This window comes from Bradyrhizobium sp. BTAi1 (genome assembly GCF_000015165.1).
In the GTDB taxonomy this organism is placed as follows: domain Bacteria; phylum Pseudomonadota; class Alphaproteobacteria; order Rhizobiales; family Xanthobacteraceae; genus Bradyrhizobium; species Bradyrhizobium denitrificans.
This window is the reverse complement of the sequence record NC_009485.1, coordinates 4,680,202-4,794,358: the sequence shown is the minus strand read 5'-3', so window position 1 is coordinate 4,794,358 and position 114,157 is coordinate 4,680,202. Positions and strand designations below refer to the sequence as shown.

Here is a 114,157-nt window from a genome sequence, read left to right as displayed (position 1 = left end):
GGTGAGCCCCTGCCTGCGGCGGCCGGTCGTCTTCAACTGCTGGTCCAACCCTTGGGTGATTCATGCGCGATCCCGTCGAAACCTATATGAACCTTGTGCCCATGGTGGTCGAACAGACCAACCGCGGTGAGCGCGCTTACGATATCTTCTCGCGCCTCCTGAAGGAGCGCATCATCTTCGTGACCGGCCCGGTCGAGGACGGCATGGCGACCCTGATCGTCGCGCAGCTGCTGTTCCTCGAGGCCGAGAACCCGAAGAAGGAAATCGCGATGTACATCAACTCGCCGGGCGGGGTGGTGACGTCGGGTCTGGCGATCTACGACACGATGCAGTTCATTCGTCCCGCGGTGTCGACGCTGTGCACGGGTCAGGCGGCTTCGATGGGCTCGCTGCTGCTGTGCGCCGGTCACAAGGACATGCGCTTCTCATTGCCGAATTCGCGCATCATGGTTCACCAGCCCTCGGGCGGCTTCCAGGGCCAGGCCACCGACATCATGCTGCACGCGCAGGAAATCCTGAGCTTGAAGAAGCGGCTCAACGAGATCTATGTGAAGCATACCGGCCAGTCCTACAAGGCGATCGAGGATGCGCTGGAACGCGACAAATTCCTCACCGCGGAAGCCGCTGCGGAGTTTGGCCTGATCGACAAGGTGATCGACAAGCGGCCGGAAGATCCGGCGCCGATGGCCAAGTGAGGCCTGCGGGTTTGAGGTTTCAAGCCCAGGCGCTGTTTTCTGCGCATCATGGCCGGCGCGAGCCGGCCCAATGCAGCTAAAGGTATTCGGGTGCGGCCATATTTGGCCGCAACCTCGTCGTGCGCTCGCCGAACAGGCGTGGCATACGCGCAACGTTCCGTCGATTTCGCTGGCCATGACCCTGTCAAGCCCTAAAATCACGGTAATGTCACGGTCTAGGGTCTGTGGTCCGATTAGCGAATTCTTGATAGTCGGATGACAGCATGATTGGCTAGAGTGTCCAGTTATGGATCGTGGGGGATTCGCGTAGGTCGTGGGTGCACGACGGGTGAAGAACAAGGTCTTAATTTTGGTACGAAATTTGCTCTTTCACCAAGCTGGTCCGGCCCGTGCCGGATTGGAGCGAACGAGCGGACAAGAGCGAACCGCGGACGGAGACAGGAATGAGTAAGGTCGGCACGAGCGACTCGAAGAACACGCTTTATTGCTCGTTCTGCGGCAAGAGCCAGCACGAAGTCCGCAAACTGATCGCAGGTCCAACCGTCTTCATCTGCGACGAGTGCGTCGAACTCTGCATGGACATCATCCGCGAGGAGAACAAGTCCTCGCTGGTCAAGTCGCGTGACGGCATTCCGACGCCGAAGGAAATCTGCAAGGTTCTCGACGATTACGTGATCGGTCAGAACCATGCGAAGAAGGTGCTGTCGGTCGCTGTCCACAATCACTACAAGCGGCTGAACCACCAGACCAAGCACTCGGACGTCGAGCTCGCGAAGTCGAATATCCTGCTGATCGGTCCGACCGGCTCGGGCAAGACGCTGCTCGCGCAGACGCTCGCCCGCATCCTGGACGTGCCGTTCACGATGGCCGATGCGACGACCCTCACCGAGGCCGGCTATGTCGGCGAGGACGTCGAGAACATCATCCTGAAGCTGCTGCAGGCAGCCGACTACAATGTCGAGCGCGCGCAGCGTGGCATTGTCTACATCGACGAGATCGACAAGATCAGTCGCAAGTCGGACAATCCGTCGATCACCCGCGACGTGTCGGGCGAGGGCGTCCAGCAGGCGCTGCTGAAGATCATGGAAGGCACGGTTGCGTCGGTTCCGCCGCAGGGCGGCCGCAAGCATCCGCAGCAGGAGTTCCTGCAGGTCGACACCACCAACATCCTGTTCATCTGCGGTGGTGCGTTCTCCGGCCTTGAGAAGATCATTTCGGCGCGCGGCCGGTCGACCTCGATCGGTTTTGCGGCCCAGGTTCTGGCGCCGGAAGACCGCCGTACGGGCGAGATCTTCCGTCACGTCGAGCCCGAGGATCTGCTGAAATACGGCCTGATCCCCGAGTTCGTCGGCCGTCTGCCGGTCGTGGCGACGCTTGAGGATCTCGACGAGAACTCGCTGAAGAAGATCCTGACCGAGCCCAAGAACGCGCTGGTGAAGCAGTATCAGCGGCTGTTCGAGATGGAGAACATCGAGCTCACTTTCGCCGACGAGGCGCTGGGTGCCGTGGCCCGCAAGGCCATCGAGCGCAAGACCGGCGCGCGTGGTCTGCGGTCGATCCTGGAGAGCATCCTGCTCGAGACCATGTTCGACCTGCCGGGCCTGGAAGGCGTCGAGGAAGTGGTGATCTCACGCGAGGTGGTCGAGGGCACCGCCCGCCCGCTCTACATCTACGCCGATCGCTCCGATCGCGCGGTCGAAAGCAGCGCCAGCGCGTAATCGCGCTGGTACGGCAGACATAACAGCTCGGTTTCCTGGTTTTGCGGTGGCCGCGGACGTTACCGTCCGCGGCTTCGCAGCGTTTCAGTATCCCGCCGCGTAAAGCCTTAATTGGCGGGCGTTTTCCGATACTTGACACCCCCCGGGTCGATAGCCACCTAATGTCCAGTGGCGACACAAATCTCAATCCCGGGATTCGCCTCAGAACGATCCGAATAGGCTGGTGACATCGCGCGTCAGTGAAATCCGGATCAGATCGCACCTTGTGGCGGTTGCGCACGATGGCGGGCTGCGTGCAAGGGGGCAAAACAAAAGGAACAGGCCATGACGACCCCTAAACCCCGGCCGACCATCGTTTACGGCGAGAGCCACGCTTATCCGGTTCTGCCGCTCCGTGACATCGTCGTCTTTCCGCACAACATCGTGCCGCTGTTCGTTGGCCGCGAGAAATCGATCCGCGCCCTCGAAGAGGTGATGAAGAACGACGCGCTGGTGATGCTGGCGACGCAGAAGAATGCGTCCGACGATGATCCGGCTGCGGACGCCATCTATGAGACCGGGACGCTCGCCAGCGTGCTGCAACTCCTGAAGTTGCCCGACGGCACCGTAAAGGTGCTGGTCGAAGGCCTGGAGCGCGCGCGCGTCGAGAAGTACACCGATCGTGCCGACTACTACGAAGCCACGGCGGTCGCGCTCGAGGACACTGATGCGAAGTCTGTCGAGGCGGAAGCCCTCGGGCGCTCCGTCGTGTCGGATTTCGAGAGCTATGTGAAGCTGAACAAGAAGATCTCCGCCGAGGTCGTCGGCGTCGTTCAGTCGATCACCGATTTCGGCAAGCTGGCCGATACGGTCGCCTCGCATCTCGCCGTCAAGATCGCCGATCGCCAGGGCATCCTGGAGACGCTGTCCGTCACCACGCGCCTGGAGAAGGTGCTGGGCCTGATGGAGAGCGAGATCTCGGTGCTGCAGGTCGAGAAGCGCATCCGCTCGCGCGTCAAGCGCCAGATGGAGAAGACCCAGCGCGAGTACTACCTGAATGAGCAGATGAAGGCCATTCAGAAGGAGCTGGGCGACGAGGACGGCCGCGACGAGCTCGCCGATCTGGAAGAGCGCATCAACAAGACCAAGCTCTCCAAGGAAGCGCGCGAGAAGGCTCAGCACGAGTTGAAGAAGCTGCGCCAGATGTCGCCGATGTCCGCGGAAGCGACCGTCGTGCGCAACTATCTGGATTGGCTGCTGTCGATTCCGTGGAACAAGAAGTCCAAGGTGAAGAAGGATCTGGAGGCCGCGCAGGCGGTCCTGGATGCGGATCACTATGGTCTGGAGAAGGTCAAGGACCGCATCGTCGAGTATCTGGCGGTGCAGTCGCGCGCCAACAAGCTGACCGGCCCGATCCTGTGCCTGGTCGGACCTCCCGGCGTCGGCAAGACCTCGCTCGGCAAGTCGATCGCGAAGGCCACGGGCCGCGAATTCGTTCGTGTGTCGCTCGGCGGCGTGCGTGACGAGGCCGAGATCCGCGGTCATCGCCGGACCTATATCGGCTCGATGCCCGGCAAGATCATCCAGTCGATGCGCAAGGCCAAGACCTCGAACCCGCTGTTCCTCTTGGACGAGATCGACAAGATGGGCTCGGACTTCCGGGGTGACCCGTCGTCGGCGCTGCTGGAGGTCCTGGACCCCGAGCAGAACACGACGTTCAACGATCACTATCTGGAGGTCGACTACGACCTGTCGAACGTGATGTTCATCACGACCGCGAATACGCTCAATATTCCCGGACCGCTGATGGACCGCATGGAGATCATCCGCATCGCGGGCTACACCGAGACCGAGAAGGTCGAGATTGCCCGCAAGCATCTGATCCCGTCCGCGCTGTCGAAGCACGGCCTGGATTCGAAGGAATGGTCGATCGACGACGATGCGCTGCTGCTCGTGATCCGGCGCTACACCCGCGAGGCGGGCGTGCGTAACCTGGAGCGTGAGATTTCGACACTGGCCCGCAAGGCCGTGAAGGAGCTCATGATCTCCAAGAAGAAGTCGGTGAAGGTCACCGAGAAGGCCGTCGAGGAATTCTTGGGTGTGCCGAAGTATCGCTTCGGTGAGATCGAGCAGGACGATCAGGTCGGTATCGTCACGGGTCTGGCGTGGACCGATGTCGGCGGCGAGCTGCTGACCATCGAAGGCGTCATGATGCCGGGCAAGGGCAAGATGACGGTGACGGGCAATCTGCGCGACGTCATGAAGGAGTCGATCTCGGCCGCGGCGTCCTACGTCCGGTCGCGGGCGATCAACTACGGCATCGAGCCGCCGATGTTCGACCGCCGCGACATCCACGTCCACGTGCCGGAGGGGGCAACCCCGAAGGACGGTCCGTCGGCGGGCGTTGCGATGGCGACCGCGATCATCTCGGTCATGACGGGCATTCCGATCCGTCACGACGTCGCGATGACCGGCGAGATCACCTTGCGTGGTCGCGTGCTGCCGATCGGCGGTCTGAAGGAGAAGCTGCTGGCGGCGGCCCGCGGCGGCATCAAGACGGTGCTGATCCCCGAGGACAACGCCAAGGATCTCACGGAGATTTCCGATGCGATCAAGGGCGGCATGGAGATCATCCCGGTCTCTCGTCTTGACGACGTCGTCGCCCGGGCCCTGGTCCGCAAGCCGGTGCCGATCGTCTGGGAAGAGGACACCAAGGTGCCCGTGAAGGCCGATGGCGATGAAGCCGCCGGCGGCCTGACCGCCCACTGAGATCCGAACCTATCCAAGGAAACGGCGCCCGCGAGGGCGCCGTTTTCGTTTGAGGGGGCGGACGACGTCAGCGGCTCTGTGGCGAGCCCATTCAGGGCTCCGTCGCAGCGTTTTCTCACGGCCGCCGTGCGGTTCCGGCGTTGATTGCGGGTCGGGCAGGGGGTAAAGAGGCGCAGCGCGCGGGCGGTCCGGACACCGGAAGCAAAGCCCGATCTGCTGCGCGACGGGCGGTTAGCTCAGCTGGTTAGAGCATCTCGTTTACACCGAGAGGGTCGGGAGTTCGAATCTCTCACCGCCTACCATGCGCATGCGCTGGATCGTCTTTCCCAGACAGCCGTGCTGTCATTGCGGCATACCCAGTTTCTCCAGGCCGATGGCAATCCGCTCCAGAAGCACGTGTGTGCGCCTCGCCGATCGCGCCGCTGCTCGATGAGCGGCCTGTCGCGCAACGTTGCATGGAAGCGTGGGTGGCCAGACATCCGCTTTCGAGACGGTTCATAACCCATTTCCGCAGCCGCTACGAAGTGCCACAATGATTTTGCGTGGCGACCGGCTGCTTGTCGGTTAGCTTCGCGCTTGGCGAAAACATCGTGGACGAGCCGATGACCGACTTCCTGCGCCACTGCACCGGCGGACAAGAGCGCGGCATTGCCGCAGGCACCGAGTTGCTCGAGGAAGGCCACAGCACCGGGCATCTCTACATCCTGCTCGATGGGCGGCTGGAGGTGATCAAGGCCGGTGCGACCGTGGCCGTCGTCTCCGAGCCGGGCGCGCTGTTCGGCGAGATGTCGCTCTTGCTGGCGCAGCCGCACACGGCGACCGTGCGGGCCGTGACGGAGTGCCGGATCTACGAGATTCTCGATGCCCAGCGTTTCCTGGCTGAAAATCCCGAGGCGACGCTGTGGATCGCGCGCATGCTGGCGCAGCGTCTCAATGTCGCCAACACCTATCTCGCCGATCTCAAGCGGCAATATGCCGGCCACGGCACGCATCTGTCGATGGTCGGCGAGGTGCTGCAGAGCATGATCAACCTGCCGCCGCAGCAGGTCTCGCCAGGAACGGATCTGGAATCCGATCCACGGCTCTGAGCCACTCCGGCGCCACGGTCACCGGCTGCGCCGGCCGCTGCAGCGGGCTGGCGAGATCGATCCACTCGGCTTGCCCCGCCGCCAGCCAGAACGCCTGCTCGGCGTCGGTGTCGATCACGATGTAGGTCGGGGGCCGTCCAGGCTGCCGCCCGGTGTTGAAGACCCAGGTCTCACCCACGCGATCGAACCACGACCCGTCCTTGATGAAGGGCGACTGGTGAACATGGCCGGAGATCACCATCGCCGGCCGGTGGTGTGCGATGAAGCCTTCGAGCTCGGTGTCACCGAAGAAGCGCTTGCCGCCCCAACTGACCGGGGAGTTGGCCGGCGGGGCGTGATGCACCCAGATCCAGCGCGCGGCCGGAAGTCCGGCGGCGGCGTCAAGCTGGCGCTGGATCGCCGCCTTCACCAGCGGTCCGTCCCACCATGGGCAGATGGAGAACAGCGTCTCGCCGATCAGGAGGTCGTCGCCATCGGCCGCGATTCCGAGCTCGCGAACCGTCCCGATCCAGGCCGCGATCTTCTCGCCCTCGGCGCTGCGCTCCTCCAGGTCATGATTGCCGGAGCAGATCATCACGCGGGTCTTGGCCGCGAGCAGCGCGAGATAGGTCTTCACGACCACGATCTGCGCGCGGATGTCGACGATCGAGGCGAGGTCGAGCGCGTCGCCGGCGAACACGACCGCATCGAAATGATCGGCCGCAGCCACCAGCCAGTCGAACTGCGGCAGCGCGTAGTGGAGATCGGCAACGACGAGACAGCGCATGGGGCTCCTGACGCTTGGGCTCGAAGCAAGAGCGGGACCAGATTCGGCATCCTGCTATTCCATCTCGACGCTGCAGACGCCAGCGCGGCGGCGTCGAATCGACGGCGTGCCGCGTCCGGTGGTATGATGAGCCTGCTTCGTCTGCCTGCGTCGCCCCGGCCAAACCGAGGAGGTCGATCATGCCCCGTCAACGCGCGCTTATGACCGTCTGCTTCGTCCGTACTGGCGAGCGCCGCTATGCGGTGCGCGCGATGCTGCCCGCCGGCCCCGTGCTCGAAATGAACCCGGCACCCGGCTTCGATCCCTGGGTGCCGCATGACCTGCAGCATTTCATCGTCGAGAAGCATTTCGATATCGCTGGTGCCGTGTTCGGACGGTTGGCCGCGGGCGGCACGGCAGGCACGTTTCACTCCGTCGAGCAGGGCGGCGCGTCACGCGAGGCGTCGCGGCAGCGACGCAAGCTCGCGGCCAGGGATCAGCGCCTGATGCCGGAGCAAAGCGAGGACTATGCCCGCTCGGAGCGGGCGACCTATGTGTGCTGGCAGGATTGGCTGGAACATTCCGACGATCCGGCGCTGCGAGCCCGTGGGGCCGAGATGGCACCGTCGGCGCGCAGCCTGGTCGCGTCTATGGCTCCGGCCGAGCGTGCGCTGTACACGCCGGCTCGCCGTGCCGCGGTCCGGCAGGAGTTTGCGCGGTTGAGCCGGCAGTGGGCCGCGCTCGGCGTCGGCGAGAGCCTTACCGAATCCTGGTGAGCGTGCCGCGCCCGCGTGGCTTGACAGTGATGCCGGCGGCATGCGCGATGACTCGAAGGATGACATCGAGCGAGGGACGCAGCATGCCATTGCCAGCCGGGGACGACCGCAATGCCGACCAGATCGCCTATTGGAACGGGCCCGGCGGCCAGCGCTGGTCCGATCGCCAGGAGGCGCAGGACATCCTGCTGTCTCCGGTGTCGGAGATCCTGATCGCGCGCATCGCGGCCAAGGCGGGCGATCGCGTTCTCGACATCGGCTGCGGCTGTGGCGGCCTGGCGATCGCATTGGCGGGGCAGGTTGCCCCGGGCGGCTCCGTGCTCGGGATCGACATCTCCGCACCGATGCTCGCGCAAGCGCGCCAGGTGGCTCCGGTGGGATGTCCGGTGGAGTTCGTGCTGGCTGACGCTACGGTGCATCCGTTCACGCCGGCGAGCTTCGATCTCCTGGTCTCGCGCTTCGGCGTGATGTTCTTCGCCGATCCCGTGGCGTCGTTCGCCAATATGCGCAAGGCGCTGAAGCCGGGCGGCCGGGTCGTGTTCGCCTGTTGGCGGGAGCCGAAGGCCAATCCGTGGATGATCGCGCCGTTGCAGGCGGTGTATCGCCACGTGCCGAAGCTGCCCGAAATGGCGCCCGAGGATCCGGGTCCCTTCGCCTTCGCATCCGAGGCGCGGGTCAGCCGCATTCTGGCCGAGGCTGGGTTCCGCGATGTCGCGCTGGAGCCGCAGGCGTTGTCGCTCGATATTGCGATCGGCAAGGGGCTCGATGCCGCCGTGCAATCGGCCTTCGAGATCGGACCCGCCAGCCGCGCGTTGGAAGGACATTCGCCGGAGACGCGGGAGGCCGCGCGGCAGTCGGTCCGCGACCTGCTCGCGCAGCATCAGACCGGTGACAGCGTCACTTTGCCGGGCTCGATCTGGCTGGTGACGGCGCACGCCTGACGCGGCGCCGCCCAGCGCTCAGGAGCGCTCTTCCCAGATCATCGCCAGATGCACGATGGTCTGCACCGCCTTCTCCATGTCACGGACGCTGACCCATTCGAGGCGCGAGTGGAAGGCGTGCTCGCCGGCGAAGATGTTGGGGCAGGGCAGCCCCATGAAAGACAGCCGCGACCCGTCGGTGCCGCCGCGAATCGAGGTCCGCATCGGAGTCAGGCCGGCGCGCCGGATCGCATCCTCGGCATAGGTCACGATCTGCGGATGGAGATCGATGACCTCCTTCATGTTGCGGTATTGCTGCCGGACGTCCATCCGGTAGCTGGAATGCGGATAGTTCGTCATGACGTCGCGCACGATGTCCTCGAGCAGCGCCTCCTTCTGCCGCAAGCCCTGCTCGCTGAAATCGCGGACGATGAAATCGAGGCGGGCTTGCTCAAGCGTGCCGGAGATCGCCACCGGATGCAGGAAGCCTTCCTTGCCTTCCGTGGTCTCGGGCGAGCAGGTGTCCTTGGGCAGGCGCTCCACGATCGCCGAAGCGATCTTGATCGCATGCTCGATCTTGCCTTTGGCAAAGCCGGGATGGGCGCTGACACCGTTGATGATCACGGTCGCGCCGTCGGCGGAGAAGGTCTCGTCCTCAATATTGCCCGCGGTCTCGCCGTCCATCGTGTAGCCGAAATCGGCGCCGAGCTTCTTCAGGTCGACCCGATCGACGCCGCGGCCGATCTCCTCATCGGGAGTGAACAGGATCTTGATCGTGCCGTGCTTGATCTGGGGATTGCTGAGCAGAAATTGCGCCGCATCCATGATCTCGGCGATGCCGGCCTTGTTGTCGGCACCCAGCAGCGTGGTGCCGTCCGATGTGACGATGTCATTGCCGATCTGGTCCTGCAGCGCGGGATGTTCGCCGGGACGGATGACCTGGCTTGGATCGCCGGGCAGCACGATGTCACCACCCTGATAGTTGCGGATGATCTGGGGCTTCACGTCGGCGCCGGAGCAGTCGGGCGACGTGTCCATGTGCGAGCAGAAGCAGATCACCGGCACGTGCTTGTCGGTATTTGCCGGGATCGTCGCATAGACGTAGCCGTGATCGTCGAGGTGAGCATCGGCGAGCCCCATCGCCTGCAGCTCGGCGGCGAGCAGGCGCCCGAGATTCTTCTGCTTCAGGGTCGAGGGACAGGTCGGGGAGGTCGGGTCCGACTGGGTGTCGATCACGACGTAGCGGAGGAACCGTTCCAGGACGGAGTGGGTGAAGCTGAGCGACGTGTCGGACATGAGCACCAGGAGGGCCGGAGGATTATGATACCGTCATAGCAAAGATATTAGTATATTAGTGTGCGTATACCACATGCCAGGTCTGCGCGGCAGCCGCCAATGTGTCACAGCACGTGTGCAGGTCCCTGCGCCCAACCGCGATACTGATGTTTTCTGCATCAGAACGGGATCGCCAGCGCCGAGTTCCTCCGCTTCCAACGGCCTTAAGGCGAGATTGAGGAAGCCTGCCTGACCTGGTCATCGTACCGAAGATGATCCCGATTCGGAGACCCCATCCGGGGACTTCCACCTCTGCGTCTCGATCGAGGCAGGGGCGCCTCCGCCGTTGCGGCAACCGGATGTTTGGAGCGATGGTCATCTTGCCGTCTCCCGGCCTTGCGTCCTGAGGTTTTGATGCGGACGCAGCGCAGGCAGCGGCGTGGCGGGTCTGGGCCTGTTGGGGACTGATCGACGACTTCTCACAAATCCGGTTTCATTGTCCTTGACTTCGAAACATCGCCCCTTTAAGTCGCACTCCTCCGCGGATTTCGCGATCACGCGGGAGTAGCTCAGTTGGTTAGAGCGCCGGCCTGTCACGCCGGAGGTCGCGGGTTCGAGCCCCGTCTCTCGCGCCATTTTGAATGGCTTAGTATCCTCACACATATCGTTGGTTGTTCGTCTCGCTGCTTCTGGGTGGCTTTCGACCCGTGCCGCTTTGCGCCTGCGGTGTGACCGCGGCGGACCGGTGCTCTGAGGACGTATGACGCGCAAGAAAAAGGCCGCCGAAGCGGCGGCCGGGACACCTTCCACGAGGGAACGGCGACGGGTCAGCGCACCATCGATGCGGTGGAACTCGTCACGGTGATCGGCTTGCCCGCCTTCACGACGTGAGCGGCCGTCTGGCTGTCGTCGACGGTGCGGGCGGCGATCCCAAAGGCAGTCAAGGCGATCCCAGCGATGAGGGCCACGACGACGACCTTCAGATGGGTCGAACGATCCGCGGAATGGAGCGAGTGGTTCATGTCAGCCTCCCGGCGTCTCACAGCGCCACTTTGTTGCCGGACATGTACCGCTGGTTTGTTTCGATCCGGTTTCGTCGTTTCCTCAAAATGGTTTCATTGTTTGCAGGGCGTGTTGCGGCCGGCGGGAGGATGCGGACCGTCCTTCGCCAGCGTCGCCCGACCGGCGTCTTTGGCTGACGTTGCCCTGGTTGGTGTCTCCGCTGCCTCGAGCCCCTGCAAGCTGCGCGCGAGCTTGATTCGGCGACCTCGGGTGACCATCTACTCGATAGAGGAAGCGTATCGGCCCATTGCTCATCGCGACTGATCTGCCACCCGATCGCCGCTTTGCCATCCGCCCCGAACCATGTCCGGCTCTGCGCACACCGCCGTGCGTGCTCGCGATCGCTGAGCCGATCAGCCTCTGCCGATCGCGCACCGGACACCGTAATGCTGCGGGTCTGTGATGTGACAGACGCGTGCGCGCTGCGGCGCCCGCCAGCCCCGTGTGTCCGGGTTTCCGCAATGTGGGGAGGGATGACGGCGTTGAGACGGCTTGTCTTGCGCGGCTTGGTGCGCTGCGCTAAGGCTCAGAACAATTCCAATGCAACGAGTCTGTGGTTTGCACCGAAGCCGCAGAGGAAAGTGGCGCCGATGACCGGCATCCTCCAGAATTATCTCCCCCTCGTCGTGTTCATAGGTGTCGCAGCCATCATCGGGGTGGTGCTGCTGATCGCGCCGTTCCTGGTCGCCTATCAGCAGCCCGATCCGGAGAAGCTTTCCGCGTATGAATGCGGCTTCAATGCGTTCGATGACGCGCGCATGAAGTTCGACGTTCGCTTCTACCTGGTTGCCATCCTTTTCATCATCTTCGACCTCGAAGTCGCCTTCCTGTTCCCCTGGGCAGTGGCATTCGGCAAGCTCGGCGCGGCCGGCTTCTGGTCGATGCTGGTGTTCCTGGCCGTGCTGACGGTCGGGTTTGCCTACGAATGGAAGAAAGGCGCGCTTGAATGGGATTGAGCCCCAACCCGTCCTCGACCGGCCCGGTGATCGCACCGGCCCCGAAGGGCATTCTCGATCCCGCGACCGGCAGGCCGATCGGTGCCAACGACCCGTATTTCCTCGAGGTCAGGCACGAGCTGTCGGACAAGGGATTCTTCGTTGCGACCGCCGACGATCTCATCACCTGGGCCCGTACCGGCTCGCTGATGTGGATGACGTTCGGTCTGGCCTGCTGCGCCGTCGAGATGATGCAGGTTTCGATGCCGCGCTACGACGTCGAGCGGTTCGGCTTCGCGCCGCGCGCCTCGCCGCGCCAGTCCGACGTGATGATCGTCGCGGGCACCCTGACCAACAAGATGGCCCCGGCGCTGCGCAAGGTCTACGACCAGATGCCGGAGCCGCGCTACGTCATCTCGATGGGGTCGTGCGCCAATGGCGGCGGCTACTACCACTATTCCTACTCGGTGGTCCGCGGCTGCGATCGCATCGTTCCCATTGACATCTATGTGCCCGGCTGTCCGCCGACTGCGGAAGCGCTGCTGTACGGTGTTCTGCTGCTGCAGAAGAAGATCCGTCGCACCGGCACCATCGAACGCTGAAGGTTTTCGTTATGGACGATGGCAGGCTCGACGCCCTTGGGCAGACGATCGTGAGCGCGCTTCCGGGCGCTGCGCTCGGTCATTCGGTCGCTTTCAACCAGCTGACGGTCGACATCGAGCCGACCCGAATCGTCGAGGTGGCGAAATATCTGCGCGACGATCCGGCCTGCCGCTTCGTCAATATCACCGACATCACGGCGGTCGATTATCCGGAGCGCGCCAAGCGCTTCGATGTCGTCTACCATTTTCTGTCACCGACCTTGAACGCGCGGGTCCGGCTCAAGGGCCAGGCCGACGAGGCAACTCAGGTGCCGTCGCTGATCGACGTGTTTCCGGGGGCGGACTGGTTCGAGCGTGAGGCGTACGATCTCTACGGCGTGATCTTCGTCGGTCATCCCGATATGCGTCGGCTCCTCACCGACTACGGTTTCGACGGCCATCCGCTGCGCAAGGACTTCCCGACCACCGGTTTCGTCGAGGTGCGCTACGACGACCAGGAGAAGCGGGTGATCTACGAGCCTGTCAGGCTCAATCAGGAATTCCGCAAGTTCGATTTCCTTTCGCCGTGGGAGGGAGCTGACTATCCGCTGCCCGGCGACGAGAAAGCGACCAAGTGAGTGGGAGCGCGAGCATGAACGAGCAGAGCCCGGCACTCCGCAACTTCACGATCAATTTCGGTCCGCAGCATCCGGCGGCGCACGGCGTGCTGCGTCTCGTGCTGGAGCTGGACGGCGAGGTGGTCGAACGGGTCGATCCGCATATCGGCTTGCTGCATCGCGGCACCGAGAAGCTGATCGAGACCAAGACCTATCTGCAGGCGATGCCCTATTTCGACCGGCTCGACTATGTCGCGCCGATGAACCAGGAGCATGCGTTCTGCCTTGCGGCCGAGCGGCTGCTCGGCATCGAGGTGCCGCGCCGCGGCCAGCTGATCCGCGTGCTGTATTCGGAGATCGGGCGGCTGCTCTCGCATCTGCTCAACGTCACCACGCAGGCGATGGACGTCGGCGCGCTGACCCCGCCGCTGTGGGGCTTCGAGGAGCGCGAGAAGCTGATGGTGTTCTATGAGCGCGCCTCCGGTTCGCGCATGCACGCCAACTACTTCCGCATCGGCGGCGTCCACCAGGACCTGCCGCCGAAGCTGATCGACGACATCGACGCGTTCTGCGATCCGTTCCTGAAGGTGGTCGACGATCTCGACCAGTTGCTCACCGGCAACCGCATCTTCAAGCAGCGCAATGTCGACATCGGCGTCGTCACCCTGAAGCAGGCCTGGGAGTGGGGCTTCTCCGGCGTGATGGTGCGCGGCTCGGGCGCGGCCTGGGACCTGCGCAAGTCGCAGCCTTATGATGTCTACGCCGAGATGGAGTTCGACGTTCCCATTGGCAAGAATGGCGACTGCTACGACCGCTATCTGATCCGCATGGAAGAGATGCGCCAGTCGGTGCGCATCATGAAGCAGTGCATCCAGAAGCTGCGGGCGCCGGACGGGCAGGGGCCGGTCGTGGTCACCGACAACAAGATCGCGCCGCCGCGCCGTGGCGAGATGAAGCGCTCGATGGAAGCGCTGATCCACCACTTCAAGCTCTATACCGAGGGCGTGCACGTCCCGGCAGGCGAGATCTATGCCGCCGTGGAGGCCCCGAAGGGCGAGTTCGGCGTCTACCTGGTCTCCGACGGCTCCAACAAGCCGTACAAGTGCAAGATCCGGGCGCCGGGCTTCGCCCATCTGCAGGCGATGGACTTCCTGTGCCGCGGGCATCTGCTCGCCGACGTCTCGGCCATTCTCGGCTCGCTCGACATCGTGTTCGGAGAGGTGGACCGCTGATGGGCCATGCGCCGATCCAGTTCGATCGTGCTTCCGGAGCGCTCGAAGGGGCGAATCTCTGGGAGCGCACGGCTGCCCTGGCGCTGGTCACCGGTTCGAAGATCTCGTCGCATTTCTCGCATCGCGGCTATAATCGCTGCGCCAATCTGCTGCGCCTGGCGCTGGCGGAGCGCAACATCGCGGTCAAGCTCAACCCGGACGCCGTGTTCGAGTTTCCGTATGGCGACGGCTATTGGAGCAAGCTGCTCAACCGCTCCTATCACTACGAAGACGAGCTCGAGCTGCTTTTTCTTGGCACCGCCGATGTCGACTATACGTTCATCGATGGGGGCGCCAATTACGGCTATTGGTCGGTGTTGGTCTCCAGCGCGCCCTATGGCGCCCACAAGGCGATCGCGATCGAGCCGTCCTCAGCCAATTTCGCCAAGCTCGCCAACAATGCCAGGGTCAATGCCGGCCGCTTCGAGGTGATGAAGTGCGCCATCGGCGAACGCCGTGGCACAGCCTATCTGACCGGCACCAAGCACGAGGCCTTCAGCATCGCCGGCGGCAACACCGGCGGTGAGCAGGTGCCGGTGATGGCGCTGGACGACCTCATCGATGACGGCAAGGTCGCGGCCTCCGGCAAGTACCTGATCAAGCTTGATGTCGAGGGCGTCGAGATCGAGGCGATCAAGGGCGGCGCCCGGCTGCTGTCGACGGACAGCATGATCCTCTGCGAGGAGCACGGCCAGGACCGCAATCATACGGTCTCCCGCTATATCCTCGAGCAGACGCCGATGCAGCTGATGGTCTATGACCCGCAGAGCCGGCGTTTCGAGACGGTGACCGAACTGTCGATCCTCGACCGCATCAAGGTGTCCGCGCACGTCGGCTATAACGTGTTCGGAACTGCAAGTGCCTTCTGGCAGAATCGCGTCGCAGCGCTCAATGCAAGTGCCGCGCGCCGCATGCAATGAAAGACTGAAGAGCCATGTCCGTCCGCCGTCTTGCCCCGAAGGACCTCCAGCCCGCGAGCTTTGCGTTCACGGAGGAAAACCTCGCCTTCGCCAAGGCCCAGATCGCGAAATATCCGGAAGGCCGCCAAGCCTCGGCGGTCATCGCGATCCTGTGGCGTGCCCAGGAGCAGAACGAGGGCTGGGTCTCGGAAGCCGCGATCCGCGTCGTCGCCGACATGCTCGGCATGCCCTATATCCGCGTGCTCGAAGTCGCGACCTTCTACACGATGTTCCAGTTGCAACCGGTCGGCAAGAAGGCGCATGTGCAGGTCTGCGGCACCACGCCGTGCCGGCTGCGCGGCGCCGAGGAGCTGATCGAGGTCTGCAAGCATCGCATCCATCACGACCCCTTCCATCTGTCGAAGGATGGCGATTTCAGCTGGGAAGAGGTCGAGTGCCTGGGCGCCTGCGTGAATGCGCCGATGGTGCAGGTGTGGAAGGACACTTATGAGGACCTGACGCCGGAGAGCTTCGGCAAGGTGCTCGACGGCTTCGCGACCGGCAACCTGCCGACGCCGGGTCCGCAGAACGGCCGCCAGTTCTCGGCGCCCGCCGGCGGTCCGACCACGCTGAAGGAAAAGACATGAGCCGCCATCGCATCCGCGTTGCGGCCCTGACCCGAGAGGGCGCCGCGATGAAAAACTGGCGCTACGTGGCGCTGCATACGCTTGCTGCCGCCGCTTTCATTTTCGTGCTGCAGCGTTTCGCGCTCAACGCGACGCTGGAGTCCAGTCTGCTGTGGGCGTTGGTGTTCGGCGGCTGTGCCGCCTTCATCGCCACCATGCAGTCGAACCGCTGAATTCGAGGAAGCCGTCTGATCATGCTCGAGGACAAGGACCGCATCTTCACCAACCTTTACGGCCTCCACGATTGGGGGCTCGAAGGCGCGCGCCGGCGCGGCAGCTGGGATGGCACCAAGGGTCTCATCGACAAGGGCCGCGACTGGATCATCAACGAGATGAAGGCGTCGGGCCTGCGCGGCCGCGGCGGCGCCGGCTTCCCGACCGGCCTGAAATGGTCGTTCATGCCGAAGGAATCGACCGACGGCCGGCCGAGCTACCTCGTCGTCAATGCCGACGAGTCCGAGCCCGGCACCTGCAAGGACCGCGAGATCATGCGGCACGATCCGCATCATCTCGTCGAGGGCTGCCTGCTCGCCAGCTTCGCGATGAACGCGCATGCCTGCTACATCTATGTGCGCGGCGAGTTCATCCGTGAGCGCGAGCGGCTGCAGGCCGCGATCGACCAGGCCTATGAGGCCAATCTGATCGGCAAGAACAACATCCATGGCTGGCCGTTCGATCTCTACGTCGCCCATGGCGCCGGCGCCTATATCTGCGGCGAGGAGACGGCGCTGCTCGAAAGCCTCGAGGGCAAGAAGGGCCAGCCGCGGCTGAAGCCGCCGTTCCCGGCCAATGTCGGCCTCTATGGCTGCCCGACCACCGTGAACAACGTCGAATCGATCGCGGTCGCGCCGACCATCCTGCGCCGCGGCGCGTCATGGTTCGCCGGCATCGGCCGTCCGAACAATGTCGGCACGAAACTGTTCTGCATCTCCGGTCACGTCGAGCGGCCCTGCAACGTCGAAGAGGCGATGGGCATCCCGTTCCGCGAGCTGATCGAGAAGCATTGCGGCGGCATCCGCGGCGGCTGGGACAATCTGAAGGCGGTCATCCCCGGCGGCTCGTCGGTGCGGATGGTGCCGGCCGAGCAGATCATCGACACGCCGATGGATTTCGACAGCCTGTCCAAGCTGCGCTCCGGCCTCGGCACCGCGGCCGTGATCGTGATGGACAAGTCCACCGACTTGATCCGCGCGATCGCGCGCATCTCGTATTTCTACAAGCATGAGAGCTGCGGCCAGTGCACGCCGTGCCGCGAGGGCACCGGCTGGATGTGGCGCGTGCTGACCCGCATGGCCGAAGGCCGCGCGCATAAGCGCGAGATCGACATGCTGCTGGAAGTCACCAAGCAGATCGAGGGACACACGATCTGCGCGCTCGGCGACGCCGCGGCCTGGCCGATCCAGGGCCTGATCACGCATTTCCGTCACGAGATCGAAGCGCGCATCGACCAGTATTCGCACAAGGCCGATGTCGACGACGTCGGCGTGCGCGATCCCGCGCATATGGTCGCGGCGGAGTAGGGGATGGCGGTTCTGTCCGCCAGCAAGATTTTCCTCCGCGTTCGCGCCCTGAAGGAGCGCAGCGGCGCGGTGGTCCGTGGTTTGAGAGAGATGTGAGGCAATGACCAAGATCATCATCGATGGCAAAGAGATCGATGTGCCGCCGGAGTACACGCTGCTGCAGGCGTGCGAGGCGGCGGGCGCCGAGATTCCGCGCTTCTGCTATCATGAGCGGCTTTCGATCGCCGGCAACTGCCGGATGTGCCTCGTCGAGGTGAAGGGCGGACCGAAGCCGGTCGCGAGCTGCGCCTGGGGCGTGCGCGACTGCCGTCCGGGTCCGAAGGGCGAGCCGCCGGAGATCTCGACACGGTCGCCGATGGTCAAGAAGGCACGCGAAGGCGTGATGGAATTCCTTCTGATCAACCATCCGCTGGACTGCCCGATCTGCGACCAGGGCGGCGAATGCGACCTGCAGGACCAGGCGATGGGCTATGGTGTCGACACCAGCCGCTACGCCGAGAACAAGCGCGCCGTCGAGGACAAATATCTCGGCGCGCTGGTCAAGACCTCGATGACCCGCTGCATCCAGTGCACGCGTTGCGTCCGCTTCTCGGCGGAAGTCTGCGGCGTGCCGGAAATGGGCGCGATCGGCCGTGGCGAGGACATGGAGATCACGACCTATCTCGAGCAGGCCTTGAGCTCGGAGCTGCAGGGCAATCTGGTCGACATCTGCCCCGTGGGCGCGCTGACCTCGAAGCCCTATGCCTTTGCCGCGCGCCCCTGGGAGCTCGGCAAGACGCAGTCGATCGACGTCATGGACGGCTTGGGCTCGGCGATCCGGGTCGACACCCGCGGCCGCGAGGTGATGCGCATCCTGCCGCGCATCAACGACGCCGTGAACGAGGAGTGGATCTCGGACAAGACCCGTCACGTCGTCGACGGCCTGCGCACACAACGGCTCGACCGTCCTTATGTGCGCGAGGACGGCAAGCTGCGCCCGGCCACCTGGCCGGAGGCGTTCAAGGCCATCGCCGCCAAGCTGTCGCGCATCGACGGCAAGCGCATCGGCGCGATCGCCGGCGATCTCGCCGCGGTCGAGGAGATGTTCGCGCTCAAGGATCTGCTCGCCAAGCTCGGCTCGTCCAACGTCGCGGTGCAGGGCGGTGACAGCTTCGACGCCAAGCTCGGCCGCGCGTCCTATCTGTTCAATCCGACCATCGCCGGCATCGAGCAGGCCGACGCGATCCTGATCGTCGGCGCCAATCCACGCAAGGAAGCGGCGGTGCTCAACGCCCGCATCCGCAAGCGCTGGCGCTCGGGTCAGCTCAAGGTCGGTCTGGTCGGCCCCAAGGCCGATCTGACCTATCCTTATGAGCATATCGGCGCAGGCACGGACTCGCTCAGCGATGTCGCCGCCGGCAAGCACTCCTTCGCGACCACGTTCCGCAACGCCAAGAACCCGATCGTGCTGGTCGGCTCCGGCGCCGCCGCCCGCCATGATGGCGGGGCGATCCTGTCGCTCGCCGCCAAGATCGCGATGGACGTCAACGCGGTCCGCGACGACTGGAATGGCTTTGCCGTGCTGCATGACACGGCCTCGCGGGTCGGTGCGCTCGACATCGGCTTCAACGGCACCGGCCTGACCGGCGCCCAGATGACGACCTTCGGCACCATGGACGTGATGTTCCTGCTCGGCGCTGACGAGGTCGAGGTGCCCGAGGGCGTGTTCACCGTCTATATCGGCACCCATGGCGACCGCGGCGCGCATCGCGCCGATGTCATCCTGCCGGGTGCGGCCTACACTGAGAAGTCCGGTCTCTACGTCAACACCGAGGGCCGGGTGCAGGTCACAGGGCGAGCCTCGTTCCCGCCGGGCGAGGCGCGCGAGGATTGGGCGATCATCCGCGCGTTGTCCGATGTGCTCGGCCGCAAGCTCGGCTATGACTCGCTTGCGGCGCTGCGCGCCGAGATCGTCAAGGTCGCGCCGCATCTCGGCCGGATCGACCAGATCGAGGTCGGCAAGATCGCCGACATCAAGACCCTGGCGGGCAAGGGCGGCAGCCTGGAGAAGGCGCCGTTCAAGCCCCTGATCGAAGACTTCTATCTCACCAACCCGATCGCACGCGCATCGGCGGTCATGGCGGAATGCTCCCGCTTGGCCTCCGGGCAGATGCTGACGGCAGCGGAGTGAGCGTGACCTGATGGCTGATTTCTTTGCGAGCTCATTCTGGACCGGCTTCCTCTGGCCGCTGATCGTCATGATCGCGCAGAGCGTGCTGCTCCTCGTCGTCCTCCTGGTCGCGATCGCCTATATCCTGCTGGCGGACCGCAAGATCTGGGCCGCGGTGCAGATCCGCCGGGGACCCAACGTGGTCGGGCCCTGGGGCCTGTTCCAGTCGTTCGCCGACCTCCTGAAGTTCGTGCTCAAGGAGCCGATCATCCCGGCGGGCGCCAACAAGGGCGTCTTCCTGCTGGCGCCGCTGGTGTCCTGCGTGCTGGCGCTGGCGGCCTGGGCGGTGATTCCGACCAATCTCGGCTGGGCGATCGCCGACATCAATGTCGGCATCCTCTTCATCTTCGCGATCTCGTCGCTGTCGATCTACGGCATCATCATGGCCGGCTGGTCGTCGAACTCGAAATATCCGTTCCTGGCGGCGCTGCGCTCGGCGGCGCAGATGGTGTCCTACGAAGTCTCGATCGGCTTCGTCATCATCACCGTGCTGCTCTGTGCCGGCACCTTGAACCTCTCGGCGGTCGTCGAGGCGCAGCATGCCCGCGGTCTCGCCAGCCTGATCGGCCTGCCGCAACTGACGATCCTGAACTGGTACGTCTGGCCGCTGTTCCCGATGTTCGTGGTGTTCTACGTCTCGGCGCTGGCCGAGACCAACCGTCCGCCGTTCGATCTCGTGGAGGCGGAATCCGAGCTCGTGGCCGGCTTCATGGTGGAATACGGCTCGACGCCCTATCTGCTGTTCATGCTCGGCGAATATGTCGCCATCACCACGATGTGCGCGCTGGCGACGATCCTGTTCCTCGGCGGCTGGCTGCCGCCGATCGACCTGCCGCCGTTCAACTGGGTGCCCGGCGTCATCTGGTTCGCACTCAAGCTGTTCTTCATGTTCTTCCTGATCGCGATGGCGAAAGCGATCGTGCCGCGCTACCGCTACGACCAGTTGATGCGACTCGGTTGGAAAGTGTTCCTGCCGCTGTCGCTGGTCATGGTGGTGATCGTCGCGGGCGTGCTGCACTTCGCCGGCATCGCGCCGAAATGAGGCTGTCATGAACATTTCCGCCACTGCACGGTCGCTGCTGCTGTCCGAGTTCGTCTCCGCGTTCTTCCTCGCGATGCGCTACTTCTTCCAGCCGAAGCCGACCCTGAACTATCCGTTCGAGAAGGGCCCGATCTCGCCGCGTTTCCGCGGCGAGCATGCGCTGCGCCGCTATCCCAATGGCGAGGAACGCTGCATCGCCTGCAAGCTGTGCGAGGCGGTCTGCCCGGCGCAGGCGATCACCATCGAGGCTGGTCCGCGTCGCAATGACGGCACCCGCCGCACCGTGCGCTACGACATCGACATGGTGAAGTGCATCTATTGCGGCCTTTGCCAGGAAGCCTGCCCGGTCGACGCCATCGTCGAGGGACCGAACTTCGAGTTCGCGACCGAGACCCGCGAGGAGCTGTATTATGACAAGGCCAAGCTGCTGGCGAACGGCGACCGCTGGGAGCGCGAGATCTCCAAAGCCATCGCGCTCGACGCGCCGTACCGCTGAGGCCGTCCGATGATCCTTCCTGCGCTCTTCTTCTATCTGTTCGCGGCGGTCTGCGTGGCCTCGGCCGTGATGGTGATCGTCTCCAAGAACCCCGTTCACTCGGTGCTCTATCTGATCCTCGCTTTCGTCAACGCCTCCGGCCTGTTCGTGCTGATGGGCGCCGAGTTCCTGGCGATGATCCTGGTCGTCGTCTATGTCGGAGCGGTCGCGGTGCTGTTCCTGTTCGTGATCATGATGCTCGACGTCGACTTCACCGAGCTGCGCGAGGGCTTCCTGCAATACATGCCGATCGGCCTGGTGATCGGCGGCATCTTCCTGTTCGAGCTGCTGCTGACGGTGTCCTACTGGGTCATCAACCCGACGACGCCGAAGGCGATCACGGCGGCGATCCCGACCAACGTCACCAACACCGAGGCGCTCGGCCTCGTGCTCTATACGAAGTACATCCATTACTTCCAGCTGTCGGGCATGATCCTGCTGGTCGCGATGATCGGCGCCATCGTGCTGACGCTCCGCCACAAGGTCAGCGTCAAGCGCCAGGACATCAACGTCCAGAACGCCCGTACGCCGGAGATGGCAATGGCGGTGCGCAAGGTCGCGGTCGGACAGGGGCTGCAGGATACGGACGCCGCGGAGTGGGTGAAATGACCATCGGACTGGGACACTATCTGGCTGTGGCGGCCATGCTGTTCACGCTCGGCATCCTCGGCATCTTCCTGAACCGCAAGAACATCATCGTCATCCTGATGTCGGTCGAGCTGATCCTGCTCGCGGTCAACATCAACCTGGTGGCGTTCTCGACCTTCCTCGGCGACATCGTCGGCCAGGTGTTCGCGCTGTTGGTGCTGACGGTGGCCGCGGCGGAAGCCGCGATCGGTCTTGCCGTGCTGGTGGTCTACTTCCGCAACCGCGGCTCGATCGCGGTCGAAGACGTCAATCTGATGAAGGGCTAAGGGCGCATGATCCTGATGAGTGGGGGCCGGTTCGCCGGCAAGGTCATGCGTAAAGGAACGGGCGAATGATCCAGGCCATTGTCTTTCTGCCGCTGCTGGGCGCGATCCTGGCCGGCCTGATCGCGCTGTTCGGGGCGCATGCGCGCCATCCGAGCGGCGATACGGTCGAGCATCATCACGACGACGGTCATCATCACGCCGCCGACGCCCATGCCCATGACGATCACGGCCATGATGATCACAGTCATGTCGGTCACGACGACCATCACGTCGCCGAGCCGCCGGCCGCCGGCACTTGGGCCGCGCAGGCGATCACGACCGCACTGTTGTTCGTCTCGGCCGGGCTGTCCTGGGCGATGCTTGTGAGCGTCGGCTTCTTGCACCACGAGGCCGGGGTGAAGGAGCTGCTGCCTTGGATCAATTCGGGCGAGCTGCAGGTGTCGTGGGCGCTGCGCGTCGACACGCTCACGGCGGTGATGCTGGTGGTTGTGACCAGCGTGTCCTCGCTCGTGCACCTCTATTCGATCGGCTACATGGACGAGGATCCGAACCGTCCGCGCTTCTTCGCCTATCTCTCGCTGTTCACCTTCGCGATGCTGATGCTGGTGACCGCGAACAATTTGGTGCAGCTGTTCTTCGGCTGGGAGGGCGTCGGTCTGGCGAGCTACCTGCTGATCGGCTTCTGGTTCCAGAAGCCCTCGGCCAATGCGGCCGCGATCAAGGCGTTCGTCGTCAACCGCGTCGGTGACTTCGGTTTCGCGCTCGGCATCTTCGCGGTGTTCCTACTGGCGAAATCGACCGATTTCGAGACCATCTTCGCGGCCGCGCCGAGCTTCGCGGGCAAGACAATCAACTTCCTCGGCTGGCATGCCGACGCGCTGACCCTGACCTGCCTCTTGCTGTTCATGGGCGCGATGGGCAAGTCGGCGCAGTTCCTGCTGCACACCTGGCTGCCGGACGCGATGGAGGGTCCGACCCCGGTCTCGGCGCTGATCCATGCTGCGACCATGGTGACCGCCGGCGTGTTCATGGTGGCGCGCCTGTCGCCGCTGTTCGAGCTGGCGCCGAACGCGCAGGCCGTGGTGATGTTCTTCGGTGCGACCACGGCATTCTTCGCGGCGACCGTCGGCCTGGTGCAGAACGACATCAAGCGCATCGTCGCCTACTCGACCTGCTCGCAGCTCGGCTACATGTTCGTGGCGATGGGAGCAGGGGCCTATTCGGTCGGCATGTTCCATCTGTTCACGCACGCCTTCTTCAAGGCGTTGCTGTTCTTGGGCGCGGGCTCGGTCATCTATGCGATGCATCACGAGCAGGACATCCGCAACATGGGCGGCCTGTGGAAGAAGATCCCGTATACGTTTGCGGTGATGACGATCGGCACCCTGGCGCTGACGGGCTTCCCGGGCTTCGCCGGCTTCTTCTCGAAGGACGCGATCATCGAGGCCGCCTACGCCTCGCATAATCCGTTCGCGACCTACGCCTACTTCCTCACCATCGTCGCCGCCGGCCTGACCTCGTTCTACTCCTGGCGTCTGGTGTTCAAGACCTTCTTCGGCACGCCGCACGACCAGCATCATTACGAGGCCGCGCATGAGAGCCCGATCTGGATGCTGATCCCGATCGGCGTGCTCGCGGCGGGCTCCATCCTCGCGGGCTTCCCGTTCAAGGGCCTGTTCGCCGATCCGCATGGCGTCGAGCACTTCTTCGGCGAGTCGCTGAAGATGAACCCGCACATCCTGGAGGACATGGAGCACATGCCGTTCTGGCTGGGCCAGCTGCCCTTCATCATGATGGTGCTCGGCTTCGCGGTGTCCTACTTCTTCTATGTCAGCCGTCCGGACATCCCGGAGGAGCTGGCCGCGCAGCAGCCGCTGCTCTACAAGTTCCTGCTCAACAAATGGTACTTCGACGAGCTGTATGACTTTATCTTCGTTCGTCCGGCGAAGTGGCTCGGCCGCTTCCTCTGGAAGAAGGGCGATGGTTTCGTCATCGACGGGTTCGGTCCCGATGGCGTCTCGGCGCGGGTGCTCGACGTCACGCGCAACGTCGTCAAGATCCAGACCGGTTATCTCTATCACTATGCCTTTGCCATGCTGATCGGCGTCGCCGGCCTGATCACCTGGTTCATGTTCATGGGGGGCCAGCAATGACCACCTGGCCAATTCTCTCCGTCGTCACCTTCCTGCCGATCGTCGGCGCGCTGCTGATCTATCTGGTGCGCGGCGACGACGAGGCCGCAAGGCGCAATGCGCGCTGGATCGCGCTGTGGACCACGCTGATCACCTTCGCGGTGTCGGTGCTCCTGGTGCTGCGCTTCGATCCCAACCAGACCGACTTCCAGTTCGTCGAGAAATCGAACTGGCTGGCGGCCGGCATCAGCTATCACATGGGCGTCGACGGCATCTCGCTGCCGTTCGTGATCCTGACCACCGCCTTGATGCCGTTCTGCATCGTGGCGAGCTGGAAGTCGGTCACCAACCGCCTGCGCGAATACATGATGGCGTTCCTGATCCTGGAAACGCTCATGGTCGGCACCTTCTCGGCGCTCGACCTCGTGCTGTTCTATCTGTTCTTCGAGGGCGGTCTGATCCCGATGTTCCTGATCATCGGCGTCTGGGGCGGTCCGCGCCGGGTCTACGCGTCCTTCAAGTTCTTCCTCTACACGCTGCTCGGCTCGGTGCTGATGCTGCTGGCCATCATGGCGCTGTATTGGAACGCCGGCACGACCGACATTCCGACCCTGATGCATACGGCGGTGCCGCGGTCGTTGCAGACCTGGGCCTGGCTGGCCTTCTTCGCCTCCTTCGCGGTGAAGATGCCGATGTGGCCGGTTCACACCTGGCTGCCGGACGCCCACGTCGAGGCGCCGACGGCCGGCTCGGTGATCCTGGCCGCGATCCTCTTGAAGATGGGCGGCTACGGCTTCCTGCGCTTCTCGCTGCCGATGTTCCCGCTGGCGTCGCACGATTTCGCGCCGCTGGTGTGGACGCTCTCGGCGATCGCGATCATCTACACCTCGCTGGTCGCGCTGATGCAGGAGGATATCAAGAAGCTGATCGCCTACTCGTCGGTGGCGCATATGGGCTTCGTGACCATGGGCATCTTCGCCGGCACCATGCAGGGCGTCGCCGGCGGCGTGTTCCAGATGATCTCGCACGGCATCGTCTCGGGGGCGCTGTTCCTCTGCGTCGGCGTGGTCTACGACCGCATGCACACCCGCGAGATCGCGGCCTATGGCGGCCTCGTCAACCGGATGCCGATCTACGCGCTGGTGTTCATGGTGTTCACCATGGCCAATGTCGGTCTGCCCGGCACCTCCGGCTTCGTCGGCGAGTTCATGACCCTGCTCGGCACCTTCAAGGTGTCGATCCCGACCGCCTTCTTCGCGACCTTCGGCGTGATCCTGTCGGCGGGCTACGCGCTGTGGCTGTATCGCAAGGTGGTGTTCGGTGCGCTGACCAAGCCGTCGCTCGCCAGCATCAAGGACCTCACCTTGCGCGAGGGCGTGATCCTGTTTCCGCTGGTGGCGCTGACCATCCTGTTCGGCGTGTATCCGAAGCCGATCCTCGACATGTCGGCGGCCTCGGTGCAGCAGCTCGTCAACAACTACAATACCGCCGTGACGGCCGTGAAGGCCGCCGCGCTGCTCCAATGATGAGACCTTGAGGGGTCGGGACAAAGACGATGATCGAGAATCTTGGGCCTCAGCTTTGGGTGGTGCTGCCGGAGCTGCTGCTGGCTTTGGGGGCCATGGCGCTGTTGATGTTGGGCGCGTTTCGCGGGCAGAGGACGACGGGGATCGTCACCGGCCTTGCGGTCGTGCTCCTGATCGTGGTCGGCATCCTGGTGCTCAGGCAGCCCGGCGGCCAGGCCTTCGGCGGCAGCTTCATCGCTGACAGCTACGCGCGCTTCCTGAAGATCCTGGCGATCATCGGCTCGGTCGCCACCTTGGTGATGTCGGCCGAATTCCTGTCGTCGCCCGACCGCCGCATCTTCGAATACGCGATCCTGGTGCTGCTCTCGACGCTCGGCATGCTCGTGCTGATCTCGGCCGGCGACCTGATCACGCTCTATCTCGGCCTCGAGCTGATGTCGCTTGCGCTCTATGTCGTCGCCGCCAGCCATCGCGACAACGTCAAGTCGACCGAAGCCGGCCTGAAATATTTCGTGCTCGGCGCGCTGTCCTCCGGCATGCTGCTGTACGGCGCCTCGCTGATCTACGGCTTCACCGGAACGGTCAGCTTTGCCGGCATTGCGGCGGCGGCCAAGACCGGCAGCGTCGGAATCATCTTCGGCCTCGTCTTCCTGTTCGCCGGCCTGTGCTTCAAGGTGTCGGCGGTGCCGTTCCACATGTGGACGCCGGACGTCTATGAAGGCGCGCCGACCCCGGTCACGGCGTTCTTTGCCTCGGCGCCGAAGGTTGCGGCGCTCGCGGTGTTTGCCCGCGTCGCGCTGACCGCGTTCCCCGGCATCACCTTCCAGTGGCAGCAGATCATCGTGTTCGTCTCGATCGCCTCGATGGCGCTCGGTTCGTTTGCGGCGATCGGGCAGACCAACATCAAGCGCCTGATGGCCTATTCCTCGATCGGCCATATGGGCTTTGCGCTGGTCGGCCTTGCCGCCGGCACGGTCGAAGGCGCACAGGGCGTACTGACCTATATCGCGATCTATGTCGCGATGACGCTCGGCTCGTTCGCCGTGATCATGGCGATCAAGCGCAATGGCCAGTCGTTCGAGAAGATCAGCGACTTTGCCGGCCTGTCCCGAACCAATCCGCTGCTCGCCTTCTTCTTCGCGATGCTGTTGTTCTCGCTGGCCGGCATCCCGCCGCTCGCGGGCTTCTTCGCCAAATGGTACGTCTTCGTCGCCGCGATCAAGGCCGGGCTGTTCGCGCTGTCCGTGATCGGCGTGCTCACCAGCGTGGTCGGCGCCTACTACTATTTGCTGATCGTCAAGACGATGTATTTCGACGAGCCGCTCGCCACGCTCGATCCGGTCCGTGTCGAGCTGCGCACCGTGCTCGCGATCTCCGGCATCTTCAACATCCTGTTCTTCGCCTATCCCGGCCCGCTGGTCAGCGCCGCCGCGGCCGCGGCGAAGTCGCTGTTCTAGATGCCCTTTGCTCTGGGGGCCCGTGCCGCTGCCCGCGGCTACGGGCTCGTCGTCTTCGATCAGGCCGGCTCGACCAATATCGAGGCCTTGGCCGCTGCACGGCAAGGCGCCAGGGCGCCGTGCTGGTTCGTCACCACGGAGCAGACGGCCGGACGCGGCCGCCGCCAGCGGCCTTGGGTTGCGCCGCGCGGCAATCTGGCGTCGTCCGTCCTTGAAGTGCTGAATGTCGCGCCGGTCGTCGCCGCGACCCTTGGGTTCGCCGCCTGCCTGGCGATCGAGAACGCGCTGCGGCAGGTGAGCCGCGAGGCTGTGCTGCGATCCGGCGGCAGCTCGGCGCTCGATTTTGCGGTGAAATGGCCGAATGACGTGCTCGCCGGTGGGCGCAAGATCGTCGGCATGCTGCTCGAGGCGGAGCAGGTCGCCGGCGGGCTCGCGGTCGTCGCGGGCATCGGAACCAACGTCGTGGCGGCGCCGACCGATACCCCGACACCGGCGGTCTCGCTGCGCGATCTAGGCGTCGAGGTCAGCGCTGAGGATCTGTTCTCGGCGCTGTCCGAGTCCTGGGTGGAATATTTCGGCATCTGGAACGAGGGGCGGGGCTTTGCTGATATCCGCCGGCTCTGGCTGGAACGCGCGGCCGGGCTCGGCCAGCCCGTCGCCATCAGGTCCGGACATGCTATCATCGAGGGAATTTTCGACACGATCGATGAACAGGGTTGTATGCTGGTGCGGACCGCGGAGGGACGATTGGAGCCGATCACGGCCGGTGATGTTCATTTCGGCTCGGTCGCATCCAAAGGAGCGGTCTAGATGGCGCGTCCCGACGAACTGACATTTGCTCCGCTTGGCGGGGTCGGCGAGATCGGCATGAATCTGTCGATCTACGGCCTCGGCAACCGCCACCAGCGCTCCTGGCTCGCGATCGATCTCGGCGTCTCCTTCGGCGACGAGGAGCATCTGCCGGGCATCGACCTGATCATGCCCGACGTGGCGTTTCTCGAGAAGGAACGCAACAATCTGGTCGGGCTGGTTCTGACGCACGCCCATGAGGACCATTTCGGCGCCATCATCGATCTGTGGCCGCGGCTGAAATGCCCGATCTACGCGACCAAGTTCAGCGCCGCGTTGTTCGAGGCGAAGTGCGAAGCCGAGCGGCTGCCGGCCAAGATCCCGGTGACGGTGATCCCCTCGGGCGGCCGGGTCGATATCGGTCCGTTCAACGTCGAGTTCATTCCGGTCGCGCATTCGATTCCGGAATCGCATGCGCTCGCCATCCACACCGAGGTCGGCACCGTCCTGCACACCGGCGATTGGAAGATCGATCCGACGCCGGTGCTGGGCGCGCCGACTGACGAGAAGCGGCTGCGCGAGCTCGGCGATGCCGGGCTGCTGGCGTTGATCGGTGACTCCACCAACGCCGTCCGCGAGGGACGCTCGCCGTCCGAGGCCGAAGTCGCCAAGACCATCGCGATGCTGGTGAAGGAAGCCAAGGGCCGCGTCGCGGTCACCACCTTCGCCTCCAATGTCGCGCGCATCCGTGCCGTCGCTGACGCCGCACGCGAGGCCGAGCGCGAGGTCGTCATCGTCGGCCGCGCCATGGAACGCGTCGTCCAAGTCGCGCGCGAGACCGGCTATCTCGACGGCGTGCAGAATTTTCGCGGCATGGACCTGTACGGTCATTTCCCGGCCGACAAGGTGCTCGCGCTGTGCACCGGCAGCCAGGGCGAGGCGCGCGCGGCGCTGGCGCGCATCGCCAATGACGACCATCCGCTGGTGACCTTGAACAAGGGCGACACCGTCATCTTCTCCTCGCGCACCATTCCCGGCAATGAGAAGGCGGTCGGCGCCGTCATCAACGGGCTGGTGCAGCAGGGCATCGAGATCATCACCGACCGCAACCATCTCGTCCACGTCTCCGGCCATCCGCGCCGCGACGAGCTGCGCGACATGATCGCCTGGACGCGGCCGCAGCTCCTGATTCCCGTTCATGGCGAGGCGCTGCATCTGCACGAGCACGCGCGGCTGGCGCGCGCCTGCGGCGTGCCGAAGGTGATCACCTGCCGCAATGGCGACCTCGTCAAGCTTGGTCCGGGCGAGCCCGGGATCATCGACGAGCTGCCGGCGGGCCGTCTCTACAAGGACGGCAGCATCGTCGAGGACGCGAAATCGCGTGCCGTGGTCGAGCGTCGCAAGATGGCGTTTGCCGGTTGCATCTTCGTGGCGCTGGCGATCACCGAGAAGGGCGAACTGGCGGACGATCCCGAAGTCGACATGGTCGGCATCCCCGAGAAGAACGCGGCCGGCGAGGAGATGGACGACATCGTGTTCGACGCCGTGGTCTCGACCTTCGAAGGCCTGCCGCGGGCGCGGCGGCGCGATCCGGATGCGGCGGCGGAATCGGTGCGGCGGGCGGTGCGCGCCGCGGTCAACGAGCAATGGGGCAAGAAGCCGATCTGCCTCGTTCACGTCCTGGAAGTCTGACGCGAGCCGGTCAACGGCCGCGCGAAATGAAATGGGGAGGGATGCAATGCTGGGCCGTCTCAATCACGTCGCCATCGCGGTCAAGGACGCGGAGAAGGCCGCCAAGATCTATGGCGCGGCGTTCGGTGCCGAGATCTCGTCAGCCGTGCCGCTGCCGGAGCACGGCGTGATCACCGTGTTCGTGACCTTGCCGAACACCAAGATCGAGTTCATCCAGCCGCTCGGCGAGGCCTCGCCGATCGCCAAATTCCTCGAGCGCAATGCGGACGGCGGCATCCACCATGTCTGCTACGAGGTGGCCGACATCATCGCCTCGCGCGACACGCTGATCAAGGAAGGCGCGCGCGTGCTCGGCGACGGCCAGCCCAAGATCGGCGCCCATGGCAAGCCGGTGCTGTTCCTGCATCCCAAGGATTTTTCCGGCGCGCTCGTTGAAATCGAACAGGCCTGAGGCAGCCCGGTCATGGCCTATACGATCTCGACCTGGCTTGCGATCTACTTCGTGCTGTGGTGGGTGACGCTGTTCGTCATCCTGCCGTTCGGCGTGCGCAGCCAGCACGAGACCGGGGGCGCCTCGCCGGGAACCGATCCGGGCGCGCCGACCATCAGCCTGATGGGCAAGCGCCTGATCTGGACGACGCTGCTGTCGGCCGTGATCTTTGCGTTCGCGCTCGCGGCCTATCAGGCCGGCTATTTCAGCATCGAGCGGCTGTCGAAGCTGATGGGGCTGCCGTTCTAGGCCGCTTGCGGCGCACAACATTCTTCCGAAGCCGATGCGCGGACGCGCGTCGGCTTTTTTGCTATAGGAGGTCAAAACAAGCGCGACAGGGAGGTTGTGCGTGACGACACCGGCCGGGGCCCGCCAGGGGACGCCATCGGGCTATCGTATTCTGAACGAAACGGATCTGCGCGACTACCTCGCGGGCATTGCGGCGGTCGCGGCGCAACTTGGCGGACCGGCCGATCGCTGGTCGATCACCGAGGTCGGCGACGGCAATCTCAACCTCGTCTTCATCGTCAAGGGGACGTCCGGCGGTCTCGCGGTCAAGCAGGCGCTGCCTTACGTGCGCCTGGTCGGTGAGAGCTGGCCGCTGCCGCTGTCGCGCGCGCATTTTGAGCATCTGGCGCTGACCCATCAGGGCCGGCTGGCGCCCGGACTGGTGCCGGCCATCATTCATCATGATCCGGCGCTGGCGCTCACCGCGATGGAGCTGCTCGAGCCCCATATCATCATGCGAAAGGGGCTGGTGGCCGGCGCGATCTATCCGGCCTTCGTCGATCACATCACGACGTTCATGGCGCGGACGCTGTTCTTTTCGTCCGACCTTGCGCTGTCGGCGGCAGCAAAGAAGGAGGCGATCGCGAGCTTTGCCGGCAATCATGCGCTCTGCAAGATCACCGAGGACCTGATCTTCACCGATCCCTATCGCAGCGCCGAGCAGAACCGCTGGACCTCGCCTTGGCTCGATGCGACCGCGGCTGACATCCGCGCCGATCTCGATCTTCATGTCGCCGTCTCCAGGCTGAAACTGCAGTTCCTGTCGCGCGCCGAGGCGCTGATCCATGGCGATCTGCACACGGGCTCGATCATGGTCACGGAGACCGAGACAAAGGTGATCGATCCCGAATTCGCGTTCTACGGCCCGATGGGGTTTGACGTCGGCGCGGTGCTCGCGAACCTGCTGATGGCGTATTTTGCCTCCGTAGGACACGAAAGGTCGCCGGGCGAGCGGGAGGCGTTCGAGAGCTGGGTGCTGAGCACGGTCGATCAGGTGTGGAGCGGATTCGCAGGCAAATTCCTGGAGCTCTGGCGCAGCGAGTCGACTGGCGATGCCTATCCGCTGTCGCTGTTTCCCGGCGAGGCCGGCGCGGCACGGCTGGAAGCCGAGCGTCAGGCCTATATGGCGAGGCTGTTCCAGGATGCGGTCGGCTTCACGGCCGCCAAGATCATCCGCCGCATCCTGGGGCTTGCGCACAACATCGATTTCGAGCTGATCGCCGACGAGAGGCGACGCGCAAGCTGCGAGGCGCGGGCGCTCCGGTTGGCACGAACGCTGATGGTCGAGACGGCGTCGTTCACGACGATCGAGGCGGTGACGCGTGCCGCGCGCGAACTGCGCCAGTGGCAGCCGGCGTTTTGATGGGCTCGGCAAATCCCGTCATTGCGAGGAGCAAAGCGACGAAGCAATCCAGAGTCTTCGTATGGCTCTGGATTGCTTCGCTTCGCTCGCAATGACGGAAACAGATGCGTAGGGTGGGCAAAGCAGCCGCCGCAGGCGGCAGCGTGCCCACCGTCGGTCGGCGCGCTTATCGGCAAGATGGTGGGCACGGCGCCATCGCGATCCCGCGTGTGGAGAGACTGCGGCTGCGCCTTTGCCCACCCTACGACTACCACATCCCGCTCAATCCGCTGCCTTGGCGCGCAGCCGCTGCGCGTAGACGTTGATCACCAGCGCGGCGAGCAGGATCAGGCCACGGATCAGGATCTTCAGGAAGCTGTCGATGTTGACGTGATCGAGGCCGTTGTTGAGCACGCCGAGCACGAACAGGCCGACGATGGTGTTGCCGATGCCACCGCGGCCGCCGAACAGGCTGGTGCCGCCGACGACGACGGCGGCGATCGAGTCGAGCAGATAGGTGTCGAACTCGTTCTGCTGCGCGCTGCCGAAATGCGCCACGCCCAGCATGCCGCCGATCCCCGAGCAGACCGCCGAGATCACCATCACGCTGCCGAGGATCAGCTTGACGTTCAGGCCGGAATATTCCGCCGCCTCGCGGTTGCCGCCGACCATGTAGACGTAGCGGCCGAAGCGCGTATAGGTCAGCACGAGGTGGCCGAGCAGCAGCATCAGCGCGGCGACGATCACGATCCAGGGCACGCCGGCGATCGAGCCGGAGCCGAGCGTCGTGATCAGGGGCGGCACCTTGTAGGCGATCTGGCCGCGCACCAGCATCGCCGAGATGCCGGCGGCGATCTGCATCATCGCGAGTGTCATGATGAAGGAGGGAATGCCGATCACCGTCAGGCCGAAGGCATTGACGGCGCCGAGCAGCGCGCACAAGGCCAGGGCGAGCATGATCGCGGCAAAGCCCGGCAGCGGCAGATTGGCGATGTTGACGTAGGAGTCCTGCAAGGTGAAGAAGGCCACCGCGATGCCGGTGACATTGGCGATGGCGGCGATCGAGAGATCGATCTCGGCGCACAGGATCACGAATGTCAGGCCGACCGCGATGATGCCGGTGACCGAGACCTGGGTCAGGATGTTGCCGACATTGTCGAGCGTCGCGAAGGACGGGCTGGCGATCGCGAAGAACGCGGTGAGGAAGATCAAGGTCAGGAACGGCGCGATGTTGCGCATCTGCGTGCGCAGCAGCGTGGCGAGCCCGCCTGCGCGCCGCGGCTGCGCCTCGGGCATCGGAACAGTGTCGCCATGCGCCATGATAGTCTCCCTACGCCGCCTCGAGCAGACGGTCTTTGCTGATAGTCTCGCCGGCGAATTCGCGCACGACCTGGCCGCGCTTGAGCACGATGACGCGGTCGGCCAGCGACAGCACGGTCTCCGGCTCGGTCGAGAGCACGACGACGGCAATGCCCTGGTCGCGCAGCTGCCGGACGATTCCGATCACGTCGCTTTTGGCGCCGACATCCATTCCGCGGGTCGGCTCGCACAGCACCAGCAGCCGCGGCGGATGGCTGAGCCATTTCGCCAGCGCGACCTTCTGCTGGTTGCCGCCGGAGAGCAGGCCGAGATCGATCTCGACATCGGCGGGACGAATCTGCAGTTGCTCGACCTGGCGCTTGGCGAGCGCGCGCTCGCGCGACGGCTTCAGCAACACGGCATTGATGCGATCGAGGATGCTGATTGAGACGTTCTTGTACACGGGCTCCTGCAGGAACAGCATGTCGCGCCGGCTCTCCGGCACGAAGGCGATGCCGGCGCGGCGCGCATCGGCCGTGCTCTTGAAGCGGTTGCGCTCGCCGGCCAGGCGCAGCTCGCCGGCATCGGGCGCCAGCTTGCCGAACAGGATCCGCGCTAGCTCGAGCTGGCCGCAGCCCATGAAGCCGTAGATGCCGAGCACCTCGCCGGCTTGGACGGAGAACGACACACGCTTGAGGCTGCGGGCCAGCGACAAGCCCGCGGCCTCGAGCACCACGGGCTTGCCGGCCGGCGGCGCGGGCAGGGTGATGTCGTGGGTGTAGCTGCCCTCCAGCGCATCGCGGCCCTTGCCGATCATGGCCTCGATCAGCGCTGCCTTGCTGGTGTCGGCTGCCCGCGTCTCCATGATCTTGCGGCCGTTGCGGAACACCGTGACCTCGTCGGAGATCAGCAGGATGTCTTCGATGAAATGCGAGATGAAGATGATCCCGGTGCCTTGCTCGCGCAGCTTGCGCAGGGCTGCGAACAGCCGCTCGACCTCGGGCGGCGACAGCGCCGAGGTCGGCTCGTCCAGGATGATGATGCGGGCGCCGGAGAACAGCACCCGCGCGATCTCGATCAGCTGCTGCACGCCGATCGGCAGGTCGCCGAGCCGGCTCATCGGATCGGCGTCGATGCCGAGCTTCTTCAATTGCTCGGCCGCCTCGCGCGCCATCCGGCGCCATTGGACGATGCCGAGCGCATTGGTCGGCTGGTTGCCGAGAAACACGTTCTCGGCCACGGTGAGATCAGGGGCAACACTCAGCTCCTGATGCACCATGGCGATGCCGGCGGCGCGGGCGTCGCGGGCGGAGTTGAAATGGACCTCGCGGCCGTCGAGCAGGAAACGGCCGGAGAATCCGGTGTGCACGCCAGCGATGATCTTCATCAGCGTGCTCTTGCCGGCGCCGTTCTCCCCGACGAGACCATGGATCTCGCCGGGGCGTAGCGTGAAATCGACGCCGCGCAAGGCGGTGACGCCGCCGAACGACTTGGTGATGTCCTGCAGTTCCAGGAGAGGCGGGCGGCTGTCCGACATGGGAGAAGACTTCAGATCAGGAAGTGATCCTCCATCCATTGCATGCCTGCGGCATTGGCCTTGGTCACGACGGGGCCGTCGGTGATGACATGCTTCGGAATGCCCTGGCCGCTCTTCTCGCCGGCCGTAACCGCCGCCACACCGGCCACGATCGCGCCGCCATGGATGCGGCAGGACGGGTTGCGCACGGTCGCGAACATCCGGCCGTCGCTGACGGCCTGGATGGCCGGCGGCATGGCGTCGACGCCGCCGATCAGAATGTTGGTGCGGTTGCGCGCCTTCATGATGTTGTAGGCCGCGAGCGCCATGTCGTCATTGTGGAAGAAGGCCGCGTCGATCTGCGGATATTTCGTCAGATAAGTCTCCCAGAGGCGCGCGGCCTTGGAGACGTCCCAATCCGCCGGCTGGGTGTCGAGCACCTCGATGTTCGGGAACTGCTTGATGACCGAGTTGAAGCCCTTGGCGCGGCCCTGCGCGCCGGTATGGCCGAGCGCGCCCTGCGTCATGATGATCTTGCCCTTGCCGCCCATCGCGTTCGCCAGCGCCTGGGTGACGGATGCGCCCATGAACTCGTTGTCGGGGGCGAGGAAGGAGTGGACGTTGATCTGATCCAGCGGCGCGATCAGCGTGTCCATGTCGATCACGGGGATGCCGGCGTCGATCATCTTCTGCACCGGCTGCGTCAGCGTTCCGATGCCGAACGCCTGGATCGCGACGAAGTCCCATTTCTGCGACGCCATGTTGTCGATCGCGGCGCGCTGCTTCACCGCATCGAGCTGGCCGTCGAACCAGGTCACCTCGACATTGAGCAGCTTGCCCCACCATTCCGCCGCCTGCTTGCCCTGGGCGCACCAGGTGGCCTGCAGGCCGGCATTGGAGAACGCCGCCTTGAGCGGCTTTTCGGAGCGGCCCATCTCGGCCGCGAGCGCCGGATTGATGCCGAAACCGGCGAGCAGGGCCGCCGCGGAGCCCGCGGCCGTGGCCGCCTGGAGAAGATCGCGCCTCGTCTTGACCGTTGTCTTGGACGTTTTGTCAGTGCCGGACATCCCGTGCTCCCTGTCCCATTGTTGTCTGGCGGCGTCATTGATCGCGCCGCCAAGACCTGCAGTGTTTCACAACCTTCCTGATCTCGCTACAGCCGGATGTTGTGCGGTGCGTCTGTCGTTTGTGGCGCTGCACGCGCGATGTCAGAAAACCGTGATGCGTCCATGCTACGCGGCGGCGGCACTTGATCGTTCAAGGCATCTTCGGAGCTGCGACGTGGCATCGACACGCATCGCCGTGATCGGCGACATTCATCACGGCCGGGACACGCCGACGAAGCGGGGCTCACGCGCGCTGCCGCTGCTGGAGCAGTTTGTCGCAGAGGTCAACGGCGCTGGCTTCGATGCGGTGATTGATCTCGGAGATCGGATCTCCGACGAGGATCCGGAACGCGATCGCCTGTTGCAGAGCGACGTGGCGATGTGTCTCGCCAAGCTCGACGCGCGCCGGCATCACGTCAGTGGCAATCATGACGTCGCGATGCTCACGCTCGCCGACAATGAAGCAATTCTCGATCGGCCGTGCGGCTCGCGCGCCCTTGTCATCGGGCAGGTCAGGTGTGTGTTCTGGCAGCCCGATGTGCGGCTGACACGCGAGCGAGGTCTGCATCTGTCTCCGGGCGATCTCGAAAGGCTGGTGCAACTGCTCGCGCAGGATGATCGTCCGACTTTGCTGGTCAGTCACGTACCGCTGTCGGGGCATGCCCAGACCGGCAACTACTATTTCGAAGCCAATCCGGATCACGCGACCTATGCCGAGGGGGCCGCGATTCGCGCAGCCATCGCCAACGCGCCGGGTCCGGTCGTGGCGCTCGCGGGGCATGTGCATTGGAATACGCTGACGACGGTCGATGGCACGCCGCACATCACCTTGCAGTCGCTGACCGAAACCTTCATTTCCGGTGATGCGGCGGGGGCCTTTGGCGTGCTCGAGATCGACGGCGAAGACCTGCGCTGGACCGTGCATGGGCGGGAGCCGCTGTCGCTCACGCTGCCCTGGCCGAAGGCAAAGTCAAAGTGGCGCGCGCCATTGCCATGCTTTGCGGCTGCAGGCGCGGCGTGAGCGAGTCGGCGCCGATCCGGCTATTCAGGCAGCGTTCATGCAGGGGAATCTAGGGTCATCCGGAAGCGGTTGACCGGCAAAAAAATAGAGCAGGGCAGCGGGCCCTGCTCGGAAATTGTGTCGACCCTTTGATATCCCGCAAGTTCAGATTTGATCTTGTTAAGCGGGGTGACGCTGCTTGTTGCGCGCCAGGGCTCCTCCCGAGACTTGGACCACCAGACTTCCGCAAGCGTTAGCCTGAGGCCCAAATTGGTAGACGATCTTTTTGCGTTTGTCATCCTTTTCGGCAACGATTGTTCAAATTTCGCGCAACCGATGAAATGATCGGTAAGTGCTTGCAATTGGCGCGCTTTGTTTTCGACTTTTCCGGTCGTTGGTGCTGAAATACCACAATGGCAAGGCGCGATTGAGCGCCGCGGGGTTGTTCTTAGTCAACGAACGCTGGCGAAATGTGCGCAGTGTGTTCTGGGCGGCCTCGACTCGGGGCGCTCGCTCGGTCACAACGGGTCCGTTCATTTGGCAGGCTTTGATGCGGCAGCGGCTGCAAGCGTTTCTTCCGATCGTGCTGATCGCGCTGATGGTGCAGATCCTGGCGCCCATCGGGGCTGCCTGGGCGGCCGCCCTCGTCAACGCCGACCCGCTGCGCGGCGTCGAGATCTGCCACAGCCAATCCGGTTCCCAGCCAGCGGATGACGAGTCGCGCGGCAAGCCTGGCGCCGCGTCCTGCGCGCTGTGTTGTACGGCGCAGCCGGCCACGCTGGATGGGCCGGACCTGTCGGCCCTCGATGTTCCCCGACGTGACGCGTTCGATGTCATCTGGCGGACGACCGCCTCGGACGTCGCGCCCACGCAAAGCTTTACCAACGCACAGGCCAGAGCACCGCCTGTCGTGTGAAGCGTGGCCGCGCGCTGCGGCCGCTGTCTCCCGAAATGTTCGTTTTTGTTTCTGCCGTCTGCCCAGCCCGTTGGGCGGACTGACACGCGCCAAGGCACGAAGCCGGCGCATCGCGACCACGACCGAAAGGATCCTCACATGACGTTGCTCGGACGCTCTCTGTTTGCACTCGCTCTCCTGCTGGCCGGTTCTCCCGCGGCATTCGCCGCGGACGTGAAGGCTGGTGACCTCGTGATCACGCAGCCCTGGAGCCGCGCAACCCCCGGCGGAGCCAAGACCGGCGCGGGCTATCTCACCATCGAAAACAAGGGCGGCGCGCCGGACCGCCTCGTCGCTGTCTCCGGTGATGTCGCCGGCCGGATCGAAGTTCACGAGATGGCGGTGAACAATGGCGTGATGACGATGCGGCCGCTGGAGAAGGGATTGGTGATCGAGCCCGGCAAGACCGTCGCGCTGGCGCCGGGCGGCTATCATCTGATGCTGATGGAGCTGAAGAGCCCGCTGAAGCAAGGCGACAAGCTGCCGGTCACGCTGGAATTCGAGAAGGCCGGCAAGGTGGCCGTCACGCTCGAGGTGCAGGCGGTCGGCGCCAAGGGGCCGGGCGGCGAGGGCGGCAGCATGATGAAGCAGCACGACCATTCGGGCATGAAGATGTAGCGTCCGGGACGACGGGGGCATTCGTGGACCGACGCGTCTTCAACACGTCGCTTCTGGCGGGGTCACTGGCCGGCCTGCTGCTGCCGGGCGCACGGGCTGCGGAGACACCGCGACCGGCGGCCAAGCCGGTCATCGGCCTGCTCGTCTATCCCGGGATGATTCTGCTCGATCTCACCGGGCCGCTGACCGTCTTCAACATCATGCAGGCCGACATCCACCTGATCGGAGCGTCGATGGCTCCGGTCATGACGGATGTCGGAATTCCCGTGACTCCAACCCACAGCTTCGAAACCGCCGCGACCGGGCTCGATGTGCTGTTCGTCCCGGGCGGGCTGAAGGGCACCGTCGACGGCATGAACGATCCGCGCACGATCGACTTCGTCGCCAGGCGCGGCGAAACCGCACGCTTCGTCACCAGCGTCTGCACCGGCGCGTTGCTGCTCGGTGCGGCGGGCCTGTTGAAGGGCTATAAGGCGACGTCGCATTGGTACGTGCGCGATCTGCTGCCGCTGATGGGCGCCACCATGATCGCGGATCGCGTGGTGTCGGACCGCAACCGCATCACGGCCGGTGGCGTCACCGCGGGTATCGATTTCGGCCTGGCGCTGGCCGCGCAGCTCACCGACGAAGACACCGCGCGGCGCATCCAGCTGCTGATCGAATATGACCCGCAGCCGCCCTTCGCGGCCGGATCGCCGGAGCGTGCCGGGCCGGAAGCCACCCAGGCGGTGCTGACCCAGCGCGGGCCGCTGATCCGCTTGGCCGAGCAGGCGGCGCGCGCCGCCGGCGCCAGGATCGGCGTGCCATGAGCTCAGCCCGCGCGGTCTCCATTGCGTTGCGCAAGCGCCGTCGCCGGGCTCACGGCGACGCGCGGCGCGGTTGGATCGCGCGGGCTCTGCCGCTTGCGATGCTGGCACTGATCATCCAGCTGCTGGCGCCGGTGGCGTCGTCGGCGATGGCGGCGGCCGCCATGGCCGCGGTCGATCCGCTTGCCGGCGCCGTGATCTGCCACGCCGAGCCGGATGCTCCGCCGTCGAGCCGCGATACCGACCGCACGGCCTGCGGCCTGGATTGCGTGATGTGCTGCGTGCTTCACGCCGCGGCCGTTCTCGACGCGCCGCCTGCGCCGACCTGCGCAGCTCCGCAGCGCGGATGCGTGCGGATCGCATGGCGCGGGCGCGAGCTCGGCCTGATTCATCTCCTCGCCCGGTCGCAAACCCAGCCGCGAGCGCCTCCTTTCCCCGTCTGACCGCGATTGTCGTCGCCGGCGCGGCAGTGGCTCGCGCGGCTTTGCATCTGATCAGGAAGACCGGCCGAAGCTGCCGGCATTGGGGAAAGTCAATCATGTTTCGTCGTCATGCCCTCGGTGGCGTGAGCGTCATCGCCATCGCGTGGCTGCAGCCGGCCACGATCGCGCACGCTCAGACCGAGAGAGAATTGCCGTCCGTCACCGTCGACGCGCCGCGTGCCGCGACGCCACGGGCCACGCGCAAGCCGGCCGCACAGCCCAACGCGGCCAGCGCCCGCGCGCCGAAGCCGACCGCCGCGTCCGCCACCAATATCTCCGCCCAGGGACAGGCGGCATCAGGCCGGGTCGGCGGAGCGACTGACGCCCGTGATCAGCTCGGCCAGGCACCCGCCGGCCAGACCGCGACCACGATCGACCGCAGCCGTTATGACGACCGGCCGGCCTTCACCGTCGGCGACATCCTGCGCGAGAGTCCGGGCGTGTCGCTGAAGCAGGGCAACGGGCCGCGCGATCTCGGCATCTCGATCCGCGGCTCCAATGCCCGCAACAGCTTCGCCATCCGCAACATCGTGCTGTTCGAGGACGGCTTTCCGGTCACTCAGCCGGACGGATTGTCGCGCAGCGACCTGATCGATCCCCATGCCTATGGCGCGGTCGACGTCATCAGAGGACCGTCCTCCGCGCTCTACGGCAATTACGCGACCGGCGGCGCGATCAATTTCCGCACCCGTCCGGGCGGCACGATCGACGGCGCCGAGATCGGCAGCGAGGGCGGCAGCTTCGGCTATCTCAGCAACTACATGGCTTTCGGCAAGAAGGTCGGCAATTTCGAGGGCTCGCTGTTCACGAGCGACGTGCGCGGCGACGGCTATCTCGGCAACAGCTGGTTCAACACCCAGACTGTGAACTTTCTGGGCACGCTGAAGGTGACGCCGGATGACCGCTTCACGGTCAAGATCATCAATAACGATCTGACGACGCGGTTGCCGCTGCGCTACACGCTGAGCCAGTACAATCAGAACCCGTATCAGCAGGGCTGCACCACCGGGAGCTTCCGGGCAGCCGGCTGCGCGACCGTCGCGCTCAACAACAACGGCTTCAATACGCTCGGTGGTGTCGACACGGAGACCGCGCTGCAGGCCGGGCTCGGCCGCAACGACCGCCGTACCATCGTCGGCGGCCGCTGGGAGCATGATTTCGACAATAACACGACCTGGCGCAACCAGTTTGTGTTCGACGACCGCAACATCAGCCAGCCTACGGGCTCGACCAGCGCGATCGGCGACTATCCGTCCTACAACTACATGAGCGACATCACCCGGCGCGGTGAAATCTTAGGCCTGGAATCGACCACCTTCTTCGGCGCCTTCTACAACACGCTGACCGCGTCGGGGGATACGCGCTTCGTCGTGCCCGGCGGCAACGGTGCGCTGGGCCGGCTGTCCGCCAACACCTGGAGCGAGACGACGAATTATGGCCTGCGGGCGCGCGAGGAGCTCAAGCTGACGGCGGCTCTGACCGCGGTGGCCGGGCTCGGATGGGAGCGCACGCATCTGCGTGGCGTGAACACGGCGTATAGCTACAAGGACGCGGTCGGCACTGCGACCACCGCGATCACCAGCGCAGACCGGCAGTTCGACAATCTCGCTCCCGAGCTGGCGCTGCTCTACAGGGTGAACAGCGACTGGCTGCTGCGGGCCCGTGTCGCCAGCGGCTATGGCACGCCGCAGGTCTCGAACCTGTTCGTTTTGCCGACCGGAGACAACGGTAACAACACCCAGCTGCAGTCGCAGACCAACCTGGGCTATGATGTGGGCTTCGACTGGACGCCGAACCGGGCGGTGACGTTGAGCGCGACGGGCTTCTACGAGTTCTTCCGCAACGAGCTCGTCACACAGGCCGTCACAGGTACGCAAAACACGTCCTACACCTTCAACGCCCCGCGTTCGGAGCATCGTGGCGTCGAACTGGCGGCTGACTGGAGGTTCCTGCCAGGTTGGCGGTTCACCGCTGCCTACACCTACCTCGATCAGGTCTACACCGAATATACCGAGAACCTTGTGGGTGCCTCGAAGCTGTTCAGCTTCAATCGTGCCGGCAACAAGATCCCCGGAATATCGCCCAACGAGCTGACGGCGCGGCTCGGCTACGATCACGATAGCGGGAGATTCGCCGGGCTGGGCGCTTTCATCGAGGTCCAATGGAAGGATTCCTTCTATATGGACAACGCGAATTTGCTCAAGGCGCCGGGCTATGAGCTGGTCAATCTGAATGTCCACTACAAGACCGAGCTCGCCTCAGACACGTTCAAGTCGATGAACGTCTTCTTCGAGGTCCGTAATCTGTTCGATCGCACCTACATCGCCTCGGCGAACAATCTGCAGAACACGGTGGCGGGGACCGGCGTGCAGGGGCTGGCGGGCACCGGAACAATCTATGCCGGCTCCCCGCGCGCGTTCCTGGCCGGCATGAAGGTGGCATTCCGATGAGGAGCGGCATGACAAGCAAAGCACGGCTCAGGAGCGGTCTGCTCGGACTGGCGATCGCCGTTTTCGCTCCGCTGACTGGTCACGCCCAGATGGCGCATCAGCACGGCTCGGATGCGGCATGCGAGGGCACCGAGCTCCGCTGCGCCACCAAGGTCACGCCGTTCTTTGCGCAGGACGGTAAGCTCTGGCTGGCTTGGATGGCCGGTGGACGGGTCTCGGTGGCGAGCTCGACCGACGCCGGCAAGACATATTCGGCATCCGTGCCGGTCAGTGAGCAGCCGCTCAACCTCGACTGGGGGCCAGACGCCCGGCCCAAGCTGGTGGTCGACGGCAAAGGCGGCATCGCGGTGGCGTTCTCGATCTTCCGCGACCAGGCCTTCAACGGGCAGGTGCTCACCACCCGATCAGACGATGGCGGCAAGAGCTTCGCGCCGCCGCGCCCGCTCACGGCGAACAATGAGAGCCAGCGCTTCGAGGCGCTGGCGCTCGACCAGGACGGTACGGTGTTTGTGGCGTGGCTCGACAAGCGCAACCGCGCTCCGGCGAAGGCGGCTGGGCGCTCCTATGACGGGGCTGGCTTGTTCTTCGCGTCGTCGCGCGATGGCGGCGCAACCTACGCCGAGGCGACGCTGGCCCAGGACAACACCTGCGAATGCTGCAGGCTCGGCGTGGCGTTCGCCGGGCCCGGACGCCCGGTGGTGATGTTCCGCAACATCTTCGATGGCGGTGTGCGCGACCATGCCGTGATCACGTTCAGCGATCTCGCAACGCCCGGCGAGCTGCATCGGGTGAGCACCGACGATTGGCAGATCAAGGCGTGCCCGCACCAGGGGCCCAGCCTGACCGTGGCGCCGGGCGGCACTTACCATGTCGCCTGGTTCACCAGCGGCAAGGTCCGCAAGGGGCTGTTCTATGCGCATTCGCGCGACGGCGGACGAACCTTCTCCGAGCCCCTGGCGATCGGGCAGGCCGACCGCAATCCGACGCGGCCTTATCTGCTGGCGACGCCCGAGGCCACGACGCTGGTGTGGAAGGAGTTCGATGGCGAGCGGACCACCGTCATGGTCATGCAATCCAGGGACGATGGCGAGACCTGGTCGAAGCCGCGGGCGGTCGCCAGCACGGACAATGCGTCCGACCATCCATTGCTGGTCGCTCATGGCGGCAAGGTGTTCTTGTCGTGGATGACCAAGGCGGACGGCTATCGGCTGCAGGCGATCGGAGACGAGTCATGAAGCGGGCAGTGTTGGGTCTTGTCATCGGCGGCATGGTCGCCTGCGCGGCGTCGAGCGCCGCGGCTCCGCCAGCGCTGAAGCCGTTCGAGCGCGGCAGCTGGCGCGAGGTGCTGCGCGCCCATGCGGGGCGGCCGACCCTGATCCATTTCTGGGGCGTGACGTGCGGTCCCTGCAAGATCGAACTGCCGCAACTCGGCAAGTTCATGGCCGAACATCCCGACATCGACGTCGTCACGGTCAGCGCCGACCTCGTGCCCAACCTGAACGCCGCGACCCAGAGCATGCTGGACAAAGCGGGCCTCGCCGCCGCCGAAAACTTCATCTTCAACGACGGCTATGTCGAGCGTCTCAGGTTCGAGGTCGATCCCAGCTGGCAAGGTGACATTCCCCGTACCATGCTGGTCACCCGCGACGGCGCGATCTCGACCATCGAGGGCAGCGCCGAGATCAGCGATCTCGACAAATGGTCGTCGGAACAGGGGCGGCCGCAATAGGCGGTCCGGGGCGCGCCGGCGGCCACCGTTGCGGCCGTCGCCACCGGCGCTTGCGGCGCGTTCATCTGCCGCTTCAGCCAAACCGGTAAAATGATTGGGAATCCGGCGGCTTAGCCGCTTTTTCTCAATCCCAGTCTTGTGTTTTGCCGCCTGATCCGGTTTGACTGCGCCAGCCCGAACCGAATCTCGAAGGCCTCGCCCATGCGTTTGTCGCGGTTTTTCCTGCCCATTCTGAAAGAAAATCCGAAGGAGGCGGAGATCGTCTCGCACCGGCTGATGCTGCGCGCGGGGATGCTGCGGCAGGAGGCCGCCGGCATCTATGCCTGGCTGCCGCTTGGCTTCAAGGTACTGAAGAAGATCGAGCAGATCGTGCGCGAGGAGCAGAACCGCGCCGGGGCGCTGGAGCTGTTGATGCCGACCCTGCAGCTCGCCGATCTCTGGCGCGAGAGCGGCCGCTACGATGCCTATGGTCCGGAGATGCTGCGCATCAGCGATCGCCACAAGCGCGAGTTGCTGTACGGGCCGACCAACGAGGAAATGATCACGGACATCTTCCGTGCCTATGTGAAGTCCTACCGTAACCTGCCGCTCAATCTCTATCATATCCAATGGAAATTCCGCGACGAGCAGCGTCCGCGCTTCGGCGTGATGCGTGGCCGCGAATTCCTGATGAAGGACGCCTATTCGTTCGACCTCGACGAGGCCGGCGCGCGGCGCGCCTATAACAAGATGTTCGTGGCCTATCTGCGCACTTTCGCGCGGATGGGCCTCAAGGGCATTCCGATGCGCGCCGAGACCGGCCCGATCGGCGGCGATCTCAGCCATGAATTCATCGTGCTCGCCGAGACTGGCGAGTCCGGCGTGTATTGCGACCGCGACGTCCTCGACCTGCCGATCCCGCCGGCGTCCGTCGATTATGACGGCGACCTGACGCCGATCATCAAGCAATGGACCTCGCTCTACGCCGCGACCGAGGACGTCCATGATGGGGCCCGCTTCGAGGCCGAAGTGCCAGAGGAGCGGCGCCTCCACACCCGCGGCATCGAAGTTGGCCAGATCTTCTATTTTGGCACCAAATATTCCGAGCCGATGAAGGCGCTGGTGGCGGGCCCCGACGGAGCGGAGGTCACCATCCATGGTGGCTCCTACGGCGTCGGCGTGTCGCGGCTCGCCGGTGCCATCATCGAGGCCTGTCATGATGATGCCGGCATCAAATGGCCGGAGGAGGTGGCACCGTTCCGGGCTGTGATCCTCAATCTGAAGCAGGGCGGCTCCGATACCGACGCCGCCTGTGAGCAGCTTTATCGTGATCTCCTCGCCAAGGGCGTCGACGTGCTCTATGACGACACCGAGCAGCGCGCCGGCGGCAAATTCGCCACGGCCGATCTGATCGGCATTCCCTGGCAGATCATGGTCGGACCCAAGAGCCTTGCCGAAGGCAAGGTCGAGGTGAAGACCCGCAGCGATGGCGCGCGGCAAATGATGTCGCCGGCCGATGTCGTGGCGAGGCTCGGCGGCGGAACCGTCGCCGGCTGAGCCATTCGTTCGGTCGTCGGATTATCCACCGGGCCGCTCGGCTCCTCCTGGCCAATCCGGCCACAATCGGCCCGAATCATGGGATGATCGCGCGATGGATGAAACCATGACCGAACCCCAGCAGACCGTGCCCTTCGCCCCCTTCGAGTGGATGCTGTCGGGGCGCTATCTGCGTGCGCGGCGTCGGGAAGGGTTCATCTCCGTCATTGCCGGCTTCTCCTTCCTCGGCATCATGCTCGGCGTCGCGACCTTGATCATCGTGATGGCGGTCATGAATGGCTTCCGAAAGGAGCTGCTCGACAAGATCCTCGGTCTCAACGGACACCTGCTCGTGCAGCCGCTGGAGTCGCCACTGACCGACTGGAAGGATGTCTCCGAGCGGATCTCGCAGGTGCAGGGCATCCGCCTTGCGGCGCCCGTGGTCGACGGCCAGGGTCTCGGCTCGTCGCCCTTCAACGCATCGGGCGTGTTCATCCGCGGCATCCGCTCGCAGGATCTCGTCAACCTGACGTCGATCGCCAAGAACATCAAGCAGGGCACGCTCGAAGGCTTCGACGAGGGCCAGGGCGTCGCGATCGGCCGCCGGCTGGCCGACCTGTTGTCGCTGCATGCGGGCGACAGCATCACCCTGGTGGCGCCGAAGGGCGCCGTGACGCCGATGGGCACGACGCCGCGCATCAAGCCCTATAAGGTCGCGGCGGTGTTCGAGATCGGCATGTCGGAATATGATTCGAGCTTCGTGTTCATGCCGTTGTCGGAAGCGCAGGCCTATTTCAACCGCAACAACGACGTCACCGCGATCGAGATCTTCACCAGCAATCCGGACAAGGTGGAGCAGTTTCGCAAGACGGTGACCGAGGCGGCGGGCCGTCCGGTGTTCCTGGTCGACTGGCGCCAGCGCAATTCGACCTTCTTCAACGCGCTCCAGGTCGAGCGCAACGTGATGTTCCTGATCCTGACGCTGATCGTGCTGGTCGCCGCGCTCAACATTGTCTCGGGCCTGATCATGCTGGTGAAGGACAAGGGCCAGGATATCGCGGTGCTCAGGACGATGGGGGCGTCGCAGGGCGCGATCATGCGGATTTTCCTGATCACCGGCGCCTCGATCGGCGTGGTCGGGACCCTCACCGGCTTCATCGTTGGTCTCCTGATCTGCATGAACATCGAGACCATCCGGTTGTTTCTGTCATGGTTGACCAACACGGATTTGTTCGATCCGACCCTGTACTTCCTGTCGAAGCTGCCGGCTGAGATCGATGCCGGCGAGACGAGCGCGGTGGTCATCATGGCTCTGACTTTGTCTTTTCTGGCCACGCTCTACCCATCCTGGCGCGCCGCCCGCTTAGACCCGGTCGAAGCGCTTCGCTACGAGTGAGGCGCTGATGGACGAGCAGGGGGCGGAGGATGTACCTGTTGTTTATCTCCATGAGATCAAGCGACAGTACATGCAGGGCGAGCGGCAGCTGACCATTCTGGACGGCGCCAAGCTCGCTTTATGGGCTGGGCAGTCGGTCGCGCTGGTGGCCCCGTCAGGGTCGGGTAAATCGACGCTGCTGCATATCGCGGGACTGCTCGAAAGCCCCGACGAGGGCGAGGTGTATGTCGCGGGAGTGCCGACCTCGCAGCTCACCGATATCGAGCGCACCCAGATGCGCCGCACCGACATCGGTTTCGTCTACCAGTCGCACCGGCTGTTGCCGGAGTTCACGGCGCTGGAGAATGTGATGCTGCCGCAGATGATCCGCGGTCTGAAGCGCTCCGAGACGGTGAAGCGGGCGACCGAGATCCTGGCCTATCTGGGCCTCGGCGAGCGCATCAAGCACCGTCCGGCCGAACTGTCCGGCGGCGAGCAGCAGCGCGTCGCGATCGCGCGCGCGGTCGCCAACGCCCCGCGCGCGCTGCTGGCCGACGAGCCGACGGGCAATCTCGACCCCGGCACGGCCGATCACGTCTTCCACGCCTTGATGCAGCTCGTGAAGGCGACCCGCGTCGCCATGCTGATCGCGACCCACAACATGGAGCTGGCCGGCCGCATGGACCGGCGCGTCTCCATCGTCGGCGGCAAGGTGGTCGAGCTCGACTGAACGGCTCGGCCGGGCTCAAGGCCTGATGACGGTCATCTTGAACGGTTCGCGATGGGCGGCGGCATGGGCGACCGCCTCGTTGGCGTGATCGAGATCGAAACAGGTCGGTTCGAACTGAGCGAGATCGAGCAGGCCGGCCCGGATCAATGCCACCATCCTGACCGTCGCGCTTGGCGGATACATCCAGGCGCCGTGGATGGTGACGCAATTGCGCATGATCCAGGGGTAGGGCAGTTCGAGCGCGGCACCGCCGAGCATCCCGACGCCGCCCATCAGGACGACGCGGCCGTAAGGACGCACGGTCATCACCGCGGAGCGCACCACCGTCGTCGTGACCGACGGCGGCATGATGTCGAGCACGCAGTCGATCGGGCCAGGTGCGGCGCGCATCATGCGCTCGGTGTCCTCGTTCTCGTCGCCTGACAGTCTGACGGGACGGACGCGTGGCCCGAACCTGCGCTGCAGTTCGGCCAGCATGGTCTCGTTGCGGCCGGGTGCCACGACCGCTGCGGCTCCCATGGCAAGCGCCACCGCGACCGCGGCACTGCCGAACCTGCCGGTCGCGCCGCTGATCAGCACGGTCTCTCCGGCTTGCAGATTGGCCGCAAGAAAGCCGCCATAGGGGACGAGCAGGGTGCCGAGCGCGCACCAATGCGCGGCCTCCTGCGCGTCGATGCGGCCGATCGGCTTGGCGTTCTCCGTCGGCAGCAGCATGCGCTCGGCGAAAGAGCCGTGACGAAAATGCTGTTGCAGCTTCAGCCCGCCCGGGCCGCGCGCGCTCAAGCCCTGCAGCGTGATGTCGGGCGCGAGATCGGCATCGCGCGAGCGGACCGTCGGGTCGCAGAACACCCAGTCGCCGATCGCAAGATGTGTCGCATCGGGGCCGAGTGCACGGACCCGGCCGATACCGCCGGTCCCTGGAACGACCGGCAGCTCCAGCAGGTACTGCCGTTCGCCGCTGAACACCTCATTCGCATAGGACAGAACGCCCGCCGCGACGATGTCGACGATGACCTCGCCGGTGCCGAGCACGGGGGCCTCGACCTGCTCGATATCGAGCGGCACTCCAAAGCGTTTCAGCACGGCTGCTTTCATGACCCTTCTCCATTCCCGATGGCGGTGGCCGAGCATGGCGGTCTATGCGTCGCGCAAGAAGACCTGGTATTATCCTAGGATTGTGGAAGCCCACTTTGGGAACGCGCTGGCGCGGGAACGCATATGAGTGATCCAAGGCATGCCGAACTCGGAAACTTCCTGCGCTCGCGGCGCGAGAGGCTGACGCCGCAAGCGGTCGGGCTTGCGACTGGGCGGCGACGGCGCACGGCCGGGCTGCGCCGGGAGGAGGTTGCCGATCTCGCTGGGATCGGCGTCGACTGGTACATCCGGCTCGAGCAGGGCCGCGCGGTGAAGCCGTCATCCGCGACCATCGATGCGCTGGCGCGTGCCCTTCGCCTCAACCGAACGGAACATGCGCATCTCAAGGCGCTGGCGAGCAATCCCCTGCGCAAGCCGTTCGTGCGCGAGCAGGTGCCGGCCGGATTGCGCGAGCTGGTGCAGAGTCTGAACCAGCCCGCCTACATCTCCGGACGGCGATGGGACGTGTTGGCGTGGAACGCCGCGGCGGACGAGATCTTCGGGTTCTCACAGCTGGCCGACGACGAGCGCAACACGCTGCTGCTGATGCTGTGCGTGCCGGGCGTGCGCCGGCTGTTTGGTGCGCAATGGAAGGAGCTGGCGAAACGGATGGTCGCGCAGTTTCGCGCAACCTATGATCTGTGGGCGGGTGATCCTGCCTTCCTTGATCTGATCGCGCGGCTGCGACGCGGCAGTCGCGAATTCGAGGAGCTGTGGGCAGCTCACGATATCAACGGTCCGGTCGCCGGCGAGAAGCTGCTCGAACATCCGAAGAAGGGGCGCGTCAGGCTTCGCTACGCGACGTTCCAGGCCAATGACGATCCTGCGCTGAAGCTTGCGATCTACTACACGATTTGAGGGCTTCTACCGAACGAGCGGGGACGCGCTTGGTCGCTGAGTTCCGAGCTGCCGTGTAGTGAGCCACCATACAATCGTCGGTTTTGCGTATGATGATGCCAAGCATTCGCAAGGTGATCGGTTGTCGTGAAGAATTCACGACTGGGACCTCAAGGCGACGGTGATGTGACGCGGCGCGCCGTGATTTCGGCAACGATGTGCGTCTCGTATTGTGGCGTGCGCGCGACGCCGGCCACGACTCTTCCTTATATCCTGTTAGTTGTTTGTTCAGAGTGTCGCCAAGTCCTTTGAAAACAGGCGTTTGCGCCCAATCCCATAAAAGCCGGAAAGAACGCTTCTAATCTGCTCATCAAGTGATCTCGGTGAAGCGCGTTGCGAATGCACCGTCGCCTTGCCGCGCTGCATGTATTTGAGTTGGAACAGAGGGTTTGGGGACCTTGGGACAGAAGCTACGGAGTTCGATGATGAAAACGCTTTTCGGCGCAACGGTGGGACTCGGCGCGATCGCCGCGGCGACATCCGCCTTGGCTGCTGACCTTCAGATGAAGAAGGGTCCCTACACCAAGGCTCCACCTGCCGTGGTGGCGACGGTCTATGACTGGAGCGGCTTCTATGTCGGTTTCAACGCCGGTGGCGGTTCCAGCCGAGACTGCTGGAATCTGGTTCAGAACGCCAACGTCGTGGTCAACCCGGCGCTCAATCGCGAGGGCTGCTCCGGCGGCGGCGGTGCGGCCGTCGGTGGTCAGGTCGGCTATCGCTATCAGATGGCGAACTGGGTGTTCGGCGTCGAAGCGCAGGGCGACTGGGCCAACTTCAAGGGCACCAATCGCAACCTGATCCTGCCCAATGTCAGCGACCGTTCGCGGACCAACGGCTTCGGCCTGTTCACCGGCCAGGTCGGCTACGCCTTCGACAACATTCTGGGCTACATCAAGGGCGGCGCGGCGGTCGTCGGCGATCGCTACGACACCTTCACGACGAACACGAATGTCATGCTCGATCGAGCGAATACCACCCGGTGGGGCGGCACGATCGGTGCGGGTCTGGAATATGGCTTCGCGCCGAACTGGTCGGTCGGCGTCGAGTACGATCACATCTTCCTGGGCAACAAGAACCTGAACTTCGTCAACGCCGCTGGCGCGCCTGCGATGACTCATCGCATCAAGCAGGATGTCGACATCGGGCTCGTCAGATTGAACTACAAGTTCGGCCCGGGCTTCGGCATGATGCGCTGAAGCGGCTCGTCGAGCGGAGGCGAGCGACACGCCTGCCTCCGTCTCGATCCTGTTCGTCAGAGCATGATCCGGAAAGCGGAAACCGATTTTCCGAAAAGACCATGCTCAAGGAAGAAAGATCATGATGCGTTTCCGTGGGAGCGCAGCATGATTGCGATCGTCTTCGAACTCAGTCCTCTTCGAACACGAAGGGATTGGGCAGCGGCGCGTAGGGATTCGGGCGCGGGGGACGTGGCTTGATGCGCTGCCGGTTCGGATAGGGATACGGCGTTGCGCGCGGATCATCGCTGACGCCGGCAAAATAAGGATTGGCGATGCAAGCGAGCAGGCGTCCCGATGCAGTCGCTTGGCACTGCGCGTAGCTGTCGAAGGTGCAATTGCTCAAGCCGGGAAACTGATCGCCCTGCAGACAGAACGGATGCCTGATGCCAACCGCCTGCGCGGGCGCGTGGGCTGCGACCACAAGGCCGGCTGCAGCCAAGGTTGCGAAGAACACACCACGCATCACCGATCTCTCCTTCATCCCCTGATGTCCTGACCCGGCATACAGCATGCGAAGCAGTGTGCGCGAGCCGCTTCGTGTGTAGTCGGTCAGCTCCCGATTGCATATCAAAAAGTTCCATCAACACACTGTGATTACAGGTTAATTTCCAGTCATGTCTGAGGCGCGTTCAGCAGCGCCCTGTGACATCATGGCTACAGCAATTGTGGCGCAGATCGTTAAGAGGTGCGGCTGGCCTGGGGGCCAAATGAGACGAGACTGGATTGATGAAGAAACTTCTGTTGACGACGACGGCGCTCGTGGTGCTGGCCTCGCCGGCGCTTGCCGCGGATCTCGCCGCGCGTCCCTACACGAAGGCGCCGCCGCCGGTGATGGCCGCGATCTATGACTGGAGCGGCTTCTACATCGGTGTGAACGGTGGCGGCGGCTGGACCCACAACACGTGGGATGTCGTTGGCGGCGGTCGCGAGGGCTCGCACGATTCGTCGGGCGGCACCATCGGCGGCCAAGTTGGCTATCGCTGGCAGATGGGTCAGTTCGTGTTCGGCGTCGAGGCGCAGGGCAACTGGGCGGACTTCGCCGGTGACAATCAGAGCGCGCTGTTCGGCACCCGCAACCGCACGAAGACCGATGCGTTCGGTCTGTTCACCGGCCAGGTCGGCTACGCCTTCAACAACGTGCTGGTCTACGCCAAGGGCGGTGCGGCCATCACCAGCAACACCTACACGATCACCAACGCCGCGACCGGCGCGTTCCTCGGTTCCAACGACAACACCCGTTGGGGCGGCGTCGTCGGTGCTGGCCTCGAATACGGCTTTGCGCCGAACTGGTCGCTGGGCGTCGAATACGACCATCTGTTCATGGATCGCCAGACCGTGAGCTTCGGCGCGCTCGGTTCCGACAGCATCAAGCAGGATGCTGACCTGTTCACGGCCCGCCTGAACTATCGATTCGGCGGCCCGGTCGCGACGCGGTACTGAGTCCTTTCCTCGGACCATCGGCCAAGTCATCGACCAAGTCACAAGCCCCGGCGATCGCGCCGGGGCTTTTTCTTGCGCGAGCGGGGCGGATTAACCACGTCTCGTTGCGGCCGGTCACCGTCGCCGGCGGCGCGCTTGACCTGAGAACAGAAAAGGAACATTGTTCTTCATATGTTCTAGCTCAGGGAGGGTCCCCATGCTGAAGGTTTTCGTCGAAGAAGCCGCCGCACTGGCGTCGATCACGCTGTTCGTCGGAATGATCGCGCTCTGGGCGCAAATCATTCCGCAGCTTTGATGTTTCTGATCGGGGCGGCTGGGGAAAAGCCGGACAGCGGCGGGAGCGGCCCGACTCGCACGGGCTGATCCGTTATCATCGGCAAGCGAGTCGACGAGGGAACCGTGAGGCCCGGCCGTCGGCCCTCGCACCGCACTGATCCCCGGAAGTCCTCAGAGAAGTTGCAAGGCGAGCATGTCCAGCGCCGGATTCGTCCATCTCCATGTCCATTCCGCCTATTCGCTGCTGAAGGGCTCGATCAAGATCGGCAAGCTGGGCGAACTCGCCAAGGCCGACCGCCAGCCGGCGCTGGCGCTGACCGATACCGACAACATGTTCGGTGCGCTTGAATTCTCCGACAAGATGGCGGGCTATGGCATCCAGCCGATTGCCGGCTGCGAGCTCGCGATCGATTTCGGCGACATGGATCCCAATGCCCGCAACGCTGCGGCGGTGGCGCAGCCGTCGCGAATCGTGCTGCTGGCGGCGCGCGAGGAGGGCTATCGGCACCTGATGCGGCTGAACTCGCGGGCCTTCCTGGATACGCCGACGCACCAGGCGCCGCACATCAAGTTCGAATGGCTGCAGGAGGGTGTCGACGGCCTGATCGCGCTGACCGGCGGGCCTGATGGCCCGATTTCGCTCGCCATCCAGCACGACATGGCGGCGCTGGCGGGGCAGCGCTGCGAGCGGCTGGCGAGCCTGTTCGGCGACCGCCTCTATATCGAGCTGCAGCGTCATGGCACCGACCGCGAGCGCCGCGTCGAGGGCGGTCTGATCGACATCGCATATGGTAAGGGCCTGCCGCTGGTCGCGACCAACGAGCCCTATTTCGCGACCGCCGATGACTATGAGGCGCATGACGCGCTGCTGTGTATCGCCGGCGGCCATCTCATCGCCGACACCGATCGGGTCCAGCTGACGCCCGACCATCGCTTCAAGACGCGGGCCGAGATGGCGGTCCTGTTCGCCGACATTCCGGAGGCGCTGGCCTCGACCGTCGAGATTGCCGAGCGCTGCTCGTATCGGCCGCGCACGCGCAAGCCGATCCTGCCGTTTTTCACCGTCGGCGCCGGCAGCGGGGCTGATGCCGTGGACGCGGCCAGCGCCGAGGCCGCCGAGCTCAAGCGGCAGGCGGAGGAGGGCCTGGCACGGCGTCTCAAGGTGCACGGCATGGCGCCGGGCATGACCGAGGAGGACTATCAGAAGCGGCTCGCTTTCGAGCTCGACGTCATCACCCGCATGAAATATGCGGGCTACTTCCTGATCGTGTCCGACTTCATCAAATGGGCCAAGGCGCACGGCATTCCGGTCGGACCGGGCCGCGGCTCTGGCGCCGGCTCCCTGGTCGCTTGGGTGCTGACCATCACCGACCTCGACCCGATGCGTTTCGCGCTGCTGTTCGAGCGCTTCCTCAATCCCGAGCGCGTGTCGATGCCGGACTTCGACATCGACTTCTGCCAGGACCGCCGCGGCGAGGTGATCTCCTACGTGCAGCAGCGCTACGGCCGCGATCAGGTGGCGCAGATCATCACCTTCGGTACGCTGCAGGCGCGCGGCGTGCTGCGTGACGTCGGCCGCGTGCTGCAGATGCCCTATGGCCAGGTCGACAAGCTCACCAAGCTGGTGCCGCAGAATCCGGCCGCGCCGGTGACGCTCGCCGCGGCGATCGAGGGCGAGCCGAAGCTGCAGGCGTTCCGCGACGAGGATCCCGTCGTGGCGCGCGCCTTCGACATCGCGATGCGCTTGGAAGGCCTGACGCGCCACGCCTCGACCCACGCCGCGGGCATCGTCATCGGCGACCGGCCGCTCAGCGAGCTGGTGCCGATGTATCGCGATCCGAAATCCGACATGCCGGTGACCCAGTTCAACATGAAATGGGTCGAGCCGGCCGGCCTCGTCAAATTCGACTTCCTCGGCCTGAAGACGTTGACCGTGCTCGACGTCGCGGTGAAGCTGTTGAAGCAGCGCGACGTCCATGTCGATCTCGCGACCTTGCCGATCGACGATGCGGCGAGCTACCAGATGCTGGCGCGCGGCGATGTGGTCGGCGTGTTCCAGGTTGAAAGTCAGGGCATGCGGCGGGCGCTGATCGACATGCGTCCGGACCGCTTCGAGGACATCATCGCGCTGGTTGCGCTGTATCGCCCCGGTCCGATGGCCAATATCCCGACCTATTGCGCCCGCAAGCACGGCGAGGAGGAAGCGGAGTATCTGCATCCGATCCTGGAGCCGATCCTCAAGGAAACGTTCGGCGTCATCATCTACCAGGAGCAGGTGATGCAGGTCGCGCAGCAGATGTCCGGCTATTCGCTCGGCGAAGCCGACCTGCTGCGTCGCGCCATGGGCAAGAAGATCCGCGCCGAAATGGACAAGCAGCGCGTCCGCTTCGTCGAGGGCGCCGTCAAGAACGGCGTGTCGAAGGACCAGGCCGACACCATCTTCGACCTGCTCGCCAAGTTCGCCGACTACGGCTTCAACAAGTCGCACGCCGCAGCCTACGCGTTGGTGTCCTACCACACCGCCTATATGAAGGCGCATTATCCGGTCGAGTTCATCGCGGCGTCGATGACGCTCGATCTGAACAACACCGACAAGCTGTCCGAATTCCGCGCCGAGGCGCAGCGCTTGGGCATCAAGGTCGAGCCGCCCTCGATCAACCGCTCGGGGCCGACCTTCGAGGTCAGCGGCAACACCATCTTCTACGCGCTCGCCGCGCTGAAGGGCGTCGGACCCCAGGCGATCGAGATGATCGTCGAGGCCCGCAACAAAGGCGGGCCGTTCACCTCGCTCGCGGACTTCGCCAGCCGCGTCAACCCGCGCGCGATCAACAAGCGCATCATCGAAACTCTGGCGGCAGCGGGCGCCTTCGACGTGCTCGACAAGAACCGCGCCCGCGTCTTCGCCGGCGCGGACGCCATCGTCGCGGCCTGCCAGCGCGCGCATGAAGCCGCGACCTCAGGCCAGAACGACATGTTCGGCAATGCCGCCGATGCGCCCGCGATCATCCTGCCGAACGTCGAGAACTGGCTGCCGGCGGAGCGTCTTCGGCGGGAATATGATGCGATCGGCTTCTTCCTCTCGGGCCATCCGCTCGACGACTATGCGGCGGCCTTGAAGCGGCTGCGGGTGCAGAGCTGGGCCGAGTTCTCCCGCGCGGTGAAGACCGGCGCGACCGCCGGTAAGGTCGCCGCAACAGTGGTGTCGCGCATGGAGCGCCGCACCAAGACCGGCAACAAGATGGGCATCATGGGCCTGTCGGATCCGACCGGTCATTTCGAGGCCGTGCTGTTCTCGGAAGGCCTGGCGCAATATCGCGACGTGCTCGAGCCGGGCGCCGCGGTGCTGCTGCAACTCGGCGCCGAGCTGCAGGGCGAGGATGTGCGCGCCCGCGTGCTGCATGCGGAGCCGCTCGACGATGCCGCCGCCAAGACGCAGCGCGGCCTGCGCATCTTCTTGCGCGACACCAAGCCGCTCGATTCCATCGTCAAGCGCCTGCAGGGGCCGGAGGCCGCGGCGAACGGCGCTGGTGGGCCTGCCAAGTCGGCCGCGCCGCCGCTCGCGCCGCGGGCCGGGGAGGGCGAGGTGTCGCTGGTGATGATGCTCGACCTCGAGACCGAGGTGGAGATGAAGCTGCCCGGGCGTTTCAAGGTTTCGCCACAAATCGCCGGCGCTATCAAGGCGGTGACCGGCGTGGTCGACGTGCAGCAGCTGTGAGCGAGCGGTCCGGTGGGCCGGGGGCTTCCGGATCGCGGAACGACGCGTAGCTGCGCTCAGGAATACGACGCGGAACCGCAGGGCGAGGAACCAAAAGGCTGCCCGTGGGCTGTACGGGCGTGCCCCCGTTCAACCGCCGTTCAGCCACGCGCGCGCTGAATCCGGGGCAGAATGCCTCGAAGGGCTTGAACCGTCATGCGCTGTTCAAAGATCGTCTGCTCTGTCTCGCTCTGCCTGCTCGCGCTGGCAGCTTCGCTCGTGTCTGCCGCGGCGCAGCAGCCCGCAACCGAGAAACGCATCGCGCTGGTCATCGGCAACGGCGCCTATGCCAAGGGCGCGCTGGCCACGGCCGCCAACGATGCCGGCTTGATCGCGCAGACGCTGCAGGCGGCGGGTTTCGACGTGGTCGGCGCCCGCGACCTCGACGGCGATACGCTGCGCAAGAGCTTTCGCGACTTCATTCACAAGGCGCAGTCGTCCGATGGCAACACCGTCGCGATGGTCTATCTCGCCGGCTACGGCATGCAGCTCGCCGGCGAGAATTATTTCATTCCGGTCGACGCCAATATCGCCAGCGACGTGGACATTCCGACCGAAGGCCTCCGCCTCAGCGACTACATCCGCCAGCTTGCCGCGACGCCGCTGAAGGCCGGCGTGGTCGTGCTCGACGCGGCTCGCCAGCAGCCCTTCATCGCCAGCGGGCCGACCCTGGCTGGCGGGTTGGCGCTGGTCGAGCCCGACAACAACATGCTGATCGCCTTCAACGCCGCGCCGGGCACGATCGCACCGAACGAGACCGGCTCCTACGGCGTCTATGCGCGCTCGCTGGCGGAGATGATCCGCACCGGCGGTCTGTCGCTGCCGGAGGTGTTCGACCGGCTGCGGCTGCGAGTCAATGAGGAGACCAAGGGCGCGCAGGTGCCGTGGGATGCGCAGAAGATCCAGGCGGCCGTCACCTTCTTCGAGCGGGGGCCGGACGCGCCGGCCGCGCAAGCCTCGCCCGAGCAGACGGCGGCGCTGCGCACGCGGCCGATCCGCGATCTGCCGGTGCAGGAGGCCTATGTGGCTGCACTGGAGCGCGACACCCTGCAGGGCTATGAGGACTTCGTCGCGGCCTATCCGAGCGACCCGCTGGCGCGACGCGTGCGCGCGATTCTCGCTGCCCGCCGCGAGGCGCTGACCTGGCGTCGCACCTTTCGCACCGACAGCCCCGAGGCCTATTGGTCCTATCTGAAGCGGTATCCGAATGGCGCCCATGCCGAGGACGCGCGACGGCGTTTGGCGATGCTGTCGGCGCCGCCGGCGCCGCCGCCGACCTTCGCCATGATCGAGTATGACGTGCCGCCGCCGCCGCTCGATGAAGTCGTCTATATCGAGCGTCCGGCGCTGATGTTCTCGGATCCGGAGTTCGGCTTCGTGCCGCCGCCACCGCCGCCGGTCTATATCCTGCCGCCGCCACCGCCCGACTTCGTCGATCTGGCGCCGCCCTTTGCGTCGGTCGGCGTGTTCTTCCTGCCGCGGCCGGTGTTCGTGCCGATCCCGGTCTATTGCCGGCCGCCGGCGTTCGTTGCGCCGCCGCCGAACAACATCATCTACCAGAACATCCACAACACTGCGGTCATCAACACCGTGATCAATCGGCCGCCGCCAACGCCGCCGACCGCACCACCAGCGACGGGCCCGGCGGCCGCCGGCCCGGCCGCCGCGACGACGCCCGCCGTCGCCCTGGCGCCGGCGCTGCCGCCCGCAGCGGTGCAGCGGGCGACGTTGATCCAGCAGGGCAAGGCGCCATTGCCGGGCGCCGGCGCGGGACCTGGCGCCGGGCTCGGCGCCGGGGCAGGGCCGGGCGGCCATGGACCGGTTCCCAATTCGACACAAAGCGGCGTCGCTGGCACGCCGCCGACGCTGCCCGGTCGACCGGGGCCGGTTGCGCCTGCAGCGAATGCGCTGCCGATGCCTGGTCAGGGGGCACCTGCGATCCCGCCGACCGGCAATGGCGGTCATGTGCGGACCCCGTTGCTGGCCGCGCCCGCACCGGGCCCGGCGCAAGCTGCGCGACCGGCCGGCGGATCGCCGCCGCCGCAGTCGCCTGCGTCCGGGTTGCAGGCGAGCCGCACGCCGCCAGGCGCGGCGGTCACGCCGGTCACGCCGGTCACGCCGCCGCCGGCGATGTCGCGTCCGGTCAGGCCTAACGCTGGTCCGCGCGCCCCTGAGGTACGGCCGCAACTGCAACAGGCCGCGCCGCCGCGCCGTGCCCCACCGCCGCCTGCGGCGGCCGCGCGCCTGAGCCAGCCGCCGGCTCCGCCTCGACCTCCGACGGCGCCGATGGTTCGCGCCGCGCCGGTCCACGCCGCGCCGCCGCCGATGATCCGTCCCGCGGGCCCGCCGCCGATGATGCGTCCCCCCGGGCCGCCGCCGATGGCGCGACCGGCTCCCCCACCGCCGATGGCGCGTCCCAGCCCGCCGCCGATGGCTGCCATGGCCCGGCCGCCGTCGCCCCCGCCGATGATGCGGCCCGCGGCGCCGCCGCCGCGGCCGGCTGCTCCGCCGGCGGCAGGCAAGCGATGTCCGCCGAACGTGCCGCATTGCTGAGTCGCATCGGGTGGTGGTGGCTCGGTTGCAAGGTCGGTCTGTTTTCGTTATTGGCCGGATTGCGGGCTGATCGAGCGTATGACGCAGGACGTCGGCGGCCGCCGGCGTGTTGCGGGGGTGCGATTGGGACGCGGCTTTGTGAGGACTGTGTCGGCGCTGCTCTGGCGGGGCGTGATCGTCGCCGCTCTCGGCGCGATCGGCATCACCGGGGTGCCGTCAGGCGCAAGTGCGCAGTCGCTCGCTGGCGCGGACACCGTCTATGCCTCGGCTCCGCCGCGACTGCTGCAGATCCGCACCCTCCTGGCCGATGCCGGCCGCCAGACCTCGACCGGCTCCGGCTTTCTGGTCTCGGCCGACGGGCTTGCGATCACCAACTACCACGTGGTCTCCGACGCGGCGCTCGAGCCGAAGACCTATCGGCTCGAATATACCGGAGCAGATGGCACGCAGGGCGGCGTGACTCTGCTTGCGGTCGATCTGCCCAATGATCTCGCACTCGTGCGCGTCGACAAGCACGACGCGCCGTTCTTCACCTTCGACAAAGCGGCGCTCGAGGGCAGCCTGCCCAAGGGCGAGCGTCTCTATTCGCTCGGCAACCCGCTGGACCTCGGCTTTACCATCATCGAAGGGACCTATAACGGCCTCGTCGAGCACAGCTACAACGACCATATTCACTTCACCGGCGCGCTCAATCCCGGCATGAGCGGCGGTCCCGCCGTGAACGCCCAAGGGCAGGTGGTCGGCGTCAATGTCGCAACGCGACGCGGCGGTCAGCTGATCAGCTTTCTGGTGCCCGCCCGCTTCGCCGCCGCTCTGCTGATCCGCGGCAAGGACATCAGGCCGGAGGCCGCGGATCTGCGCAAGGACGTCGTTGCCCAGCTCGCCAGCTGGCGCGGCGCGCTGTACAAATCCCTGGCCGAGGAAGGCTTCCATGATCGCGTGTTCGGCTCCTATCAGGCGCCGGAAACGCATGCGGCGTGGTTCGAATGCTGGGCCAGCACCAATGCCAGCGCCTCGCCGAAGCCGCGGGCCAGCATCAATTCGACCAGTTGCAAGGCCGATGCGAGCGTCTATGTCGCCTCCGACCTCAACACCGGTACGGTCGAAATCAATCATTCCTACGCGAAGTCGATCGACCTCAATCAGTTTCAATTCGCCACCGTGCTGACGCAGCTGGCGCAGCCGCGGCTGACCTTGGGCGGCACGTTCCGCAAATGGTACACGCCGCAGCACTGCCATGAGGATTTCGTCGGCATCGCGCCGCCGGCCGATCACCCACCGCTGCGCGTGCTCTGGTGCGCGCAGGGCTATCGCGAGTTCGACGGCCTCTATGACGTCGCGGTTGTCGCGGTCACGCAGGACCGTGCCGACGAGGCGCTCGTCTCCCGCCTGAATCTGCAGGCGATCGCCTATGACGACGCGTTGCGGCTCGGCAGGAGCTTTCTCGAACGGCTGCAGGTCGCCCGATGATCTGGATCGAGATTCTCTCCAAGCATCGCGAGGTCGCCGGCCGCTTCCGCGTCGATGCGACGGAGATCAGCATCGGCCGCGGCTACGACAATCACGTCATTCTCGACGACCCCTACGTGGCCGCGCGCCATGTCCGGATCTTTCGCGACGCTGACGGGCGCCTCGTCGCCGAGGATCTCGGCAGCGCCAATGGGCTCTATCTCGACAGGAGCAGGAGCCGAAAGCCGCAGCTCGTTCTCGACGGCGTCCAGCCGATCCGCATCGGACAGACGCTGCTTCGGATCCGCGACGCCGCGCATGCCGTCGAGCCGGAGCGGCTGGTCGGATCTGAGCGCAGTGCGCTGCCCGTCGTGGCTGCCATCGGGCTCGGCGCGGCGCTGCTCGCCATCAACGCGATCACGGTGTGGTTTGCACAAACCTCCGAAGCGCATCTGTCCGACTATCTCGTGCCGTCGCTCACGATGGTCGGGGTCGTGGCGGCGTGGGTCGGCATATGGGCGCTGTTGGCACGGCTGTTTTCGGGACGCTCGCAGGTCCTGCGCCATCTCCTGATCGCCGAGGCCGGGCTCACGGCGTTCTGCATCTACAGCGAGTTTGCGCAGATTGCCGCGTTCGCCCTGACCTGGGCCGCCGTCTTCACCTATGGCTATGTGGTCTCCTGGACGGTCATTGCAGCCACGTGTTTTCTGCATCTGCGCGCGGTCGGGCGGACCCATCTGGTGGCCAAGGGCGTCGTGGTCGGCGTTCTGCTCGTGGTGGCCATCGCAGTCCAGACGCTGCAGCGGTCGGAGGCGTTCGCCAATTCGGGGCGGCCGAATGTCAGCCATGTGCTGATGCCGCCATCGCTGCGCCTGGTGCCGCTGCGGCAGGAGCAGTTCTTCTTCGACAGCGTCGCCGCATTGAAGGCGAAGCTCGACGCGGATCGGGCGGAGCTCAAAGCGCCCGGTGTGGAGCGCTGAGCACAGTCGCACTCTCTTTGTTGCCGGAGATTGCAAGGTTCCCGGTTCCCGTCATAGCCTTTGTCCGGGGTTTTACGGGGGGGTGGAAACATGAACAGGCGGTCGCTTCTGGGGCTTGGTGCGGCACTTCTGGTGTCTGGATGCCTCACGGGCAAGGAAGGCACGGAATATGCCGTCGTGTCGCAGAAGATCGGGGCGCCCCGGCCGGGCCACGCCCGGATCGTCATCATGAGCCTGAAGGATTCCTGGCTGGATCGCACCAATTGCGACGCCAAGGTGGACGGCGTGGCGCTGCCCCGTCTGCTGCCCGGGACCTATGCCTATGTCGACCGTCCCGCCGGTGCGCACCATGTCGTGGCCACCCAGCTGCTGTTTCCAGGCGAATCCTACCTCGATTTCACCACCGAGCCGGGCAAGACCTATTTCTACTCGATCAGGCCCAGCGAACGGTCGAGGGCGATGCAGGGCGGGGGAATCGCGTTCGGCCTGGTGGGCATGGGCGTGATGGCCGCGGCCTCGTCAGGGGCCGACAACAAGGGGCCTGTTGACTTCGTTCCGCTCCAGGAGGGCCAGGCCAAGACCGCGCTCGCCGAGCTTCTGCAGGCGGAATAGGCCCATTTTCCTTGCGTTGCGCCAGAATCCGGCTATATAGCGCGCCATCTCACACGGAAACTTGGCTCTCCTAGAGGGCGTCCGGTGGCAAGCCGGGCCTTAACGGCCTGATTTTGCTCACGCGTTTCCGGAGGACTCAACCGGAGAATATCCAATGGCGCTGCCTGAATTCACGATGCGCCAGCTGCTTGAAGCTGGCGTGCACTTTGGTCACCAGTCTCACCGCTGGAATCCGAAAATGGCCGATTACATTTTCGGAGCCCGCAACAACATCCACATCATCGACCTCGCGCAGACCGTGCCGCTGCTGCACACGGCGCTGCAGGCCGTCAGCGATACCGTCGCCAAGGGCGGCCGTATCCTGTTCGTCGGCACCAAGCGCCAGGCGCAGGACAACGTCGCTGATGCGGCCAAGCGCTGCGCGCAGTATTTCGTCAATTCGCGCTGGCTCGGCGGTACGCTGACCAACTGGAAGACGATCTCGGCCTCGATCAAGCGCCTGCGTCACCTCGACGAGGTGCTGTCGTCGGGCGAGGCCAACTCCTACACCAAGAAGGAGCGCCTGACCCTGCAGCGCGAGCGCGACAAGCTCGATCGCTCGCTCGGTGGCATCAAGGACATGGGCGGTCTGCCCGACATGATCTTCGTGATCGACACCAACAAGGAAGACATCGCGATCCAGGAGGCCCAGCGCCTCAACATTCCGGTCGCCGCGATCGTCGACACCAACTGCGATCCGAAGGGCATCACCTACGTGGTTCCCGGCAATGACGACGCCGGCCGCGCCATTTCGCTGTATTGCGACCTGATCGCGCGCGCCGCCATCGACGGCATCTCGCGCGCCCAGGGCGAGCTCGGCATCGACATCGGCGCCTCCGCTGCGCCGCTCGAGGAAGAGCTCCCGGCTGCGACGGCCGCCTCGACGTTCCAGGGTCTGCCTGGTCCGCGCGGCACCGCCGACGATCTCAAGAAGCTCACCGGCGTGTCCGGTGCGATCGAGAAGAAGCTGAACGACCTCGGCATCTTCCACTTCTGGCAGCTCGCCGAGCTCGACCACGACACGGCGCACCAGATCGGCGAAGAAGTCGGTCTGCCGAGCCGGGCCGACGCCTGGGTCGCCCAGGCCAAGTCGCTCGCCGACGCCTAAGACGACACGACAAGAATCTGGCCGGCGTCGTACGCCGGCCATCGCGACTGAGATAGGTAGTTCCTGGCAGCGGACGGCGTCGAGCCATCCGCTGCGTCGCGCTTTGGACAGGCAAAAGGACGTTCAACAATGGCTAATATCACCGCAGCGATGGTGAAGGACCTGCGCGAGTCGACCGGCGCGGGCATGATGGATTGCAAGGCCGCGCTCACCGAGACCGGCGGCGACATGCAGGCTGCGCAGGATTGGCTGCGCAAGAAGGGCCTGTCGAAGGCCGCCAAGAAGGCGGGCCGCGTCGCGGCCGAGGGCCTGATCGGCGCGCTCACCTCGGGCAAGAAGGGCGTGGTCGTCGAGGTCAACTCGGAAACCGACTTCGTCGCGCGCAACGAGCACTTCCAGGGCCTGGTCAAGATGATCGCCCAGGTCGCGCTCGACGCCGGTGCCGATATCGAGAAGATCAAGGCCGCCAAGGTCGGCAGCATTACGGTCGAGGCCGCGATTGCCGATTCGATCGCGACCATCGGCGAGAACCAGACCTTGCGCCGCGCGGCCGCGCTCGAAGTGAGCGAGGGCGTGGTGTCGAGCTACGTCCACGGGGCCGTCATCGAGGGCGCCGGCAAGCTCGGCGTGATCGTCGCGTTGGAATCGCCCGGCAAGACCGACGAACTCGCGGCGCTGGGCCGTCAGCTCGCGATGCATGTCGCGGCCGCCAATCCGCAGGCGATCGATGCTGCCGGTCTCGATCCCGAGGTCGTCAAGCGTGAGAAGGACGTGCTCGCCGACAAATATCGCCAGCAGGGCAAGCCGGAAAACGTCATCGAGAAGATCGTCGAGTCCGGCCTGAAGACCTACTACAAGGAAGTCACCCTGCTCGAGCAGGCCTTCATCCATGACAGCGGCAAGTCGGTCGCACAGGCGCTGAAGGAAGCCGAAGGCAAGGTCGGCGGTCCGATCAAGGTTGCCGGTTTCGTCCGTTATGCCCTCGGTGAGGGCATCGAGAAGGAAGAGACCGACTTCGCAGCCGAAGTCGCCGCCGCCAGCGGCAAGAAGTAACGACTGAAGACAGGCACGGTCCGGCGCGGTCTTCGCGCCGGATCTCAACGCGCGGATAGGGACATATTGGCACATGGCTGAGCCGGTCTATCGTCGCGTCGTGGTCAAGCTGTCCGGCGAGTATCTCGCGGGCCCTCACTCCTTCGGTATCGACCAGGCGACCGTCGACCGTATCGCCGACGACCTGATCGCGGCGCAAAAGCTCGGCATCGAGATCGCCGTCGTCGTCGGCGGCGGCAACATGGTGCGCGGCGTCGAGGTCTCGTCCCAGGGCGTGTCGCGCCCGACCGGCGACACGATGGGAATGCTTGCCACCGTGATGAACTGCCTCGCCTTGGAGGCCGCGATCCAGCGCAAGGGGGCCCCGGCACAGGCGCTGTCGGCCTTCGTGATGCCGCAGGTCTGCGAGCTGTTCACGCGCGCTGCGGCGCACAAGGCGCTCGCCGAGGGACGTATCGTCGTGCTCGGCGGCGGCACCGGCAATCCTTACTTTACGACCGACACCACGGCCGTGCTGCGGGCCGCCGAGATTGGCGCCCAGGCGGTGCTGAAGGCCACCAATGTCGACGGCGTCTACAGCGCCGATCCGAAGAAGGACCCGGCCGCCAAGCGCTTTGACCGGCTGACCCATTCCCAGGCCATCGAAGGCGGCTACAAGGTCATGGACGCGACCGCATTCGCGCTTGCCCGGGAAACATCGCTGCCTATCATTGTGTTCTCCATTGCCGAGCCCGGCGCGATCGGCGCGATGCTGCGGGGCGAAGGGCGCGGCACCATCGTCGCGGGGTGAGCGCGATACCGCCCGCTGCCGGTGTTGGACCGTGCCCAGGGCTGCGGTAGAAGCAGACGCGACACAGGAATTCGTCCGGGAATCGTCAGGTCCGGCCTTGGGCCTCCGTTCAGGAGGCCCGGCTCAGCCGGCCACGGTGCCCCGGGTTGCAGGAAAGGAAAGCGTGATGAGCACGGGCAATTTCGACCTCAACGAACTGAAGCGCCGCATGCAGGGCGCCACCCAGGCGCTGAAGCACGAACTCGGTGGTCTGCGGACCGGCCGCGCCTCGGCATCGATGGTGGAGCCGGTCCAGGTCGAGGCCTATGGTTCGCACATGCCGCTCAACCAGCTCGCCACCGTCTCTGTGCCCGAGCCGCGCCTGTTGTCGGTTCAGGTGTGGGACCGCACCATGGTCAAGGCGGTCGAGAAGGCGATCGTCGATTCCAATCTGGGCCTGTCGCCCGCCACCGAGGGCCAGGTGATCCGGCTGCGCATTCCCGAGCTCAATCAGGAGCGCCGCAAGGAACTGGTCAAGGTCGCGCATAAATATGCGGAAGCTGCCCGCGTCGCCGTCCGCCATGTCCGCCGCGACGGGCTCGACACGGTGAAGAAGCTCGAGAAGAATCACGAGATTTCGGAGGATGATCAGGAGCGGCTCGCGACCGACATCCAGAAGGCGACCGACAGCGTGATCTCCGAGATCGATCAGCTGCTGGCGGCGAAGGAAAAGGAAATCCTGACCGTCTGAAGGATGCTCCTGATGACCAATGCCGCGGCCCCCATGACGGCGCCGGATCGATCCGACGGTCCGGCCCATGTTGCCATCATCATGGATGGCAATGGCCGCTGGGCTGCGGCGCGCGGACTGCCGCGGGCGGAGGGTCATCGCCGCGGCGTCGAGGCGCTGCGCCGGGTCGTGCGCGCCTCGCACGAGCTCGGTATTCGCTATCTCACCATCTTTTCGTTCTCGTCCGAGAACTGGTCGCGGCCGGCGAGCGAGATCGGCGATCTGTTCGGCCTGCTGCGCCGCTTCATCCGCAATGACCTCGCCACGCTGCATCGCGATGGCGTGCGGGTCAGGGTGATTGGCGAGCGCGATGGCCTCGAGCCTGACATCTGCGCGCTGTTGAGCGAGGCTGAAGAGCTAACCCGCGGCAACACCAAGCTCACGCTGGTGGTCGCCTTCAATTACGGTTCCCGCCAGGAGATCGCGCGCGCGGCGCAGCGGCTGGCGCGCGAGGTCGCCGAGGGACGGCGCGATCCGGCCTCGATCGATGCCGACGCGATCGGCGCCCACCTCGATGCGCCCGATATTCCCGATCCTGACCTCATCATCCGCACCAGCGGCGAGCAGCGGCTGTCGAACTTCCTGATGTGGCAGGCCGCCTATAGCGAGCTCGTGTTCGTTCCCATGCACTGGCCCGATTTCGACAAGGCCGCGCTCGAAGGCGCGATCGCCGAGTTCGGCCGGCGCGAACGCCGCTTCGGCGGCCTCGTGGCGAAAACAGCCTCGTGACCAAGCCCGACACCGCAGCCGTTGGTGATGCTGTGACGACCGCGCAGCCGAAAAAGGCCGCGCCGAGCAATCTTCTGCTCCGGATTGCGGCGGCCCTCGTCCTGGTGCCGCTGGCGCTGGGCGCAGCCTATGCCGGCGGCGTGTTCTGGACCGCCTTGGTCACCCTGGTCGCCGTCGGCCTGTATCTCGAATGGCTGATGGTGGTCGGCGAGGTCCGCGCCGTCCGCGTGAGCGTGATCGGCGCGCTGGCCATTGCGGCTGCCGGGGTCTGTCTCGCTTTCGGCCTGGTCGACGTCGCGGCGGTCGTGCTCGGACTGGGCCTCGCGCTCGTCGCGGCCCTGGCGGCCGGGCACCGCAGCTGGGCGGCGACCGGATTCATCTACGCCGCCGCGGCCGAGCTCGCCTCCGTGCTCGTTCGCTTCGACGTGACCGAGGGCTGGCACGCCTTGGTGCTGGTCTTCCTGGTCGTGTGGTCGAGCGATATCGGAGGCTATGTCGCGGGGCGTGGCATCGGCGGGCCGAAGCTCGCACCGCGGATCAGTCCAAACAAGACCTGGGCCGGCGCGATCGGCGGTTTCGTGACGAGCCTCCTCGCCGCAGCCTGTTGGGCGCTGGCCGGCGCCGGCGGCCTGATGGCTATGGTCGTGCTCGCGGCGGTGCTGTCGATCGTGTCGCAACTCGGGGACCTGTTCGAGTCCGCCGTGAAGCGGCGCTTCGGCGTCAAGGACTCCAGTCACATCATCCCCGGCCATGGCGGTCTATTGGACCGTCTGGACGGCTATGTCGCGGCAATTGTCTTTGCCGCAATTCTCGGTTTGTTGCGCGGCGGCCTTGAAGGCGTCGGCCGCGGTCTTCTGGTTTGGTGACCGGCGCAGCTGACCGGTCGAAATCTTTGGTGAGAACATGAGCGCAGTGCCATTGCGGAACAACAAGCCTGGTCGCGCGGAGGTGCGCAGCATCACCGTGCTCGGCGCCACCGGCTCGATCGGCGAGTCGACCATGGACCTGTTGCGCGGCGCGCCCGAACGCTATCGGGTCGAGGCGCTGACCGGCAACAGCAATGTGCAGGGGCTGGCCAAGCTCGCTCGCGAATTCAAGCCCGGCTTCGTGGCGGTGGCCGATCCGGCCCGGCTCAATGAGCTGCGCGATGCGCTGGCCGGCACCGGCATCGCATGCGGGGCGGGGGAGAGCGCCATCATCGAGGCGGCCGCGCGTCCCGCCGACTGGGTCATGGCCGCCGTGTCCGGCGCCGCCGGCCTGAAACCCGCTTTGGCCGCCGTCGACCGCGGCGCCACGGTGGCACTCGCCAACAAGGAATGCCTGGTCTGTGCGGGCGACTTCTTCATGCAACGCGCCGCGCAGGCCGGCGCCTGCATCCTGCCGGCCGATTCGGAGCACAATGCGCTGTTCCAGGCGCTGTCCTCGGGCAATCGCGAGGAACTGGTGCGGGTCATCATCACCGCGTCCGGTGGTCCGTTCCGAACCTGGGCCGCCGCCGATATCGAGCAGGCGACCCTGGCGCAGGCGCTGAAGCATCCGAACTGGAGCATGGGCCAGAAGATCACGATCGATTCGGCCTCCATGATGAACAAGGGCCTCGAAGTGATCGAGGCGTCCTACCTGTTCGCGCTGTCCCCGGACGAGATCGACGTGCTGGTGCATCCGCAGTCGATCGTCCACGGCATGGTCGAGTTCTCGGACCGGTCGGTGGTGGCGCAGCTCGGTGCCCCCGACATGCGCATCCCGATCGCCCATTGTCTGGGCTGGCCTGACCGGATCGCGGGCCCGTCGGCCCGGCTGGATCTGGCCAAGATCGGCACGCTGACCTTCGAGGCGCCCGACTTCGTGCGGTTCCCCGGTCTGCGGCTGGCCTATGATTCGCTCCGCACCGGCCGCGGCGCCACCACGGTGTACAATGCGGCCAACGAGGTCGCGGTGGCGGCGTTTGCCGCCGGGCAGATCCGCTTCGGCGCGATCGCCCGGCTGGTCGAGGCCACGCTTGAGCATTGGACACGATCCGGTAATCAGGCACCTCTAACATCGGCGGACGACGCGATCGCCATTGACCATGATGCGCGAAAAACCGCCGCGGGGCTCTTGCCTCAAATCGCCGCAAAAGCATCTTAAAGGGTTCGACGGGTCTCCGGGCCCACGGGAAGGGAAGCGGATGTCCGAGTTTTTCCACCATATCTTCAATACGTTGAGCAACGGCCTTCTCGGCTATATCGTCCCGTTCCTGTTCGTGCTGACGATCGTGGTGTTCTTCCACGAACTCGGCCACTTCCTGATCGCGCGCTGGGCGGGCGTGAAGGTGCTAACGTTTTCGCTCGGATTTGGTCCGGAACTGATCGGTTTCAACGACCGCCACAACACCCGCTGGAAGATCTCCGCGATCCCGCTCGGCGGCTATGTGAAGTTCTTCGGCGACGAATCCGAGGCCTCGACACCGTCGGCCGAGGCGCTGGCCAAGATGACGCCGCAGGAGCGCGCCGACAGCTTCCACCACAAGACGGTCGGCCAGCGCGCCGCGATCGTCGCGGCCGGCCCGATCGCCAATTTCATCCTCGCCGTGATCATCTTCGCCGGCATGGCGCTGTATTTCGGCAAGCCGAACACCACGCCGCGGGTCGACGCGGTGCAGCCGGACAGCGTCGCGGCGGCGGCCGGCTTCAAGAATGGTGACGTTATCGCCGCCATTGACGGCCGGCCGATTGAGACCTTCGCCGACATGCAGCGGGTGGTGTCGGTCAGCGCCGGCTCGGAATTGTCGTTTCTGATCAAGCGCGACGGCACGGAACTGACCCTGAAGGCCACCCCGGCGCTGAAGGAGGTCAAGGATCTGTTCGGCAACAGCCACCGGATCGGTGTGCTCGGCATTCAGTACAATGCCAAGCCGGACGAATCGCGCTCGATCCCGGTCGGGTTCTTCGAATCGATCAAGATCGGCTTCGAGCAGGTCTGGTTCATCATCGCGACAACCTTCAAGTTCATCGCGTCGTTGTTCGCGGGAGCCGGGAGTGCCGGCGATGTCGGCGGTCCGATCCGAATCGCACAACTCTCCGGGCAGGCTGCGAGCCTTGGTTTCCAATTCGTTGTGCAGCTGTGTGCGACCCTGTCGGTCTCCATCGGCCTGTTGAACCTGTTCCCAGTTCCTCTGCTCGATGGCGGGCACCTGCTGTTTTACGGGGTTGAAGCGGTCCGCGGCCGTCCGCTGTCCGAGCGGGCGCAGGAAATGGGGTTCCGAATCGGCCTGGGGCTGGTTCTGATGCTGATGGTGTTCGCGACCTACAACGATATTCTGCACCTCGCCGGGTCGTGATCACGGCCATTTTAAGACGTGGCGGATGGGCAACGTTTTGAAACGAATTTGAAAATTCGGAGAAATCCGGCGTTTGCCGTCGGGTTCAAATTGGCTACAAGCGAACGACAAATGGGAATCTGTCGGTTCGGTAGGGGTACTGAACCGGCATCGGGATAAGGGCGCGTAGCGCATGAAGTTCGGATTGCGGGTGCGGGGGGGCATGCTGGCCACCCTAATCATGTTCGCCGTTCCGGTGGCTCTGCCGCTGGCGAATGTGATGATGTCGTCGCCAGCCGCCGCACAGTCGGTCAATGCGATCGAAGTTGTCGGCAACCGTCGCGTCGAGGTGGAGACCATCCGCTCGTATTTCAAGCCGGGTCCGGGCGGCACGCTTGATGCCGGCCGCGTTGACGACGGCCTCAAGGCCCTGATCGAGACCGGCTTGTTCTCGGATGTGAAGATCAACCGCCAGGGCGGACGCCTGGTCGTGACCGTGGTGGAAAACCCGGTGATCGGCCGCGTCGCCTTCGAGGGCAACAAGAAGGTCAAGGACGAGCAGCTCCAGGCCGAGGTCCAGTCGAAGCCGCGCGGCACCCTGTCGCGGCCGATGGTTCAGTCGGATGCGCAGCGCATCGCCGAGATCTATCGCCGGTCTGGCCGTTACGACGTGCGCGTCACGCCGGAAATGATCGAGCAGCCGAACAACCGCGTCGACCTGATCTTCACGGTCGAGGAAGGCGCCAAGACCGGCGTGAAGTCGATCGAGTTCGTCGGCAACAACGCGTTCTCGTCCTACCGTCTGAAGGACGTCATCAAGACGCACGAGACCAATCTTTTAAGCTTCCTCGGCTCCGGCGACGTGTACGATCCGGACCGTGTCGAGGCCGACCGCGATCTCATCCGCCGCTTTTACCTCAAGAACGGCTACGCCGACGTGCAGGTCGTCGCCGCGCTCACCGAATATGATCCGGAGCGCAAGGGCTTCCTGGTCACCTTCAAGATCGAGGAAGGCCAGCAATATCGGGTCGGTTCGGTCGACTTCCAGTCGACGATCCCGACGCTCGACCCCAATTCGCTGCGCACGTTCTCGCGGGTGAATGTCGGCTCGCTCTACAACGTCGAAAGCCTCGAAAAGTCGGTCGAAGAGATGCAGATCGAGGCCTCGCGGCGCGGCTATGCCTTCGCCGTGGTGCGGCCGCGTGGCGACCGTAATTTCGAGGCCCACACCGTCTCGGTGGTGTTCGCCATCGACGAGGGCCCGCGCACCTATATCGAGCGCATCAATATCCGCGGCAACACCCGCACCCGCGATTACGTCATTCGTCGCGAGTTCGATATCTCCGAGGGCGACGCCTATAACCGTGCGCTGGTCGATCGGGCCGAGCGCCGCCTGAAGAATCTCGACTTCTTCAAGGACGTGAAGATCACGACCGAGCCGGGCTCCTCGAGCGACCGCGTCATCCTGGTCGTCAATCTCGAAGAGAAATCGACCGGTGACTTCTCGATCTCCGGCGGCTATTCGACCACCGATGGCGCGCTGGCCGAGGTGTCGATCTCGGAGCGCAACTTCCTGGGCCGCGGTCTGTTCGCCAAGGCCTCCGTCACCTACGGTCAGTTCGCCCGTGGCTACTCGCTGTCCTTTGTCGAGCCCTATCTGCTCGACTACCGGGTGGCGCTCGGCCTCGACCTCTATCAGCGTCAGCAGCTGGCCAACAACTTCATCTCGTACGGCACCAAGACGCTCGGCTTCAGCCCGCGGCTCGGCTTCCAGCTGCGCGAGGATCTGTCGCTGCAGCTGCGCTACTCGATCTACCGCCAGGAGATCACGCTGCCGGCGACGCTGTCGGACTGTAACAACCTGACCGCCGGTACCCTGATCGGCAACCGCTTCGTGCCGTTCAACCCGACGCCTGCGTTTATCAATGCCAATGGCGGCGTCGATCCGACCGGCAATAACGGCCTGGGCTGCTTCGCCAACGGCGAGGCGTCGCTGCCGGTCCGCCAGGAGCTGGCGAAGGGCGCGACCCTGACTTCGGCGCTGGGCTACACGCTCAACTACAACACGCTGGACAACAACAAGAACCCGACCGACGGCCTGCTCATCGACTTCAAGCAGGACTTCGCGGGTGTTGGCGGCGACGTGTCGTACCTGAAGACCGCGTTCGATGCGAAGTACTTCACCCCGCTGGTGTCGGACATCGTCAGCATCGTCCATCTGCAGGGCGGTATCCTGAACAAGATCGGCAACACGCAGCTGCGCATGCTCGATCACTTCCAGATGGGCCCGAATCTGGTCCGCGGCTTCGCCCCGAACGGCATCGGTCCGCGTGACATCAACCCGTTCGGCACGCAGGACGCGCTGGGCGGCACCAAGTACTGGGGTGCTTCGCTCGAACTGCAGATGCCGTTCTGGTTCCTGCCCAAGGAAGTGGGTCTGAAGGGTGCGGTCTATGCCGACGCCGGCGGGCTCTGGGGCTATCAGGGACCGACGTCGTGGGCCCAGACCGGCGAGGTCAATGTGGCCGGCTGTCGGGCACCGACGCGAGCCACGGGAACCGTGCCTGCCAATGCCGGCACCTGCCTCGGACTGCAGTTCGACGACCAGAACAAGGTCCGCAGCTCGGTCGGTGTGGGTCTGGTGTGGGCGTCGCCGTTCGGACCGCTGCGCTTCGACTACGCGATCCCGCTCACCAAGGGGCAGTTCGACCGGACCCAGGAATTCCGCTTCGGTGGTGGCACGTCGTTCTAAGACGGCTGTTGCGGCCCGATCCGGATTGGCGTAGGCCGACCGTGACGGTGTAAGAGGATGGAGCTCGGTTCCGGGAGACGGAGCCGAGCTCTGACTTTTTGTCCTGAGAGTGCGACGGATGGCCCAGCCGAGCTTTTTTCAATCTCCACCTCCCACGACCCTCGCGGCGATCGCTGCGGCGGCCAATGCCACGCTGGTCGATGCCTCCCGGGGCGAGCAGGTGATCACGGGACTGGCGGCGCTCGATGAGGCCGGTCCGATGCATCTCGCCTTTTTCGACAATCTCAAATACGCCGACCAGTTGGCGATGACGAAAGCGGGCGCCTGTCTGGTCAGCCCACGCTTCGAGGCGCGGGTGCCGTCCCATGTCGCCGTCGTCAGGGCCAATCAGCCGTTCCGGGCCTTCGTGCAACTCGCGCGCACGATGCACGCCGACGCGCTGCGTCCTCAATCCTGGTTCGGGTGCGACGGGATTTCGTCACAAGCGATCATCGATCCCAGCGCGCGCCTGGAGGACGGCGTCGTCGTCGAGCCGCTGGCCGTGATCGGCGCTCATGTCGAGATCGGGGCGGGGACCATCGTCGGCGCCGGAGCGGTGATCGGCCCGCACGTCAAGATCGGGCGCGACTGCAATGTCGGCGCTCGCACCGTCATCCAATGCGCGCTGATCGGCAATGACGTGCTGATCCATCCGGCCTGCGCGATCGGCCAGGACGGCTATGGCTTCATCTTCTTCGGCCCAGGTGGCCATGTGAAAGTGCCGCAGACGGGGCGGGTGATCATCCAGAATCATGTCGAAATCGGTGCCGGCACGACGATCGATCGCGGCAGTCTGCGCGACACAGTGATCGGCGAGGGCACCAAAATCGACAATCAGGTCCAGATCGGCCACAATGTCACGATCGGGCGGCATTGCCTCCTGGCAGCCCAGATCGGGCTGGCGGGGAGCCTCACGATCGGCGACAACGTCGCGCTTGGGGCAAAGGTCGGCATCAACAACCACCTGACGATCGGTGACGGGGCGCAGGTGACCGCGATGAGCGGCGTCAAGGACGACATCCCGCCGAATGGCCGGTGGGGCGGGTTCTTCGCCAAGCCGACCAAACAGTGGTTCCGCGAGATCGTCGCGGTGGAACGGCTGGTGCGCGATCAGACGGCGACGAACAAGGACGAAGGACAGGAGTGATGGAGGAGTCACCCATCAGGTTTGCGGACGTCGACATCAACGAGATTCTCAAGACACTTCCGCACCGTTATCCGTTTCTCCTGATCGACCGCGTGAAGAACATCCGCGCCGACTACAGCGGCATCGGCGTCAAGAACGTTTCGATCGGAGAGCCCTGCTTCCAGGGCCATTTCCCGGAGCGGCCGGTCTATCCGGGCGTGCTGATGATCGAGGGCATGGCGCAGACGGCGGGCGTGATCGGCATCAAGTCGGTCGAGGGCACGGAAAAGCCGCGCGCGGTGTATTTTCTGACCATCGATAAGTGCAAATTCCGCAAGCCGGTGCTGCCGGGCCAGACCATCGAGTATCACATGCGCTCGATCGGGCGGCGCAAGACGATGTGGTGGTTTCACGGTGACGCCAAGGTCGACGGGACAATCGTCGCCGAGGCCGATGTCGGCGCCATGCTGACCGACTGACGTGCGTGCTGGTAGAGAGTTGATTGCGTCGAGATGAGCAAGATTGATCCCACCGCGCGCGTCGAGGACGGCGCCGTCATCGGCGAGGGCACCGTCATCGGTCCCTTCTGCGTCATCGGCCCACACGTCGTCATCGGGGCGAATTGCAAGCTGATCAGCCACGTCCAGATCATGGGCCACACCACGATCGGCGACGACAATGTGATCTCGCCCTTCGTGGTGCTGGGCGGCGCGCCGCAGGATCTGAGCTATCGCGGCGAGCCGCACCGGCTCGTGATCGGCTCCGGCTGCACCTTCCGCGAAGGCGTGACGATGAACATCGGCACCACCAAGGGCGGCGGGTTGACCAAGGTCGGCGATGGCGGGTTCTTCATGAACAACGCCCATGTCGCCCATGATTGCGTGGTCGGCAACAACGTCATTTTCGCCACCTCGGCGACGCTCGGCGGTCATGTCGAGGTCGGCGATTCCGTCTATATCGGCGGCCTGTCGGCAGTGCATCAGTTCACCCGGATCGGCCATGGCGTGATGGTCGGCGGCGTCTGCGGCGTGCGCGGCGACATCATTCCGTACGGTCTGGTCAACGGCCAGTATGCCGCGCTCGAAGGCCTCAACATCATCGGCATGAAGCGCCGCAAGTTCACCCGCGAACGGCTCGCGACGGTCCGCGCCTTTTATCAGAAGCTGTTCCACGGCCCCGGCGTGTTCGCCGATCGCCTTGCGGCCGTGCGTCCGATGGCGGGGGATGATCCGGCCATCGGCGAGATCCTGTCCTTCATCGACGGTGGTCGACATCGCGCGCTCTGCCTGCCCGAGATCGGCAGACCGGCTGCGGAGCTTTGACCGACATGGGCGGGCCGGCCACCGAGACCTCGCCGCCTGTTGGCCTGATCGCGGCCGGTGGCGTGCTGCCCTTCGCGGTGGCCGACGAGATCGTGGCGCGCGGGCAGACGCCGGTGCTGTTTGCGTTGAAAGGCATCTGCGACCCGAAGCCGCTGGCGCGCTTCCGCCATCACTGGATCGGCCTCGGCCAGCTCGGCAATGCCTTGAAGTTGTTGAAGGCGGAGGGCGTCCGCGACCTGATGTTCATCGGCAACCTCGTGCGTCCCGCGGTCTCCGAGATCCGTATCGACTGGGGCACCTTGCGCGAGCTGCCCTACATCTGGTCGGCATTCCGGGGCGGCGACGATCATCTGCTGTCGGGCGTCGGCCGTATCTTCGAGCGCCACGGCTTCCATATGATCGGCGTCAAGGATGTCGCTCCCAATCTGCTCGTTCCCGAAGGGCATCTGACGCGAAGCCGGCCGAATGATCTGGTCACCGGCGATATCGCCAAGGGGCTCGCCGTGCTCCGCGCCATGGCGCCGTTCGATGTCGGCCAGGCCGTGGTCGTGATCGATGGGCATGTCGTGGCACTCGAAGACATTGGGGGCACCGACGGGCTGTTGGCCCGCGTCGTGCGCCTGCGCGCCGATCGCCGCATCCGGTCCGCGGCCGGGCGAGGCGTGCTGGTGAAGGCGCCGAAATCCGGCCAGGACCTCCGCTATGACCTGCCGACCATCGGCCCGCGGACCGTCGAAGGCCTGTCCGCTGCGGGCCTCGCCGGCGTCGCCGTCTCTGCCGGCTACACGCTGCTGGCCGACCCGCAGGAAACCGTCTCGGCGGCCGATCGTGCCGGCCTGTTCATCACGGGCGTCGCTGCGTGACGGCGCTCCCCGCGGCAGGCCCGGCCATCCGCAGGATCTGTCTGGTCGCGACCGAGGAGTCGGGGGACCGTCTCGGCGCCAGCCTGATGAAGGTGCTGCGCCAACGTCTCGGGGATGGCGTCGCGTTTTCCGGCGTCGGCGGCCGCGGCATGATCGGCGAGGGTCTCGTCTCGCTGTTTCCGATCGAGGAGCTGTCGATCGTCGGTTTCACCGCCGTGCTGAAGCAGCTGCCCAAGATCTTGCGCCTGATCCGCGGCACGGTGGATGCGATCGTCGCGTCGCAGCCGGACGTGCTCGTCATCATCGACAGTCCCGATTTCACCCAGCGCGTGGCGAAGCGGGTTCGCGCGCGCGATGGCGCGATCCCGATCGTCAACTACGTGGCGCCGACCGTGTGGGCGTGGCGGCCGGGCCGGGCACGGACGATGCGTGGCTATGTCGATCATGTCCTCGGCCTGCTGCCGTTCGAGCCCGACGCATTCCGCCGGCTCGATGGTCCGCCCTGCACCTATGTCGGCCATCCCCTGATCGAGCAGCTTGCGAGCCTGCGTCCCACCCCGGAGGAGCAGGCGCGCCGCGAGGCCGCGCCGCCACGGTTGCTGGTACTGCCCGGCAGCCGCCGCAGCGAGGTCGGGCGGCATATGCCGGTGTTCGGCGAGACCCTGGCCCGGCTGCAGGCCCAAGGCATCGCGTTCGAAGCGGTGCTGCCGACGACACCGCATCTCGAAGCCGCTGTCAAAGCAGGGGTGGCCAATTGGCCGGTGCAGCCGACCATCATCATGGGCGAGGCCGAGAAGCGCTCCGCCTTCCGCAGCGCGCGCGCGGCGCTCGCCAAATCCGGTACGGTGACCCTCGAACTCGCGCTGGCCGGCGTGCCGATGGTCACGGCCTATCGCGTCGGCCAAGTCGAAGCCTTCATCCTGCGGCGTCTCGTCAAGGTGCCATCGGTGATCCTCGCCAATCTCGTGATCGGCGAGGCCGTCATTCCGGAGTTCCTGCAGGAAGACTGCACGGCGGACAATCTTGCGCCGGTGCTGGTCGATCTGTTGAAAGACGGGCCCGTCCGCGCCCGCCAAGTTGCCGCGTTCAGTCGCCTCGACAGCATCATGGCGACAGGCGCGGCCTCGCCGAGCGAGCGTGCCGCCGACATCGTGCTGGCGACGATGCGCCGCGAACGAGCGCCGGGCTGATGCGTTCGGGGCGCGGACATCCGGCGATGTCAGGACGCGCTCACCGCAAATGCGCCTGGAGAAAACTGACCGTTCGTGTCAGCGCGTCGGCGGCTTCAGGGCGGCTTGGATCGAAATCGAAGCCGTGGCCCATGCCCGGATAGACGACCAGATCGGCCGCACCGCCGAGTGCCGCGGCACGATCGACAAGCGCCTTGCCCGACGAGAGGGGGACGTTGCGGTCGGCGTCGCCGTGCAGCGCGAGCAGAGGCGGCAGGTGAGCCAGGCCATGCTGAGCCGGGCCGGGAATCCCGCCATAAAACACCACCAGCGCGTCGATCCGCGGATCTGATGCGGCAGAGGTCACGGCGAGGAAGCCGCCATTGGAGAAACCGAGCAGCCCGACCTTGCCGGAGAACACGTCACGTCGCGCCATGAAGGAGACGACGTCGCGGATGCGCGCCGACCACTCCGGCAAATGTTTGTAAAAATAGGCTTGCCGAGAAGCCTGATCAGATGATCCCATCGGCTCGATGTCGGCGGCGGCGTAGTAGGACACGAGAACCGCATCGATCCCCTTCTGAGCCAGCGTCTCGGCATAACGTCGATACGCTGCCGCAAAGCGCTCAATCCCCTGTGCGCCGTGGAGAATGATCACGGCCGGCCGCCTGCCGTCCTGACGGCCGGGAAACAGCTTGATCGCGACCGGCGCGTCGGCGGTCGCGACGGTCAGTTCCTGCGGCGCTGCATCGTCTGCATGCGTTGGGCTCGCGCCGATGCAGGCCAGCATCAGCGCCGTGGCGCAGATCCGTCGGAAGAGCCGAAGCCGTTTGGCCATTGCGCCGCCCTTGCGCTGTTGAGATCAGACCATCCAACCGCAATGAAAAAGGCCCGTCCAGCGCTCTGGACGGGCCCTTGATGATTGATCTCGCTATCGATCAGCCGCGCTTGTCGATCTCGACATAGTTGCGGGTGGCCACGCCGGTGTAGAGCTGGCGCGGCCGGCCGATCTTCTGCTGCGGGTCCTCGATCATCTCGCTCCACTGGCTGATCCAGCCGACGGTGCGGGCGACCGCGAACAGCACGGTGAACATCGAGACCGGGAAGCCCATCGCCTTGAGCGTGATGCCCGAATAGAAGTCGACGTTCGGATACAGCTTGCGGTCGATGAAGTACTGATCGCTGAGCGCGATCTTCTCGAGCTCCAGCGCGACCTTCAGCATCTGGTCGTCGGCGTGGCCCGTCTCCTTGAGCACCGCGTGACACATCTTCTGCATGATCTTGGCGCGCGGGTCGTAGTTCTTGTAGACGCGATGGCCGAAGCCCATCAGGCGCACGTCGCTGTTCTTGTCCTTCACCTTGGCGATGAACTCAGGGATCTTGTCGACGGTGCCGATCTCGGCCAGCATGTTCAGTGCGGCCTCATTGGCGCCGCCATGCGCCGGTCCCCACAGGCAGGCGATGCCGGCGGCGATGCAGGCGAACGGATTGGCGCCCGAGGAGCCGGCGATGCGGACCGTCGAGGTCGACGCGTTCTGCTCGTGATCGGCGTGCAGGATGAAGATCTTGTCGAGCGCGTCGGCGAGCACCGGGTTCGGCTTGTAATCCTCGCACGGCACGGCGAAGCACATGTGCAGGAAGTTCTCGGCGAACGACAGCGCGTTCTTCGGATAAACGAAGGGCTGGCCGATGGTGTATTTGTAGGCCATCGCCGCGAGCGTCGGGATCTTCGCGATCATCCGCATCGACGCGATCATGCGCTGCTTCGGATCGTTGATGTCGGTCGAGTCGTGGTAGAACGCGGCCAGCGCGCCGACCGAGGCCACCATGACCGCCATCGGATGCGCGTCACGGCGGAAGCCGTGGAAGAAGCGCGACATCTGCTCGTGCACCATCGTGTGATGGGTCACGCGATAGTCGAAGTCTTTCTTTTGCGCCGCCGTCGGGAGTTCCCCGTACAGCAGGAGATAGCAGGTCTCCAGGAAGTCGCCCTTCTCGGCGAGCTGCTCGATCGGGTAGCCGCGGTATTCCAGGACGCCGGCGTCGCCGTCGATATAGGTGATCTTGGACTGGCAGCTGCCGGTGGAGGTGAAGCCGGGGTCATAGGTGAACATCCCGGTCTGGGCGTAGAGCTTGCCGATGTCGATGACGTCGGGGCCCACCGTGCCGCTCAGGATCGGAAGATCAAAGTTCTTGTTGCCGACGGTGAGGGTCGCGGTCTTGCTTGCGGATTTTGCGTCCATCGTTTGTCCCCGATGAGATCGTTAGGCTTGGCCCTTGTTCTTTTTGAGAGATGGCAGGGCGGGTGGACTTTATCTAGTGCGGTGGCTTTGACATTCGCGTCAGAGACATTCGCGTCAAAGACATTCGCATGCACTTTCGCTGCGAAGACCTTAAGCGAAGGTCAAATCCGAAACCGCACTGGATTCTTATACTTACTAGTGTCCTTCGGCTGTAACATCCGTAAACGAGGCCCGCCGCAACGTGTTACGAATGCCAAAGCCGGGACACCGGTTGGTGCCGCGCAAATGCGTATCGTATTGCCCTGTGCGCTGCAAGATGGGGTAAATGAGACCTTATGAGGTGGTCTGATCTTTGAGACGGCCTAGGGATTCATCACGCCCCAGAATTGCCAAAACGTCGAAGATGCCGGGCGAGGTGGTCCGTCCGGTCAGCGCGGCGCGCAGCGGCTGGGCCACCGCGCCCAGCTTGAGATTGTTCGTTTCGGCAAATGCACGCAGCGCGGCTTCTGTGGCCGGGCCGCTCCAGGGCTCCACGGCCGCCAGCGCGTCGTGCAGTCGGCCGATCAAGGCGCGACTGTCCGGCGTCAGCAGGGCGGCAGCCTTGGCATCGATCGGCAGCGGCCGGTCGGCGAAGAGGAAGGCGGCGCCGTCGATCAGCTCCAGCAGCGTCTTGGCGCGCTCCTTCAGGCTCGGCATCGCCTGGGTCAGCTGCGCGCGCGTCGCGTCATTGAGCTTGGCCTTGAGCGTCGCGCCGTTCGGCACGTAATTCAGCACGTCCTCGAACTGCCGGACGAGCGCCGCGTCATCGCTGTGGCGGATATAGTGGCCGTTGAGATTTTCCAGCTTGGCGAAGTCGAAACGCGCCGCCGAGCGGCCGATCGCCGGCAGATCGAACGCTTTGATCATCTCCTCGGTCGAGAAAATCTCCTGGTCGCCATGGCTCCAGCCGAGCCGCACCAGGTAATTGCGCAGCGCGGACGGCAAATATCCCATCGCGCGGTAGGCATCGACGCCGAGTGCGCCGTGGCGCTTCGACAGCTTCGAACCGTCGGGCCCGTGAATCAACGGGATGTGCGACATCGACGGCACCGTCCAGCCCAGCGCATCGTAGATCTGCTTCTGGCGCGCGGCGTTGATCAGATGGTCGTCGCCGCGGATCACATGGGTGACCCCCATATCGTGGTCGTCGACCACCACGGCCAGCATATAGGTCGGATTGCCATCGCCTCGCAGCAGCACGAGGTCGTCGAGATTCTCGTTCTGCCAGACCACGCGGCCCTGCACCTGGTCCTCGATGACGGTCTCGCCGGTCAGCGGTGCGCGCAGCCGGATCGTCGGCTTGACGTCGCCTGGCGCGTCCTTCGGGTCGCGGTCGCGCCACATCCCGTCATAGAGCCGGGTACGGCCTTCGGCGCGCGCCTTCTCGCGCATGGCAGCCAGCTCTTCCGCGGTGGCATAGCAGCGATACGCCATGCCGCTGGCGAGCAGCTGCTCGGCGACCTCGCGGTGGCGCGCGGCGCGGCTATATTGGTAGATGACCTCGCCGTCCCAATCGAGTTCGAGCCATTTCAGCCCGTCCAGGATGGCGTCGATCGCTGCCGTCGTCGAGCGCTCGCGGTCGGTGTCCTCGATTCTGAGCAGCATCTTGCCGCAGCGGCCGCGCGCATACAGCCAGTTGAACAGCGCCGTCCGGGCGCCTCCGATATGGAGAAAGCCGGTCGGGGAGGGGGCAAAGCGCGTGACGATCGGTGAGGTCATGGGCGGCAGCACGAAATCCAGGCAGGGGCTGTAAAGGGCGGGGGGTGTATAGCAGGCCTATCGCATAACTAAAGCCTTCCTTGGGGGAGGCGGATTTGGCAGATAGGCTGCCAAATTCCGGAGCAGGATATTCTTGATGACCACGACGACAGACACGGCAGCGACGGCTGAGGCAGGGCGCGACTTCATCCGCGACATCGTCCAGGCCGATCTCGACAGCGGCAGGCACAAGACCGTCGTCACCCGGTTCCCGCCGGAGCCGAACGGCTACCTGCATATCGGCCATGCCAAGTCGATCGGTCTCAACTTCGGCATCGCCAAGGAATTCGGCGGCCGCTGCAATCTGCGTTTCGACGACACCAATCCGACCAAAGAGGAGCAGGAATATATCGATTCCATCCAGGCCGACGTGCGCTGGCTCGGCTACGATTGGGGCGACAACCTGTTCTACGCGTCGGACTATTTCGAGCGGCTTTACGAGTGGGCGGAAGGGCTGATCAAGGCCGGCCTCGCTTATGTCGACGACCAGTCGCAGGAGGAGATCCGGCTGGCGCGCGGCACGCTCACCGAGCCCGGCAAGAACAGCCCGTTCCGCGACCGAACGGTCGAGGAGAATCTCGACCTGTTCCGGCGCATGAAGGCCGGCGAATTCCCGAACGGCGCGCGCGTGCTGCGCGCCAAGATCGACATGGCCGCCGGCAACATCAACCTGCGCGACCCCGTGCTTTACCGGATTCTGCACGCCCATCACCCGCGCACCGGCGACACCTGGAAGATCTATCCGAGCTATGATTACGCCCACGGCCAGTCGGACGCGATTGAGGGCGTCACGCACTCGATCTGCACGCTCGAATTCGAGGATCACCGGCCGCTCTACGAATGGCTCCTCGACAAGCTGCCGGTGCCGTCGCATCCGCATCAATACGAGTTCGCGCGGCTCAACCTGACCTACACGCTGCTGTCCAAGCGCGTGCTGACGCGGCTGGTGCAGGACGGCCACGTTGCCGGCTGGAACGATCCGCGCATGCCGACCATCGCCGGGCTGAAGCGCCGCGGCGTGCCGCCGGCCGCGGTGCGCGAGTTCATCAAGCGCATCGGCATTGCGAAAGCCAACAGCATCGTCGATGTCGGCATGCTCGAATTCTGCATCCGCGAGGAGCTGAACCGCACTGCGTTGCGCCGCATGGCGGTGCTGCGTCCCTTGAAGGTGGTGATCGAGAACTATCCGGAAGGCCAGGTCGAGGAACTCGAGGCGATCAACCATCCGGACGATCCATCCGCCGGTACCCGCAAGATCGCTTTCGGCCGCGAGCTTTATATTGAGCAGGACGACTTCATGGAGAACCCGCCCAAGAAGTTCTTCCGCCTGTCGCCCGGCACCGAGGTGCGGCTGCGCTATGCCTATTTCATCAAGTGCCGCGAGGTCATCAAGAACGCGGCCGGCGAGATCGTCGAGCTGCGCTGCACCTATGATCCGGCGACCAAGGGCGGCAACGCGCCCGATGGGCGCAAAGTCAAGGCGACGATGCACTGGCTGCCGGCAGCGCAGTCCCTCACGGCCGAGATCCGCATCTACAATCAGCTGTTCGCCAATCCGAGCCCCAACGCCGCCGACTTCACCGCCGACCTCAACCCCAACTCGCTCGAAGTGCTGACCGACGCCCGGATCGAGCCGGCGATCGCGGCAGCCAATTCGGATGCACCGATGCAGTTCGAGCGCCAGGGCTATTTCGTACGCGATCCGGACTCGACGCCGGACAAGCTCGTCTTCAACCGCACGATCGGCCTGCGCGATACGTTCGCCAAGGAAGTCGCGAAAGGCGGATGATGCGCCCGGCCGGCGCGATCGCCGCCTCAGGTGATCGCGTCATGGCCAGCCTCGGTCAGCCTCGGCACGCCGTCGCTGACCTCGACAAGACCGCGGGCGGTGAGCAGCGCAATATCCTCGTCCGCGACGGGCGAGAGCGCGAGCCGGCGTCCTTTGATGTCTCGCAATGTCCAGCGCAGGTGGATCGCCTTCTCGAGATCGAGATCGGCAAGGGGGTCGTCAATACGGTCGTCGTCCATGCCCCAAATAAGCACCGATGCGACCCAAAGTTCCAATCACCATTCGTGCACATAGCTGCGAGATTCGCGTTTTGTTCCGCTAGGCCAGTTCCGCTGAGTTCCGCTAGCCTCTGCTTCCGTCAAATTACGGGGGACCGAGATGGCGGAGCCCGCCAGGCCGCCAGGATGGCGTCGCGGGATCGCGGGCGTGATGGCCGATGTCTGGCCGCCACGCGGCGCGCGGACCGGAGGCTGGCCTGAGGTCGGCGCCGACGCCTGGCCGTCGCTATCCGCCCATCTGACGCGCTGGACGCGCGAGGAGGCCGGGGCTGGCCGGCTGCTGCCCTGGGTGCCGGTCGCCTTCGGCGCCGGCATTGCGGTTTATTTTGCCGCCGATCATGAGCCCGCGCTGTGGGCAAGCGTGCCGACCGCGCTGCTGCTCTGCATCGTCGCCGTGCTGATGCGGCGGCATCCGCTGTTTCCGGCGGCGGTGATGATCGCGGCCGCGGCGTCCGGCTATGCGGTCGCGACCAGCAAGACCGCACGCGTGGCGCATCCGGTGCTGCCTCGGCCGCTTTACTCCGTGGCGCTGTCCGGCTTCGTCGAGGCGCGTGACATCCGCGAGCGCAGCGATCGCATCGTGCTGCGTGTGACCGCGATGGAGAGCGATCGCCACGCGATCACGCTGACGCGCGTCCGGCTGGCCGTGCGCAAGGGCACCGCGCCCGATGTCGGCAGCTTCGTGCAGCTCAAGGCGCGGCTGCTGCCCCCACTGGCGCCGGTGCGGCCCGGCAGCTACGATTTCGCGCGCGACATGTTCTTCCAAGGCATCGGCGCCTCCGGCTTCGTAATGGGCGGGATCACGACGCTGACGCCGCCGCAGGAGGGCGGCTTTGGCCTGCGCTATGGGGCGGCCATGCAGGGCCTGCGCGATGCGATCGACGCGCGCATCCGGGCCCGGCTCGATGGCGACGAGCGCGCCATCGCGACCGCGCTGCTGACCGGCCGGCGCGATGCGATCACGCCTGATGTCAACGACGCGATGTTCATCTCGGGCCTCGGCCATGTGCTCTCGATCTCGGGCTATCACATGGCGGTGGTCGCGGGCGTCGTGTTCTTCGCGGTGCGCGCGCTGCTCGCACTGATCCCCGGCCTCACGGTGAGCCTCCCGATCAAGAAATGGGCGGCTGCGGCGGCTTTGGTCGCGGCGGCGTTCTATCTGCTCCTGTCGGGCGCGGAGGTCGCGACGCAGCGGTCGTTCTTCATGACGGCCATCGTGCTGATCGCAGTCATGGTCGATCGCCGCGCGGTGACGTTCCGCACGCTGGCCGTCGCGGCGATGATCGTCCTGATCGCGGCGCCCGAAGCGCTCGTCCATCCGAGCTTTCAGATGTCGTTCGCGGCGACGCTCGGCCTGGTCGCGCTGGTGCAATTCGGGCTGCCGCGATTATTCGCGACGCCGGACAGCTCCGTCACCGAACGCATCGCGTTATGGGGCGGCCGCGAACTCGCGATGCTGCTGTTGGCCTCGCTGATCGCTGGGCTCGCCACGACGCCCTATGCGGCGTTTCACTTCCATCGGATCACGCCCTATGGCGTGCTGGCCAATCTTGCGGCCATGCCCGTGGTCTCGGCGCTGGTGATGCCGGCCGGCCTGCTGGGACTGCTTGCGGCGCCCTTCGGACTCGACGGTCTTTGCTGGACATTGATGGGCTGGGGCATCGACTGGATGATCGCGGTGACGCGCTGGGTAGCGGCGCTACCTGGGGCCGTCGGACGCGTCACGGCGTTCGGCATCGGTCCGCTGATCCTGGCCAGTTTCGGGCTCCTGCTCATCGGCCTGTTGCGGACACCGCTGCGCTGGTCGGGCGCGGTCCTGATCGCTATTGCCACGATCTGGTCCGTCAGCACGCCGCAGCCGGACATCCTGATTTCCGGCGACGGACGCGCGGTCGCCGTGCGCGGGCGCGACGGTCGGCTGCATGTGATGCGGACCGGCAAGGATGTGTTCGTCGTCAAGGAGTGGCTGGCGGCCGATGCCGATCCGCGCGTGCCGTCGGACCCCACCTTGGGAGACGGGGTGTCCTGCGACGAGTCCGGTTGTGTGATGGCCATGGCCGATGGCCGGTTCGTGGCGCTGACGCTGCGCCCGGAGGCGCTGGCCGACGATTGCACGCGCGCGGCACTGATCGTGACGTCGCGCGCTGCGCCAGCGTCCTGCGCAGCCGCCGCGATTGATCGCCAGCGCCTGCAGCAGCAGGGCGCCTTGATGCTGGCGACGCAGGGGGTGGGATTTGCTGTCAAACCGGCGCGCGCCGTCGGCACCAGCCGGCCATGGTGGCCAGCCGCCGAGACGGGCGAGTTCGAGCCGGTGCTGACGCCGCGCGCGTCGATGCCACGCGTCCAGGACGCGACACCGCCTGAGGCGGAGCAGGGTGCAGATGATTAGGTCGTTCACGACCGGCGAGGGGGCCGGTTCACCCACGCAATCATCTCAAATGGAACGCCAACATCACGAGACGCTCCGCGGACTCACAAGATGACCGCCGAGCGCCCCATGTTCGTTACCAGATGTTCGTTTCCAGAGGCCGCCAAGCGGCGGCCGCCGGTTGTTGCCAAAACGAGGAGCTGCCGCGCCGCGTCGGTGCGATCCGAAGAATGGGCTTGGCGAATCCAGACTCGGCGAATCCAGACGCGCCGAACGAGGGTGGATTTGCCAAGAAAACGCGAGCGCGTGCCGAGCGGTACGATCAGGTGATGCTGATACGGCGAATCGTCGGGCTTTCTGTCGCCGGAAGCTCCTCCGCAACATCCGGGCGTCGATCGGCTGATGGCTTGGTGACCGGCAGCTGCAGCACGGTTACGCGCTGGCCCTCGCACAGCTGGGTGACAAGCACATGGCGCCCGTCGGCGAACTCAACGGCGTCGTGATGGCGATCGGGGACGTGCTTCTCGATGGTGTTGAACTTGGCCACGCGCTCGCGGATCGTGCGGGTCCACAGCCAGCGGCTATCGTAGCGGACGTCCTCGGCGAACGCGAGCTCGGTGCCGGGGAGCATGCAGACCGCGACGTTGGGCTCGCTTTCCAAGGCGAAGCCACGGGTCGCGGTGCCGCGGAACGTCGTCGAAATCAGCGTCTCGCCGACCTTGGCGGGACGGGAGGCAACGGCATGGAGGCTGTAGTCACACATCGGATCGCTCCTCGTTCAGAGATAGCCGACCCACGCTCCCCCCGGACAGGCGCAGGCCTCTATCAGAGTGGACATCAAGGAGGATGTTAGCGCGCGCTTCGCGGCATTTCTGCGCTGATCTGCACGGCCTCTGCCTGCGCGCGATCACAAGCGTTTGAGCACGCGTTCGAGTCTGCCGCGTTGCACATCCGTTGCACATCATGAGGTGCATTGGCAGAGGGCGTGATTGCTCGCCGCCAGCGGCCGCTGTCGCGCGACGCACCGCTTCCTGAGGTGGCCGCCGCATCGTCCCGACGGCGGAGCTCACTCACGCCCCCGGTCACTGTTGAGGTCCGCTGATCGTGACGACCGCCGAGCTTGTCGGCGTCAGTATCCGCGCAGCATGTCCGCGATCAGTATTTGCGATAGAGGCCAACCAGCTTGCCCTGGATCTTCACCCGGTTGGGCGGCAGGATGCGCACCTCGTAAGCGGTGTTGGCGGGCTCCAGCGCGATCGAGGCGCCGCGGCGCCGGAAGCGCTTCAATGTCGCTTCCTCATCGTCGATCAGCGCCACCACGATGTCGCCGGTGTCGGCGGTCTCGTTGCGCTGGATCAGCGCCATGTCGCCGTCGAGGATACCGGCATCGACCATCGAATCGCCGCGCACTTCGAGGGCGTAATGATCGCCATTGCCGAGCATGTCAGCCGGAACGCTGATCGTATGGCTGCGGGTCTGCAGCGCCTCGATCGGGGTACCGGCGGCAATCCGGCCCATGACCGGCACCGCGACGGGTCGTTCGCCGTCGTCGAGCGCCGGCGTGGAGGTTCTCACCTTGCCGAGATTCCCCTCGATGACCGACGGCGTGAAACCGCGGCGATTGCTGGCCGCCTGCGACAGCTCCGGAAGCTTGATCACCTCGATCGCGCGGGCGCGATTGGGCAATCGACGGATGAAGCCACGCTCCTCCAGCGCCGTGATCAGGCGATGGATGCCGGACTTCGAGCGCAGGTCGAGCGCATCTTTCATCTCGTCGAAGGACGGCGGCACACCGGCTTCCTTGAGCCGTTCATTGATGAACCGCAGAAGTTCGTACTGTTTGCGCGTCAGCATCTCGACCTGGTCCCCAGTTGGTGTCGTCCGAGTCCCGTGCCGTGCTCCGACGACCAGCGTTCGAGAGCGAAGGGGAATCGGACGATCGCGTTCGCCCGCAACATACTAAAAACAAATCATGAACGGACACTATATGTTCGATGTGTGTTCCGCAATCCCAAAAATATGGTGAACGGACCGGGATTTGCCGGGGAAAACGGCTCAGAGCGGCAGGCGCAGGATCTCGCATGGGCTGCCGGCCGATGCCTTCGGCGCGAACGCCGGGCGGATCACCAGCGCCTGCGACAGCGCGAGATTCCCGAGCAGCGAGGAATCCTGCTGCGTCACGGGGGTTGCGATCAGCGTGCCGTCGGCGCGCTTGTCGAGCTGTGCCCGCAGATAGTCCTCACGCGAATCGTTGGCGCCGAGGTCGCGGCCGAGCAGGGCGGTCTCGCGCGGCAGCTGCGGCTCCCGGCCGAGCAGGCTGCGAATCAGCGGCACCAGAAACAGGATCGCGCAGACATAGGACGACACCGGATTACCCGGCAGACCGATGACGCGCATGCCGGCGAGGCGGCCATGCATCATCGGCTTGCCCGGGCGCATCGCGATCTTCCAGAACGCCATCTCGACGCCCTCGGCCTCGAGCGCCTGCTTGACCAGGTCATGATCGCCAACCGACGCGCCGCCGGTGGTGACGAGAATGTCGGCCGCGGCCTCGCGCGCGCGGCGAATGCCGGCGACGGTCGCTTCGAGCGTATCGGCGGCAATGCCGAGATCGATGGCTTCGGCGCCTTCGCTGCGCACCAGCGCGCGCAGCGCGTAGCCGTTGGAATAGACGATCTGGCCGGGCCCGGGCGTGGATCCCGGCATCACCAGTTCGTCGCCGGTCGCGAGCAGCGCCACCTTCGGCCGGCGCCGTACCGGCAGCGCCGGATGGTTCATGCTGGCGGCGAGCGACAGATCGCGGTCGCTGAGACGGCGTCCGGCCTGCAGCAGCACCATGCCCTGGTGGAAGTCCACGCCGGCGGGCCGGATGTGCCGGCCCTTGATCGCCGGCTCCGTGATCACGACGTGGCCATCCTCGGCGATCGTGTCCTCCTGGATCACGACCGCATCGGCCCCCTCCGGCACCACGCCGCCGGTGAAGATGCGGGCGGTCTCGCCGGGCCCCACGACGCGGTCGAACGGCCGTCCCGCCGCGACCTCGCCGATGACTTTCAATCGTGCCTTGGGCTTGTCGGCGTCGGCTGCACGCAGAGCATAGCCGTCCATCGCCGACATCGCCTCGGGCGGCTGGGTCCGCAGCGCCGCGAGGTCGCGGGCGAGCACCCGGTGAAACGCGGCGTCCAGCCCCACCATTTCCTCGGCCAGGGGCTCGGCGCCGGCGAGCACTGCAGACAACGCATCGGACACCGGCATCAGGGCCATGGAAGTTCCTTCGGACGGAGACGGGAGGACGACTCGAAAGTCTCGCCTTCTAACCGAACGCACACGGCCCGGCCAAGGTCTAAGCCGCGCGCCAAGTTCGCATCAGTCCGCGGGGCCTGCCTCGGCAGCGATCTCACAAGCACGCGAGAAAGTCCGTGATCAGGCGGGTGACCTCCTGCGGCCGCTCCAGGCTCGGCAGATGCGCCGCTTCGGCGATCGCGCAGCCCGAGCCGTTCGGCAATGTGGCCGCGATCAGGCGGCTTCGCTCCTGGATGTGAGGAAAGTCGAACCCGCCCCAGATGATGCGTGACGGCGCGGTGATCTCGGCGAGGCACGGGAAGGCGGGTGCCGTGTCGAGGTTGGCGCCGGCCGCCGGCGCGCGCAGTGCCGCCAGGTTCTTCTGCAGAAAGCTCGCGCGCAGCTCGCCGGTGATGCGGCCCTCCCGCTGCAGCGGTCCATCAAGCCAGAGGTGGACCTTGATCGCGCTGACCCGGTCCCAGTCGCGCGCAGCCTCGGCCGCGGCAAGCCGGGTGAGCAGCGGTTCGATCGGCGGTGGATAGACCGGCTCCGGCGCTCCGCTGACCGACGGCGCGATCAGCACCAGCGCGCGGAGGCGCGACGGATGCAGAAGCGCGAAATCGAGCGCGATGCGGCCGCCTTGCGAGCACGCGACGAGCGTCGCCGGCCGGCCCGGCGCCAACGCATCGAGCACGGCAAGCAGGTCGGCAACCGGCGAATGATCTTCCGTCTCCGTCCGCGTCTCGCCGAAGCCGCGCCGGTCATAGGCAATCGCCAGATGCGTTGCCGCGACAGCATCGAGCTGCGCCCGCCACATCGTGCGGTCGAACACGGCGGCATGCAGGAACACCACGGGGTCGCCGTGACCCGCGAGCTCGGCGGCAAGCTGCGCGCGGCCCGAATGGATCCAGATGGTGCTCGACATCATGCTTGTTTCTCTTGCCAAACCATTCGGGGAGATTTTTTCCGCTTCGCCGCGGCTCGACGCGCCGCCGCCAACGCCGCACGACTCCAGCTGATGAATTCGTCGGGCTCATCGAAGAGCCGGTCGGGAATGCGCCAGAAGGCGAGGTCGATCGCGACGCCCTTCTTGCGATAGTTCAGCGGCGGATGCGATTGTGCTTCAGCGAACATGGCACGATTGTCATCGTCGACCCGCAGATACAGCGTGTTGTCAGCGACCATGCCGAGCATCGCGCCGTCATGGAAGATACCCGTCTTGCCGAACATGCGCCTGAGCGTGATGGAGCCGAGCGGCGCGAATTGCTCGCGCAGGAATTCGACATAGTCCGGCGTCGCAACCATGCGTGAGCCTCTGCCCTGATCGGCGGGATGCTTGTGCGTACGCCATCATACCACATGCCGGACCCAGACATTCGGCTCGACATAGACGGCGTAATCATGCGCGACTGACGCGGTTACGGGCACCAGCGCGTTGGGCAGCTCGACCTCGCCGGAGCGGTCGAACGTCACGCCGGTCCATTGCGTCCACTCGGCGAGGGTGCCGACGATGGTCATCGAGCATGGCGCGATCTTGATGATCTCGCCGCCGATGGCGAGGTGCGTGCGCAGCCAGGAATCCGCGAGCAGACCATCGGGGCGGCGCTGCTGCAGATAGTCCCGCATCGGCATCCGCGGCAGCTGATGTTTCTGGTTCGGTCGCACCGGCGCGTACAATTCGGCGAAACCTTTCGCGCGTGCGCAGTCCTTGAGCGCCGCGAGCATCGCGCGCGAGCTGCCGGGTACGCGCGTGCCTTCGGCAGCAGCGCGATCTCCAGCGCGCTCATCGTTGTCGGTCGCCGCTCCAGCATGCGGTCCTCGTGACCCCAGCGGATCACCTCGTCCCAGCCCGCATCCAGAAGCTCGCTGCGGCCCTCAGCTCCGAACGCGAAGGGAACGGCAAAGGCGCGCCCGACCACCTCGTCGCCAGCAAGCGCGGCTAAGGCGCCGTCGGCATAATGCGCGAACGCGGCCTCGCTGTAGTACAGCATCGCCGTCCGATCCTGCCGCATGAAGTCGGGCCAGACGCCGTCGAGCTCGGGCGAGAACACGCGGGGAATCAGGTCGGGCCGATCGCCGAGGGAGATGATCTCGAGATCCATTCGCGCTCCAGGAGGCTGCGTTGGTGAGGCTGTCGCGAGCTTAGGCGGTTCGGGCCTGGGTGGCCAGCGATCGCGCGGATGTCGGCCGGACCTGTGGTGACTGCCGCCGGTTTCCTCTTTGCAGGCGGAGCGGCTGCGGGCCGATCGGCGCGCGGGGATCTGGTCAGACATGAGGGGCCGACGCGATCAGATCCCCAACGCCTGCAGGGCCGCGGCGATGTCCTCCGTCGAGCGCACCAGCACCGCCTGCAGCCCGCTGGCACGGGCGCCCTCGATGTTCTCAGCGAGATCGTCGAAGAACAGGATGCGCTCGGCCCGGATTCCAATCGCCTGCACCACGTGCTGATAGGCCGCGGCGTCCGGCTTGCGCAGGCCGATCGACGACGACAGAAAGATCTCGCGGAAATGACCGAGCAGATCGGCGTAGCGCGATGAGAAGTGCTCGATATGCGGCTGGTTGGTGTTGGAGAAGGCGTAGAGCGGCAGTCTGTCCGCCGCGCGGACGAGCAGGGGGGCGATGCCGGGCATCGGGCCGACAAAGATCGCGTTCCAGCCCTCGAGAAATTGATCGTCGGTGATGTCGATGCCGAGCTGCCGGCGCAGATTGGCGAAGAAGGCAGCATCGGAGACGGTGCCGCGCTCATGCCCGTGATAGATCTCGTCGCGCACAAAGCGCGCGGCGAGATCCTCCGGCGCGCGGCCAGCATGGCTGGCCCAGCGCGACACGACCTGCACGAAATCGATGTCGATCACGACCCGGCCGAGATCGAACAGCAGCGCGTCGACCGCGCCGGGGCGAAGATCGGAGGAGAGCATGTGACGAGATGGCGTTCCCTGGCGGTAGACCGCGACAGCCTCTCAATAGCGGTATGGCGCGATGTCGACCAGAGGAAACGCGCTGAACACGCTCGGCGGATGAGGTGCGGTCGCCGGATGAAGGTAGGAGGTGTTGAGCTCCGCGAAGGAGGCAAGGCCCAGCAGGCCAAGCGTGCGGATCACCTCATCCTCCAGGAGCTCCAGCATGCGCACAATGCCGTCCTCGCCGGCGGCAGCCAGCGCCCAGCATTGCAGCCGCCCGACCCCGACCAGGTCAGCGCCGCAGGCGATCGCCTTGACGATGTCGGTGCCGCGGCAGAAGCCGCCATCGACCATGATCTTGGCGCGGCCGTTTACGGCAGCGACGATCTCAGGCAGCACATGCATGGCGCCGCGCCCATGATCGAGCTGACGGCCGCCATGGTTGGACACGTAGATCCAATCGACGCCGTGATCGACCGCGATATGGGCGTCCTCCGCGGTTGCGATGCCCTTGATGATCAGCGGCAGCTTGAACTTGTCCTTGATCAGCTTGACGGTGTGCCAGCTCAGCGCCTTCTGGTGGTCGCCGCCCGTGGCGCGCAGCCGGCTCTCGCGCACATAGCGCTTGGCGATGTCGCGCTCGCGCCGGCTGTAATGGGCGGTGTCGACGGTCAGGCAGAACGCCGTGTAGCTGTTGGCGACGGCACGGCTGACATAATCCTCGACGAAGGCGTCATCGCCGCGCACATAGAGCTGGAAGATGCGCAGCGCGTCCGGCGCAGCCTCGGCGGTCCTCTCCAGCCCAGGCTCGGAGACAGAACTCAGCATGTGCGCCGCCCCGAACCGTCCCGCGCCGCGGGCAACCGCGGCCGCGCCGGCGGGATCGAAGATCTCCAGCGCGCCGACAGGGGCCATCACCAGCGGCAGGCGCATCCTGCGCCCGAATCTCTCGACCGAGGCGTCGACCTTGGACACGTCGCGCAGCACACGCGGACGAAACGCGATCTCGTCGAGCGCCATTCGGTTTCGGCGCAGCGTGGTTTCGGTCTCCGCCCCCCCGATGATGTAGTCCCAGGCGTTCTGGTTGAGCTGAATCCGCGCCTTCGTGATGAACTCGTGCAGGTTCTGGAACTTTTCGTCGCTGGCGCCGAGCTCGACATTCCGCCACGCCGCCTCGATCGGAGTTTGTTGATTCATGCCCCAGCCTCCCGGCCCCTGTTCTGATTTGCCGGCAAGCATCGCCGATTGGACCCGCGATGCGCAAGCCATTCCGAACTGGCGGACCACCGCGGCCCGGAGCCTGCTGGCGCGCGCCCCCGGCGTGATTCGCAGCGAGGCTTTGGCTCCGCAAGTTGTGATCGCGCGGTGACCGTAAAAGGCCGGGGTGGGCGGCGGCTCGACCTCCAAGACCGGCGCGCAGGACCGGCGCGAGGGTTGAACATTGCCCGGTGAAAGTCCATCTGGGCGGCAGGCGCAGTGCTGCGTCCGGTGGATCCGGAATCTCGACATGGCGCTGCAATATCGGCCTTGAAGAAACCGGAAATGTGGTGTGAGTTCGTGGTCTGATCACCCCGGCCGGTCGTTTGTAACCTAGGTGATTTGGTCGGCCGACAAACGAGCGCGGGAAGCAAAGACAATGCGGAAGAACTGGCTGTTCCTGGCGGGCACGCTGACCGGTGTCGGACTGACCTTGCTGGTCAGCGGACCCGACGGTGCGCAACTGATCGCACGGGCCAAGGCCGCGGCCGGCATGGCCGACACCTATTCGCAGCTCAACCTGTTCGGCGCGGTGTTCGAGCGCGTTCGTGCCGACTACGTCGAAAAGCCCGATGATCCCGCCCTCATCGAGGGGGCGATCAATGGCATGGTGTCATCGCTCGATCCGCATTCGCGCTACATGAACGACAAGTCCTGGCGCGACATGCAGGAAACGACATCCGGTGAGTTCGGCGGCCTCGGTATCGAGGTCACGATGGAGGATGGGCTCGTCAAGGTGGTCGCTCCGATCGACGATACGCCGGCCTCGAAGGCTGGCATTCTCTCGGGTGACCTGATTGCCAAGATCGATGGCGAAGCGGTCCAGGGGCTGACGCTCGAACAGGCCGTTGCCAAGATGAAGGGCGGCGTCAACACCAAGACCAAGCTCACCATCATGCGCAAGGGCAAGGACGCGCCGCTCGACGTGACGCTGACGCGGGAGATCATCCGTGTCCGCCCGGTGCGTTATCACACCGAGGGCGGCGATATCGGCTATATCCGCATCACCTCGTTCAACGAGCAGACCACCGAGAGCCTGCGCAAGGCGATCACCAGCATCTCGAAGGACATTCCGCAGGACAAGCTCGCCGGCTATGTCGTCGACCTGCGCAACAATCCGGGCGGCCTGCTCGACCAGGCGGTGTCGGTGTCCAGCACGTTCCTGCCGCGTGGCGAAGTGGTGTCGACGCGCGGGCGCAATCCGGAAGAGACGCAGCGCTTCACGGCGCGCGGCGGCGATCTCACCAAGGGCAAGCCGCTGGTGGTTCTGATCAACGGCGGATCGGCCTCGGCCTCGGAGATCGTCGCGGGCGCGCTGCATGATCACAAGCGCGCGACGCTGGTGGGCACGCGGTCATTCGGCAAGGGCTCGGTGCAGACGATCATTCCGCTCGGGGCCGGCAACGGCGCGCTCGCCCTGACCACCGCGCGCTATTACACGCCGTCGGGCCGCTCGATCCAGGCGCAGGGCATCGCGCCCGACATCGAGGTCAAGCAGGACGTGCCGGATGATCTGAAGGATCGCACCGACATCAAGGGCGAAGCGTCGATGCGCGGGCATCTCTCGGCGGCCGACGGCACCGAGCAGACAGGTTCGCAATCCTACGTTCCGCCGGATGAGAAGGACGACAAGGCGCTGCACGCGGCCTTCAACGTGCTGCGCGGCGTCACAGTGAATGCCGACGTTCGCGCCAAGGCAGCGGTGCCGAATTGATCTGACCGGTGTTTCGGAGGGCTGCGCGGCTGCCCTATCGGCGGCCAGATGCTCACACCCGACGGGGCGGCTATGAAGCCGTCCCGCCGTGGTTTTCGACCAGCGTGTACAGGCGGACACGGAGTATGTCCGTCTGTTTCAGATAGATCATGGCACCGAGCGGGATGGCAAGCGGCCGGCGTTTCGATCGGTCGACAGGGTTTGAATTTGGCTTGCGGAAAACGCTCAAATTGCAACGGTATTTATCGGTTCGGAACTGGCCGCGGTCACGCGGCATCGGAACGCGGCCGCCGGCGCTTGGTGCTATCGGCGCGGCTAGGGGGACGCTGCGCCTTGAATAGGCTCCGTACGTCGGCCGCGGGCTTCGGCGGGCTGAACAGATAGCCCTGCATCTCCGAGCAGCCGAGCCGCTTCAGCACCTGACGCTGCGCCTCGGTCTCGACGCCTTCCGCTGTTGTCGACATCTTGCGGATCGCGGCGATGTTGACCACGGCCTGGACGATGCTCGCCGAGCCTTCGGACTCGGTGATATCCTTGACGAAGCAGCGGTCGATCTTGATCTTGTCGAACGGGATCCGCTGCAGATAGCTCAGGCTGGAATAGCCGGTGCCGAAATCGTCGAGCGCAATGCGCACGCCGAGCGCGCGCAGCTGGTGCAGGGTGTCGAGCGCATCATCGTCGCGGATCAGCACGGCCTCGGTGATTTCGAGCTCCAGCCGGTGTGGTGACAGGCCCGACGTTGCCAGTGCATGGGCGACCTTGAGCGCCAGGGTTCCGCTCTTGAACTGCACCGGCGAAACGTTGACGGCGAGCCGGATGTCGTCCGGCCAGGTCGCGGCCTCGGCGCAGGCGAGGTGGAGAACGCGTTCGCCGAGCTGGTTGATGAGTCCGGTGTCCTCGGCAATCGGAATGAACTCGGCGGGCGAGACGTTGCCGCGCACCGGATGTTTCCAGCGCACCAGCGCCTCGCAGCCGACGATACGGTCATCCTGCAGGCTCACGCAGGGCTGATAGTAGACTTCGAGCTGATCGTCGACCATCGCCTGGCGCAGGTCGACCTCGAGCTGATGGCGGGCCTTGACCTGCGCATCCATCTCCGGCTCGAAGAAGCGCCAGGTGCGGCGGCCCGCGCCCTTGGCGGCGTACATCGCCAGATCGGCGTTCTTCATGATCTGGTCGAGCTCGGTGCCGTGTTCCGGGATCAGCGCGACGCCGATCGAGGCGTCGGCCGTGAGTTGATGGCCGAGACAATCGCGCGGCGCGCGGATCGCGGCGAGAATGTCCTCGATCAGTTGCTCGACATCGCCGCGGTTGCGGATCCCCGTCTGGACGACCGCGAATTCGTCGCCGCCGAGCCGGGCGACGAAGCCGGCCTCGCCGACGCAGGTGCTCAGGCTGGCGGCGACCGACTTCAGGAGCTCGTCGCCGATCAGGTGGCCGAGTGAATCGTTGACGCCCTTGAACTCGTCGATGTCGATGTAATGCAGCGCGAGCCGCTGTCCCGCGGAGACGTGGATCAGCTCCTGCTTCAGCCTCTCGTGGAAAAGGGTCCGGTTTGGCAGCTCCGTCAGCGCATCATAATGCGCAAGATGGGTGATCCGCTGCTCGGCCTTGCGGCGCTCGGTGATGTCCTCATGGGTGGCGAGCCAGCCGCCGTCGGCGAGCGGTTCGTTGACGATCTCGATGGAGCGGCCGTCCGGCGTCTCGATCAAATGGGACTTCTTGCGCCCGATGTCGCGCAGAATAGTTGCGACATATTCGGCCTCGTCGCCAATGAAGGAGCCGGTGGCCTTGCGGTGCGCGATCAGCTCGCGGAACGTGCAGCCGGGCTTCACGACGTCGGCGGAGAGGCCGTACATCTCGATGTAGCGCTGATTGCTGATGACGAGGCGCTCCGATGCGTCGAACATCAGAAGACCCTGGGTCATGTTGTTGACCGCCTTGTCGAGCCGTTCCTTCTCCAGCGTCAATCGCTGGTTCGATGCTTCGTGGTCGCTGATCAGTCGGCGCACCACCACATAGAGCATCCCGGCGATCAGCAGCACCGACGTGACGCCCACGCCGATCAGGAAACGCATCTGCTCGCGCCAATCGGCGAGCGCCGCCGAGACCGTCGTCGTCGCGGTCACGATCAGCGGATAGCTCGTCAGGCGATGCGATGCGCCGATCCTGTGTTCGCGGTCGACGGGGCTGCTGAAGATGCCGGTCGTATTGCCGTCGCCGGCCAGGATCTGCCGGAAGATCGGCGCATCTTTGTAGTTCTGGTTCAGCATCCCCTCGTGGCGGGGGTGCCGCGCCAGCAATGTCCCATCGCGATGCATCATCGAGATCGCGGCTTCAGGCCCGAGGGCGACGGACGCGAAGAAGCGCTCGACATTGACGGGCTCGAGACTGCGGGCGATGACGCCGAGGAACTCGCCGTTGGGCGCGGTCAGCTTCAGCGCGATGACGGCGACATGCGTGCCAGTGACCCGGCTCACGACCGGTTCGATCAGCAGTTGCGGCGATGCGGGATCGAACTTCAGCCGCTGGAAATAACCGCGATCGGCGACATTGATCGCCGGCACCGGCCATGACGTTGCGGAATTGATCAGGTTGCCTTCGGAATCGAAGATGCTGACGCCGCCGACATAGGACACCGCGCTCAGCTTGCTTTGCAGCATGGCGTTGACGGGCGCGCTCCCCATCTGCTCTCTGAAGCGGGCGGCCGTGTCGATGTGCCTCTGCCGGACGTAATCGGCGAGGTCGCGCTGGATCGCGCCGAGATCTTCCATCTGCTGGTCGAAATGGCGCGCCAGCAGCAGGACGGTGTTCTCCAATTCGCGCGTTGCGCTGTTCAGCGCACGTTCCCGAAAGCTGTCGGCCATGATGGTGGCGCCGATCGCAATGGCTGCGATCAGTGTCAGACCACCACCGATGAGCCAGCGGATCGGCCCCCCGTGATCGGCCGTGGCTCTGATGGAACTCCCCGAACTGGCGTTTGTCGTCATCGGTCCCGTTACGCTGCAAGGGCGTGAGGGACGGACGTGCAATGTATCCCTCCCACCACCATGGCTACAGGGACCGCCGTGCAGGTCAGGTTAGGAAGTTGAGTTAGCGATGGGTTAATTTACGGTTGTATTCGGCACCCAGGCACCGTCAGGCGCGATAGTGTCCGGACTTGCCGCCGAGTTTCTCGGTCAAGCGAATGCCTTCGATGCGGACGCCGCGCTCGGCAGCCTTGATCATATCATAGATGGTGAGACAGGCGACGGAGACGGCGGTCAGCGCCTCCATCTCGACGCCGGTGGGTCCGGTGACCTTCACGGTCGCGCTCACCAGGCAGCCGGGCAGGGCGGCATCAGGGGTGATGTCGACCGTGACCTTCGAGAGGGCCAGCGGGTGGCACAACGGAATGAGGTCCGAGGTCCGCTTCGCGGCCATGATGCCGGCGATCCGGGCGGTGCCGAGCACGTCGCCCTTCTTGGCGTTGCCGGACATGATCAGCTCCAGCGTCGCGGCGCTCATGACAACGCGGCCCTCGGCGGTCGCGGTCCGCTCCGTCGCGGGCTTGTCCGAGACGTCGACCATGCGGGCTTCGCCGCGGGCATCGATATGGGTGAGGGACGGCTTGTCCGGCGTATCGGCCATGATCACTCGGCCGCGCTTGCGGGGCTGGCGTCGCGCGCCAGCAGCGCGCGCGTCGCGGCGGTCACGTCAGCCTGGCGCATCAGGCTTTCGCCGACCAGGAAGGTCTGGATGTCGACGCGCGCCAGACGGGTGAGATCGGCTGGGGTGAAGATGCCGCTCTCGCCGACGAGCAGACGCTCCTTGGGCACCAGCGGCGCGAGCGCCTCGGAGGTCGCCAGCGTGGTCTCGAAGGTGCGCAGGTTGCGGTTGTTGATGCCGATCATCGGCGAGCGCAGCTTGAGCGCGCGGTCGAGCTCGTCGCGATCATGGATTTCGATCAGCACATCCATGCCGCTGTCGAGCGCCGCGGCCTCGATATCGGCGGCAGCTGCGTCATCCAGCGCCGCCATGATGATCAGGATGCAGTCTGCGCCATGCGCACGCGCCTCGGCCACCTGGTAGGTGTCGAACAAGAAGTCCTTGCGCAACACGGGCAGGGTGGTCGCGGATCGCGCCGCCACCATGAACTCCAGATGCCCCTGGAAGGATGGCGTATCGGTCAGCACAGAGAGGCAGGCGGCGCCGCCGGCCTGATAGGCCCTGGCGAGAACGGGCGGGTCGAAATCGGCGCGGATCAGCCCCTTCGACGGCGACGCCTTCTTCACCTCCGCGATCAGCGCATAGTCGCCGTTCGCATGCTTGTTGCGGATGGCGGCCACAAATCCGCGGGGAGGCGAAGCGTCGCGCGCGCGGGCCTCGAGCTCCGCGAGGGGACAGGCGCGCTTGGCAGCGGCGATCTCCTCGCGCTTATAGGCTTCGATCTTGGCCAGGATATCCGACATGGCGCGCTCCGAAAGATCAGCTGTTGGAGACCGCGATCAGGTGCTTCAGCCGCGCCGCCGCCGCGCCGCTGTCGAGCGCGTCGCGGCCGATTGCAACGCCTTCCGCAAGCGTCTTGGCTCGGCCGGCGACGACCAGCGCCGCCGCCGCATTCAGCAGGGCGACGTCGCGATAGGGGCTCGGCATCCCGTCCAGGACGCTCTGCAGCGCCACGGCATTGGCCGCCGCGTCACCGCCCTTGAGCCCGTCGCTGCCGCACAGGCCAAGCCCGGCCTGCTCGGGGGTGACCTCGAATGTCCTGATCTGACCGTGCTCGAGCGCGGCGACGAAGGTCGGGCCGGTCAACGTGATCTCGTCGAGCCCGTCGGAGCCGTGCACGACCCAGGCCGCCTTCGAGCCGAGATTCTTCAAGACCTGCGCCAGCGGCTCCACCCATTGCCGCGAGAACACACCGACCATCTGGTGTTTGACGCCTGCGGGATTCGACAACGGGCCCAGCAGATTGAAGATGGTGCGGGTCGCGAGCTCGACGCGGGTCGGGCCGACATTCTTCATCGCCGGATGATGCGCCGGCGCGAACATGAAGCCGATGCCGGCCTCCTGGACGCAGCGCCCGACCTGATCGGGCTTGAGATCGATCTTGACGCCGAGCGCGGCGAGCACGTCGGCCGCGCCCGACCGCGAGGACAAAGCGCGATTGCCGTGCTTGGCGACCGGGATCCCGGCGCCCGCGACGATGAAGGCCGCGCAGGTCGAGACGTTGACCGAGCCCGAACCGTCACCGCCGGTGCCGACGATGTCGACTGCGCCGGCGGGCGCATCGACCCGCAGCATCTTGGCCCGCATCACGCTGACCGCGCCGGTGATCTCCTCCACCGTCTCGCCGCGCACGCGCAACGCCATCAGCAGCGCGCCCATCTGCGACGGCGTTGCTTCGCCGGACATCATGCTGTCGAAGGCGGATGCGGCCTCCTCGCGCGACAAGGGCGCGCCGGTCGCGACCTTGCCGATGATGGACTTGAGATCGTTCATCGCCTCACTCAGCCGTCCGTTACTGGTTGTTGCCGCCGCCGACCACCTGTGCGACGGCGGCCTCGTTGATCGTCGTCCCGATGTCCTTCTCGAGCTTCATGACATAGGCCGTGCCTTGCTCGTCGGCCAGCGCCCGTTGCAGCTGGTCCTTCAGCTTCTTAATGTCCTCGGAGGCGAGATCGACCTTCGGCTCGGTGATATCGGTGACGCGAAAGACGATCCATTGCCGGCCACCCTCGGCTTCGGTTTGGCCGACGCCGTCCTTGGCCGTCCGGAACGCGGCGACGATAGCGCCGGCCGGCACGCCGGGCACAGTCGCATCGCGCTTGAACGCGCTGGCGGTTTCGACCTTTACGCCGAGCATGGCCGCCTCATCGGCGAGCTTGCCGCCTTCGTTGAGCTTCTTGACGAGATCGGTGGCCTTGGCGCGCAGCTTGGCCGCGACCTCGTCATCGCGCCATTTGGCGGCGACCTGATCCTTCACCTCGTCGAGGCTGCGGTCGCGCGGCGGGGTAATGCCGAGCACCTCGTACCAGACATAGCCGCCACGGAACGAGATCGGCTCGTTGTCGACGCCGACATCGCTGTTGAAGGCCTGCGCAACGACGTCGAGGCCGAGCGGGATGTTCGGCACCGGCTGGCCGTCGGGCTGCTTGCCGGACCGGTCGACCGCCTCGACCGTGATGGCGTTGAGGCCCAGCTTCTTGGCAGCCTCGGCCACGCTGGCGCCGCCGCCGCGCTCGTCTTCCATCTTGTCGCGAAGATTGGCCACCTGCGACTTGGCGCGGTCGGCAGCGATCTCCTTCTTGATGTCGGTCGCGACGCTCTCATAGGCCGGCTGCTGGCCGGGCTGGATCGCGCTGACCTTGACGAGCGCCACGTTGAACGCTCCCTTGACCGGCTGGCTGACCTCACCGGTCGGCAGCGAGAACGCCATGTCGGCAACGGCAGGGTCGAGGATGGCCGTTTTCGTCACCAGTCCGAGATCGAGGTCGGCGGGGTTGAGGTTGCGCTCCTTGGCGAGCTCGTCGAAGCTGACCTCACCTGAAGCGATGCGCGCGCGCGCCGCCTGCGCCTCCTCCATGGTCGGGAAGGTCATCTGCTGCACCTGGCGCTTCTCCGGCGTGCCCATTTGCGCCTTGCGCTGGTCGAACAGCTTCCTGGCATCCTCATCCGAGACATCGGTCCATTTGCCGATGTCTTCCGGGGTCACCAGAACGAACGAGATCTTGCGATATTCCGGCGCCTTGAACTGCGCCTTGTGCTCATCGAAATAGGAGGCAAGCACCTCCGGCGAGGGCGCATCGATCGGGCCGGCCTGCGCCGCATCGAGCTTGAGATAGTCGATCGAGCGCTGCTCGTTCTGGAAGCGGCTCAGTGCGTCCAGCATCGTGTTCGGCGGCTCGAGGCCAGCCGCGATCGTGCCCGTGATCTGCCGCCGCAGCGAGACCCGGCGCTGGTCCGCCAGATAGCGCTGCTCGGTGAAGCCGAAATTGCGGATGATGGCCTGGAAGCGCTGCGGATCGAAGGCGCCGTTCGGGCCCTTGAAGTTCGGATCGCTGAGAATCACGCGCATCGTCTCGGCATCGGACTGGCCGAGCCCGAGACGGCGCGCGTCCTCGTCAAGCGCTGCTTCTGCGATCGTCTGCTGCAGCACGGTGCGGTCGAGCCCGAACATGCGGGCCTGCTCCTGCGTCAGGGGACGGCCGAGCTGGCGGCCAATCTGCTGCAGCCGATCGGTATAGATCTGCCGGAACTCGTTGATCGAGATCTCAGTCCGGCCCACCGTGGCAGCCGTCGATTGTCCGAAGCCGCGGAAGATATCGGCGATGCCCCAGATGCCGAAACTGACGATCAAAACGCCCATGACCACCGCCATGATGGTCTTGCCGAGCCAGTTTGATGAGGCCTTGCGTAATCCTCGAAGCATGGGTCCAGTCTGTCTGCAGGAAAAAGGATGAAGGGGCCGCGCCTTAGAGCAGAATCCGCGAAAGGGCGTCACCGAGTTGAAACGGCTTATAAAGACGCCGCCGCCGGGTCGCAACCTCGGGCCTGAGGCGGATTGAAGCGGTGGGAAGGCCGGCCGCGCTCTGGTACTGCTCGAACGGCTCTGCTAGCCGATCCCTGTCACCAACGCTTGCTGGAATCCTGCCATGACCGACCACATCCGGCCGCTGATCGCCGGCAACTGGAAAATGAACGGCCTGAAGGCCTCCACCGCCGAGTTCGAGGCGATGCTGGCGGGCGCCGCCGAAGTCACCGGCAAGGCCGATCTCCTGGTGTGTCCGCCGGCAACCTTGCTGGCCGGCTTTGCCGACAAAGCGCGTGGCACGAGGGCTGTGGCCGTCGGCGCGCAGGATTGCCACGCCAAGGCATCGGGGGCCCATACCGGCGACCTTTCAGCCGAGATGCTGGCTGATGCCGGCGCCAGTGCGATCATCGTCGGCCACTCCGAACGTCGCGCCGATCATGGTGAGAGCGATGTTGTGGTGCACCAGAAGACGGAAGCCGTCTGGCGCGCCGGCCTGGTTGCGATCGTCTGCGTCGGCGAGACCCAGCAGCAGCGCGACGCCGGTCAGACCCTGGACATCCTGCGCGGCCAGCTGAACCTCAGCCTGCCGCAAGGCTCCACGGCGGCCAATCTGACCGTGGCCTATGAGCCGGTTTGGGCGATCGGCACCGGCCTGACCCCGACCGCAAAGGATGTCGAGCAAATCCATGCATTTATCAGGACGCTGCTGATCGAGCGCTTCAACGGCGAGGGGGCGCGGATGCGCATCCTCTATGGCGGTTCGGTGAAGCCGTCCAATGCGGCCGAGCTGATGGCGGTCGCGAATGTGAATGGCGCCCTGGTCGGCGGCGCCAGCCTCAAGGCGGCGGATTTTCTCGCAATTGCGAAAGGATGTTGAGCGGCAATCTGCCGAGATTGCGCGAACGCGCCGCATTCACTCCGTTGGCGCGACGCGCTTCCAGTAGATCTTGGTGCCGGTGAGGCCGCCATGCGGCTTCAGGGCATAATCCGGAATGATCCCGGTGAGTTGGAAACCCAGGCCCTCATAGAGCTGCGAGGCACCGCCATCGACGGCGGTGTCGAGGACGAGCATCGAGCGGCCATGCCGGCGGGCGAGGCTTTCGGCGGCCCGCAGCAGCGCGGCGGCGATGCCGCGCTTGCGGTGGCTGACACGCGTCATCATCTTGGCGATCTCGGCGCGGTGGGGCTGGTTCGGTGGCAGCTTCAGCTGCAATGTCACGGTCGCAACCACATCGTCACCGTCGAAGGCGCCGAGAACGATGCGTTCGCCGCGCGCAGCGGCGGCAAGCGAACTCTGCCAGAACTCGTTGGCCTCGTGCTCGGCCAGCGGATGCATGAAGCTGACCGAGCCGCCATGGGCGACGGTTTCGATCAGCATGCCGCTCAAGGCGGCCCGGATCGCGGGGGTGTCGGAAAGCGCTGCGATTCGAATCGGCGGCATTGTCAGCTCCGGGCGAGGGCGACCACATAGACGCAAGGCGCGTCGGTCTCGTTGGCGAAGGTGGTGTCGATCGGCGGCCCGAAGCCGAGGCAGTCGCCCGGCCCGAGCACATGGCGCTCAGTGCCTTCCGTGATCGTCAGTCGCCCGCTCTGCACCCAGACGAGCTGGCGGATATGGATGTAGGAGGAGGCTGGCAGCGTCAGGCTTGCCTTTGCGGGCATCTCGACGGTGACGAGCTCAATCGGGTGGTCCGGCCGCAGGAAGATCTGTCGCCTCAGATAGCCGGTGTCGGGATCGCGCCAGACCGGCCGGTCGTCGGCTCTCGACAGGCGCTCGGCCCGGGCCTCCGCGCGCAACATCAGGCCGGCCAAGGTGAGATCGAAGGCACTCGCCAGCTTGACGAGGATGACGGCGGTGGGGCTGACCTCGGCCCGCTCGATCTTGCTGATCGTCGCCTTGGACACGCCGGACTGGTCGGCAAGGTCGGCCAGCGACCAGCCGCGGCTCTCGCGCTCCAGCAGAATGCGGCGGGCGAGCCTGGTGCTGAAATCGTCTATTAATTGATCCATTCGTCTCTAATAATAGAAATTCTTGATCGAGGCAACAGCCGGCTCAGGGCTGGCTTGGTGCTTGTGAGAAGCGTGCCTGCGATGATCTGCAGGGGTGGCGTTGCCCGGCATGATCGTGTAACACCGCGCAAATTTCCGAATAGCCCGCGAAGCTCTCGCGATCCCGGCCCGCGGTCGGGGCCTGCGAGTGCTTGTGACGGAAGGTCACCATGCAGACTGTCTTTATCGTCATTCATCTCATGATCGTCGCCGTCCTGATCGGCGCGGTGCTGTTGCAGAAGTCCGAAGGCGGTGGCCTCGGCATGGGCGGCGGTGCCGGCTTCATGTCGAGCCGGGGCACGGCGAACCTGCTCACCCGGACCACCGCAGTGCTGGCCGTCGGCTTCTTCGTCACCAGCCTGCTGCTGACCTGGCTGGCAGGCTACGATCGCAAGCCCACCTCGATCCTCGGCAACGTGCCCGGGCAGACCCAGTCAGGCGGGGCCACTCCGGTGGCGCCGACCGGCGGCGGCGTTCTCGACCAGCTCAAGAAGGCGGACGAGCAGCAGAGCCCGGCGGCACCATCGGCGCCGCAGGCCCCGCAATCGCAATAATGCGGGGAAGCCATGCAGCAGGCGGTTGGCCTTTCTGCATGATGAGACGGTCTCAACTCGCTGAGACCATTCATATTTTGACGTAACCCACAGGCCCGCGACCACGTTGCGGGCTGCAGGTGATTCGTTTTGGCGAATCGAGCGCGCGGCATTAAAGGTAGGGTCCCATGGCGCGGTATATCTTCATCACCGGCGGCGTGGTTTCCTCGCTCGGAAAGGGTCTGGCTTCAGCCGCGTTAGGCGCGCTGCTGCAGGCCCGCGGCTACAAGGTCCGGCTTCGCAAGCTCGACCCCTATCTCAACCTCGATCCAGGCACGATGTCGCCGTATCAGCACGGCGAAGTATTCGTGACGGATGACGGCGCCGAGACCGATCTCGATCTCGGCCATTATGAACGTTTCACCGGCCGGCCGGCGACCAAGGCCGACAACATCACCACGGGCCGGATCTACCAGGACATCCTGACCAAGGAACGCCGCGGCGACTATCTCGGCGCGACCATCCAGGTCGTCCCGCACGTCACCAACGCGATCAAGGATTTCGTGCTGTCGGGTAATGACGAGTACGATTTCGTGCTGGTCGAGATCGGCGGCACCGTCGGCGACATCGAGGGCCTGCCGTTCTTCGAGGCGATCCGCCAGCTCAAGAACGAGCTGCCGCGCGACCATGCGATCTACATCCATCTCACGCTGCTGCCCTACATCCCGAGCGCCGGCGAATTGAAGACCAAGCCGACGCAGCATTCGGTGAAGGAACTGCGCTCGATCGGCATCCAGCCGGATATCCTGCTGTGCCGCACGGACCGCGAGATCCCGAAGGAGGAGCGGCGCAAGCTCGGCCTGTTCTGCAACGTTCGCGAAAGCGCCGTCATCGAGGCGCGCGACGTCGACAACATCTACGCCGTGCCGGAGGCCTACCACGCCGCCGGTCTCGATGACGAGGTGCTGGCCGCGTTCGGCATCGAGCCGCGGGTGCCGCCGGCGCTGGCGAGCTGGCACACGATCAATGAGCGCGTCCGCAATCCCGAAGGTGATGTGACGATCGCGATCGTCGGCAAATACACCGGCATGAAGGACGCCTACAAATCGCTGATCGAGGCGCTGTCGCATGGCGGCATTGCCAACAAGGTGCGCGTCAAGCTCGACTGGATCGAGAGCGAGGTGTTCGAGAACGAAGACCCGGCGCCGTTCCTGGAGCACGTCAACGGCATCCTGGTCCCCGGCGGCTTCGGCCAGCGCGGCGCCGAGGGCAAGATCCGCGCGGCGCAGTTCGCACGCGAACGCGACGTGCCGTATTTCGGCATCTGCTTCGGCATGCAGATGGCGGTGATCGAGGCCGCGCGCAATCTGGTCGGAATCACCGAGGCGAATTCGACCGAGTTCGGTCCGACCAAGGAGCCGCTGGTCGGCCTGATGACCGAATGGCTGCGCGGCAACGAGCTGGAGCGGCGCTCGCAGAGCGGCGATCTTGGCGGCACGATGCGGCTCGGCGCCTATCCGGCGATGCTCAAGCGCGGCAGCCGCGTCTCCGAGGTCTATGGCGGCGCCACCGAGATCTCCGAGCGCCATCGCCACCGCTACGAGGTCAACACCGCCTACAAGGATCGGCTCGAGCAGCACGGCCTGAAATTCTCCGGCCTGTCGCCGGACGGCGTGCTGCCGGAGATCGTGGAATATGCTGATCATCCCTGGTTCATCGGCGTCCAGTTCCACCCCGAGCTGAAGTCGCGGCCGTTCGAGCCGCATCCGCTGTTCGCGTCGTTCATTCAGGCGGCGGTGGTGCAGTCGCGGCTGGTGTGACGAGCCTGCCTCGAGCGTCATTGCGAGGAGCGCCAGCGACGAAGCAATCCAGAGTCCCGCCCGCGACTCTGGATTGCTTCGCTCCGCGCTCCGCTCGCAATGACGGCCGGGGCGCGCAACGCGGCCTTTGACGGCCGCGGCGATTGTTGCGACAACGCTTCCTGATCTTCGACAACGACATCAGGGAGGACCTCCAATGATCTATGAAAGCCGCGTCTATCGCTGCGTGCCTGGGCGCCTGCCGGCGCTGCTCAAGCGGTTCGAGACGATCACGCTCAAGATGTTCGAGAAGCACGGCATCAGGCCGGCGGGGTTCTTCACGACGTTGATCGGCGAATCGAACCAGGAGCTGACCTATTATCTGGCCTGGGAATCGCTCGCCGAGCGCGAGACCAAGTGGACGGCGTTCCAGACCGACCCCGAATGGATCGAGGCCCGCGCCAAGACCGAGGCCGACGGGCAGATCGTCGCCAACATCGTCAGCCAGATCCTGGTGCCGACCGCGTTCTCGACCGTGAAGTGACGGTATCGGTCGGAGCGTGCTGCGATCGGGCAGGAGACGGTCGCGGCGCAACCCTGCGATGCGCCGGTGCGAATGCCTTGATCCTCCGGACAATGCTGGGCATGGTCCGGCGCAACCCGAGGGGATCGTGACCATGACCACAGCCGCCACTGCCGCTGCCATCGTGACCGCAGGCTCGGTGCGCTTCGGCAACGACCTGCCGCTCGCCGTCATTGCGGGGCCCTGTCAGCTCGAGAGCCGCGGCCACGCGCTCGAGGTCGCCTCGGCGCTGAAGGAGATCGCGACGCGGCTGAATATCGGCCTCGTGTACAAGACCTCGTTCGACAAGGCCAACCGCACCAGCGGCTCCGCCGCGCGCGGGCTTGGCCTTGCGCAGTCGCTGCCGATCTTCGCCGAGATCCGGTCGTCCCTCGGTCTTCCGGTGCTGACCGACATTCACGACGCAAGCCAATGTGCCGAAGTGGCGCAGGCCGTCGACGTCCTGCAGATCCCGGCGTTCCTGTGCCGGCAGACCGACCTGCTGCTCGCGGCGGCTGCGACCGGCAAGGTCGTCAACGTCAAGAAGGGCCAGTTTCTGGCGCCGTGGGACATGGCGAACGTCGTGGCCAAGATCACCGGCGCCGGCAATCCCAACGTGCTCGCGACCGAGCGCGGCGTCTCGTTCGGCTACAACACGCTGATCTCGGACATGCGCTCGCTGCCGATCATGGCGCGCACGACCGGCGCCCCCGTCATCTTCGATGCCACGCATTCGGTGCAGCAGCCGGGCGGGCAGGGGACGTCCTCGGGCGGCCAGCGCGAATTCGTGCCGGTGCTGGCGCGCGCCGCAGTCGCCGTCGGTGTGGCCGGCGTCTTCATCGAGACCCATCCCGATCCGGATCATGCGCCCTCTGACGGGCCGAACATGGTGCCGCTGGCGGAATTCGAAGGTCTGCTGCGCAGGTTGATGGCGTTCGATAAGCTGGCCAAGGCACCGGCGACCGACACGCGCTGATGCACCAGGCCGTCGCCAAGCCCACCGAGCAGCGCTTTCCGCCAGCGGTCAACATCATTGCGCTGGCCGGCTTCTCGGCGGCGCTGTCGACGCGGGCGCTCGACCCCGTGCTGCCGCATGTCGCCGAGGATTTTGCGATCAGCATCGCCACCGCGGCCGGCATCGCCGCCGGCTATGCGCTGATCTATGCCTTGATCCAGCCCGCGATCGGCGCAGCCGCCGACCTGTTCGGCAAAGCGCGGCTGATGACCTTGTGCCTGGCGCTGCTCGGTGTCGCCAGCATCCTGGGCGCGCTCGCCACCTCGTTTCCGCTGCTGTTCGCCACCCGCATTCTCGCCGGCATCGCCTCGGGCGGCGTGTTTCCGGTCGCGCTCGGCCTGACCAGCGATCTCGTCGCGCCCGACAAGCGCCAGGTCGCGATCGGCCGCACGCTCGCGGGCTCGATGGCCGGCAACCTGCTCGGCGCCACGGCATCGGGGATCATCGGCGATTTCATCGGCTGGCGCGGCGTGCTCGCCATTCTCGGCGCGCTCGGGCTGATCGCCTCCTTCGCGGTCGCCGCCGGCTTTCGCGGCGCCAGCGTCACGCACACCTCGACCACCGATCTCGCATCGCTGCGCAAGGGCTACCGTACCATCTTCTCCAACCCGAATACGCGGTTCTGCTACTCGGCCGTGTTCGTCGAGGGCTGCTGCGTGTTCGGGCTGTTTCCGTTCATCGCCGCGCTGCTGTTCGATCTCGGCGAGACCTCGCTCTCGATCGCAGGCATCGTCATCGCGGGCTTTGCGGTCGGCGGACTGTTCTACACGGCGACGGTGTCGAACTTCCTGCCGCGGCTCGGCGTCAAGGGCATGATGATCGTGGGCGCGAGCCTCGTCGCCCTGCAGCTCGCCGCGCTCGCCTTCGGTCCCGGCTGGAAGCTGCAATTCGCCTGCATGCTGATGATGGGCTGGGGCTTCTACATGATCCACGGCTGCCTGCAGGTGTTCGCCAGCGAGCTGTCGATCGAGGCGCGCGCCACCGCGATGTCGCTGCACTCGTTCTTCTTCTTCATGGGCCAGACGGTCGGCCCGATCGCCTATGGCTTCGGTCTGGCCCATGGCGGCAAACAATCGACCTTGATCATCGCCGCCATCATGATGGTCGGGCTCGGCTTCGCCTGCGCCGCATTGCTGCGACAGCGGCCGCCGGCGGATGCCAGTGCCTGACAGGCGCCTTCACCCCCGTCCGCGATACGGTGCCACGCCCTGGTCCGGCACCCACAGGCCCTTCGGCAGCTTGCCGGTCTGCCAGAACACGTCGATCGGGATGCCGCCGCGGGGGTACCAATAGCCGCCGATGCGGAGCCATTTCGGCTTGAGCTCGGTGGCCAGGCGCTTGCCGATCGCCACGGTGCAGTCCTCGTGGAACGCGCCATGGTTGCGGAAGCTCGCCAGATAGAGCTTTAGCGACTTGGATTCGACCAGCCATGGGCCCGGCGCATAGTCGATCACCAGATGGGCGAAGTCCGGCTGGCCGGTGACCGGACACAGCGAGGTGAACTCCGGCACCGTGAAGCGGGCCAGATAATCCGTATCCTTCTGCGGATTGGGCACGCGATCGAGCCTGGCCGTCTCCGGACTGTCCGGCGCGGTGACCGGCCGGCCCAGCTGGAGCTCGGGTGATGTCTCGGATTTGATGGATCTTTTTGCCATGTCTCGGGTCACGGATGAGGTTGGGGTGGTCTTATCCAATCGTACCGCTGGCGTCACCCGCTTCGTGACTTGGCGACCTGATCTGGTTGCGACTTGATTTGGTCGCGACTTGGCCTTTTCGGCCTCCCGTCCCTGCGCTAGAAGCGGCGCAGCAAAACCCACCAGAAAAGCCCTCAAGAGGACCCCATGACCGCCATCGTCGATATCATCGGCCGCGAAATCCTTGACAGCCGCGGCAATCCCACGGTCGAGGTCGACGTCGTGCTGGAGGACGGCTCGGTCGGCCGCGCCGCCGTGCCGTCCGGTGCCTCCACCGGCGCCCATGAGGCGGTCGAGCTGCGCGACGGCGACAAGCATCGCTACCTCGGCAAGGGCGTGCTGAAGGCGGTCGAGGCGATCAATGACGAGATCTATGAGGCGCTCAGCGACATGTCGGTCCAGGACCAGGTCCAGATCGACCAGATCCTGATCGAGCTCGACGGCACCCCGAACAAGAGCCGGATCGGCGCCAACGCGATTCTCGGTGTGTCGCTGGCCTGTGCCAAGGCGGCCGCGATCTCCTACGACATGCCGCTGTATCGCTATGTCGGCGGCACCTCGGCCCGCACGTTGCCGGTGCCGATGATGAACATCGTCAATGGCGGCGTCCATGCCGACAACCCGATCGACTTCCAGGAATTCATGATCATGCCGGTGGGCGCGCCGAGCTTCGCCGAAGCGCTGCGCTGCGGCTCGGAGATCTTCCACACCCTGAAGGGCGAGTTGAAGAAGGCCGGCCACAACACCAATGTCGGGGACGAGGGCGGCTTCGCGCCGAACCTGCCGTCGGCCGATGCCGCGCTCGACTTCGTCATGAGCGCGATTGGCAAGGCCGGCTACAATGCGGGCGAGGACGTCATGCTGGCGCTGGACTGCGCCGCCACCGAGTTCTTCAGGGACGGCAAGTATGTCTATGAAGGCGAGAACAAGAGCCGCTCGCGTTCCGAGCAGGCCAGATATCTCGCCGACCTTGTCGCGCGCTACCCGATCGTCTCGATCGAGGACGGCATGTCGGAGGACGACATGGACGGCTGGAAGGAGCTCACCGACCTGATCGGAAGCAAGTGCCAGCTGGTCGGCGACGATCTGTTCGTCACCAACGTCAACCGCCTCGCCGATGGCATCCGCAACGGCCGCGCCAATTCGATCCTGATCAAGGTCAACCAGATCGGCACGCTGACAGAGACGCTGGCGGCGGTCGAGATGGCCTACAAGGCCGGCTACACGGCCGTGATGTCGCATCGCTCGGGCGAGACCGAGGATTCGACGATCGCTGATCTCGCCGTCGCCACCAATTGCGGGCAGATCAAGACCGGCTCGCTGGCGCGTGCCGACCGTACCGCCAAGTACAACCAGCTGCTGCGCATCGAGCAGGAGCTCGACGCGCAGGCGCGCTACGCCGGCCGTTCGGCGCTGAAGGCGCTGGCCTGATCGTTCGCTGAAAACAAGACAACAGGGGAGGCGCGCATGAGTGTCGAGACACAGGGCCTGCAGCTGCGGACATTGATCAAGCGCAGCGGCGAGCTTGAGCTCTCGCTGGTCGACGTGCCGACCCCTGAGCCGGGGCCGGACGAGGTCGTGGTGCGGATCGAGGCGGCGCCGATCAACCCGTCCGATCTCGGCCTCCTCGTTGGCGCGGCCGATCTCTCGACACTCCAGGCGTCGGGCACGAAGGCGCGGCCCGTGATCACTGCCAAGGTGCCGGAGGCGGGGATGCGGGCGATGGCCGGCCGGCTCGACGAATCCTTGCCGATCGGCAATGAGGGGGCCGGCACCGTGGTCAAGACCGGCTCGTCGGAGGCTGCCAAGGCGCTGATGGGCCGCACCGTCGCCGCCATCGGCGGCGCGATGTACAGCCAATATCGCTGCCTCAAGATTTCCGAATGCCTGCCGCTGCCGACGGGCACCACGGCGGCCGAGGGCGCATCCTGCTTCGTCAATCCGCTGACGTCGCTCGGCATGACCGAGACGATGCGGCGCGAGGGCCATACCGCGCTGGTGCACACCGCCGCCGCCTCCAATCTCGGTCAGATGCTCAACAAGATCTGCCTGAAGGACGGCATTCCCCTGGTCAACATCGTGCGCAGCGCAGCCCAGGCTGAGATCCTGCGCGGCATCGGTGCAACATACATCGTCGATTCGACATCGCCGACCTTCATGGACGAGCTGATCGCGGCGCTGGTCGAGACCGGCGCGACCATCGCCTTCGACGCGATCGGCGGCGGCAAGCTCGCCGGCCAGATCCTCAATGCGATGGAAGCCGCGATCAACAAGTCCGGCAAGCATCCCTACAGCCGCTACGGCTCAAGCGTGCACAAGCAGGTCTACATCTATGGCGGCCTGGATACGCGCCCGACTGAGATCACCCGCGGCTTCGGCATGACCTGGAGCGTCGGCGGCTGGCTGCTGTTTCCGTTCCTGATGAAGATCGGCCGGGCGGACACAGAACGGCTGCGCCAGCGCGTCGTCGACGAGCTCAAGACCACCTTCGCCAGCCACTACACGAAGGTCGTGTCATTGACCGAGGCGCTCGATCCGGCCAACCTTGCAGTGTACGCCAAACGGGCAACTGGCGAAAAATTCCTTATCGACCCTCACAAAGATAAGTGACCTAACGTCGCTCCCCGGACGTTGCGGACAGGCTTGCGTTTGGCCTGCGGCCGGAGACAATCCGCGCCGTTTTGTCCGAGGGCGGTGTTGGCCGCTGACAGCACTGAGGAGAGATGTGTCATGACGCAGTTGGATCGCCGTCGATTTCTGGCCGGGGCGGCCCTTGCCGGAGCCGCGAGCGCGTTGCCGCCGTTGGCCGGCCGCGAGGCTCGCGCGGCCGTCGCGCCTGCCGGTGCGCAGGCGCCCGGCTTCTACCGCTACAAGGTCGGCGACTACGAATGTACCTCCGTCAATGACGGCGCGCGCACCTTCCCGATGCCCGACAAGTTCGTGGTCAACACCGCCAAGGACGACGCGCTGGCGGCGGCGGAAAGCGCCTACATGCCGAAGGGCATGGTCACGATTCCCTTCAATCCGCAGCTGATCAATACCGGCTCGAAGCTGGTCCTGATCGATACCGGCAACGGCGCAGGCGCCTTCGAGGCGAGCAAGGGCGCGGTCGGCCGCACCCTGCAGAACCTGGCCGCGGCCGGCGTCGATCCGAAGAGCATCGACGTCGTCGTGCTCTCCCACATGCATGGCGACCACATCAACGGCCTCAGGCTCGCCGATGGCTCGCTGGCGTTCCCGAATGCCGAGCTCAAGGTGCCCTCGGTGGAGTGGGCGTTCTGGAACAGCGACGAGAACGCCGCCAAGGCGCAGTCGGAGCTGATGAAGGGCAATTTCGCCAACTTCAAGAAGGTGTTCGGCGGGCTCGAGAGCAAGGTCACCCAATACGAGTGGGACAAGGAAGTGGCGCCGGGCATCACGGCGCTGGCGACGCCGGGTCATACGCCGGGCCACACCTCGTTCGCCGTCGCCTCGGGCAATGCCAAGGTGTTCATCCAGTCCGACGTCACCAACGTGCCGGAGCTGTTCCTGCGCAATCCCGACTGGCACGTGATGTTCGATACCGATGCGGCGCAGGCGCAAGAGACCCGGCACAAGTTCTACGACATGGTCGCCGCCGAGAAGGCCAAGGTGATCGGCTTCCATTTCTCGTTCCCCTCGGTGGGCTATGTCGAGAAGGACGGCGCCAAGTACCGGCTGATCCCGGCGCCGTGGAATTCGGTTCTCTGATTCAGCCTCTGTGGGTGTCATTGCGAGGAGCGTAGCGACGAAGCAATCCAGAGTCCCAACCGAGCCCTGGATTGCTTCGCTCGCAATGACGCAGGAGAGAGAGTGCCGGGCCGCCTTTGGGCGGCCTGGTCGTTTTTGCATATGCGAAATGTCGGGCTTTCCGCGCTGGCTGCGAACCCCTATGTCGAGCACCTCGGAAATCCCGCAGGATTCGCATGTCGACCGACCTTTCTCCCTCCCGCGCCGATCTCTCCAACTGGCGCACCGCGCCGTTCAGCCGTTGGGCCTTTCACAACATCCGATCGATCCTGCCGGTCGCCGAGATCGAGAGCGCGCCGGGCAGCGCCTGGTCCCTGCCGGCACGTCCGGTCGCGTTCGATGATTTCAGCCTGCGCCTGCCCAAGGGTGGCACGCTCGACCTCGATGGCTTCCTGAAGACGACGGCGACCGACGGACTGTTGATCCTGCAGGACGGCCACATCGTGTTCGAACACTATGACGGCGGCACCGATCGCGACACGCCGCACATTCTGATGTCCGCGACCAAGTCGATCACCGGCTTGATGCTCGGCATCCTTGAGGATCGCGGCGAGATCGACATCGATGCCGAGGTGGCGCGCTACGTGCCGGAGGTCGCGGCCACGGCCTACCAGGGCGCCACGATCCGTGAGCTCATCGACATGCGCGCCGGCATCGTGTTCGACGGCGCCGG

102 protein-coding genes and 2 tRNA genes (1 of these 104 cut by a window edge) are annotated in these 114,157 nt (G+C 65.3%); 75 read left to right on the top strand and 29 right to left on the bottom strand.

All coding sequences use genetic code 11. The features are described 5' to 3' along the window. The first annotated feature begins 62 nt into the window (after positions 1 to 62). The 5 genes from BBTA_RS21385 (at position 63) to BBTA_RS21365 (ending at position 6,249) form a co-directional block, all read left to right on the top strand. Complete coding sequence (locus BBTA_RS21385; RefSeq protein ID WP_012044596.1) at positions 63 to 695, top strand: ATP-dependent Clp protease proteolytic subunit; 633 nt, start codon at positions 63 to 65, stop codon at positions 693 to 695. Positions 696 to 1,138: 443 nt separating this feature from the next. After that, complete coding sequence (gene clpX, locus BBTA_RS21380) at positions 1,139 to 2,413, top strand: ATP-dependent Clp protease ATP-binding subunit ClpX (RefSeq protein WP_012044595.1); 1,275 nt, start codon at positions 1,139 to 1,141, stop codon at positions 2,411 to 2,413. Between the two features lie 324 nt (positions 2,414 to 2,737). After that, the gene (gene lon, locus BBTA_RS21375) at positions 2,738 to 5,161 is read left to right on the top strand and encodes an endopeptidase La (protein WP_012044594.1); all 2,424 of its coding nucleotides are present in this window, start codon (positions 2,738 to 2,740) and stop codon (positions 5,159 to 5,161) included. A 225-nt stretch (positions 5,162 to 5,386) separates the two neighbouring features. Further along, positions 5,387 to 5,463, top strand: a tRNA-Val gene (locus tag BBTA_RS21370). A 300-nt stretch (positions 5,464 to 5,763) separates the two neighbouring features. After that, entirely contained in the window at positions 5,764 to 6,249 is a 486-nt protein-coding gene (locus BBTA_RS21365) for a Crp/Fnr family transcriptional regulator (protein ID WP_012044593.1), read from the top strand. On the opposite strand, the gene BBTA_RS21360 is transcribed toward BBTA_RS21365, so the two are convergent. After that, positions 6,188 to 7,015 (bottom strand): metallophosphoesterase, encoded by an 828-nt coding sequence (locus BBTA_RS21360; RefSeq protein ID WP_012044592.1) that lies wholly within the window; start codon positions 7,013 to 7,015, stop codon positions 6,188 to 6,190. The genes BBTA_RS21365 and BBTA_RS21360 overlap by 62 nt on opposite strands. A 179-nt stretch (positions 7,016 to 7,194) precedes the next feature. Between BBTA_RS21360 and BBTA_RS21355 the strand changes: the two genes are divergently transcribed. Both BBTA_RS21355 and BBTA_RS21350 read left to right on the top strand, forming a co-directional pair. Continuing rightward, entirely contained in the window at positions 7,195 to 7,770 is a 576-nt protein-coding gene (locus BBTA_RS21355) for a hypothetical protein (protein ID WP_244424063.1), read from the top strand. A gap of 83 nt (positions 7,771 to 7,853) precedes the next feature. After that, a complete protein-coding gene (locus BBTA_RS21350; RefSeq protein ID WP_012044590.1) occupies positions 7,854 to 8,711 on the top strand; it encodes a class I SAM-dependent methyltransferase in 858 nt (285 codons plus the stop codon). An 18-nt stretch (positions 8,712 to 8,729) separates the two neighbouring features. On the opposite strand, the gene pepT is transcribed toward BBTA_RS21350, so the two are convergent. Beyond that, positions 8,730 to 9,986, bottom strand: coding sequence for a peptidase T (gene pepT / locus BBTA_RS21345; protein WP_012044589.1), 1,257 nt, complete (start codon positions 9,984 to 9,986; stop codon positions 8,730 to 8,732). Between the two features lie 537 nt (positions 9,987 to 10,523). Between pepT and BBTA_RS21340 the strand changes: the two genes are divergently transcribed. Then, positions 10,524 to 10,600, top strand: a tRNA-Asp gene (locus BBTA_RS21340). Positions 10,601 to 10,792: 192 nt separating this feature from the next. Here the strand turns inward: BBTA_RS21340 and BBTA_RS21335 are convergent. Then, positions 10,793 to 10,987 (bottom strand): hypothetical protein, encoded by a 195-nt coding sequence (locus BBTA_RS21335; RefSeq protein ID WP_041750805.1) that lies wholly within the window; start codon positions 10,985 to 10,987, stop codon positions 10,793 to 10,795. A 630-nt stretch (positions 10,988 to 11,617) separates the two neighbouring features. Here BBTA_RS21335 and BBTA_RS21330 point away from each other — a divergent pair. From BBTA_RS21330 to mtnK, 21 genes are all read left to right on the top strand, one after another. After that, positions 11,618 to 11,983 (top strand): NADH-quinone oxidoreductase subunit A, encoded by a 366-nt coding sequence (locus BBTA_RS21330; protein WP_008964559.1) that lies wholly within the window; start codon positions 11,618 to 11,620, stop codon positions 11,981 to 11,983. Continuing rightward, positions 11,980 to 12,564, top strand: a complete 585-nt coding sequence (locus tag BBTA_RS21325; protein WP_012044588.1) for an NADH-quinone oxidoreductase subunit B family protein — start codon at positions 11,980 to 11,982, stop codon at positions 12,562 to 12,564. The genes BBTA_RS21330 and BBTA_RS21325 overlap by 4 nt, the downstream gene beginning before the upstream one ends. 11 nt (positions 12,565 to 12,575) lie before the next feature. Continuing rightward, entirely contained in the window at positions 12,576 to 13,181 is a 606-nt protein-coding gene (locus tag BBTA_RS21320) for an NADH-quinone oxidoreductase subunit C (RefSeq protein WP_012044587.1), read from the top strand. Between the two features lie 14 nt (positions 13,182 to 13,195). Further along, the gene (locus tag BBTA_RS21315) at positions 13,196 to 14,392 is read left to right on the top strand and encodes an NADH-quinone oxidoreductase subunit D (RefSeq protein WP_012044586.1); all 1,197 of its coding nucleotides are present in this window, start codon (positions 13,196 to 13,198) and stop codon (positions 14,390 to 14,392) included. Continuing rightward, a complete protein-coding gene (locus BBTA_RS21310; protein WP_012044585.1) occupies positions 14,392 to 15,351 on the top strand; it encodes an FkbM family methyltransferase in 960 nt (319 codons plus the stop codon). Before BBTA_RS21315 ends, BBTA_RS21310 begins: the two co-directional genes overlap by 1 nt. Before the next feature lie 14 nt (positions 15,352 to 15,365). Then, on the top strand, positions 15,366 to 15,977 hold the full coding sequence (gene nuoE, locus BBTA_RS21305) for an NADH-quinone oxidoreductase subunit NuoE (protein ID WP_012044584.1): 612 nt from the start codon (positions 15,366 to 15,368) through the stop codon (positions 15,975 to 15,977). Further along, on the top strand, positions 15,974 to 16,189 hold the full coding sequence (locus tag BBTA_RS21300) for a hypothetical protein (protein WP_012044583.1): 216 nt from the start codon (positions 15,974 to 15,976) through the stop codon (positions 16,187 to 16,189). Before nuoE ends, BBTA_RS21300 begins: the two co-directional genes overlap by 4 nt. Before the next feature lie 21 nt (positions 16,190 to 16,210). Then, on the top strand, positions 16,211 to 17,536 hold the full coding sequence (gene nuoF, locus BBTA_RS21295; protein ID WP_012044582.1) for an NADH-quinone oxidoreductase subunit NuoF: 1,326 nt from the start codon (positions 16,211 to 16,213) through the stop codon (positions 17,534 to 17,536). Between the two features lie 100 nt (positions 17,537 to 17,636). Then, complete coding sequence (nuoG, locus tag BBTA_RS21290; RefSeq protein ID WP_012044581.1) at positions 17,637 to 19,706, top strand: NADH-quinone oxidoreductase subunit NuoG; 2,070 nt, start codon at positions 17,637 to 17,639, stop codon at positions 19,704 to 19,706. Positions 19,707 to 19,716: 10 nt separating this feature from the next. Continuing rightward, complete coding sequence (nuoH, locus tag BBTA_RS21285; RefSeq protein ID WP_012044580.1) at positions 19,717 to 20,787, top strand: NADH-quinone oxidoreductase subunit NuoH; 1,071 nt, start codon at positions 19,717 to 19,719, stop codon at positions 20,785 to 20,787. Between the two features lie 7 nt (positions 20,788 to 20,794). Next, positions 20,795 to 21,283: an NADH-quinone oxidoreductase subunit NuoI gene (nuoI, locus tag BBTA_RS21280; protein ID WP_012044579.1), complete on the top strand. Its 489-nt coding sequence runs from the start codon at positions 20,795 to 20,797 to the stop codon at positions 21,281 to 21,283. A 9-nt stretch (positions 21,284 to 21,292) separates the two neighbouring features. Then, the gene (locus BBTA_RS21275) at positions 21,293 to 21,931 is read left to right on the top strand and encodes an NADH-quinone oxidoreductase subunit J (protein WP_012044578.1); all 639 of its coding nucleotides are present in this window, start codon (positions 21,293 to 21,295) and stop codon (positions 21,929 to 21,931) included. After that, the gene (gene nuoK, locus BBTA_RS21270; RefSeq protein WP_006611001.1) at positions 21,928 to 22,236 is read left to right on the top strand and encodes an NADH-quinone oxidoreductase subunit NuoK; all 309 of its coding nucleotides are present in this window, start codon (positions 21,928 to 21,930) and stop codon (positions 22,234 to 22,236) included. The genes BBTA_RS21275 and nuoK overlap by 4 nt, the downstream gene beginning before the upstream one ends. 65 nt (positions 22,237 to 22,301) lie before the next feature. After that, positions 22,302 to 24,389, top strand: a complete 2,088-nt coding sequence (nuoL, locus tag BBTA_RS21265) for an NADH-quinone oxidoreductase subunit L (RefSeq protein ID WP_012044577.1) — start codon at positions 22,302 to 22,304, stop codon at positions 24,387 to 24,389. After that, complete coding sequence (locus tag BBTA_RS21260) at positions 24,386 to 25,894, top strand: NADH-quinone oxidoreductase subunit M (protein ID WP_012044576.1); 1,509 nt, start codon at positions 24,386 to 24,388, stop codon at positions 25,892 to 25,894. Before nuoL ends, BBTA_RS21260 begins: the two co-directional genes overlap by 4 nt. Positions 25,895 to 25,923: 29 nt before the next feature. Further along, positions 25,924 to 27,351 (top strand): NADH-quinone oxidoreductase subunit NuoN, encoded by a 1,428-nt coding sequence (nuoN, locus tag BBTA_RS21255; protein WP_012044575.1) that lies wholly within the window; start codon positions 25,924 to 25,926, stop codon positions 27,349 to 27,351. After that, complete coding sequence (locus BBTA_RS21250) at positions 27,352 to 28,161, top strand: biotin--[acetyl-CoA-carboxylase] ligase (RefSeq protein ID WP_012044574.1); 810 nt, start codon at positions 27,352 to 27,354, stop codon at positions 28,159 to 28,161. Beyond that, positions 28,162 to 29,832 carry a ribonuclease J gene (locus tag BBTA_RS21245; protein WP_012044573.1) on the top strand — a complete coding sequence of 557 codons (1,671 nt, stop codon included), beginning with the start codon at positions 28,162 to 28,164 and terminating at the stop codon, positions 29,830 to 29,832. It abuts the gene before it with no gap. A 46-nt stretch (positions 29,833 to 29,878) separates the two neighbouring features. Then, positions 29,879 to 30,283, top strand: coding sequence for a methylmalonyl-CoA epimerase (gene mce, locus BBTA_RS21240; RefSeq protein WP_012044572.1), 405 nt, complete (start codon positions 29,879 to 29,881; stop codon positions 30,281 to 30,283). 12 nt (positions 30,284 to 30,295) lie between these two features. Next, positions 30,296 to 30,571: a DUF1467 family protein gene (locus tag BBTA_RS21235; protein WP_012044571.1), complete on the top strand. Its 276-nt coding sequence runs from the start codon at positions 30,296 to 30,298 to the stop codon at positions 30,569 to 30,571. A gap of 100 nt (positions 30,572 to 30,671) precedes the next feature. Next, on the top strand, positions 30,672 to 31,973 hold the full coding sequence (gene mtnK, locus BBTA_RS21230; protein ID WP_012044570.1) for an S-methyl-5-thioribose kinase: 1,302 nt from the start codon (positions 30,672 to 30,674) through the stop codon (positions 31,971 to 31,973). 261 nt (positions 31,974 to 32,234) lie between these two features. Here mtnK and BBTA_RS21225 read toward each other — a convergent pair whose 3' ends face one another. Genes BBTA_RS21225 through BBTA_RS21215 form a run of 3 tightly spaced genes read right to left on the bottom strand, consistent with a single transcriptional unit; the run spans position 32,235 to position 35,834 of the window. Beyond that, positions 32,235 to 33,272 (bottom strand): ABC transporter permease, encoded by a 1,038-nt coding sequence (locus BBTA_RS21225; protein WP_012044569.1) that lies wholly within the window; start codon positions 33,270 to 33,272, stop codon positions 32,235 to 32,237. Positions 33,273 to 33,282: 10 nt separating this feature from the next. Next, positions 33,283 to 34,788, bottom strand: coding sequence for a sugar ABC transporter ATP-binding protein (locus tag BBTA_RS21220; RefSeq protein ID WP_012044568.1), 1,506 nt, complete (start codon positions 34,786 to 34,788; stop codon positions 33,283 to 33,285). An 11-nt stretch (positions 34,789 to 34,799) separates the two neighbouring features. Further along, positions 34,800 to 35,834 (bottom strand): sugar ABC transporter substrate-binding protein, encoded by a 1,035-nt coding sequence (locus tag BBTA_RS21215; RefSeq protein WP_012044567.1) that lies wholly within the window; start codon positions 35,832 to 35,834, stop codon positions 34,800 to 34,802. A gap of 214 nt (positions 35,835 to 36,048) precedes the next feature. Here BBTA_RS21215 and BBTA_RS21210 point away from each other — a divergent pair, with 214 nt between their 5' ends. The 11 genes from BBTA_RS21210 to BBTA_RS21160 all read left to right on the top strand — a co-directional run bounded on the left by BBTA_RS21210 (position 36,049) and on the right by BBTA_RS21160 (position 47,533). Beyond that, positions 36,049 to 36,894: a metallophosphoesterase gene (locus BBTA_RS21210; RefSeq protein WP_012044566.1), complete on the top strand. Its 846-nt coding sequence runs from the start codon at positions 36,049 to 36,051 to the stop codon at positions 36,892 to 36,894. Between the two features lie 331 nt (positions 36,895 to 37,225). Beyond that, positions 37,226 to 37,789, top strand: coding sequence for a DUF2946 domain-containing protein (locus BBTA_RS41395; RefSeq protein WP_244424061.1), 564 nt, complete (start codon positions 37,226 to 37,228; stop codon positions 37,787 to 37,789). Between the two features lie 138 nt (positions 37,790 to 37,927). Beyond that, positions 37,928 to 38,446 (top strand): copper chaperone PCu(A)C, encoded by a 519-nt coding sequence (locus tag BBTA_RS21200; protein WP_012044564.1) that lies wholly within the window; start codon positions 37,928 to 37,930, stop codon positions 38,444 to 38,446. 23 nt (positions 38,447 to 38,469) lie between these two features. Beyond that, the gene (locus tag BBTA_RS21195; RefSeq protein WP_012044563.1) at positions 38,470 to 39,255 is read left to right on the top strand and encodes a DJ-1/PfpI family protein; all 786 of its coding nucleotides are present in this window, start codon (positions 38,470 to 38,472) and stop codon (positions 39,253 to 39,255) included. Further along, positions 39,252 to 39,695 (top strand): DUF2946 family protein, encoded by a 444-nt coding sequence (locus BBTA_RS21190; protein ID WP_012044562.1) that lies wholly within the window; start codon positions 39,252 to 39,254, stop codon positions 39,693 to 39,695. Before BBTA_RS21195 ends, BBTA_RS21190 begins: the two co-directional genes overlap by 4 nt. Before the next feature lie 95 nt (positions 39,696 to 39,790). Beyond that, the gene (locus BBTA_RS21185; RefSeq protein ID WP_012044561.1) at positions 39,791 to 42,184 is read left to right on the top strand and encodes a TonB-dependent receptor; all 2,394 of its coding nucleotides are present in this window, start codon (positions 39,791 to 39,793) and stop codon (positions 42,182 to 42,184) included. Positions 42,185 to 42,192: 8 nt separating this feature from the next. Beyond that, on the top strand, positions 42,193 to 43,419 hold the full coding sequence (locus tag BBTA_RS21180; protein ID WP_012044560.1) for a sialidase family protein: 1,227 nt from the start codon (positions 42,193 to 42,195) through the stop codon (positions 43,417 to 43,419). Next, positions 43,416 to 43,913: a TlpA disulfide reductase family protein gene (locus BBTA_RS21175; RefSeq protein ID WP_012044559.1), complete on the top strand. Its 498-nt coding sequence runs from the start codon at positions 43,416 to 43,418 to the stop codon at positions 43,911 to 43,913. The genes BBTA_RS21180 and BBTA_RS21175 overlap by 4 nt, the downstream gene beginning before the upstream one ends. A gap of 201 nt (positions 43,914 to 44,114) precedes the next feature. Then, entirely contained in the window at positions 44,115 to 45,449 is a 1,335-nt protein-coding gene (gene proS, locus BBTA_RS21170; RefSeq protein WP_012044558.1) for a proline--tRNA ligase, read from the top strand. 94 nt (positions 45,450 to 45,543) lie between these two features. Next, complete coding sequence (locus tag BBTA_RS21165) at positions 45,544 to 46,824, top strand: lipoprotein-releasing ABC transporter permease subunit (RefSeq protein WP_012044557.1); 1,281 nt, start codon at positions 45,544 to 45,546, stop codon at positions 46,822 to 46,824. Between the two features lie 7 nt (positions 46,825 to 46,831). Continuing rightward, positions 46,832 to 47,533, top strand: a complete 702-nt coding sequence (locus BBTA_RS21160) for an ABC transporter ATP-binding protein (protein ID WP_012044556.1) — start codon at positions 46,832 to 46,834, stop codon at positions 47,531 to 47,533. 15 nt (positions 47,534 to 47,548) lie between these two features. Here BBTA_RS21160 and BBTA_RS21155 read toward each other — a convergent pair whose 3' ends face one another. Then, positions 47,549 to 48,628 (bottom strand): zinc-binding alcohol dehydrogenase family protein, encoded by a 1,080-nt coding sequence (locus BBTA_RS21155; RefSeq protein WP_012044555.1) that lies wholly within the window; start codon positions 48,626 to 48,628, stop codon positions 47,549 to 47,551. A gap of 123 nt (positions 48,629 to 48,751) precedes the next feature. Between BBTA_RS21155 and BBTA_RS21150 the strand changes: the two genes are divergently transcribed. Both BBTA_RS21150 and BBTA_RS21145 read left to right on the top strand, forming a co-directional pair. After that, the gene (locus BBTA_RS21150) at positions 48,752 to 49,525 is read left to right on the top strand and encodes a helix-turn-helix transcriptional regulator (RefSeq protein ID WP_012044554.1); all 774 of its coding nucleotides are present in this window, start codon (positions 48,752 to 48,754) and stop codon (positions 49,523 to 49,525) included. Positions 49,526 to 49,986: 461 nt separating this feature from the next. Further along, complete coding sequence (locus BBTA_RS21145) at positions 49,987 to 50,760, top strand: outer membrane protein (protein WP_012044553.1); 774 nt, start codon at positions 49,987 to 49,989, stop codon at positions 50,758 to 50,760. A gap of 169 nt (positions 50,761 to 50,929) precedes the next feature. Here the strand turns inward: BBTA_RS21145 and BBTA_RS21140 are convergent, their stop codons facing one another. Continuing rightward, complete coding sequence (locus BBTA_RS21140) at positions 50,930 to 51,265, bottom strand: DUF3551 domain-containing protein (RefSeq protein WP_012044552.1); 336 nt, start codon at positions 51,263 to 51,265, stop codon at positions 50,930 to 50,932. A 263-nt stretch (positions 51,266 to 51,528) separates the two neighbouring features. Here BBTA_RS21140 and BBTA_RS21135 point away from each other — a divergent pair, with 263 nt between their 5' ends. From BBTA_RS21135 to lpxB, 20 genes are all read left to right on the top strand, one after another. Further along, positions 51,529 to 52,242 carry an outer membrane protein gene (locus BBTA_RS21135; RefSeq protein WP_012044551.1) on the top strand — a complete coding sequence of 238 codons (714 nt, stop codon included), beginning with the start codon at positions 51,529 to 51,531 and terminating at the stop codon, positions 52,240 to 52,242. 469 nt (positions 52,243 to 52,711) lie between these two features. Continuing rightward, a complete protein-coding gene (dnaE, locus tag BBTA_RS21130) occupies positions 52,712 to 56,233 on the top strand; it encodes a DNA polymerase III subunit alpha (protein ID WP_012044550.1) in 3,522 nt (1,173 codons plus the stop codon). A 195-nt stretch (positions 56,234 to 56,428) separates the two neighbouring features. Beyond that, positions 56,429 to 58,825, top strand: coding sequence for a caspase domain-containing protein (locus BBTA_RS21125; protein ID WP_012044549.1), 2,397 nt, complete (start codon positions 56,429 to 56,431; stop codon positions 58,823 to 58,825). Positions 58,826 to 58,903: 78 nt separating this feature from the next. Beyond that, positions 58,904 to 60,295 (top strand): S1C family serine protease, encoded by a 1,392-nt coding sequence (locus BBTA_RS21120; RefSeq protein WP_049795392.1) that lies wholly within the window; start codon positions 58,904 to 58,906, stop codon positions 60,293 to 60,295. After that, positions 60,292 to 61,254 carry an FHA domain-containing protein gene (locus tag BBTA_RS21115; protein ID WP_012044547.1) on the top strand — a complete coding sequence of 321 codons (963 nt, stop codon included), beginning with the start codon at positions 60,292 to 60,294 and terminating at the stop codon, positions 61,252 to 61,254. Before BBTA_RS21120 ends, BBTA_RS21115 begins: the two co-directional genes overlap by 4 nt. A gap of 90 nt (positions 61,255 to 61,344) precedes the next feature. After that, a complete protein-coding gene (locus BBTA_RS21110; protein WP_012044546.1) occupies positions 61,345 to 61,866 on the top strand; it encodes a DUF2846 domain-containing protein in 522 nt (173 codons plus the stop codon). A 154-nt stretch (positions 61,867 to 62,020) separates the two neighbouring features. Beyond that, a complete protein-coding gene (locus BBTA_RS21105; protein ID WP_012044545.1) occupies positions 62,021 to 63,013 on the top strand; it encodes a 30S ribosomal protein S2 in 993 nt (330 codons plus the stop codon). Between the two features lie 129 nt (positions 63,014 to 63,142). After that, positions 63,143 to 64,066, top strand: coding sequence for a translation elongation factor Ts (tsf, locus tag BBTA_RS21100; RefSeq protein WP_041750803.1), 924 nt, complete (start codon positions 63,143 to 63,145; stop codon positions 64,064 to 64,066). A 73-nt stretch (positions 64,067 to 64,139) separates the two neighbouring features. Beyond that, positions 64,140 to 64,856 (top strand): UMP kinase, encoded by a 717-nt coding sequence (gene pyrH, locus BBTA_RS21095; RefSeq protein WP_012044543.1) that lies wholly within the window; start codon positions 64,140 to 64,142, stop codon positions 64,854 to 64,856. 166 nt (positions 64,857 to 65,022) lie between these two features. Further along, a complete protein-coding gene (gene frr, locus BBTA_RS21090; RefSeq protein WP_012044542.1) occupies positions 65,023 to 65,586 on the top strand; it encodes a ribosome recycling factor in 564 nt (187 codons plus the stop codon). A 12-nt stretch (positions 65,587 to 65,598) separates the two neighbouring features. Beyond that, the gene (locus BBTA_RS21085; RefSeq protein WP_012044541.1) at positions 65,599 to 66,354 is read left to right on the top strand and encodes an isoprenyl transferase; all 756 of its coding nucleotides are present in this window, start codon (positions 65,599 to 65,601) and stop codon (positions 66,352 to 66,354) included. Further along, the gene (locus tag BBTA_RS21080; RefSeq protein ID WP_012044540.1) at positions 66,351 to 67,220 is read left to right on the top strand and encodes a phosphatidate cytidylyltransferase; all 870 of its coding nucleotides are present in this window, start codon (positions 66,351 to 66,353) and stop codon (positions 67,218 to 67,220) included. The genes BBTA_RS21085 and BBTA_RS21080 overlap by 4 nt, the downstream gene beginning before the upstream one ends. Positions 67,221 to 67,257: 37 nt before the next feature. Then, on the top strand, positions 67,258 to 68,481 hold the full coding sequence (gene dxr / locus BBTA_RS21075; RefSeq protein ID WP_012044539.1) for a 1-deoxy-D-xylulose-5-phosphate reductoisomerase: 1,224 nt from the start codon (positions 67,258 to 67,260) through the stop codon (positions 68,479 to 68,481). Positions 68,482 to 68,521: 40 nt separating this feature from the next. Continuing rightward, the gene (rseP, locus tag BBTA_RS21070; protein WP_012044538.1) at positions 68,522 to 69,673 is read left to right on the top strand and encodes an RIP metalloprotease RseP; all 1,152 of its coding nucleotides are present in this window, start codon (positions 68,522 to 68,524) and stop codon (positions 69,671 to 69,673) included. A 172-nt stretch (positions 69,674 to 69,845) separates the two neighbouring features. Next, a complete protein-coding gene (bamA, locus tag BBTA_RS21065) occupies positions 69,846 to 72,404 on the top strand; it encodes an outer membrane protein assembly factor BamA (RefSeq protein WP_012044537.1) in 2,559 nt (852 codons plus the stop codon). A 118-nt stretch (positions 72,405 to 72,522) separates the two neighbouring features. After that, positions 72,523 to 73,590, top strand: a complete 1,068-nt coding sequence (lpxD, locus tag BBTA_RS21060) for a UDP-3-O-(3-hydroxymyristoyl)glucosamine N-acyltransferase (protein ID WP_012044536.1) — start codon at positions 72,523 to 72,525, stop codon at positions 73,588 to 73,590. Further along, positions 73,590 to 74,048: a 3-hydroxyacyl-ACP dehydratase FabZ gene (gene fabZ, locus BBTA_RS21055; RefSeq protein WP_012044535.1), complete on the top strand. Its 459-nt coding sequence runs from the start codon at positions 73,590 to 73,592 to the stop codon at positions 74,046 to 74,048. The genes lpxD and fabZ overlap by 1 nt, the downstream gene beginning before the upstream one ends. A gap of 33 nt (positions 74,049 to 74,081) precedes the next feature. After that, positions 74,082 to 74,891, top strand: a complete 810-nt coding sequence (gene lpxA / locus BBTA_RS21050) for an acyl-ACP--UDP-N-acetylglucosamine O-acyltransferase (RefSeq protein ID WP_012044534.1) — start codon at positions 74,082 to 74,084, stop codon at positions 74,889 to 74,891. Between the two features lie 5 nt (positions 74,892 to 74,896). Next, positions 74,897 to 75,754 carry an LpxI family protein gene (locus BBTA_RS21045; protein WP_012044533.1) on the top strand — a complete coding sequence of 286 codons (858 nt, stop codon included), beginning with the start codon at positions 74,897 to 74,899 and terminating at the stop codon, positions 75,752 to 75,754. Continuing rightward, on the top strand, positions 75,751 to 76,944 hold the full coding sequence (gene lpxB, locus BBTA_RS21040) for a lipid-A-disaccharide synthase (RefSeq protein WP_012044532.1): 1,194 nt from the start codon (positions 75,751 to 75,753) through the stop codon (positions 76,942 to 76,944). The genes BBTA_RS21045 and lpxB overlap by 4 nt, the downstream gene beginning before the upstream one ends. A 40-nt stretch (positions 76,945 to 76,984) precedes the next feature. Here lpxB and BBTA_RS21035 read toward each other — a convergent pair whose 3' ends face one another. The 3 genes from BBTA_RS21035 to gltX form a co-directional block, all read right to left on the bottom strand. After that, complete coding sequence (locus BBTA_RS21035) at positions 76,985 to 77,761, bottom strand: dienelactone hydrolase family protein (RefSeq protein ID WP_012044531.1); 777 nt, start codon at positions 77,759 to 77,761, stop codon at positions 76,985 to 76,987. 100 nt (positions 77,762 to 77,861) lie between these two features. Continuing rightward, positions 77,862 to 79,166, bottom strand: coding sequence for a citrate synthase (gene gltA, locus BBTA_RS21030; RefSeq protein WP_012044530.1), 1,305 nt, complete (start codon positions 79,164 to 79,166; stop codon positions 77,862 to 77,864). Between the two features lie 333 nt (positions 79,167 to 79,499). Then, positions 79,500 to 80,924 (bottom strand): glutamate--tRNA ligase, encoded by a 1,425-nt coding sequence (gene gltX, locus BBTA_RS21025; RefSeq protein WP_012044529.1) that lies wholly within the window; start codon positions 80,922 to 80,924, stop codon positions 79,500 to 79,502. A 136-nt stretch (positions 80,925 to 81,060) separates the two neighbouring features. Here gltX and BBTA_RS21020 point away from each other — a divergent pair, with 136 nt between their 5' ends. Then, positions 81,061 to 82,752, top strand: a complete 1,692-nt coding sequence (locus BBTA_RS21020; protein ID WP_012044528.1) for a glutamine--tRNA ligase/YqeY domain fusion protein — start codon at positions 81,061 to 81,063, stop codon at positions 82,750 to 82,752. Positions 82,753 to 82,778: 26 nt separating this feature from the next. Here BBTA_RS21020 and BBTA_RS21015 read toward each other — a convergent pair whose 3' ends face one another. After that, the gene (locus tag BBTA_RS21015) at positions 82,779 to 82,991 is read right to left on the bottom strand and encodes a hypothetical protein (protein ID WP_012044527.1); all 213 of its coding nucleotides are present in this window, start codon (positions 82,989 to 82,991) and stop codon (positions 82,779 to 82,781) included. A 139-nt stretch (positions 82,992 to 83,130) separates the two neighbouring features. Between BBTA_RS21015 and BBTA_RS21010 the strand changes: the two genes are divergently transcribed. Continuing rightward, positions 83,131 to 85,419, top strand: a complete 2,289-nt coding sequence (locus BBTA_RS21010) for a ComEC/Rec2 family competence protein (RefSeq protein WP_012044526.1) — start codon at positions 83,131 to 83,133, stop codon at positions 85,417 to 85,419. A 301-nt stretch (positions 85,420 to 85,720) separates the two neighbouring features. On the opposite strand, the gene BBTA_RS21005 is transcribed toward BBTA_RS21010, so the two are convergent. The 9 genes from BBTA_RS21005 to BBTA_RS20970 all read right to left on the bottom strand — a co-directional run bounded on the left by BBTA_RS21005 (position 85,721) and on the right by BBTA_RS20970 (position 92,777). Then, positions 85,721 to 86,161 (bottom strand): hypothetical protein, encoded by a 441-nt coding sequence (locus BBTA_RS21005; protein WP_012044525.1) that lies wholly within the window; start codon positions 86,159 to 86,161, stop codon positions 85,721 to 85,723. A gap of 392 nt (positions 86,162 to 86,553) precedes the next feature. Beyond that, entirely contained in the window at positions 86,554 to 87,252 is a 699-nt protein-coding gene (lexA, locus tag BBTA_RS21000) for a transcriptional repressor LexA (protein WP_012044524.1), read from the bottom strand. A 201-nt stretch (positions 87,253 to 87,453) separates the two neighbouring features. Beyond that, positions 87,454 to 88,662: a gephyrin-like molybdotransferase Glp gene (glp, locus tag BBTA_RS20995; protein WP_012044523.1), complete on the bottom strand. Its 1,209-nt coding sequence runs from the start codon at positions 88,660 to 88,662 to the stop codon at positions 87,454 to 87,456. A 133-nt stretch (positions 88,663 to 88,795) separates the two neighbouring features. Continuing rightward, entirely contained in the window at positions 88,796 to 89,608 is an 813-nt protein-coding gene (locus BBTA_RS20990; protein WP_012044522.1) for an alpha/beta fold hydrolase, read from the bottom strand. After that, positions 89,605 to 89,985, bottom strand: a complete 381-nt coding sequence (locus BBTA_RS20985; protein ID WP_012044521.1) for a TfoX/Sxy family protein — start codon at positions 89,983 to 89,985, stop codon at positions 89,605 to 89,607. Before BBTA_RS20985 ends, BBTA_RS20990 begins: the two co-directional genes overlap by 4 nt. Before the next feature lie 45 nt (positions 89,986 to 90,030). Beyond that, positions 90,031 to 90,198, bottom strand: a complete 168-nt coding sequence (locus BBTA_RS41845; RefSeq protein ID WP_371260138.1) for a hypothetical protein — start codon at positions 90,196 to 90,198, stop codon at positions 90,031 to 90,033. Then, entirely contained in the window at positions 90,195 to 90,782 is a 588-nt protein-coding gene (locus BBTA_RS20980) for a hypothetical protein (protein WP_371260137.1), read from the bottom strand. The genes BBTA_RS41845 and BBTA_RS20980 overlap by 4 nt, the downstream gene beginning before the upstream one ends. A 186-nt stretch (positions 90,783 to 90,968) precedes the next feature. After that, positions 90,969 to 91,598: an HAD family phosphatase gene (locus BBTA_RS20975; protein WP_012044520.1), complete on the bottom strand. Its 630-nt coding sequence runs from the start codon at positions 91,596 to 91,598 to the stop codon at positions 90,969 to 90,971. A gap of 42 nt (positions 91,599 to 91,640) precedes the next feature. Beyond that, complete coding sequence (locus BBTA_RS20970) at positions 91,641 to 92,777, bottom strand: alpha-hydroxy acid oxidase (protein WP_012044519.1); 1,137 nt, start codon at positions 92,775 to 92,777, stop codon at positions 91,641 to 91,643. Positions 92,778 to 93,216: 439 nt separating this feature from the next. Between BBTA_RS20970 and BBTA_RS20965 the strand changes: the two genes are divergently transcribed. Further along, positions 93,217 to 94,551, top strand: coding sequence for a S41 family peptidase (locus BBTA_RS20965; RefSeq protein ID WP_012044518.1), 1,335 nt, complete (start codon positions 93,217 to 93,219; stop codon positions 94,549 to 94,551). A gap of 266 nt (positions 94,552 to 94,817) precedes the next feature. Here the strand turns inward: BBTA_RS20965 and BBTA_RS20960 are convergent, their stop codons facing one another. The 5 genes from BBTA_RS20960 to BBTA_RS20940 form a co-directional block, all read right to left on the bottom strand. After that, positions 94,818 to 97,541 carry an EAL domain-containing protein gene (locus BBTA_RS20960; protein ID WP_012044517.1) on the bottom strand — a complete coding sequence of 908 codons (2,724 nt, stop codon included), beginning with the start codon at positions 97,539 to 97,541 and terminating at the stop codon, positions 94,818 to 94,820. A gap of 148 nt (positions 97,542 to 97,689) precedes the next feature. Continuing rightward, positions 97,690 to 98,181 (bottom strand): cyclic pyranopterin monophosphate synthase MoaC, encoded by a 492-nt coding sequence (moaC, locus tag BBTA_RS20955; protein ID WP_012044516.1) that lies wholly within the window; start codon positions 98,179 to 98,181, stop codon positions 97,690 to 97,692. A 2-nt stretch (positions 98,182 to 98,183) separates the two neighbouring features. Beyond that, entirely contained in the window at positions 98,184 to 99,002 is an 819-nt protein-coding gene (gene trpC / locus BBTA_RS20950) for an indole-3-glycerol phosphate synthase TrpC (RefSeq protein ID WP_012044515.1), read from the bottom strand. A 16-nt stretch (positions 99,003 to 99,018) separates the two neighbouring features. Then, complete coding sequence (gene trpD / locus BBTA_RS20945) at positions 99,019 to 100,032, bottom strand: anthranilate phosphoribosyltransferase (protein ID WP_012044514.1); 1,014 nt, start codon at positions 100,030 to 100,032, stop codon at positions 99,019 to 99,021. A gap of 19 nt (positions 100,033 to 100,051) precedes the next feature. Beyond that, positions 100,052 to 101,962 carry a peptidylprolyl isomerase gene (locus BBTA_RS20940; RefSeq protein WP_012044513.1) on the bottom strand — a complete coding sequence of 637 codons (1,911 nt, stop codon included), beginning with the start codon at positions 101,960 to 101,962 and terminating at the stop codon, positions 100,052 to 100,054. A gap of 223 nt (positions 101,963 to 102,185) precedes the next feature. Here BBTA_RS20940 and tpiA point away from each other — a divergent pair, with 223 nt between their 5' ends. Further along, entirely contained in the window at positions 102,186 to 102,941 is a 756-nt protein-coding gene (gene tpiA / locus BBTA_RS20935; RefSeq protein ID WP_012044512.1) for a triose-phosphate isomerase, read from the top strand. Positions 102,942 to 102,977: 36 nt separating this feature from the next. Here tpiA and BBTA_RS20930 read toward each other — a convergent pair whose 3' ends face one another. Both BBTA_RS20930 and BBTA_RS20925 read right to left on the bottom strand, forming a co-directional pair. Then, on the bottom strand, positions 102,978 to 103,505 hold the full coding sequence (locus BBTA_RS20930) for a GNAT family N-acetyltransferase (protein ID WP_012044511.1): 528 nt from the start codon (positions 103,503 to 103,505) through the stop codon (positions 102,978 to 102,980). 2 nt (positions 103,506 to 103,507) lie between these two features. Further along, a complete protein-coding gene (locus BBTA_RS20925) occupies positions 103,508 to 104,074 on the bottom strand; it encodes an XRE family transcriptional regulator (protein WP_012044510.1) in 567 nt (188 codons plus the stop codon). Between the two features lie 209 nt (positions 104,075 to 104,283). On the opposite strand from BBTA_RS20925, the gene secG reads away from it, so the two are divergent. From secG to BBTA_RS20900, 5 genes are all read left to right on the top strand, one after another. Beyond that, complete coding sequence (secG, locus tag BBTA_RS20920) at positions 104,284 to 104,667, top strand: preprotein translocase subunit SecG (RefSeq protein WP_012044509.1); 384 nt, start codon at positions 104,284 to 104,286, stop codon at positions 104,665 to 104,667. Positions 104,668 to 104,834: 167 nt separating this feature from the next. Beyond that, on the top strand, positions 104,835 to 106,466 hold the full coding sequence (locus BBTA_RS20915; protein WP_012044508.1) for a CTP synthase: 1,632 nt from the start codon (positions 104,835 to 104,837) through the stop codon (positions 106,464 to 106,466). Positions 106,467 to 106,662: 196 nt separating this feature from the next. Beyond that, complete coding sequence (locus BBTA_RS20910; RefSeq protein WP_012044507.1) at positions 106,663 to 106,989, top strand: NIPSNAP family protein; 327 nt, start codon at positions 106,663 to 106,665, stop codon at positions 106,987 to 106,989. Positions 106,990 to 107,122: 133 nt separating this feature from the next. Next, complete coding sequence (kdsA, locus tag BBTA_RS20905) at positions 107,123 to 107,983, top strand: 3-deoxy-8-phosphooctulonate synthase (protein WP_012044506.1); 861 nt, start codon at positions 107,123 to 107,125, stop codon at positions 107,981 to 107,983. Continuing rightward, the gene (locus BBTA_RS20900) at positions 107,983 to 109,191 is read left to right on the top strand and encodes an MFS transporter (protein WP_012044505.1); all 1,209 of its coding nucleotides are present in this window, start codon (positions 107,983 to 107,985) and stop codon (positions 109,189 to 109,191) included. Before kdsA ends, BBTA_RS20900 begins: the two co-directional genes overlap by 1 nt. 9 nt (positions 109,192 to 109,200) lie before the next feature. On the opposite strand, the gene queF is transcribed toward BBTA_RS20900, so the two are convergent. Next, positions 109,201 to 109,677 (bottom strand): preQ(1) synthase, encoded by a 477-nt coding sequence (queF, locus tag BBTA_RS20895; protein WP_012044504.1) that lies wholly within the window; start codon positions 109,675 to 109,677, stop codon positions 109,201 to 109,203. A gap of 186 nt (positions 109,678 to 109,863) precedes the next feature. On the opposite strand from queF, the gene eno reads away from it, so the two are divergent. From eno to BBTA_RS20875, 4 genes are all read left to right on the top strand, one after another. Continuing rightward, positions 109,864 to 111,147, top strand: a complete 1,284-nt coding sequence (eno, locus tag BBTA_RS20890; protein ID WP_012044503.1) for a phosphopyruvate hydratase — start codon at positions 109,864 to 109,866, stop codon at positions 111,145 to 111,147. 36 nt (positions 111,148 to 111,183) lie between these two features. Next, positions 111,184 to 112,326, top strand: a complete 1,143-nt coding sequence (locus BBTA_RS20885; protein ID WP_012044502.1) for a zinc-binding dehydrogenase — start codon at positions 111,184 to 111,186, stop codon at positions 112,324 to 112,326. Positions 112,327 to 112,446: 120 nt separating this feature from the next. After that, the gene (locus tag BBTA_RS20880) at positions 112,447 to 113,445 is read left to right on the top strand and encodes an MBL fold metallo-hydrolase (RefSeq protein WP_012044501.1); all 999 of its coding nucleotides are present in this window, start codon (positions 112,447 to 112,449) and stop codon (positions 113,443 to 113,445) included. Between the two features lie 215 nt (positions 113,446 to 113,660). Beyond that, positions 113,661 to 114,157, top strand: the beginning of a protein-coding gene (locus BBTA_RS20875; RefSeq protein WP_012044500.1) for a serine hydrolase. 673 nt of this gene lie beyond the right edge of the window; 497 of the gene's 1,170 nt are visible here — the first part of the coding sequence; the start codon lies at positions 113,661 to 113,663; its stop codon lies beyond the right edge, outside the window.

Bases quoted from the DNA above. Each gene is read 5' to 3' on its own strand.
- BBTA_RS21385 (WP_012044596.1), top strand. From the start codon at position 63: ATGCGCGATCCCGTCGAAACCTATATGAACCTTGTGCCCATGGTGGTC.
- clpX (WP_012044595.1), top strand. From the start codon at position 1,139: ATGAGTAAGGTCGGCACGAGCGACTCGAAGAACACGCTTTATTGCTCG.
- lon (WP_012044594.1), top strand. From the start codon at position 2,738: ATGACGACCCCTAAACCCCGGCCGACCATCGTTTACGGCGAGAGCCAC.
- BBTA_RS21365 (WP_012044593.1), top strand. From the start codon at position 5,764: ATGACCGACTTCCTGCGCCACTGCACCGGCGGACAAGAGCGCGGCATT.
- BBTA_RS21360 (WP_012044592.1), bottom strand. From the start codon at position 7,015: ATGCGCTGTCTCGTCGTTGCCGATCTCCACTACGCGCTGCCGCAGTTC.
- BBTA_RS21355 (WP_244424063.1), top strand. From the start codon at position 7,195: ATGCCCCGTCAACGCGCGCTTATGACCGTCTGCTTCGTCCGTACTGGC.
- BBTA_RS21350 (WP_012044590.1), top strand. From the start codon at position 7,854: ATGCCATTGCCAGCCGGGGACGACCGCAATGCCGACCAGATCGCCTAT.
- pepT (WP_012044589.1), bottom strand. From the start codon at position 9,986: ATGTCCGACACGTCGCTCAGCTTCACCCACTCCGTCCTGGAACGGTTC.
- BBTA_RS21335 (WP_041750805.1), bottom strand. From the start codon at position 10,987: ATGAACCACTCGCTCCATTCCGCGGATCGTTCGACCCATCTGAAGGTC.
- BBTA_RS21330 (WP_008964559.1), top strand. From the start codon at position 11,618: ATGACCGGCATCCTCCAGAATTATCTCCCCCTCGTCGTGTTCATAGGT.
- BBTA_RS21320 (WP_012044587.1), top strand. From the start codon at position 12,576: ATGGACGATGGCAGGCTCGACGCCCTTGGGCAGACGATCGTGAGCGCG.
- BBTA_RS21315 (WP_012044586.1), top strand. From the start codon at position 13,196: ATGAACGAGCAGAGCCCGGCACTCCGCAACTTCACGATCAATTTCGGT.
- BBTA_RS21310 (WP_012044585.1), top strand. From the start codon at position 14,392: ATGGGCCATGCGCCGATCCAGTTCGATCGTGCTTCCGGAGCGCTCGAA.
- nuoE (WP_012044584.1), top strand. From the start codon at position 15,366: ATGTCCGTCCGCCGTCTTGCCCCGAAGGACCTCCAGCCCGCGAGCTTT.
- BBTA_RS21300 (WP_012044583.1), top strand. From the start codon at position 15,974: ATGAGCCGCCATCGCATCCGCGTTGCGGCCCTGACCCGAGAGGGCGCC.
- nuoF (WP_012044582.1), top strand. From the start codon at position 16,211: ATGCTCGAGGACAAGGACCGCATCTTCACCAACCTTTACGGCCTCCAC.
- nuoG (WP_012044581.1), top strand. From the start codon at position 17,637: ATGACCAAGATCATCATCGATGGCAAAGAGATCGATGTGCCGCCGGAG.
- nuoH (WP_012044580.1), top strand. From the start codon at position 19,717: ATGGCTGATTTCTTTGCGAGCTCATTCTGGACCGGCTTCCTCTGGCCG.
- nuoI (WP_012044579.1), top strand. From the start codon at position 20,795: ATGAACATTTCCGCCACTGCACGGTCGCTGCTGCTGTCCGAGTTCGTC.
- BBTA_RS21275 (WP_012044578.1), top strand. From the start codon at position 21,293: ATGATCCTTCCTGCGCTCTTCTTCTATCTGTTCGCGGCGGTCTGCGTG.
- nuoK (WP_006611001.1), top strand. From the start codon at position 21,928: ATGACCATCGGACTGGGACACTATCTGGCTGTGGCGGCCATGCTGTTC.
- nuoL (WP_012044577.1), top strand. From the start codon at position 22,302: ATGATCCAGGCCATTGTCTTTCTGCCGCTGCTGGGCGCGATCCTGGCC.
- BBTA_RS21260 (WP_012044576.1), top strand. From the start codon at position 24,386: ATGACCACCTGGCCAATTCTCTCCGTCGTCACCTTCCTGCCGATCGTC.
- nuoN (WP_012044575.1), top strand. From the start codon at position 25,924: ATGATCGAGAATCTTGGGCCTCAGCTTTGGGTGGTGCTGCCGGAGCTG.
- BBTA_RS21250 (WP_012044574.1), top strand. From the start codon at position 27,352: ATGCCCTTTGCTCTGGGGGCCCGTGCCGCTGCCCGCGGCTACGGGCTC.
- BBTA_RS21245 (WP_012044573.1), top strand. From the start codon at position 28,162: ATGGCGCGTCCCGACGAACTGACATTTGCTCCGCTTGGCGGGGTCGGC.
- mce (WP_012044572.1), top strand. From the start codon at position 29,879: ATGCTGGGCCGTCTCAATCACGTCGCCATCGCGGTCAAGGACGCGGAG.
- BBTA_RS21235 (WP_012044571.1), top strand. From the start codon at position 30,296: ATGGCCTATACGATCTCGACCTGGCTTGCGATCTACTTCGTGCTGTGG.
- BBTA_RS21225 (WP_012044569.1), bottom strand. From the start codon at position 33,272: ATGGCGCATGGCGACACTGTTCCGATGCCCGAGGCGCAGCCGCGGCGC.
- BBTA_RS21220 (WP_012044568.1), bottom strand. From the start codon at position 34,788: ATGTCGGACAGCCGCCCGCCTCTCCTGGAACTGCAGGACATCACCAAG.
- BBTA_RS21215 (WP_012044567.1), bottom strand. From the start codon at position 35,834: ATGTCCGGCACTGACAAAACGTCCAAGACAACGGTCAAGACGAGGCGC.
- BBTA_RS21200 (WP_012044564.1), top strand. From the start codon at position 37,928: ATGACGTTGCTCGGACGCTCTCTGTTTGCACTCGCTCTCCTGCTGGCC.
- BBTA_RS21190 (WP_012044562.1), top strand. From the start codon at position 39,252: ATGAGCTCAGCCCGCGCGGTCTCCATTGCGTTGCGCAAGCGCCGTCGC.
- BBTA_RS21185 (WP_012044561.1), top strand. From the start codon at position 39,791: ATGTTTCGTCGTCATGCCCTCGGTGGCGTGAGCGTCATCGCCATCGCG.
- BBTA_RS21180 (WP_012044560.1), top strand. From the start codon at position 42,193: ATGACAAGCAAAGCACGGCTCAGGAGCGGTCTGCTCGGACTGGCGATC.
- BBTA_RS21175 (WP_012044559.1), top strand. From the start codon at position 43,416: ATGAAGCGGGCAGTGTTGGGTCTTGTCATCGGCGGCATGGTCGCCTGC.
- proS (WP_012044558.1), top strand. From the start codon at position 44,115: ATGCGTTTGTCGCGGTTTTTCCTGCCCATTCTGAAAGAAAATCCGAAG.
- BBTA_RS21165 (WP_012044557.1), top strand. From the start codon at position 45,544: ATGGATGAAACCATGACCGAACCCCAGCAGACCGTGCCCTTCGCCCCC.
- BBTA_RS21160 (WP_012044556.1), top strand. From the start codon at position 46,832: ATGGACGAGCAGGGGGCGGAGGATGTACCTGTTGTTTATCTCCATGAG.
- BBTA_RS21155 (WP_012044555.1), bottom strand. From the start codon at position 48,628: ATGAAAGCAGCCGTGCTGAAACGCTTTGGAGTGCCGCTCGATATCGAG.
- BBTA_RS21150 (WP_012044554.1), top strand. From the start codon at position 48,752: ATGAGTGATCCAAGGCATGCCGAACTCGGAAACTTCCTGCGCTCGCGG.
- BBTA_RS21145 (WP_012044553.1), top strand. From the start codon at position 49,987: ATGATGAAAACGCTTTTCGGCGCAACGGTGGGACTCGGCGCGATCGCC.
- BBTA_RS21140 (WP_012044552.1), bottom strand. From the start codon at position 51,265: ATGCGTGGTGTGTTCTTCGCAACCTTGGCTGCAGCCGGCCTTGTGGTC.
- BBTA_RS21135 (WP_012044551.1), top strand. From the start codon at position 51,529: ATGAAGAAACTTCTGTTGACGACGACGGCGCTCGTGGTGCTGGCCTCG.
- dnaE (WP_012044550.1), top strand. From the start codon at position 52,712: ATGTCCAGCGCCGGATTCGTCCATCTCCATGTCCATTCCGCCTATTCG.
- BBTA_RS21125 (WP_012044549.1), top strand. From the start codon at position 56,429: ATGCGCTGTTCAAAGATCGTCTGCTCTGTCTCGCTCTGCCTGCTCGCG.
- BBTA_RS21120 (WP_049795392.1), top strand. From the start codon at position 58,904: ATGACGCAGGACGTCGGCGGCCGCCGGCGTGTTGCGGGGGTGCGATTG.
- BBTA_RS21115 (WP_012044547.1), top strand. From the start codon at position 60,292: ATGATCTGGATCGAGATTCTCTCCAAGCATCGCGAGGTCGCCGGCCGC.
- BBTA_RS21110 (WP_012044546.1), top strand. From the start codon at position 61,345: ATGAACAGGCGGTCGCTTCTGGGGCTTGGTGCGGCACTTCTGGTGTCT.
- BBTA_RS21105 (WP_012044545.1), top strand. From the start codon at position 62,021: ATGGCGCTGCCTGAATTCACGATGCGCCAGCTGCTTGAAGCTGGCGTG.
- tsf (WP_041750803.1), top strand. From the start codon at position 63,143: ATGGCTAATATCACCGCAGCGATGGTGAAGGACCTGCGCGAGTCGACC.
- pyrH (WP_012044543.1), top strand. From the start codon at position 64,140: ATGGCTGAGCCGGTCTATCGTCGCGTCGTGGTCAAGCTGTCCGGCGAG.
- frr (WP_012044542.1), top strand. From the start codon at position 65,023: ATGAGCACGGGCAATTTCGACCTCAACGAACTGAAGCGCCGCATGCAG.
- BBTA_RS21085 (WP_012044541.1), top strand. From the start codon at position 65,599: ATGACCAATGCCGCGGCCCCCATGACGGCGCCGGATCGATCCGACGGT.
- dxr (WP_012044539.1), top strand. From the start codon at position 67,258: ATGAGCGCAGTGCCATTGCGGAACAACAAGCCTGGTCGCGCGGAGGTG.
- rseP (WP_012044538.1), top strand. From the start codon at position 68,522: ATGTCCGAGTTTTTCCACCATATCTTCAATACGTTGAGCAACGGCCTT.
- bamA (WP_012044537.1), top strand. From the start codon at position 69,846: ATGAAGTTCGGATTGCGGGTGCGGGGGGGCATGCTGGCCACCCTAATC.
- lpxD (WP_012044536.1), top strand. From the start codon at position 72,523: ATGGCCCAGCCGAGCTTTTTTCAATCTCCACCTCCCACGACCCTCGCG.
- fabZ (WP_012044535.1), top strand. From the start codon at position 73,590: ATGGAGGAGTCACCCATCAGGTTTGCGGACGTCGACATCAACGAGATT.
- lpxA (WP_012044534.1), top strand. From the start codon at position 74,082: ATGAGCAAGATTGATCCCACCGCGCGCGTCGAGGACGGCGCCGTCATC.
- BBTA_RS21045 (WP_012044533.1), top strand. From the start codon at position 74,897: ATGGGCGGGCCGGCCACCGAGACCTCGCCGCCTGTTGGCCTGATCGCG.
- BBTA_RS21035 (WP_012044531.1), bottom strand. From the start codon at position 77,761: ATGGCCAAACGGCTTCGGCTCTTCCGACGGATCTGCGCCACGGCGCTG.
- gltA (WP_012044530.1), bottom strand. From the start codon at position 79,166: ATGGACGCAAAATCCGCAAGCAAGACCGCGACCCTCACCGTCGGCAAC.
- gltX (WP_012044529.1), bottom strand. From the start codon at position 80,924: ATGACCTCACCGATCGTCACGCGCTTTGCCCCCTCCCCGACCGGCTTT.
- BBTA_RS21020 (WP_012044528.1), top strand. From the start codon at position 81,061: ATGACCACGACGACAGACACGGCAGCGACGGCTGAGGCAGGGCGCGAC.
- BBTA_RS21015 (WP_012044527.1), bottom strand. From the start codon at position 82,991: ATGGACGACGACCGTATTGACGACCCCCTTGCCGATCTCGATCTCGAG.
- BBTA_RS21010 (WP_012044526.1), top strand. From the start codon at position 83,131: ATGGCGGAGCCCGCCAGGCCGCCAGGATGGCGTCGCGGGATCGCGGGC.
- BBTA_RS21005 (WP_012044525.1), bottom strand. From the start codon at position 86,161: ATGTGTGACTACAGCCTCCATGCCGTTGCCTCCCGTCCCGCCAAGGTC.
- lexA (WP_012044524.1), bottom strand. From the start codon at position 87,252: ATGCTGACGCGCAAACAGTACGAACTTCTGCGGTTCATCAATGAACGG.
- glp (WP_012044523.1), bottom strand. From the start codon at position 88,662: ATGGCCCTGATGCCGGTGTCCGATGCGTTGTCTGCAGTGCTCGCCGGC.
- BBTA_RS20990 (WP_012044522.1), bottom strand. From the start codon at position 89,608: ATGATGTCGAGCACCATCTGGATCCATTCGGGCCGCGCGCAGCTTGCC.
- BBTA_RS20985 (WP_012044521.1), bottom strand. From the start codon at position 89,985: ATGGTTGCGACGCCGGACTATGTCGAATTCCTGCGCGAGCAATTCGCG.
- BBTA_RS41845 (WP_371260138.1), bottom strand. From the start codon at position 90,198: ATGACCATCGTCGGCACCCTCGCCGAGTGGACGCAATGGACCGGCGTG.
- BBTA_RS20980 (WP_371260137.1), bottom strand. From the start codon at position 90,782: ATGGATCTCGAGATCATCTCCCTCGGCGATCGGCCCGACCTGATTCCC.
- BBTA_RS20975 (WP_012044520.1), bottom strand. From the start codon at position 91,598: ATGCTCTCCTCCGATCTTCGCCCCGGCGCGGTCGACGCGCTGCTGTTC.
- BBTA_RS20970 (WP_012044519.1), bottom strand. From the start codon at position 92,777: ATGAATCAACAAACTCCGATCGAGGCGGCGTGGCGGAATGTCGAGCTC.
- BBTA_RS20965 (WP_012044518.1), top strand. From the start codon at position 93,217: ATGCGGAAGAACTGGCTGTTCCTGGCGGGCACGCTGACCGGTGTCGGA.
- BBTA_RS20960 (WP_012044517.1), bottom strand. From the start codon at position 97,541: ATGACGACAAACGCCAGTTCGGGGAGTTCCATCAGAGCCACGGCCGAT.
- moaC (WP_012044516.1), bottom strand. From the start codon at position 98,181: ATGGCCGATACGCCGGACAAGCCGTCCCTCACCCATATCGATGCCCGC.
- trpC (WP_012044515.1), bottom strand. From the start codon at position 99,002: ATGTCGGATATCCTGGCCAAGATCGAAGCCTATAAGCGCGAGGAGATC.
- trpD (WP_012044514.1), bottom strand. From the start codon at position 100,032: ATGAACGATCTCAAGTCCATCATCGGCAAGGTCGCGACCGGCGCGCCC.
- BBTA_RS20940 (WP_012044513.1), bottom strand. From the start codon at position 101,962: ATGCTTCGAGGATTACGCAAGGCCTCATCAAACTGGCTCGGCAAGACC.
- tpiA (WP_012044512.1), top strand. From the start codon at position 102,186: ATGACCGACCACATCCGGCCGCTGATCGCCGGCAACTGGAAAATGAAC.
- BBTA_RS20930 (WP_012044511.1), bottom strand. From the start codon at position 103,505: ATGCCGCCGATTCGAATCGCAGCGCTTTCCGACACCCCCGCGATCCGG.
- BBTA_RS20925 (WP_012044510.1), bottom strand. From the start codon at position 104,074: ATGGATCAATTAATAGACGATTTCAGCACCAGGCTCGCCCGCCGCATT.
- secG (WP_012044509.1), top strand. From the start codon at position 104,284: ATGCAGACTGTCTTTATCGTCATTCATCTCATGATCGTCGCCGTCCTG.
- BBTA_RS20915 (WP_012044508.1), top strand. From the start codon at position 104,835: ATGGCGCGGTATATCTTCATCACCGGCGGCGTGGTTTCCTCGCTCGGA.
- BBTA_RS20910 (WP_012044507.1), top strand. From the start codon at position 106,663: ATGATCTATGAAAGCCGCGTCTATCGCTGCGTGCCTGGGCGCCTGCCG.
- kdsA (WP_012044506.1), top strand. From the start codon at position 107,123: ATGACCACAGCCGCCACTGCCGCTGCCATCGTGACCGCAGGCTCGGTG.
- BBTA_RS20900 (WP_012044505.1), top strand. From the start codon at position 107,983: ATGCACCAGGCCGTCGCCAAGCCCACCGAGCAGCGCTTTCCGCCAGCG.
- queF (WP_012044504.1), bottom strand. From the start codon at position 109,677: ATGGCAAAAAGATCCATCAAATCCGAGACATCACCCGAGCTCCAGCTG.
- eno (WP_012044503.1), top strand. From the start codon at position 109,864: ATGACCGCCATCGTCGATATCATCGGCCGCGAAATCCTTGACAGCCGC.
- BBTA_RS20885 (WP_012044502.1), top strand. From the start codon at position 111,184: ATGAGTGTCGAGACACAGGGCCTGCAGCTGCGGACATTGATCAAGCGC.
- BBTA_RS20880 (WP_012044501.1), top strand. From the start codon at position 112,447: ATGACGCAGTTGGATCGCCGTCGATTTCTGGCCGGGGCGGCCCTTGCC.